Origin of the sequence: Burkholderia sp. AU39826, from assembly GCF_020419965.1 — a bacterium.
Classification (GTDB): Bacteria; Pseudomonadota; Gammaproteobacteria; order Burkholderiales; family Burkholderiaceae; genus Burkholderia; species Burkholderia semiarida.
The window spans coordinates 170,094-285,436 of the sequence record NZ_JAIZQG010000002.1 but is presented as its reverse complement, the minus strand read 5'-3'; the positions used below and the strand labels follow the sequence as shown (position 1 = coordinate 285,436).

General features: G+C 68.3%; 81 protein-coding genes, 1 pseudogene and 3 riboswitches (2 of these 85 cut by a window edge). Of the genes and pseudogenes, 21 read left to right on the top strand and 61 right to left on the bottom strand.

What is annotated here, in order from left to right; genetic code table 11:
- The 3 genes from LGM42_RS06115 to LGM42_RS06110 form a co-directional block, all read right to left on the bottom strand.
- Positions 1-387, bottom strand: partial view of a MarR family winged helix-turn-helix transcriptional regulator gene (locus tag LGM42_RS06115; protein ID WP_006482257.1) — the 5' portion only. The gene continues 69 nt to the left of window position 1, outside the view; only the first 387 of its 456 coding nucleotides appear in the window; the start codon lies at positions 385-387; its stop codon lies beyond the left edge, outside the window.
- 107 nt (positions 388-494) lie between these two features.
- Positions 495-623 carry a hypothetical protein gene (locus tag LGM42_RS33010; RefSeq protein WP_256122098.1) on the bottom strand — a complete coding sequence of 43 codons (129 nt, stop codon included), beginning with the start codon at positions 621-623 and terminating at the stop codon, positions 495-497.
- Entirely contained in the window at positions 620-991 is a 372-nt protein-coding gene (locus LGM42_RS06110; protein WP_226231799.1) for a GFA family protein, read from the bottom strand. The genes LGM42_RS33010 and LGM42_RS06110 overlap by 4 nt, the downstream gene beginning before the upstream one ends.
- A gap of 632 nt (positions 992-1,623) precedes the next feature.
- Between LGM42_RS06110 and LGM42_RS06105 the strand changes: the two genes are divergently transcribed.
- Entirely contained in the window at positions 1,624-3,087 is a 1,464-nt protein-coding gene (locus LGM42_RS06105; RefSeq protein WP_226231798.1) for an MFS transporter, read from the top strand.
- A gap of 67 nt (positions 3,088-3,154) precedes the next feature.
- Here the strand turns inward: LGM42_RS06105 and LGM42_RS06100 are convergent, their stop codons facing one another.
- The 5 genes from LGM42_RS06100 to LGM42_RS06080 all read right to left on the bottom strand — a co-directional run bounded on the left by LGM42_RS06100 (position 3,155) and on the right by LGM42_RS06080 (position 7,797).
- The gene (locus LGM42_RS06100; RefSeq protein ID WP_059643427.1) at positions 3,155-4,048 is read right to left on the bottom strand and encodes a LysR family transcriptional regulator; all 894 of its coding nucleotides are present in this window, start codon (positions 4,046-4,048) and stop codon (positions 3,155-3,157) included.
- A gap of 104 nt (positions 4,049-4,152) precedes the next feature.
- Positions 4,153-4,980 carry an alpha/beta hydrolase gene (locus tag LGM42_RS06095; RefSeq protein WP_226231797.1) on the bottom strand — a complete coding sequence of 276 codons (828 nt, stop codon included), beginning with the start codon at positions 4,978-4,980 and terminating at the stop codon, positions 4,153-4,155.
- A 225-nt stretch (positions 4,981-5,205) separates the two neighbouring features.
- Positions 5,206-5,589, bottom strand: a complete 384-nt coding sequence (locus LGM42_RS06090) for a VOC family protein (protein ID WP_226231796.1) — start codon at positions 5,587-5,589, stop codon at positions 5,206-5,208.
- 33 nt (positions 5,590-5,622) lie between these two features.
- Positions 5,623-6,585, bottom strand: a complete 963-nt coding sequence (locus tag LGM42_RS06085) for a hydroxymethylglutaryl-CoA lyase (RefSeq protein ID WP_226231795.1) — start codon at positions 6,583-6,585, stop codon at positions 5,623-5,625.
- A gap of 21 nt (positions 6,586-6,606) precedes the next feature.
- Complete coding sequence (locus tag LGM42_RS06080) at positions 6,607-7,797, bottom strand: CaiB/BaiF CoA transferase family protein (RefSeq protein WP_060318813.1); 1,191 nt, start codon at positions 7,795-7,797, stop codon at positions 6,607-6,609.
- Between the two features lie 258 nt (positions 7,798-8,055).
- On the opposite strand from LGM42_RS06080, the gene LGM42_RS06075 reads away from it, so the two are divergent.
- Positions 8,056-9,021: a D-2-hydroxyacid dehydrogenase gene (locus LGM42_RS06075; protein WP_059585339.1), complete on the top strand. Its 966-nt coding sequence runs from the start codon at positions 8,056-8,058 to the stop codon at positions 9,019-9,021.
- A gap of 208 nt (positions 9,022-9,229) precedes the next feature.
- Here LGM42_RS06075 and LGM42_RS06070 read toward each other — a convergent pair whose 3' ends face one another.
- The 6 genes from LGM42_RS06070 to LGM42_RS06045 form a co-directional block, all read right to left on the bottom strand.
- Positions 9,230-9,442 carry a hypothetical protein gene (locus LGM42_RS06070; RefSeq protein WP_059585338.1) on the bottom strand — a complete coding sequence of 71 codons (213 nt, stop codon included), beginning with the start codon at positions 9,440-9,442 and terminating at the stop codon, positions 9,230-9,232.
- Between the two features lie 196 nt (positions 9,443-9,638).
- The gene (locus LGM42_RS06065) at positions 9,639-10,076 is read right to left on the bottom strand and encodes a hypothetical protein (RefSeq protein ID WP_059643406.1); all 438 of its coding nucleotides are present in this window, start codon (positions 10,074-10,076) and stop codon (positions 9,639-9,641) included.
- A 130-nt stretch (positions 10,077-10,206) separates the two neighbouring features.
- Positions 10,207-11,130, bottom strand: coding sequence for an ABC transporter permease (locus LGM42_RS06060; RefSeq protein WP_060318577.1), 924 nt, complete (start codon positions 11,128-11,130; stop codon positions 10,207-10,209).
- Positions 11,130-12,002, bottom strand: a complete 873-nt coding sequence (locus tag LGM42_RS06055) for an ABC transporter permease (RefSeq protein ID WP_059585335.1) — start codon at positions 12,000-12,002, stop codon at positions 11,130-11,132. The genes LGM42_RS06060 and LGM42_RS06055 overlap by 1 nt, the downstream gene beginning before the upstream one ends.
- A gap of 49 nt (positions 12,003-12,051) precedes the next feature.
- Positions 12,052-13,131: an ABC transporter ATP-binding protein gene (locus LGM42_RS06050; protein WP_226231794.1), complete on the bottom strand. Its 1,080-nt coding sequence runs from the start codon at positions 13,129-13,131 to the stop codon at positions 12,052-12,054.
- Positions 13,132-13,180: 49 nt separating this feature from the next.
- Positions 13,181-14,347, bottom strand: a complete 1,167-nt coding sequence (locus LGM42_RS06045) for an ABC transporter substrate-binding protein (protein ID WP_226231793.1) — start codon at positions 14,345-14,347, stop codon at positions 13,181-13,183.
- Positions 14,348-14,814: 467 nt separating this feature from the next.
- Here LGM42_RS06045 and LGM42_RS06040 point away from each other — a divergent pair, with 467 nt between their 5' ends.
- Positions 14,815-15,519, top strand: a complete 705-nt coding sequence (locus LGM42_RS06040; RefSeq protein WP_099316634.1) for a glutathione S-transferase N-terminal domain-containing protein — start codon at positions 14,815-14,817, stop codon at positions 15,517-15,519.
- Positions 15,520-15,738: 219 nt separating this feature from the next.
- Here the strand turns inward: LGM42_RS06040 and LGM42_RS06035 are convergent, their stop codons facing one another.
- Complete coding sequence (locus LGM42_RS06035; protein ID WP_226231792.1) at positions 15,739-17,067, bottom strand: HEPN/Toprim-associated domain-containing protein; 1,329 nt, start codon at positions 17,065-17,067, stop codon at positions 15,739-15,741.
- A 305-nt stretch (positions 17,068-17,372) separates the two neighbouring features.
- Positions 17,373-17,894, bottom strand: a complete 522-nt coding sequence (locus LGM42_RS06030) for a MarR family winged helix-turn-helix transcriptional regulator (protein WP_226231791.1) — start codon at positions 17,892-17,894, stop codon at positions 17,373-17,375.
- Positions 17,895-18,024: 130 nt separating this feature from the next.
- Between LGM42_RS06030 and LGM42_RS06025 the strand changes: the two genes are divergently transcribed.
- Entirely contained in the window at positions 18,025-19,203 is a 1,179-nt protein-coding gene (locus tag LGM42_RS06025) for an MFS transporter (RefSeq protein ID WP_226231790.1), read from the top strand.
- Between the two features lie 42 nt (positions 19,204-19,245).
- On the opposite strand, the gene cobM is transcribed toward LGM42_RS06025, so the two are convergent.
- Genes cobM through cbiE form a run of 4 tightly spaced genes read right to left on the bottom strand, consistent with a single transcriptional unit; the run spans position 19,246 to position 23,096 of the window.
- The gene (gene cobM / locus LGM42_RS06020; RefSeq protein ID WP_060318563.1) at positions 19,246-19,974 is read right to left on the bottom strand and encodes a precorrin-4 C(11)-methyltransferase; all 729 of its coding nucleotides are present in this window, start codon (positions 19,972-19,974) and stop codon (positions 19,246-19,248) included.
- Between the two features lie 43 nt (positions 19,975-20,017).
- Positions 20,018-20,749 carry a cobalt-precorrin-6A reductase gene (locus LGM42_RS06015; RefSeq protein WP_226231789.1) on the bottom strand — a complete coding sequence of 244 codons (732 nt, stop codon included), beginning with the start codon at positions 20,747-20,749 and terminating at the stop codon, positions 20,018-20,020.
- A complete protein-coding gene (locus tag LGM42_RS06010) occupies positions 20,746-21,834 on the bottom strand; it encodes a cobalt-precorrin-5B (C(1))-methyltransferase (RefSeq protein ID WP_226231788.1) in 1,089 nt (362 codons plus the stop codon). The genes LGM42_RS06015 and LGM42_RS06010 overlap by 4 nt, the downstream gene beginning before the upstream one ends.
- Positions 21,834-23,096, bottom strand: coding sequence for a precorrin-6y C5,15-methyltransferase (decarboxylating) subunit CbiE (cbiE, locus tag LGM42_RS06005; RefSeq protein WP_226232038.1), 1,263 nt, complete (start codon positions 23,094-23,096; stop codon positions 21,834-21,836). The genes LGM42_RS06010 and cbiE overlap by 1 nt, the downstream gene beginning before the upstream one ends.
- A gap of 202 nt (positions 23,097-23,298) precedes the next feature.
- Positions 23,299-23,490, top strand: a riboswitch (cobalamin riboswitch).
- Positions 23,491-23,557: 67 nt separating this feature from the next.
- Between cbiE and cobG the strand changes: the two genes are divergently transcribed.
- The 5 genes from cobG (at position 23,558) to LGM42_RS05980 (ending at position 29,733) form a co-directional block, all read left to right on the top strand.
- Complete coding sequence (cobG, locus tag LGM42_RS06000; RefSeq protein WP_226231787.1) at positions 23,558-24,958, top strand: precorrin-3B synthase; 1,401 nt, start codon at positions 23,558-23,560, stop codon at positions 24,956-24,958.
- Complete coding sequence (locus tag LGM42_RS05995) at positions 24,951-25,577, top strand: precorrin-8X methylmutase (protein ID WP_226231786.1); 627 nt, start codon at positions 24,951-24,953, stop codon at positions 25,575-25,577. The genes cobG and LGM42_RS05995 overlap by 8 nt, the downstream gene beginning before the upstream one ends.
- A complete protein-coding gene (locus LGM42_RS05990; RefSeq protein WP_060318548.1) occupies positions 25,574-26,308 on the top strand; it encodes a precorrin-2 C(20)-methyltransferase in 735 nt (244 codons plus the stop codon). The genes LGM42_RS05995 and LGM42_RS05990 overlap by 4 nt, the downstream gene beginning before the upstream one ends.
- A complete protein-coding gene (gene cobJ, locus LGM42_RS05985; RefSeq protein ID WP_226231785.1) occupies positions 26,305-28,026 on the top strand; it encodes a precorrin-3B C(17)-methyltransferase in 1,722 nt (573 codons plus the stop codon). The genes LGM42_RS05990 and cobJ overlap by 4 nt, the downstream gene beginning before the upstream one ends.
- A 351-nt stretch (positions 28,027-28,377) precedes the next feature.
- Positions 28,378-29,733 (top strand): chitinase, encoded by a 1,356-nt coding sequence (locus LGM42_RS05980; RefSeq protein WP_060318541.1) that lies wholly within the window; start codon positions 28,378-28,380, stop codon positions 29,731-29,733.
- Between the two features lie 86 nt (positions 29,734-29,819).
- Here the strand turns inward: LGM42_RS05980 and LGM42_RS05975 are convergent, their stop codons facing one another.
- The 4 genes from LGM42_RS05975 to LGM42_RS05960 form a co-directional block, all read right to left on the bottom strand.
- A complete protein-coding gene (locus LGM42_RS05975) occupies positions 29,820-30,563 on the bottom strand; it encodes an IclR family transcriptional regulator (RefSeq protein ID WP_226231784.1) in 744 nt (247 codons plus the stop codon).
- 60 nt (positions 30,564-30,623) lie between these two features.
- Complete coding sequence (locus tag LGM42_RS05970) at positions 30,624-31,790, bottom strand: acyl-CoA dehydrogenase family protein (RefSeq protein ID WP_226231783.1); 1,167 nt, start codon at positions 31,788-31,790, stop codon at positions 30,624-30,626.
- A 37-nt stretch (positions 31,791-31,827) separates the two neighbouring features.
- Positions 31,828-33,129 carry a CitMHS family transporter gene (locus tag LGM42_RS05965; protein ID WP_226231782.1) on the bottom strand — a complete coding sequence of 434 codons (1,302 nt, stop codon included), beginning with the start codon at positions 33,127-33,129 and terminating at the stop codon, positions 31,828-31,830.
- A gap of 135 nt (positions 33,130-33,264) precedes the next feature.
- Positions 33,265-34,428, bottom strand: coding sequence for a CaiB/BaiF CoA transferase family protein (locus tag LGM42_RS05960; RefSeq protein ID WP_226231781.1), 1,164 nt, complete (start codon positions 34,426-34,428; stop codon positions 33,265-33,267).
- 277 nt (positions 34,429-34,705) lie between these two features.
- On the opposite strand from LGM42_RS05960, the gene LGM42_RS05955 reads away from it, so the two are divergent.
- Positions 34,706-34,966 carry a hypothetical protein gene (locus tag LGM42_RS05955; RefSeq protein ID WP_059584075.1) on the top strand — a complete coding sequence of 87 codons (261 nt, stop codon included), beginning with the start codon at positions 34,706-34,708 and terminating at the stop codon, positions 34,964-34,966.
- 99 nt (positions 34,967-35,065) lie between these two features.
- Positions 35,066-35,354 (top strand): annotated as a pseudogene (locus tag LGM42_RS05950) (NUDIX domain-containing protein); the annotation flags it as partial.
- Positions 35,355-35,396: 42 nt separating this feature from the next.
- On the opposite strand, the gene LGM42_RS05945 reads toward LGM42_RS05950, so the two are convergent.
- From LGM42_RS05945 to cobW, 7 genes are all read right to left on the bottom strand, one after another.
- Positions 35,397-35,723 (bottom strand): low molecular weight protein tyrosine phosphatase family protein, encoded by a 327-nt coding sequence (locus tag LGM42_RS05945; protein WP_226231780.1) that lies wholly within the window; start codon positions 35,721-35,723, stop codon positions 35,397-35,399.
- Positions 35,724-35,754: 31 nt separating this feature from the next.
- Positions 35,755-36,327: a DUF1993 family protein gene (locus LGM42_RS05940; RefSeq protein WP_059643350.1), complete on the bottom strand. Its 573-nt coding sequence runs from the start codon at positions 36,325-36,327 to the stop codon at positions 35,755-35,757.
- Between the two features lie 85 nt (positions 36,328-36,412).
- Positions 36,413-36,865, bottom strand: coding sequence for a YaiI/YqxD family protein (locus LGM42_RS05935; RefSeq protein ID WP_021160082.1), 453 nt, complete (start codon positions 36,863-36,865; stop codon positions 36,413-36,415).
- A gap of 61 nt (positions 36,866-36,926) precedes the next feature.
- Positions 36,927-37,535 (bottom strand): vWA domain-containing protein, encoded by a 609-nt coding sequence (locus tag LGM42_RS05930; protein WP_060318526.1) that lies wholly within the window; start codon positions 37,533-37,535, stop codon positions 36,927-36,929.
- 68 nt (positions 37,536-37,603) lie between these two features.
- The gene (locus tag LGM42_RS05925; RefSeq protein ID WP_226231779.1) at positions 37,604-38,686 is read right to left on the bottom strand and encodes an ATP-binding protein; all 1,083 of its coding nucleotides are present in this window, start codon (positions 38,684-38,686) and stop codon (positions 37,604-37,606) included.
- Positions 38,683-42,492 carry a cobaltochelatase subunit CobN gene (gene cobN, locus LGM42_RS05920; RefSeq protein WP_226231778.1) on the bottom strand — a complete coding sequence of 1,270 codons (3,810 nt, stop codon included), beginning with the start codon at positions 42,490-42,492 and terminating at the stop codon, positions 38,683-38,685. The genes LGM42_RS05925 and cobN overlap by 4 nt, the downstream gene beginning before the upstream one ends.
- Positions 42,493-42,498: 6 nt before the next feature.
- A complete protein-coding gene (gene cobW, locus LGM42_RS05915; RefSeq protein WP_226231777.1) occupies positions 42,499-43,587 on the bottom strand; it encodes a cobalamin biosynthesis protein CobW in 1,089 nt (362 codons plus the stop codon).
- A 322-nt stretch (positions 43,588-43,909) separates the two neighbouring features.
- A riboswitch (cobalamin riboswitch) is annotated at positions 43,910-44,174 on the bottom strand.
- 151 nt (positions 44,175-44,325) lie between these two features.
- On the opposite strand from cobW, the gene LGM42_RS05910 reads away from it, so the two are divergent.
- The 5 genes from LGM42_RS05910 to LGM42_RS05890 all read left to right on the top strand — a co-directional run bounded on the left by LGM42_RS05910 (position 44,326) and on the right by LGM42_RS05890 (position 50,010).
- Complete coding sequence (locus LGM42_RS05910; protein ID WP_264168120.1) at positions 44,326-46,464, top strand: TonB-dependent siderophore receptor; 2,139 nt, start codon at positions 44,326-44,328, stop codon at positions 46,462-46,464.
- Positions 46,465-46,534: 70 nt separating this feature from the next.
- Positions 46,535-46,772, top strand: a riboswitch (cobalamin riboswitch).
- A gap of 170 nt (positions 46,773-46,942) precedes the next feature.
- The gene (cobA, locus tag LGM42_RS05905) at positions 46,943-47,692 is read left to right on the top strand and encodes a uroporphyrinogen-III C-methyltransferase (protein ID WP_226231775.1); all 750 of its coding nucleotides are present in this window, start codon (positions 46,943-46,945) and stop codon (positions 47,690-47,692) included.
- On the top strand, positions 47,689-48,066 hold the full coding sequence (locus LGM42_RS05900; protein WP_059643329.1) for a cobalamin biosynthesis protein: 378 nt from the start codon (positions 47,689-47,691) through the stop codon (positions 48,064-48,066). The genes cobA and LGM42_RS05900 overlap by 4 nt, the downstream gene beginning before the upstream one ends.
- Before the next feature lie 34 nt (positions 48,067-48,100).
- Entirely contained in the window at positions 48,101-48,703 is a 603-nt protein-coding gene (cobO, locus tag LGM42_RS05895; protein ID WP_059584089.1) for a cob(I)yrinic acid a,c-diamide adenosyltransferase, read from the top strand.
- Positions 48,704-48,705: 2 nt separating this feature from the next.
- Positions 48,706-50,010, top strand: a complete 1,305-nt coding sequence (locus tag LGM42_RS05890) for a cobyrinate a,c-diamide synthase (protein WP_060318508.1) — start codon at positions 48,706-48,708, stop codon at positions 50,008-50,010.
- A gap of 87 nt (positions 50,011-50,097) precedes the next feature.
- Here LGM42_RS05890 and LGM42_RS05885 read toward each other — a convergent pair whose 3' ends face one another.
- Positions 50,098-50,337, bottom strand: a complete 240-nt coding sequence (locus LGM42_RS05885) for a type II toxin-antitoxin system RelE/ParE family toxin (RefSeq protein WP_060318506.1) — start codon at positions 50,335-50,337, stop codon at positions 50,098-50,100.
- On the bottom strand, positions 50,334-51,497 hold the full coding sequence (locus LGM42_RS05880) for a M20 aminoacylase family protein (protein WP_060318504.1): 1,164 nt from the start codon (positions 51,495-51,497) through the stop codon (positions 50,334-50,336). The genes LGM42_RS05885 and LGM42_RS05880 overlap by 4 nt, the downstream gene beginning before the upstream one ends.
- Positions 51,498-51,854: 357 nt before the next feature.
- Here LGM42_RS05880 and LGM42_RS05875 point away from each other — a divergent pair, with 357 nt between their 5' ends.
- Together LGM42_RS05875 and LGM42_RS05870 are read left to right on the top strand one after the other, a co-directional pair.
- The gene (locus LGM42_RS05875; RefSeq protein WP_226232037.1) at positions 51,855-52,925 is read left to right on the top strand and encodes a type IV toxin-antitoxin system AbiEi family antitoxin; all 1,071 of its coding nucleotides are present in this window, start codon (positions 51,855-51,857) and stop codon (positions 52,923-52,925) included.
- A complete protein-coding gene (locus LGM42_RS05870) occupies positions 52,894-53,799 on the top strand; it encodes a nucleotidyl transferase AbiEii/AbiGii toxin family protein (RefSeq protein ID WP_226231774.1) in 906 nt (301 codons plus the stop codon). Before LGM42_RS05875 ends, LGM42_RS05870 begins: the two co-directional genes overlap by 32 nt.
- Before the next feature lie 45 nt (positions 53,800-53,844).
- Here the strand turns inward: LGM42_RS05870 and LGM42_RS05865 are convergent, their stop codons facing one another.
- From LGM42_RS05865 to LGM42_RS05825, 9 genes are all read right to left on the bottom strand, one after another.
- The gene (locus tag LGM42_RS05865; protein WP_081059271.1) at positions 53,845-54,261 is read right to left on the bottom strand and encodes a PIN domain-containing protein; all 417 of its coding nucleotides are present in this window, start codon (positions 54,259-54,261) and stop codon (positions 53,845-53,847) included.
- Entirely contained in the window at positions 54,258-54,521 is a 264-nt protein-coding gene (vapB, locus tag LGM42_RS05860; protein WP_059584333.1) for a type II toxin-antitoxin system VapB family antitoxin, read from the bottom strand. The genes LGM42_RS05865 and vapB overlap by 4 nt, the downstream gene beginning before the upstream one ends.
- A 251-nt stretch (positions 54,522-54,772) precedes the next feature.
- Positions 54,773-55,789, bottom strand: a complete 1,017-nt coding sequence (locus LGM42_RS05855; protein WP_226231773.1) for a GNAT family N-acetyltransferase — start codon at positions 55,787-55,789, stop codon at positions 54,773-54,775.
- Positions 55,789-56,628, bottom strand: a complete 840-nt coding sequence (locus tag LGM42_RS05850; RefSeq protein WP_059584096.1) for a N(5)-hydroxyornithine transformylase PvdF — start codon at positions 56,626-56,628, stop codon at positions 55,789-55,791. The genes LGM42_RS05855 and LGM42_RS05850 overlap by 1 nt, the downstream gene beginning before the upstream one ends.
- 85 nt (positions 56,629-56,713) lie before the next feature.
- Positions 56,714-58,951: a TonB-dependent siderophore receptor gene (locus LGM42_RS05845; RefSeq protein WP_226231772.1), complete on the bottom strand. Its 2,238-nt coding sequence runs from the start codon at positions 58,949-58,951 to the stop codon at positions 56,714-56,716.
- A 45-nt stretch (positions 58,952-58,996) separates the two neighbouring features.
- On the bottom strand, positions 58,997-60,373 hold the full coding sequence (locus LGM42_RS05840) for a lysine N(6)-hydroxylase/L-ornithine N(5)-oxygenase family protein (RefSeq protein ID WP_060318500.1): 1,377 nt from the start codon (positions 60,371-60,373) through the stop codon (positions 58,997-58,999).
- 32 nt (positions 60,374-60,405) lie between these two features.
- Positions 60,406-61,437, bottom strand: a complete 1,032-nt coding sequence (locus LGM42_RS05835) for a GNAT family N-acetyltransferase (RefSeq protein ID WP_226231771.1) — start codon at positions 61,435-61,437, stop codon at positions 60,406-60,408.
- The gene (locus LGM42_RS05830; protein WP_226231770.1) at positions 61,427-66,421 is read right to left on the bottom strand and encodes a non-ribosomal peptide synthetase; all 4,995 of its coding nucleotides are present in this window, start codon (positions 66,419-66,421) and stop codon (positions 61,427-61,429) included. Before LGM42_RS05830 ends, LGM42_RS05835 begins: the two co-directional genes overlap by 11 nt.
- Before the next feature lie 9 nt (positions 66,422-66,430).
- Positions 66,431-76,129, bottom strand: coding sequence for a non-ribosomal peptide synthetase (locus tag LGM42_RS05825; protein WP_226231769.1), 9,699 nt, complete (start codon positions 76,127-76,129; stop codon positions 66,431-66,433).
- Between the two features lie 271 nt (positions 76,130-76,400).
- On the opposite strand from LGM42_RS05825, the gene LGM42_RS05820 reads away from it, so the two are divergent.
- A complete protein-coding gene (locus LGM42_RS05820) occupies positions 76,401-78,146 on the top strand; it encodes a cyclic peptide export ABC transporter (protein ID WP_104012156.1) in 1,746 nt (581 codons plus the stop codon).
- A 195-nt stretch (positions 78,147-78,341) separates the two neighbouring features.
- Here the strand turns inward: LGM42_RS05820 and LGM42_RS05815 are convergent, their stop codons facing one another.
- The 14 genes from LGM42_RS05815 to LGM42_RS05750 all read right to left on the bottom strand — a co-directional run bounded on the left by LGM42_RS05815 (position 78,342) and on the right by LGM42_RS05750 (position 96,834).
- Positions 78,342-79,367 carry an ABC transporter substrate-binding protein gene (locus LGM42_RS05815; protein WP_226231768.1) on the bottom strand — a complete coding sequence of 342 codons (1,026 nt, stop codon included), beginning with the start codon at positions 79,365-79,367 and terminating at the stop codon, positions 78,342-78,344.
- Positions 79,364-80,170: a siderophore-iron reductase FhuF gene (fhuF, locus tag LGM42_RS05810; RefSeq protein ID WP_226231767.1), complete on the bottom strand. Its 807-nt coding sequence runs from the start codon at positions 80,168-80,170 to the stop codon at positions 79,364-79,366. Before fhuF ends, LGM42_RS05815 begins: the two co-directional genes overlap by 4 nt.
- Positions 80,167-82,257: a Fe(3+)-hydroxamate ABC transporter permease FhuB gene (gene fhuB, locus LGM42_RS05805; RefSeq protein WP_226231766.1), complete on the bottom strand. Its 2,091-nt coding sequence runs from the start codon at positions 82,255-82,257 to the stop codon at positions 80,167-80,169. The genes fhuF and fhuB overlap by 4 nt, the downstream gene beginning before the upstream one ends.
- The gene (locus LGM42_RS05800) at positions 82,254-83,102 is read right to left on the bottom strand and encodes an ABC transporter ATP-binding protein (protein ID WP_226231765.1); all 849 of its coding nucleotides are present in this window, start codon (positions 83,100-83,102) and stop codon (positions 82,254-82,256) included. Before LGM42_RS05800 ends, fhuB begins: the two co-directional genes overlap by 4 nt.
- Positions 83,102-84,109, bottom strand: coding sequence for a TauD/TfdA family dioxygenase (locus tag LGM42_RS05795; RefSeq protein WP_059643292.1), 1,008 nt, complete (start codon positions 84,107-84,109; stop codon positions 83,102-83,104). Before LGM42_RS05795 ends, LGM42_RS05800 begins: the two co-directional genes overlap by 1 nt.
- 45 nt (positions 84,110-84,154) lie before the next feature.
- Positions 84,155-84,397, bottom strand: a complete 243-nt coding sequence (locus tag LGM42_RS05790) for an MbtH family protein (protein ID WP_226231764.1) — start codon at positions 84,395-84,397, stop codon at positions 84,155-84,157.
- 85 nt (positions 84,398-84,482) lie between these two features.
- On the bottom strand, positions 84,483-85,151 hold the full coding sequence (locus LGM42_RS05785) for an RNA polymerase factor sigma-70 (RefSeq protein WP_226231763.1): 669 nt from the start codon (positions 85,149-85,151) through the stop codon (positions 84,483-84,485).
- A gap of 237 nt (positions 85,152-85,388) precedes the next feature.
- Positions 85,389-86,411, bottom strand: a complete 1,023-nt coding sequence (locus LGM42_RS05780) for a fimbrial protein (protein WP_226231762.1) — start codon at positions 86,409-86,411, stop codon at positions 85,389-85,391.
- On the bottom strand, positions 86,408-87,154 hold the full coding sequence (locus tag LGM42_RS05775; protein ID WP_226231761.1) for a molecular chaperone: 747 nt from the start codon (positions 87,152-87,154) through the stop codon (positions 86,408-86,410). The genes LGM42_RS05780 and LGM42_RS05775 overlap by 4 nt, the downstream gene beginning before the upstream one ends.
- 17 nt (positions 87,155-87,171) lie before the next feature.
- Entirely contained in the window at positions 87,172-89,625 is a 2,454-nt protein-coding gene (locus tag LGM42_RS05770) for a fimbria/pilus outer membrane usher protein (protein WP_226232036.1), read from the bottom strand.
- Between the two features lie 121 nt (positions 89,626-89,746).
- Complete coding sequence (locus LGM42_RS05765; RefSeq protein ID WP_059584116.1) at positions 89,747-90,259, bottom strand: fimbrial protein; 513 nt, start codon at positions 90,257-90,259, stop codon at positions 89,747-89,749.
- Between the two features lie 756 nt (positions 90,260-91,015).
- On the bottom strand, positions 91,016-92,476 hold the full coding sequence (locus LGM42_RS05760; RefSeq protein ID WP_226232035.1) for an efflux transporter outer membrane subunit: 1,461 nt from the start codon (positions 92,474-92,476) through the stop codon (positions 91,016-91,018).
- Positions 92,476-95,616, bottom strand: a complete 3,141-nt coding sequence (locus LGM42_RS05755) for a multidrug efflux RND transporter permease subunit (RefSeq protein WP_099316383.1) — start codon at positions 95,614-95,616, stop codon at positions 92,476-92,478. The genes LGM42_RS05760 and LGM42_RS05755 overlap by 1 nt, the downstream gene beginning before the upstream one ends.
- A 15-nt stretch (positions 95,617-95,631) precedes the next feature.
- Positions 95,632-96,834 (bottom strand): MexX/AxyX family multidrug efflux RND transporter periplasmic adaptor subunit, encoded by a 1,203-nt coding sequence (locus tag LGM42_RS05750; RefSeq protein ID WP_060318457.1) that lies wholly within the window; start codon positions 96,832-96,834, stop codon positions 95,632-95,634.
- A gap of 151 nt (positions 96,835-96,985) precedes the next feature.
- On the opposite strand from LGM42_RS05750, the gene LGM42_RS05745 reads away from it, so the two are divergent.
- Both LGM42_RS05745 and LGM42_RS05740 read left to right on the top strand, forming a co-directional pair.
- Positions 96,986-97,633 (top strand): TetR family transcriptional regulator, encoded by a 648-nt coding sequence (locus LGM42_RS05745; protein WP_059584121.1) that lies wholly within the window; start codon positions 96,986-96,988, stop codon positions 97,631-97,633.
- A 329-nt stretch (positions 97,634-97,962) separates the two neighbouring features.
- A complete protein-coding gene (locus LGM42_RS05740) occupies positions 97,963-99,246 on the top strand; it encodes a M23 family metallopeptidase (RefSeq protein WP_226231760.1) in 1,284 nt (427 codons plus the stop codon).
- Between the two features lie 209 nt (positions 99,247-99,455).
- On the opposite strand, the gene LGM42_RS05735 is transcribed toward LGM42_RS05740, so the two are convergent.
- From LGM42_RS05735 to LGM42_RS05715, 5 genes are all read right to left on the bottom strand, one after another.
- On the bottom strand, positions 99,456-101,216 hold the full coding sequence (locus tag LGM42_RS05735) for a ShlB/FhaC/HecB family hemolysin secretion/activation protein (protein ID WP_226231759.1): 1,761 nt from the start codon (positions 101,214-101,216) through the stop codon (positions 99,456-99,458).
- A 20-nt stretch (positions 101,217-101,236) separates the two neighbouring features.
- On the bottom strand, positions 101,237-101,695 hold the full coding sequence (locus LGM42_RS05730) for a DUF6911 family protein (protein WP_226231758.1): 459 nt from the start codon (positions 101,693-101,695) through the stop codon (positions 101,237-101,239).
- The gene (locus tag LGM42_RS05725; RefSeq protein WP_319001439.1) at positions 101,692-113,751 is read right to left on the bottom strand and encodes a hemagglutinin repeat-containing protein; all 12,060 of its coding nucleotides are present in this window, start codon (positions 113,749-113,751) and stop codon (positions 101,692-101,694) included. Before LGM42_RS05725 ends, LGM42_RS05730 begins: the two co-directional genes overlap by 4 nt.
- Positions 113,752-114,029: 278 nt before the next feature.
- A complete protein-coding gene (locus LGM42_RS05720) occupies positions 114,030-114,755 on the bottom strand; it encodes an amino acid ABC transporter permease (RefSeq protein WP_226231757.1) in 726 nt (241 codons plus the stop codon).
- 2 nt (positions 114,756-114,757) lie between these two features.
- A protein-coding gene (locus LGM42_RS05715) for an amino acid ABC transporter permease (RefSeq protein ID WP_226231756.1) crosses the window boundary here: on the bottom strand, positions 114,758-115,343 show its 3' portion. 137 nt of this gene lie beyond the right edge of the window; the window shows 586 of its 723 coding nt (coding positions 138-723); its start codon lies beyond the right edge, outside the window; the stop codon is at positions 114,758-114,760.

Genomic DNA, 115,343 nt, shown 5'->3' with positions numbered 1-115,343 from the left:
GTCCGGCTTCAGCCCGGTGGCTTCGACCAGATTCATGTCGAGCCCCTTCTCGCGCACGCGGCGGCCGCTTTTCGTCAGGCTGACAAGCACCTGGCGTTCGTCGGACGGATCGCGGTGCCGCTCCAGGTAACCCATTGCCTCGAGCTTCTTCAGGATCGGCGTCAGCGTATTGGATTCGAGGAACAGCTTCTCGCCGAGCTGGCCGACGGTCTGGTTGTCCTGCTCCCACAGCGCGATGATCGTGATGTATTGCGTGTACGTGAGGCCGAGCTCGTCGAGGATCGGCTTGTACGCCTTGCCGAACGCGAGATTCGCCGAGTAGATCGCAAAGCACAGGAACTCGGACAGCTTCGGCGCGGCGGGCGACGGGGTTTCGGTCGGTTTCATGGACTTCCTCCAGCGACGCGAACGGTCGCAGACAATCGCATTATATATCGCATGCGATCTTATCGGAAGCATGATAATCGGGGTCGATGGGCTGACGCGCGCCGCGCTCAGCCCGGCTTGCGGCGCTTGCCGGTTTGCTGACGGCTGACCGACAGCAACGTGCACTGTACCGGATGCGCGATTTCGGTCGCGAGCCCGCCCGCGGCAAACAGCAGGATCATCAGCCAGCGTTTCATGCGTCCTCCACGACCGAGAGGCTCGCACCATCGGCAACCGTCGCGTCGAGCGTGTACGGATCGACGCCGTCGAGGCAACCGAGGTTGACGCGCCAGCAGGCCGGATCCTTGCGGGTCTGGTGGAACGGATAGACGCCGCACCGGCTGCAGAAATAGTGACGTGCGGTGTGCGTGTTGAAGCGATAGCACGTCAGTGCGCCCTCGCCTTCGACGATCGTCAGGTTGGCGGCGGTGAACATCGGGCTCATCAGCGCGCCGCGCCGGCGGCACAGGCTGCAGTTGCAGCGAACGGCCGGCGCAATGGCCGTGCTGACTTCGAATTTGACGGCCCCGCAATGGCAGGATCCTTTGAACCGGGTGGCAGACATGACGGGCTCCGAAAAAGGTCATGCCTGCTTTATAGCGAAGCCGCGCGCGGGCGGTGTATCGCACTGTATCGGCCGTCGGGGCGGATACAGGACATTGCAAATCCGCGGCCCGCGCGACGAATTGCTGCGGGTGCGCGTGCGGCGGGAGGCCGACCGCCACGCGCCGGCAGCGGCGGATGCAACACTTTGCGCTGGCGCGCGGGAACCCCGTGCGCGTGTTTCATGGGACGGCGTTCGTGCCGGCCGATTGAGCACGACCGTGTGGTCGGCGGCGGCGGTTGCGCCGGCGGCCACGCCACCGGCGTCATGGTTTTCCCGGCCTCGCCGGATGGCGCGGGTGCGCATCGTTTTCGATACGCACCCGCCCGCCACGCAGGCTGCAACGGCCTGCCGCGCGAATCGTGTCCACCGCGCGCTGCCTACCCTTTCTGCTCGGGAAAGGATGCTTGAAACATCCTCAATTATCACGTGCCGCCGATTTGCCCACCATGTGTCGGACGATCGGCGCAGCCCGCATGGCCGCCTCTTGCACCTGCCCGGCGATGCCTGGCGTCGCATCGTGCGGCCGACGCGTGACGCCGGCTAAGAACGGCCAGCCCCGCGCCACCGCATATCGATAATCAGGAGACACGATGAACAGCCAATCCCTCGACCTCGACGGCCACGCGGGCGCACGCGCGTCCGCCCGCACGTCGGCCGCCTCCGCAGGCACCGGCGTCGACGCAACGACCCTCCCCGCCCGCCGCGTCACGCTCGGCGACTTCATGGACGATCTGCCGGTCGGTGCGTTGCATCGATTCGTCGTCTGGGTGATCGGCATCGGGCTGTTCTTCGACATGTACGAGATCTTTCTCGTCAGTACGATCGGCTCCGCGTTGCAGCACGAATACGGGCTGAGCCGGCAAAGCGCCGATTTCAAGCTGCTGCTGGCGTCCGCGTTCATCGGCATGTTCGTCGGCGCGATGTGCCTCGGCAGCCTGGCCGACCGCATCGGCCGGCGCAAGGCGTTCCTGCTCACGCTCGGGTGGTACAGCGCGTTCTCGCTGGTCGGTGCGTTTTCGGTGAGTGCCGACATGCTCGTGGCCTGCCGGTTCCTGACCGGCATCGGCGTCGGCGCGATCTATCCGGTCGCCGACACCTTCCTGTCCGAAATCCTGCCGAAGGACAAGCGCGGGCGGCTCGCCGCGTGGGCCTACACGACTTCGTATGTCGCGGTGCCGCTCGTCGGCTTTCTCGCGCTGTGGCTGAACCCGCTGCATGTGGCGGGCGTCGCGGGCTGGCGCATCATCCTCGCGGTCGGCAGCCTCGGCGCCGTGTACGTGCTGCTCGTCCAGCACCGGCTGCCGGAAAGCCCGCGCTGGCTGCTCGCGCAAGGCCGCACGGCCGATGCGCACGCGGCGCTGCGGCGTTTCGCGCAAAGCGCCGGCGTGCCCGTGCCCGAGCATTTCGCGGAACCGGTCCAGCCGCAGCGGCCGCTCGGGCTCGGCGAGCGCATCGCGCTGCTGCGTCGCCGTCCGTACGGCGCGCGCTACGTGATGCTGGCGATCTTTCACCTGTTCCAGGGCTTCGGCTATTACGGGTTCGGCACGCTGGCCGGCACCGTCGTGAAAAGCCGCGGCTTCGACGTGACGGACAGCACGTTGTTCATCGCGCTGTCGTTCATCGGCTATCCGATCGGCTCGCTGCTGTCGATTCCGCTGCTCAACTGGATCGAGCGCCGCACGCTCGTGATCGTGTCGATCCTGTCGATCGCGGTGTTCGGGCTGTGCTTCGCGTATTCCGGCAATACCGTGCTGATCGTCGGCTTCGGGTTCCTGACGACGTGTGCGTCGAACGTGTTCAGCAACGCGTATCACGTGTACCAGGCCGAGATTTTCCCGGCCGGCGCGCGTTCGACGGCGATCGGCAGCACCTATGCGCTGTCGCGCATCGTCAGCGGCGCGCTGCCGTTCGTGTTGCTGCCGGTGCTCGTCGACTACGGCGCGGGCGCGATGTTCGGCGTGATTTCGGTCGCACTCGGCATCGTCGCCGTCACGCTGCGCGTGCTCGGCCCGCTCACCACGCGGCGCAGTCAGGACGAGATCAATCCGGTTTGACGCGGCGAGCGGCACGGGGCGCACGCACGCGTGCCCCGTGCGTCGCTGTTTCATCGCCTCATCGCATTCAGCGCGCCGACATGAAATCGAACAGCTTCGCGACGTCCGTCGTCAGCACCGCGCCGGCCTTCACGCCGACCCATAGCGTGCGCGTCGCCCACGCGTCGTCGAGCTTCACGACACCGAGCCGCGCCGCGCGCTCGCCGGTCACCGCATCGCGCGGCAGCACGCCGATGCCGAGCCCCGCCTCGATCATCCGGCTCACGCCGTCGAAATTCGATACCTGGATCCGCAGCTTCAGCGAGCGCTCGGCCGCGAACGCGGCGTCGGTCATGCGCGCGAGCAGCGAGCTGCCGTCGCTCAGGCCCACGTAGTCCTCGTCGAGCGTATCCGCGAAGCGGATGCTGTCGCGCACGGCGAACCGGTGCGCGCGCGGCACGAGCAGCACGAGCTCGTCGCGCCGGTACAGCCGCCGGTCGATGCCGGGCGCCGGCACGTTGTCGGCGAATACACCGAGATCGGCCTTGCCCGACCCGATCGCGTCGACGATCTCGTGGCTCAGCCGCTCCTCGAGACTCACCTTGATGCCGGGGTTGCCGGTGAGGAACGCGGCGAGATCGGCGGGCAGGAACTGGACGATCGCCGACGTGTTGGTCCACACGTGGATATGGCCGCGCACGCCTGCGACGTAGTCGCTCATCTCGTGCGCCATCCGGTTCACCTGCTCGATCACCTTCGCCGCATGATCGAGCAGCGCGCGGCCCGCGGGCGTCAGCTCGACGCCGCGCGCGTGCCGGACGAACAACGCGCTGCCGGTCACGCTTTCGAGTTCGGCGATGCGCTTGCTGACCGCGGACAGCGTGAGCTGGCCGTGTTCGGCCGCCTTCGTCAGGCTGCCGTGCTCGGCGACGAGCGCGAACACGCGCAGCGACTGCAGATCGAAATGAAGCGGGTTCACCATGTCGGGGGTCCTGGGAAGGCCGTGCGGGGGACGTCGTCATCGCGCCGGCCTGACGCCGATCATACGCCGGGCCGTGCGCATGCGATACGCACGATACGGCGCGGCTAGCGCGGCGCGATGGCGTGCAATGCGGCGAGCATCGCGCCGTCCGGCGTCGCGAGATCGTCGAGCACCGCGAAGTGCTGCATGCCGGGCAGCCACGCGCGGGCGATCCGCTCGCCGGCGGCTTCGCACGCCGTCGCGTATTCGTCCGCCTGCCGAACGAGTTCGGGCAGTTCGGCGTCGCCAACCGCCACGACGGTCGCCGCGCCCGGTCCGACATGGCGCAACGGGCTGTACGCGTCGACCTCCCGCGCGGTGAGCTGCAGCTTGTCGTTCAGGCAGCACAGCGCGATCGGTTCGAGATCGACGAGCGGACTGATCGCGAGTGCCGACACGACGGCCGGATGCGCGCGGTGCATGGCGGTCAGATGGCCGCCCGCCGAATGGCCGCTCAGATGGATCGGCCGCCCCGCGATGCCGAGGCCGTCTCGGTCGGCCGCGAGATGGTCGAGCAGCGCGCCGATCTCGCCGACGATATCGGTCATCGTCGCGACCGGCGCGAGTGTGTATTCGGCGAGCACGACGTCGTAGCCGCACGCGAGCGGCCCGCTCACCGCATACGCGAAATCCTCTTTCGTGCAGTGTTGCCAGTAGCCGCCGTGGACGAACACGAACAGCGGTGCGTCGGGCTGCCCGCACGGCAGCCAGTCGAAGCGCTGCGCGGGTTGCGCGCCGTAACGCAGGTCGCGGCGGCCGGGCGTCGCCGCGTATAGCGCCGCGCTGCGCGCCTGGCATGACGCGAGCAGCGCGGGGAAATCGGGAACAGCCCTCGTGTTCAGGTACGCGGCGTCGAGCGCCGCACGGTCCATGCCGCGATAGAGGATCGTCATTCGGGAAGCGCCTGGATCGGGTTGCGGATGCGCGCGGCAGGTCTGTCCGTGCGCGCGGCGAAGGCGGCGGCCGGGCCGACGCCGTGGCGCTATTATCCGCGGCGCGGCCGCGCACGGCTATCCGGAATCGGCGGGCGCAGCGCGTGCCTGTCCGCTTTCGGCGAAGGACTGCGACGCCGTGCGCGCGGCGGGCCGGCACTCGCGCGGGCGACCGAGCCCGGCAAGTCAGATCTGCTCGGAAATCTCGATCAGGTTCAGGTCGGGATCGCGCACGTAGATCGAGCGGATTTTCTGCGTCGCGCCGGTGCGTTCGACGGGCCCTTCGACGATCGGCCAGTCGACGCGCCGCAGGTGCGCGATCACGTCGTCGAGCGGGACCGACGCGATGAAGCACAGGTCGAGCGCGCCCGGCACCGGCACGTGCGCTTTCGGCTCGAATTCCGCGCCGCGCACGTGCAGGTTGATTTTCTGGTTACCGAAACGGAACGCGAGCCGGCCCGCGCCGAAGGTTTCGAGCTGCATCTGCAGCACCTCGGTGTAGAAATGCTTCGTCCGTTCCGGATCGACGCAGGTCAGCACGAGATGATCGAGGTGGTCGATCAGCGCCATGGCATTCGCTCCTGTTTATGTTTCTGTTGCTGTTCACGAGAACGCGCGTTGCGCGGGCTTGCCGCCGGCATCGGTGCGCGGCGGCGGATGAAGGTCCGAGCGGCGCCCGGCCTTCAGGATCTGGCTCGGCACGTCATGCCCGATCAGCGCGGGCAGCCGTGCGGCCGCGGCGAGCACGGCCGCGAGGTCGATGCCCGTATCGTAGCCGTCGAGTTCGAGCATGTGCACGAGTTCCTCGGTGCAGACGTTGCCGGTCGCGCCCGGCGCATACGGGCAGCCGCCGAGCCCGCCGAGCGACGCGTCGAAACGGTCGATGCCGGCGTCGAGCGCGGCGAGCGTATTCGCGAGCGCCATCCCGCGCGTGTTGTGGAAGTGCAGCGTGAGCTGCAACGCAGGGAAGCGCTCGCGCGCACGTCCGGACAAGTCGCGCACCTGCGACGGAAACGCCATGCCGGTCGTATCGCACAGCGTGACGCCGTGCACGCCGAGATCCGCGAAGCGCTGCATCCACGCGAGCACCGTTTCGGCCGGCACGTCGCCTTCCATCGGGCAGCCCATCGCGGTCGACAGCGACACGTTGATCGCGACACCCGTGCCACGCACCGCGTCGATCACGTCGCGCAACTGCGCGAACGACTGCTCGCGCGTCATCCGCAGGTTCGCGCGGTTGTGACTCTCGCTCATCGACATCACGAGGTTGACCTCGTCGACGCCGCACGACAGCGCGCGCTCGGCGCCGCGCACGTTCGGCACGAGCGCTGTATAGACGACGCCCGGCGCGCGCGCGATGCCGTGCATCACGGCTTCCGCGTCGCGCAGCGCGGGAATCGCCTTCGGCGACGTGAACGACGTGACCTCGATTTTCGCGTAGCCGCAAGCGCTCAGCGCGTCGACGAGCGCGATCTTGTCGTCGGTGTCGACGAACGCCGCTTCGTTCTGGAAACCGTCGCGGGTCGCGACTTCGTGGATGTGGAGGCGTTGCGGATGCGCGTTCATGTCTTCGTCCCGGTGGCTGTTTCAGATCACGCCGCGCGTGCGCCAGTCGTCGCGCGTCGCCGCATCGATGCCGAGCGATTCGAGCACCGCGTCGGTATCCGCGCCGAGCGCGGGGGCCGGCCGCTCGATGCGCCCGGGCGTGGCATCCAGTTTCGGCACGATGCCCGGCACGAGCACGGGCGTGCCGTCGGGCAGCGCGGCGTCGACGATCATGTCGCGCGCACGGTAGTGCGGATCGGCCGCGATGTCGGCCACGTCGTAGATGCGTCCGGACGGAATGCGCGCGTCGTTCAGCGCGGCGAGCACGTCGTCGAGGTCGTGGCGCGCGCTCCATTCTCCGATCGCCGCATCGATGCGCGCGACCTGCGCGACGCGCCCGTCGTTGTGCGCGAGCGCCGGATCGTTGCCGAGATCGGGCCGGCCGATCAGTTCCATCAGGCGCCGGAAGATGCTGTCGCCGTTGCCGGCGATCAGCGCGTATCGGCCGTCGCGGCAGCGGTACGCGTTGGTCGGCGCGATCCCTGGCAGGCTGCTGCCGGCCGGCCCGCGCACCGCGCCGAATGCCGCATATTCGGGCAACAGGCTTTCCATCATGTTGAATACCGATTCGTACAGCGCGACGTCGACGACCTGCCCCTTGCCGCCCTGCTGCTCGCGATGCCGCAACGCGAGCAGCACGCCGATCACGCCGTGCAGCGCCGACAGCGAATCGCCGAGCGAGATGCCCACGCGCACCGGCGTGCGGCCCGGTTCGCCCGTGAGGTGGCGCAGCCCGCCCATCGCCTCGGCGATCACGCCGAAGCCGGGGCGGTCGCGATACGGGCCCGTCTGTCCGAAGCCCGACACGCGCAGCATCACGAGCCCCGGGTTGAGCGCGGACAGCGTGTCCCAGCCGAGCCCCCAGCCTTCGAGCGTGCCGGGCCGGAAGTTTTCGATCAGCACGTCGGTCTCCGCGACGAGGCGGCGCACGACGTCCTGCCCTTCGGGCGTGCGCAGATCGAGCGTGAGCGAGGTCTTGTTGCGCGACTGCACGGCCCACCAGACCGACGTGCCGTCGTGCAGCAGCCGCCACTTGCGCAGCGGGTCGCCGACGCCGGGCGGCTCGACCTTGATGACCTCCGCGCCGAATTCGGCGAGCATCCGGCCCGCGAACGGCCCGGCGATCAGTTGGCCGAGTTCCAGCACGCGGATGCCGTCCAGGGGGCGTGTCATGACTGTCTCCGATGAAATCGCGTTGTCGATGACGGCGATCATGACGGCGTTCGCGCCCGGCGAAAATCGCTCGATGGTCAACCTGCCTTTCCGAAACGGAAAGGCGGGCGACGGCGCGATCGCGGTATCGGCCAAGCGGGACGCGCCAGCCTTTCCGTCCGGGAAAGCGCGCTCGCGCAACGGTCAAACGACGGCGCGCGCGCCGCCGGCAGAATCGGGGCCGTTCCGCGCCATCGGGCGCTTGCCAGCGAGACCGCCATGTTTTCCGTTTCTTCTCCCGCGAAGATCGTGTTCCTCGACCGCGCGACGCTGTCGCCCCAGACCGTGCTGAAACGATTTCCGTTTCCGCACGCCTTGCAGACATTCGACCGGACGGCCGCGCACGAGGTCGCGGCGCGCATCCGCGACGCGCACATCGTCGTGACGAACAAGGTGCGGCTCGACGCGACGGCCCTCGCCGATGCGCGGCAGATACGGATGATCGCGATCGCCGCGACCGGCACCGACATCGTCGATCTCGATGCGTGCGCGGCACGCGGGATCGTCGTGAGCAATATTCGCGGCTATGCGGTGCGCACGGTACCCGAGCACACGTTCGCGCTGATCTTCGCGCTGCGCCGCAGCCTCGTCGCTTATCGCGACGCGGTGCGCGCGGGGCGTTGGCTCGACAGCGGACAGTTCTGCTTTTTCGATCACCCGATTCGCGACCTGGCCGGTGCGACGCTCGGGATCGTCGGCGACGGCGTGCTCGGGCGTGCGGTGGCCGCCATCGCGCGGGCGCTCGACATGCGCGTGCTGTTCGCGGCACACGGCGACACCGCGCGCGACGGCCATGCACCGTTCGACACGCTGCTGCGCGACAGCGACGTGATCACGCTGCACTGCCCGCTCACGCCCGCGACGCGGCACTTGATCGACGCCCGCGCATTCGCGCGGATGGCGCGCCGGCCGCTGCTGATCAATACCGCACGTGGCGGGCTCGTGGACGAAAGCGCGCTCGTCGAGGCGTTGCAGTCGGGGCAGATCGCGGGCGCGGGGTTCGACGTCGTCACGCAGGAGCCGCTGCCGGCCGCGCATCCGTTTCACGCGATCCTGTCGCATCCGGCGTTCATCCTGACGCCGCATGTCGCGTGGGCGAGCGACGAGGCGATGCAGACGCTGGCCGATCAGCTCGTGGACAACGTCGCCGCGTTCGTCGGCGGCGAGCCGCGGCATGTCGTGTGACACGCACGAACGGAACGGCCCCGCTCGATTGCTCGAAGCGGGGCCGACTGAATGCGGGGCTGCTTGCGCCAGCGACCGGGCACGTGACGGGTTCGTGCCTCGGCCCTGTCTGGCGGCGGGTTTCCGACTATCTGATGGGTGCTACTTCAACGCGTTCAGACCGGCAAGGATGCCGATATCAGGCCAGTCCCAAAAGCGGAAAGCCGGCTCAGTAGGCGGACATCTCGACGCAAGGGTCGACCTTCGACGGCGAGCAGATGACCGAGTACTTGGCGCTCTCGCGCATCAGCGCCTCGCCTTCGTGCAGCGCGATCTTGATCTCGGGGTGACGCTCGTACGCGAGGAAAGCCGAGCACACGACCGCGGACATCACGACGAGGGAAAACACAAATTTTTCAAGGGCTTGGAAACGTTCAGGCATGATCTTGACCTTTCTCTCAGCCCGGGATTATACCTTGAGATAAGGGTTTTCCCTATAACCCTGCCCGCATACCGAGGATGCGTTCAAATCAAGATAGGCGCGATGGTCGCGCCCTTTCATCAAAAACATGTCGCCGCGGCCCGCGCGGATGGGGCCGCATACACGAGGAAGGAGAAGAAGGCTCGCCGCCGGCGCGTCACTGCGGCGCCGATGCGCCGCTCGCCGCATTGCCCGGCCAGGCCTTGCCGATATGGTCGATCAGCGACTTCGCGGTGCCCGTCACGAGCGCCGCGTCGACGCCCGACGTCTGCCATGAGCCGTCGGCCGCCTTCACGAAGGTCAGGTTCGCGCGCGACGGCGAGTAATCGGCGTTGCGCCACGTGACGACGACGTCGCACGAGTACGTGCGATCGCCGAGCTTCTTGCAGTCGCCGTCGGGTTTCGCCGATACGACGTCGGCCGATACGGGCAGCGGCTGGCCGAACAGCGCGTTCAGCCCGCCGTGGTTTTCCGCTTCGAGCGCGCGGCGCACGGCGGCGTCGACGTCGCTCGATCCGGGACCGTCGTGAAGCAGGTTGCAGGCGGCCAGCAGCGTCGACGCGCCGGCGAGGGTCAGCAGCAGTTGAAACTTCATGGATATCCGTCGATCGGGTGAACGCCGCGTAGTCTGCAACGTCCGCGTGTCGTGCGCGGTATCCATTTGTAACCAATTGCACGACGGCTGGGCGGCACGGCGGCCGCGCGCGATCGTGCGACGCCCTCGCCTACTGCCGTTCCTGCTTCACGCGGCTCACGAGTTGCGTCGGGCTGACGAACTGCAGCGCGATCACGACCCACACGAGCGTGATCGCCATGTAGATCATCGCCATCGCGTCGATCGACTGCGGCGCGCGCACGCCGGTCGAGAACACCGCGTAATACAGCGCGACGACGAGCGTCTGCGTGCTCGGGCCCGCGGTGAAGAACGTCAGCTCGAACATCCCGATCGTGCGCACGAGCACGAGCAACCCGGCCGCGAGCATGCCGGGCACCAGCAGCGGCAGCAGCACGTAGCGGAAATAGCGCCACGTGTTCGCGCCGAAGATGCGCGCGGCGGCTTCGAGGTTCGGATCGATCTGCTCGATGAACGGCGTCATCACGAGGATCACGAAGGGCAGCGCCGGCACGAGATTCGCGAGGATCACGCCCGGCAGCGTGCCCGCGAGCCCGATCTTGTACATCACGGTCGCCATCGGGATCCCGTAGGTGACGGGCGGCACCATCAGCGGCAGCAGGAACACCAGCAGCGCGAAGCGCTTGCCGCGAAACTGCACGCGCGCGAGCGCATACGCGGCCGGCACGCCGAGCGCGATCGACAGCAGCACGACCGCGCCGACGACCTCGACGGTCACCCACAGCACGCTCGCGAGCTGGAAATCCTCCCATGCCTTCGCATACCAGTGCAGCGTGAAGCCCTGCGGCAGCGGCGTGCCGAACCAGCGCGTCGCGACCGAGTTCACCGCGACGGTCGCGATCAGCAGCATCACGTTCAGCAGGAAGAACGCCATCAGCCCCCAGACGAGCGCCTTCCATGCGCGGCCGGCGAGATTGCTTTTCATCCGGTGCGGTTTCCTTGCATCGACGGGCCGCGCATCGGGGGCGTCGTGCTTCGGCGGCCACGTGCGAGCGGCATGATTGTCGGTCGCCATCAGCCCTTGCCTCCCGTTACCGCACCCGTGTAGAAGAAGCGGCGCGCGCCGAGCATCGACGCGACCACCAGCAACTGCGCGAAGCCCATCACGATCGCGATCGCCGATGCGAGCGAATAGTCGTAGCTTTCGAACGCGGCTTCGGCCGCCGCGATCGAGATCACGCGCGTCGGCCCGGCCGGCGCGCCGAGCAGCACGGCCGACGGGAACACCGAGAACGCCTGCACGAACGACAGGCACGCGGCCATCGTGAGCCCCGGCACGAGCAGCGGCAGGTAGATCTGCCGGAACTGCTGCCACGGGTTCGCGCCGAGCGTCGCGGCCGCGCGCGCGAGCGTCGGGTCGATGCCGCTGATGTACGACAGCATCAGCAGGAACGCGAACGGAAAGCCCGACACGATCAGCGACAGCAGCACGCCCCAGTAGTTGTGCGTGAGGCGCACTTCGTCGGTGTACAGGTGCAGCCCCTGCAGCGCCTGCGGAAACCAGCCGTTCGGCCCGAAATACGTGAGCATCCCGTCGGCGACGAGCACCGTGCCGAGCGTGACGGGAATCACGAGCAGCGTCGTGACGAACTTCTGGTACGGCGAATGGCGGCGCAGCGCGAACGCGACCGGCACCGCGATGCCGACGTTGAGCAGTGTGGCCGGCACCGCGAGCTTCAGCGTGACGAGCACGGTCGGCCACATCGCCGTGTCGGTGAAGAACTGCACGTAGTTCGCAAGCGCGCCGCCGCCGTTCATCGGCTGGAACGACAGCACGAGGCCGTACGCGAACGGATAGATGAACAGCGCGGCGATGAACGCGAGCGCCGGCGTGACGAGCCAGGCTTTCGCGTCGCGCGCCGCGCCGCCGGTCGCGAGCGTGCTCATGCGGCCTCCGGGCGGGACGCCGCCGCGCGCGCCGCGTGGCGCAGCCCGTTCATTGCCCGTCTCCCGCATAGACGAGCGTGCGCGCCGGCGCCACGCGCAGCCTCAAGCGCTCGCCTTCAGTGAACTCGCCCGCCACGCGCGCCCAGATCGGGCCGAACGGCGTGATCGCGCGGATCAGCGAGTCGCGCCCGCCGTACTCGACCGTCTCGACGGTCGCGTCGAATGCATTGTCGGCGCCTTGTTCCGCGCGCTCGATGTCGTCGGGGCGCAGCGCGACGACGACCTCCTTCGCGTCGAAGCCGGCCATCGGCACGCCCGCGAGGCGCACGCCGCCCGACGCGACGTTCACGTAATCGCCGGCCATGCCTTCGAGCGTGAACGGCAGCACGTTGCGATAGCCCATGAAGCGCGCGACATGCAGATTGTGCGGGCGCGTGTAGACGTCCTTCGGCGACGCGACCTGCTGCACGACGCCCTCCTTCATCACGACGATACGGTCGGCCATCGACAGCGCCTCGTCCTGGTCGTGCGTCACGTAGATCGTCGCGCGTTCGAGCTGCGTGTGGATGCGGCGGATCTCCGCGCGCATCTCGATGCGCAGCTTCGTGTCCAGGTTCGACAGCGGCTCGTCCATCAGCACGAGCGGCGGCTCGATCACGATCGCACGCGCGATCGCGACGCGCTGCTGCTGCCCGCCCGACAACTGCCCGGGCAGCTTGCCTTCGTGACCGACGAGTTGCACGAGCTCGAGCGCCTGCTGCGCGCGCCGCCGCGTTTCCTGCTTCGGCACGCCGCGCATCTTGAGGCCGAAGCCGACGTTGTCCAGCACCGACATGTGCGGGAACAGCGCGTAGTTCTGGAACACCATGCCGAAGCCGCGACGCTCGGGCGGCAGCACGTCGATGCGCGTGTCGTCGAGCCAGATGCCGCCGCGCGTGAGCGGCTGCAGCCCCGCGATGCAGTTCAGCGCGGTCGATTTGCCGCAGCCCGACGGGCCGAGCAGCGCGATGAACTCGCCGCGCCGGATCTCGAGGTCGAGCCCGTCCAGCGCGGCGACCTGCGCGCCTTGCGCATTGGTGAAACTGCGGCACACGCCGTCGAGCCGCAACCGTTCGAAACTGTGATTCATTCCACGAACTCCATCGACGCGGACGCCGTGGCGCCCGCCGGTTCAGGCGTCACTTCGATTTCTGCGAACCGATCTCGCGATCCCATTTCTGGAACGCGGCGACCATCGCCTGCGCATTGAGCGGCTGCACGTGCGGACGATCGGCGAGCAGCTTCGCGTATTCGGGGCGGCCGAACTTGCGCACGACTTCCTGGCTGTGCGCGGGCGCCATCTCGAGCGTCACGCCCTTCACCGCCGGGCCCGGATAGAAATAGCCGTCGTCGTAGGTCATCGCCTGCTGCGCCGGTTCCAGCAGGAAGTTCATCAGCTTGAACAGCACGTCGAGCTTTTCCTTCGGCACGCCCTTCGGGATCACCATGTAGTGCGCGTCGTTGACCCACGTCATGTTGTCGAACGCCTGGATCTTGAATTCGGCCGGCACGATGCCGAGCGCGCGCGGGTTGAGATCCCAGCCGGTGACGGTCACGGTCATGTCGCGCGTGCCTTCGCCGAGCTCCTTCATCACCGCCGACGTGCCGCCCGGGTAGTACGGCACGCATTCGTTCAACTGTTTCAGGAACGCCCAGGTCTTGTCCCAGCCGTTGATCGGGTCCTGCGGATTCTTGTCGCCGAGCACGTACGGCAGCCCCATCAGGAACGTGCGGCCGGGGCCGGAGTTCGCCGGGCGCGCATAGATCAGCTTGTTCGGATGCGCCTTGCACCACGCGAGCAGCTGCTCGGGCGTCTTCGGCGGGTCGCTGACCTTCGCCGGGTTGTATTCGAGCAGCGGGCCGGCCGGCATGTAGGTGACCTCGAGGCCGTAGCCTTGCGCGAGATCCTGCATCTTGCGCGGGCCGGGCGCGTATTTGTCGAGCACGCCGGGGAGCGCGGCCGCGTTGTCGGGCAGCAGCTTCTGCCACAGGTTCTGCTCGATGCCGGCGGCGAGAGCGTCGGTGCCCGTCAGCACGAGGTCGATGTCGGCGCGCCCCGCCGCCTGCATCGCCTTGATCTTGCCCGGCAACTGCGGCGCGGGCGCGTTCGTGAACGTGACGTTCGCGACGAGATTCGGGTTCTTCTCCTTGAACGCCTCGATGGCCTTCTGCGTGAGCTGCAGGTTGCCTGCGACGTCGACGATGTTCAGCGATACGGGGGCGGCAACGGCCGCGGCGGCCGACAGCGCGAAGCCCAGTGCGAATGCGATCCGGCGGACACGGCGAGCGATCGGGGTGGTGTTCATGTCTCCTCACTTCGGTCGGTGGATGGGACCTTTCTTGTCAGGAAATCATGACGGCGTTATACGATGTCGGTCAACAAAAAACCGCGGGATGCGGGGCGGGACTTTCCCTGACAAAAAGCTTCCGTGCGCCGACGAATTGTGCACTGCGCGACGGCGTGCGGCGTGGCCCGCCGCTCGCGCAGGGTGTTAGGACGTCATATATCGAGGTGAGACGAACCGCGTTGGGCCGTATACGTTTCCCCCTGCCGCGCGAGAAGCGTTGCCGTCGTGTCTTGCGGCACCGCGCGCGACGCCGGGCATGGCCGTCGCGCCGAACCACGGGCGGCTGCCTACGCCTGCATCGTTTTCCCGGATCGGCTACAGTGGGCGCTTTCGGCGCGCTGCGCCCCGCCGCCGCGCCGCGAACCGTGCGCGAGCGCGGCGGCACGGGCGCGACGCGGATCATTCACTTCGACGAGCGAACCTTCATGCCCGATCTGTCCGCCTTCCCGATCACGCAAAAGTGGCCGGCCCAGCATCCCGACCGCCTCCAGTTGTACTCGCTGCCGACGCCGAACGGCGTCAAGGTGTCGATCATGCTCGAGGAAACCGGCCTGCCGTACGAGCCGCACCTCGTGCGCTTCGACACGAACGACCAGTTGTCGCCCGAATTCCTGTCGCTGAACCCGAACAACAAGATCCCGGCGATCATCGATCCGAACGGCCCAGACGGCGAGCCGCTGCCACTGTTCGAATCGGGCGCGATCCTGATCTATCTGGCGGACAAGACGGGCCAGTTGATCCCGAAGGATCTCGCGGGCCGCTACGAGACGATCCAGTGGGTGATGTTCCAGATGGGCGGCATCGGGCCGATGTTCGGCCAGGTCGGCTTCTTCCACAAGTTCGCCGGCCGCGATTATGAGGACAAGCGCCCGCGCGACCGCTACGTCGCCGAATCGAAGCGCCTGCTCGGCGTGCTCGACGCGCATCTCGCGAACCGCCAGTGGGTGATGGGCGATGCGTACACGATCGCCGACATCGCGATCTTCCCGTGGGTGCGCAATCTGGTTGGCTTCTATGAAGCGGGCGATCTGGTGGGCTTCAGCGAATTCCGCAACGTCAAGCGGGTGCTCGACGCGTTCGTTGCGCGGCCGGCTGTCGAGCGCGGGCTCAATATTCCGGCGCGGGGTTGATCCGCTGCGCGGGTACGCGCCCTGCGAGCCACGGCCCATGATTTGTGCGGCCCGCCGCCCGCCGCATTGCGCGGCGGATTTTTTTTGACCATTGCCGATCTCCGGGGAACGCCGGGAGACCGTCGGTATTCGGCCAGAATGAGACGGTCGACTTTGAGCAGTAAGCGGCAGCTAATGGAGGCATTCGGTCAGCAAGCCGTTGCTCCGGCGGCAGACCTTCTATTCCTCTGCGAGCGGTATGTTTTCCGCGATTAAGCGTGCTTCCGTGATAATCGAATCCAAAACGGCGTACAGCTTCTCTACCTCATAGGAGCCGTTGGCGACGGTCTCGGGGGTCTGTTCTAAGAAGGCCTTTGTGTACGACTCCTTGTACTCCAAAGCCCCGTGATAAATACCTAGCTCCTTCTTGTAATTTGTCCAGATAACTTTTGCTGGGGGATAATTTGCGAGATCCAAATCCAGATAACACTCAATGGCCGCTGCGCGTCCGTTAATATCAGCGTTGGCCAGGCCATCTGGACCGTAGGCGGGAAACCTGCGAAAGCGTTCTAACGTAGGCAACATCATCGCACGCATATTCGGCAATAGCGGTTGCTTTGAGAGCCTTTGGTATACCTGAAAACCTTCAGCATCGTTGTCAAACAAAAATATGATTTGGTTTTGCACACCGATTTTGGTAAGCCCCTCAGCGAATTTAAGCAGCCCCCCCGATCCAGGAAACGGATGGCTCTCAGTCATATCAATGAACCGGAAGAAGTCCATTACCTCAGGACGCAGCAACTCAAACGCGCGCTTTAAGATATGCGCGTCCGAGCTACCCTCCGTCGCTATCAAAAACGTGTTCACGCGGCTCACACCGGGCACGAAGTCGTCCACTGTTGCGTAGCCGCCGTCCACGAGCGGGCCGTACTGCCAAATAACCTGAGCATCCAAGTTATCGGCTTGCTCTGCCAGCAGTCGTAGAGCCGCATAAGGGTGCAGGAAGCCTATCAGCGCTCCAAAGTAGCTACGCTCAGAATAAGCCAGCGTATCGTGCGGAGAATAGTGCGGTAGACGACGTTTCTCTATTTCGTTTGTAAAGCGGCCTTGGGGTTGTATCTGATCGCGTGGAGAAATAAATTTACTGTCTAGCTCTCGTAGCGGATGGGTCGTCACGAAGGCACAGAATTCGTCGAAACTCATTAGGTCAGGAACTGCTTCCTCTTCTTGATCGTCACTCAAAGTCCCTTGCTCCTTCCGCCAGCTGGCCAGAGTCACCAGTTCTTCCCGCCAATTTTCCGCGCAGTTCTGATATGTCCTTTTTATGTTTTCGAGAGAAAAACCCAGAAGTTCAACTCGAGGCACGATCTCCGCAAGTGATCTACAAAACGCCATTTCCATGGGACCTGGGTCCTCGCCGCTTTCAGCGAAATACTCATAGTCAATTTTCTCTGAACGGACGCGCTTGCGATCCTTTGCCTGAAACAGTATTCCGTGATCGCTGCCGCGGTGATTTTTGTTCCAGTCAAGAGTTAGTCCACCCACTTCCAAAGTTATCTCAGTCCCCACGACACGCCCCTAAAACACGTCACTGATCGAAGCGGCGTTTGCTGCAAACGCCTCTGCTGTCAAGCCAGCAACTATATGTTGGCATGCACGAACAAGGCAAATCGTGCATGCTCGAACTGGATCGACCGCACCGTACTGCGTCTGGTGTGACCTCCGATAGAATCAGGCAACCTAGATCTCGGGACGACGAGCGTGAGCAGTCGTTCAGCGTTGGTAGTAAACGTCTGAAATGGGTCGACACGCGACGTCCACGAGAATTCACGAAGAACTTTTTGCCCGCCGCGTACGTTTCCATCACGCATTGTTCAACGCGAGTTCCCTTCCTCTCCTTCCGGCGTTCCGCCTTCCAACCCCGCCAGCAGCTTCCCCAACAGCCGCGACAACTGCGCCTGTTCGGTCTCTGACAACGCAGCCAGCACCGTCCGCTGGTTATCGATATGCGCGACGACCGCCTCGTCGATCAGCGCGCGCCCGGCATCCGTCAACGCGACGAGCGTCCCGCGCCCGTCGGCCGGATTCGGCCGGCGCTCGACCCAGCCGGCCTTCTGCAGCCGGTCGATGCGCGCGGTCATCCCGCCCGACGACATCATCAGCGCGTCGTACAGCGCGGTCGGCGTCAGCGCGAACGGCGCGCCGCTGCGCCGCAGCGTCGCAAGCACGTCGAATTCCCCCGGCTGCATGCCGTAGCGCGCGAACAGCGGATTGAGACGATCGCGCGCGATCACGAGCGCGGCTTCCTGCAGCCGCCCCATCACCACCATCGACGTCGCGTCGAGATCCGGGCGCTCGACACGCCATTGCGCGAGCGCGTGCTCGGCTCGATCCATTAACCCTCCTCGGCTCACCAGTTATCTTGACGTCAAGATAAATCGCCATATATCTTGATGTCGAGATACTTTACCTGAAAAACGCGCGGCGCCTGGCTGGCAGCCGCGCACCGATATCGAGGGCCTTGCAATGAATCGCTTCACCTCCCCCGGCTGGCGGCTCGCCGCGATCGTGCTCGTCGGGCTGAACCTGCGGCCGGCGCTTGCCGCGATCGGCCCGCTGCTCGACATGATCCAGCGCGCGACGGGCATCGGCGACGGCGCGGCGAGCCTGCTGACGACGATCCCGATCCTGCTGATGGGGCTCGGCGCGCTGAGCGCGCGGCGCCTGCAGCGCCTCACCGGGATCGCGGGCGGCGTGTGGCTCGGCGTCGCGTTGATCGCGCTGGCCTGCGCGTCGCGCGTGGGGGCGCAGCACGCATGGCTGCTGCTCGCGAGCGCGTGCTGCGCGGGCGTCGGGATCGCGATGGTGCAGGCGCTGTTGCCCGGCTTCGTGAAGGCGCATTTCGCGACACGCATCGGCGGCGCGATGGGCGTCTATTCGACGTCGATCATGGGCGGCGCGGTGCTCGCGAGCGTCGTCGCGCCGTTCGCCGCGGTGCGCTGGGGCTGGCTCGCCGCGCTCGCGGGCTGGGCGTTGCCGGCGGCGCTGGCCGCACTGGCCTGGCCGCTGGCCAGCCGGGGCGACGACGCGCTTGCCTCCGGCCCGGTTTCGGTATCGGGTGCGCAGCCATCGCGTTCGCCGCGGGCGTGGCGGCTCGCACTGTTCTTCGGCATCGCGACGGGTGCTTACACGCTCGTGCTCGCGTGGCTGCCGCCGTACTACACACGGCTCGGCTGGTCGCCGACCGCGGCCGGCAGCCTGCTCGGCGGCGTGACGTTCGCGGAAGTCATCGCGGGGCTGACCGTTTCCGCGACGATCGACCGCCTGCCCGATCGCCGGCCTGCGCTGCATGCGGCGATCGCGTCGCTGCTCGTCGGGTTGCTGGTGATGCTGGCCGCGCCCGACGCGCTCGCGTTGCCGGCCGCGCTGCTGCTCGGCGCGGGCATCGGCGCGCTGTTTCCGCTGTCGCTGATCGTCACGGTCGACCACGCGCCCACGCCGGCCGATGCCGCGTCGCTGACGGGGTTCGTGCAGGGCATCGGCTATCTGATCGCCGCCCTGTTTCCGTTCGCGGCCGGCATCGTGCGCCAGCATCTGGCGGATCTCACGCCCGCGTGGATCGCGATGGCGTGCCTGTGTATCGCGCTGTTCGCGCTGGCGGCCGGCTTTGCGCCGAAGCAGATGCGGCAGATCGCGCGGGCCTGACGGGCCTGCCGGCCGGGCGCGCCGATGCCAAGGCCGGCGCGCTCAGCCCGCGCTCGCGTACAGCGTCGAATCCGCGAACCCTTCGGCGTCGAGCACGCGCCCGATCAGGATCAGCGCGGTGCGCTCGATCTGCGTGCCCTGTACCTTGTCGACGATGTCGGCCAGCGTGCCCGTCACGCGCTCCTCGTCGGGCCAGCTCGCGCGATAGATCACCGCCACCGGGCAATCGGCGCCGTAATGCGGCAGCACTTCGTCGACGATGCGCGCGAGATGGCGCACGCCGAGATGGATCGCGAGCGTCGCGCGATGCGCGGCGAGCGCGCCGAGCGCTTCGCCCTCCGGCATCGTCGTCTTGCCCGCGAAGCGCGTGAGGATCACCGTCTGCGCGACGCCGGGTAGCGTCAGTTCGACGCCGAGCGTGGCCGCGCATGCGGCCGTGGCCGTCACGCCCGGCACGATTTCGTATGGAATCCCGAGCGCTTTCAGGCGGCGGATCTGCTCGCCGATCGCGCCGTACAGCGACGGGTCGCCCGAATGCACGCGCGCGACGTCCTGCCCTTTCGCGTGCGCGGCGGCAAGCAGCGCGACGATCGCGTCGAGATCGAGTTCGGCCGTGTTGACGACCTGCTCCGCGCGATGACCGTCGAGCACGGCGGCCGGCACGAGCGAGCCCGCATACAGGATCACCGGGCACGTGCGCACGAGGCGCTGGCCCTTTACCGTGATCAGCTCCGGGTCGCCGGGGCCCGCGCCGATGAAATACACCGTCATCGAAATTTCTCCGTCAATTCGTGGGATGAGCCGCTGCGTCGCGTCACGCGCGCGCGGCCGGATCGAGTGCGTCGACGAGCGCCGTGACCGAGTCGAACGCGCGGTCGGCATCGGGCAGCGGCGGCCGGCGCAGCATCACGACCGGCAGCCTGCGTTCGCGCGCGACGTCGAGCTTGGCCTCGGTGGCCGCGCCGCCGCTGTTCTTGCTGACGACGACGTCGATGCCCGCCAGCGCGAACAGCGCGCGCTCGCCTTCGGGCGTGAACGGCCCACGCGCCGCGACGACCTGCGCGCGGGCGTTGCCGGGGTGCGCATCGAGGCAGCGCACGAGCCAGAACTGGTGCGGCGGGATCGCGTCGAGATGCGCGAGCGGCTCGCGGCCGAGCGTGAACAGCGGGCGCCTGAACGGCGCGAGCGCGGCCTCGATGCCGGCCCAGTCGTCGACCATCCGCCAGTCGTCGCCCGGTTGCGGCGTCCACGGCGCGCGTCGCAGCGCCCAGAGCGGCACGCCCGCGGCGCGCGTCGCCGCCGCGGCGTTCGCGCTGATTTGCGCGGCATACGGATGCGTTGCGTCGATCACGAAACCGATGCCGGCGTCGCGAAGATACGCGGTGAGCCCGGCCGCGCCGCCGAAACCGCCGACGCGCACGTCGCAGCGCAGATCGTCTGGCGTCTTGCCGAGACCGGCGAGACTGTAGACATGATGCGGGCCGAGCGTGCGCGCGATCTTCAGCGCATCGCCGGTGCCGCCGAGCAGTAGGATGCGCGGGCTCATCGCGCCTCCCCGACGAAACGGCCCTGCCGGTCGATCGCGAACATCTCGACCGAGACCGACGGCGGCACGATGTCGCGCGCCACCCGCAACGCATGCGCGCAGACGAGATCGCCGAGCGGCACGCCGTCGGCCTGCGCGAGTTTCAACGCTTCCTGGCTCGTGTTCGCGGCGCGCATCGCGGCCTGCAGCGCATCGCTCGCGCCGGCCTCGGCCGCCCACTGCGCGAGCAGCGGCAGATCGATGCTCGAATGGCGGCTGTGCAGGTCGAGATGGCCGGCCGCGAGCTTGCTGAGCTTGCCGAAGCCGCCGCACATCGACAGGCGCGCGACCGGCGCGCGCCGCAGGTGCTTGAGCACCGCGCCCGCGAAATCGCCCATTTCGATGAGCGCCATGTCGGGCAGACGGTAGTGCGCGCGCATCGCGTCCTCGCTCGCGTTGCCCGTGCAGGCGGCGATGTGCGCGATGCCGTTCGCCCGTGCGACGTCGATGCCCTGATGAATCGACGCGATATAGGCCGAACACGAGAACGGCCGCACGATGCCGGTCGTGCCGAGGATCGACAGCCCGCCGACGATGCCCAGGCGCGAGTTCATCGTCTTCAGCGCGAGCGCCTCGCCGCCTTCGACGCCGATCGTCACGTCGAAGCCGCCCGCGTAGCCGTGTTCGGCGGCGAGCGCTTCGAGGTGCGTGGTCATCATCTGGCGCGGCACCGGGTTGATCGCCGGTTCGCCGACCGGCAGCGTCAGCCCCGCACGCGTGACCGTGCCGACGCCCGGCCCGGCATGAAAGCGCACGCCGGGCGCCGCCGCGAGCGCGACACGCGCGAAGATCAGCGCGCCGTGCGTGACGTCCGGATCGTCGCCGGCATCCTTGATCGTGCCGGCTTCGGCGCCCTCGGCCGTGGCGCGGCAGAATTCGAGCCGCATCATCACGCGCTGCCCCTTCGGCAGCACGATCTCGACCGCGTCGTCCGCGTGACCTGCGAGCAACAGCCGCGCGGCCGCGAGCGACGTCGCGGTCGCGCAGCTGCCGGTCGTGTAGCCGAAGCGCAGCGGCGCGGGCTGTTCGGGGGTTTCGTCGCGCATCACGCGTCCATTGGGTTCGACGTGTTCGACATATGCGACGAGCTGGTCGCGTCTGTCGCGTCGGGCTTGCGCACGTCGTACAGCGTGACGGGCAGCGGCTGCCGCCACGTGTCGAAGCGGCCGAGCGGCTCGGCATGCGCGAGCGACACGCGCGTGAGCGTGCCGCCATGCGCATCGCGCCACGCGGCCAGCGCCGTCTCGCCCTGCAGCGTGACCGCGTTCGCGACCAGCCGCCCGCCGGGTTTCAGCGACGCCCAGCACGCGTCGAGCACACCCGGCGCCGTCGCGCCGCCGCCGACGAAGATCGCGTCGGGCGCGGCGAGCCCCGCGAGCGCAGCGGGCGCGCGGCCCGCGACGAGTTGCAGGCCCGGCACGCCGAGCGTATCGCGGTTGTGTTCGATGAAGCGCTGCCGCTCCGCATGCGCTTCGATCGCGATCGCCTGGCAGGATGGATGCGCGCGCATCCATTCGATGCCGATCGACCCGCTGCCGGCGCCGACGTCCCACAACAGTTCGCCGGGGGCCGGCGCAAGACGACCTAGCGTCATCGCGCGCAGGTCGCGCTTGGTGAGCTGGCCGTCGTGGCGGTATGCGTCGTCGGGCAGGCCGGGCGTGAGCGCGCGGCGCGGCGCATCGGGCCCCGCCTGGCAGTCCAGCGCGACGAGATTGAGCGCGGCGGTTTCGTCGACGTTCCAGTCCTGCGCGAGGCCGTCGATACGGCGCTCGAGCGGCCCGCCCAGATGCTCGAACACGCTGACGCGCGTCGGCCCGAAGCCGCGTGCGGCGAGTTCGGCCGCGACGGCGGCCGGCGTGCGGCCGTCGGCGCTCAGCACGAACAGGCGCCGGCCCGGCAGCAGGTGGCGCGCCAGCGTCGCGAGCGGACGCCCGACGAGCGACACCGCGCCGACGTCCTGCAGCGCCCAGCCGAGGCGCGCGGCGGCGAGGGACAGCGACGACGGCGCGGGCAGCACGCGCCATTCGTCGGGAGAAAGCTGGCGGGCGAGCGTCGCGCCGACGCCGAACAGCATCGGGTCGCCGCTCGCAAGCACGCATACGGGCGCGCCGCGGCGCGCGAGCAGCCCCGACAGGTCGAACGGCGACGGCCAAGCTTCGCGCGCGGCCCGCAGCCGGGCGGGCAGCATGTCGAGATGCCGTTTCGCGCCGACCACATGCGTCGCGTCGAGCAGCGCGCGCCGCGCGTGGCGTCCGAGCCCCGCGTAACCGTCGTCGCCGATGCCCACTACCGTCAGCCACGCCGTCATGCACCCTTCCCCATCGTTCGATTCCATCGTGTCGCCGCGCGGCCGTGAAAGCGCCGGTGCAGCCGTCCGCATTGCGAAAAACGGCATGGTACCGTGTTCCACCCGGCGTTTCATCCGCCGGCCCGCCCGCGCCCGATCGTTGCCCGCTTCGCCCGCCGCGAATGGCCGGCCGGTCGCGAATCGCGGCCGAAATCGGGTATCCTACGGCCGTTCGTTCGCCGGTGCCCCTCGGGGCCGAAGAGGGAACACAGGGCGCCTCGCGCGCCGCTGTGGCTGCCCCCGCAACTGTAGACAGCGAGCCGATCTCCCCCTCATGCCACTGGTTTCACCGGGAAGGCCGGGAGCCGGCGCCGACCTGTCAGCCAGGAGACCTGCCGGCCAGAAAGTGCGTGCGTGCCAGTCGGCGTCGGGCGGGGTGTACCGATGCGTTGGCCGCGGCGCCACACTGTCCCGGTATCCCGTTGAATTCCGCTCCCGATTCGATTCCTGCGTCGCCCGCCGTGCGCCCGTCGGCTTGCCCGGGGCTCGTGCGCGTGGTCGCGGCCGTCGACGGCGGGCTGTGCCGGATCAAGCTGCCGGGCGGCCGGCTCGACGCGCGCCAGGCGCGCGCGATCGCCGCCGCCGCGCGCCTGTACGGCTCCGGTGCGATCGACGCGACCAATCGCGCGAATCTCCAGCTGCGCGGCATTCGCGACGGCGCGGCCGATGCGCTGGCGCACGCGCTGCTCGACGCGGGGCTCGGCCCCCGCGCAAGCGCCGACAACGCCACCGTCGATGCAGCCGCGCTCGCGGCGAGCGACGACGTCCGCAACGTGATGGTGAGCCCGCTCGCCGGGCACGACCCGGCCGCGCTCGTCGATAGCCGCGCGCTCGCCGAGTCGCTGCTCGACATGCTGGCGAGCGAGCCGCGCCGCGGCGAACTGTCGCCGAAATTCTCGATCCAGCTCGACGGCGGCGAAACGGTCGCGGCGCTCGATCATCCGCACGACATCTGGCTGGCGGCGTGGCGTCGCGGCGACGGCGCGATGCGTGTCGCGGCGGGGCTGGCCGGCTGTCCGCCGGTTGCGCGCGGCGACCGGCCGGCTTCGGTCGACGTATCGCCCGATCAGGCCGTCGCGCTGGTTCGCGCGCTGCTGCGCGCGTTCCTCGATCTCGCGCCGGCCGAGGTCACGCGGATGCGCGCGTTGCTGGAGACGTGCGACGAACGCACGCTGCTCGAACGCGCGCAGCACGACCTGCCCTTCCCGCTCGCGGCCGATCCGGCGCTTGCCGACTGGCGGCGCACGCGCACCGACCCCGCGTTGCGCTTCGGCGCGCGCCCGTCGCGCGACGCGGCGCGCTGCAGCGTCGGCGCGCAATTCGCGCTCGGGCGGCTCGACGCGGCGCAACTGGAACGGCTCGCCGCGCTGGCCGAAGTCGACGGCGACGGCACGCTGTCGATGACGCCGTGGCAAGGCGTGTTCATGCACGGCGTCCCGAACGCGCGTGCGGCCGCGATGCGCGAAGCACTCGCGTCGCTCGGCCTCGTGTGCGCGTCGTCCGAACCGCTGGCGGCGCTCGTCGCCTGCACCGGCAGCGCAGGCTGCGCGAAAGCGCACGCCGACACGAAACACGACGCGCGCGCGCTCGCCGCGCGTCTCGGCCATCCGCTCGACGTGCATCTGACCGGTTGCGAACGCCACTGCGCGCTGCCGCACCCCGCCGCGCATACGCTCGTCGCGGTGGCGCCCGCGCACTACGACCTTTACCGGCGCGACGCGGCCGCGGGCCTCGGCGCCCCGCTCGCGCGCCATCTGACGATTGACCAGGCCGCGGTCCGACTCATGGACGCGCGGCACACCCAGGACACCACCGATGCTTGACTACATTCGCGACGGGCAGGAAATCTACCGCCAGTCGTTCGCGACGATCCGCGCCGAGGCCGACCTGTCGCAGATCCCGCCCGATCTCGAGAAACTCGCGGTGCGCGTGATCCATGCGTGCGGGATGGTCGACATCGTGTACGACCTGCGTTTTTCCGCGGGCGCCGGCACGGCCGGCCGTACCGCGCTCGCGGCCGGCGCGCCGATCCTGTGCGACGCGAGGATGGTCGCCGAAGGCATCACGCGTGCACGGCTGCCCGCGGCCAATCGCGTGATCTGCACGCTCGGCGAGCCGGAGGTGCCCGATCTCGCGCGGCAACTGGGCAACACGCGTTCGGCCGCGGCGCTCGAACTGTGGCGCCCGCATCTCGCGGGCAGCGTCGTCGTCATCGGCAATGCGCCGACCGCGCTGTTTCATCTGCTCGACATGATCGACGCCGGCGCGCCGCGCCCCGCGCTGATCCTCGCCTTCCCGGTCGGTTTCATCGGCGCGGCCGAATCGAAGGCGATGCTCGACGCCGACAGCCGCGGCGTGCCGTACGTCGCGCTGCTCGGCCGGCGCGGCGGCAGCGCGATGGCCGCCGCCGCGGTCAATGCGCTTGCAACGGAGGTCGAATGACGACGGCGCGCGGACGGCTGTTCGGGGTCGGCGTCGGCCCAGGCGACCCTGAACTGATGACGATCAAGGCGCTGCGCGTGCTGCAGGCGGCGCCGGTGGTCGCGTATTTCGTCGCGAAAGGCAAGAAAGGCAACGCGTACGGCATCGTCGAGGCGCACCTGCTCGACGGGCAGACGCAACTGCCGCTCGTCTACCCGGTGACGACCGAGGCGCTGCCGCCGCCGCTGTGCTACGAGACGGTGATCGCCGATTTCTACGACACCGCGGCCGACATCGTCGCCGCGCACCTCGATGCGGGCCGCGACGTCGCGGTGATCTGCGAAGGCGACCCGTTCTTCTACGGCTCGTACATGTATCTGCACGACCGCCTCGCGCCGCGCTACGACACCGAGGTGATTCCCGGCGTGTGCGCGATGCTCGGCGGCACGGCCGTCCTCGGCCAGCCGCTCGTCTATCGCAACCAGAGCCTGTCGGTGCTGTCGGGCGTGCTGCCCGAGCACGAACTGCGCGAGCGGCTCGCGCGGGCCGACGCGGCCGTCGTGATGAAGCTCGGCCGCAATTTCGACAAGGTGCGGCGCGTGCTCGACGAACTCGGGCTCGCGAAGCGCGCGCTGTACGTCGAGCGCGCGACGATGGCGAACCAGCGCATCGTGCCGCTCGACGAGGTCGATCCGATGGCGTCGCCGTATTTCTCGCTGCTCGTCGTGCCGGGGGAAAAATGGCAAGGATGACGACGCCGCCCGCGATCGTGATTCTCGGCGCGGGCGCGCTCGATACCGCACGGCGTATCCAGGCGCGTTACCCGGGCGCCCGCGTGCACGGGCTTGCCTCGCGCGTCGACGCCGACGTGTCGTTCGACGAACTCGGCGCGCACCTGCGCGAACTCTATGCACGCGGCTTGCCGATCGTCGCGCTGTGCGCGGCCGGCATCGTGATCCGCTGCCTCGCGCCCGCGCTCGCCGACAAGGGCGTCGAGCCGCCGGTGCTCGCGGTCGCGGAGGACGGCTCGGCCGTCGTGCCGCTGCTGGGCGGGCTGACGGGCGTCAACGCGATCGCGCGTGAAATCGCCGCATGCGTCGGCGTCGCGCCGGCGATCACGACGAGCGGCGAACTGCGCTTCGGCGCATGCGTGCTCAATCCGCCGGAAGGCTATGCGCTCGCCGACCTCGCGCAAGGCAAGCGCTTCGTGTCCGACCTGCTCGCGGGCGCGTCGACGCGCATCGACGGCGCCGCGCCGTGGCTCGACGGGGTCGCGTTGCCGCGCGATGCCGCGGCCGCGCATGCGATTCGCGTGACGCCCGATGCGTGGCGCGGCGCGCGCGACGAACTCGTGATTCATCCGCGCAGCGTGGTGGTCGGCGTGGCGGCGGATGCCGTGCATGCAGCGCAAGCGCTGGCCGTGCGTATCGAAGCCGCGCTCGACGGGCAGGGCCTCGCGCGGCTGGCGCTCGCGGCCATCGTCGCGCCGGCGTCGGCGATCGGCGACGCCGCACTGGAAGAAGCGGCGAGCACGCTCGACGTGCCGCTGCGTTTCGTCGATAGCGGTGGCGATCGTGACCGCGACGCGCCCGCGGACGCCGCCACGCTGCTCGGCCGCGCATTACGTGTCACCCACACGCTGCGTGACGCAGCGAACGGTCTCGCGTGCGCGGTCGCATCGCAGCCGGTCGATCCGGCCACGCTCGGCCGCGCACGCGGCCGCCTGACGGTGCTCGGCCTCGGCCCGGGCGGCGCAGCATGGCTCACGCCGGCCGCGCGCGCGGCGCTCGCGGACGCGACCGACATCCTCGGCTACACGACCTACGTGAACATGGCCGGCCCGTTTCGGGCGGACCAGCGCGTGCACGGCACCGACAATCGCGAGGAAATGCAGCGCGCGCGCCATGCGTTCGAACTCGCGGCCGAGGGCCGGCGCGTCGCGGTCGTGTCGTCGGGCGACCCCGGCGTGTTCGCGATGGCCGCGGCCGTGCTCGAAGCGCTCGACGAAGCACGCGACCCGCAATGGGCCGCGGTCGACTTGCGCGTGGAGCCCGGCATCTCCGCGTCGCTCGCGACGGCCGCGCAGGCCGGCGCGCCGCTCGGCCACGATTTCTGCGCGATCTCGCTGTCGGACAACCTGAAGCCGTGGGACGTGATCGAGACGCGCCTGCGGCACGCGGCGCAAGCCGATCTCGTGATGGCGTTCTACAACCCGATCTCGCGCGCGCGGCCGTGGCAGCTCGACCGTGCGCTCGATATCGTGCGCGCGCATCGCGCGGCCGATACGGTGGTCGTGCTCGGCCGCGACATCGGCCGGCCGGGCGCGACGCTCTCGACGACGACGCTCGGCGCGCTGCGCGGCGCGCAGGTCGACATGCGCACGATGGTGATCGTCGGCTCGTCGACGACACGGCGTTTCGCGATCGGCAACGCGCGCGAATGGGTCTATACGCCGCGCTGGTATCGGTGAACGCGGCTGCGCGCGGCGTGGCGCGTACCGCATCCCCGGCGACGCTCGCGTGAATGCGCATGCATGCGCACCGGCAATCGGCATGCCGGCGCGTCGCCGGTTCTCTGGAACCGGTCCATGCGCACTGCGTCGCGCGACCGGTCGGAAAAAGTGCCCGCCCCGCGTTTCGAAACGCGAACGAATCGGCAAATTCGTTACGTATCGGAAATCGAATAACGAAAAGAAGAACACCTAAATTCCCTATTCGACGCGAATCCTCCAAGATAGGCACGCCGCCGGTGGGACACCTGCGTTGCCCGCCGGCGGCGATACGCAGGCCAGCGTATCCCTCTTCCACTTGGAGAACACAGAATGAACAACAATGTGTTGCCGCGTTTCGTTCCGCGTGCGTTTGCCGCGGGTTGTCTGCTCGCGATGGCGAGCGTGTCGCACGGTGCCGGCGTCTATGCACCGTATGTCGACGTGACGCTTTATCCGACACCGCTGGTCGACCAGATCGGCGTGCGCCAGGGCATCCAGCAGTTCACGCTCGCGTTCGTGGTCGCGGGCAACGGCTGCGTGCCGTCGTGGGGCGGCGTGCAGCCGATCGGCAACGGCGCGAGCGGCGGGCTACTGACCGCGCTGTCCACGTCGATCGCGAGCTACCGCGCGAAAGGCGGCGAAGTCGCCGTGTCGTTCGGCGGCGCGAACGGCACGCCGCTGATGCAGGCGTGCTCGACGGTCCCCGCGCTGAAGACTGCATACCAGACGGTGATCGATACGTACGGCCTCACGCATGTCGATTTCGACATCGAGGGTGCGTCGCAGCAGGATACGGCGGCGGTGGCGCGCAACTTCCAGGCGGTCGCGCAACTGCAGGCCGACTACGCGGCGAAGGGCAAGCCGCTGCACGTGACGCTGACGTTGCCGACGATGCCGACCGGGCTCACGCAGGACGGCGTGAACGTCGTCAACGCGGCCATCTCGAACAAGACCACGTTCGATGCGGTCAACGTGATGGCGATGGATTACGGCCCCGCGAACATCGACATGGGCGCCGCGGCGATCAGCGCCGCGCAGGCGCTGTATTCGCAGCTCGACACGGCGTTCAAGTCGGCCGGCCAGCCGAAGACCAACGCGCAGCTGTGGCAGATGGTCGGCGTCACGCCGATGATCGGCGTGAACGACGTGCAGGGCGAAACCTTCACGCTCGCGAATGCGCAGACCGTGCTGAACGCGGCGGTCGCGAACGGCTACGGTTTCTTCGGCAACTGGTCGGTCGGCCGCGATCAGGCGTGCCCGTCCGGCGGCACGTATGCGTCGCCGACCTGCTCGGGCGTCGCGCAGCAGCCGTACGCGTTCGCGGCGATCTTCAGGAAGCTCGACGGCAAGTGGGGCGCGGGCGTCACGCAGGACCCGAACTACGGCGGCGGCTCGGACGGCGGCACGCCTCAGCCGGGTGCACCGTGGGCGGCCGGCCAGGTCTATACGGCCGGCGCGACGGTCACCTACCAGGGCACGACGTATCAGGCGCAGTGGTGGACGCAGGGCGACGTGCCCGGCCAGGCCGCCGTGTGGAAGCCGGTCGGCGGCGGCACGCCTGCGTGGTCGGCGACGACCGCGTACCAGGGCGGCACGTGCGTGACGTACCAGGGCGCGAAGTATTGCGCGAAATGGTGGACGCAGGGCGACAACCCGAGCGCGGGCGGCGTGTGGGTGAAGTCGTGACGGTGCGGCGCGCTCGCGCGTGACGCGCGGCGGGCCGTTTTCGGCGTGGCAGGACCGCACGCCGGCGACGGCCCGCAGCCGGCGCCCTACCCGCGCGCGTGCTCGGCCAGCAGCCGCGCCTTCGCGTCGACGAGCAGCGCCGCATGCGTGTCGCGATGCTGGCGGATCCGCTCGGTCGGCCCGACGATCGACAGCCCGTACCAGTCGCCGTCGAGCGTCAGCGCGACCGCGATCGCCGACAGTTCGGGCGCGCTTTCGCCGAAATTCTCCGCCCAGCCGAGTTCGCGAAACCGCGCGGTCTGCGCGACGAGCGCCGGCAGGTCGGCCACCGTCGCGTCGGTGAAGCGTTCGAATGGTAGTTGCGCGCCGAGTGCCTGCTGCGCATCGGCGGCGAGTTCCGCGAAGATCGCCTTGCCGATCGAATTCGCATGCAGCGGCCGCAGTTCGCCCGGTTGGCGCGTATAGCGGATCGCCTGCTCCGATTCGACGACGTCGAGGTACGTGACCGACGCGCCCTGGATCTTGCCGAGCACGGCCGTTTCGCGGCTCGCGTCGCGCAGTGCGACGAGGTGCGGATGCACGATGTCGACGACCGGATCGGTCGCGTCGATCGCGGCGGCGACCGTCTGCAGGCGCCGCGTCGGATAGTAGCCGCCGCGCTTGCGCACTTCGTACAGATAGCCGCGGCTCACGAGCGTGCGCGCCATCGCGAGGCAGCTCGACGCCGGCACGTTGAGCAGGCGCGCGAGTTCGGTGAGCGGCAGCGGCCGCCGTTCGGCGGCGAACAGCTCGAACAGGTCGAGCGTGCGGGCAACGAGTTTGACGTCCATGACGAGCGCTTGATTCGGAACGGGAACCCGCGCGCCGGGCGGGCCGCCGGGTCGGTACGGTCAGTACGACTTCGGCAGCCCGAGCACCTTCTCCGCGATGTAGCACAGGATCAGTTGCGGACTCACGGGCGCGAGCCTCGGAATCATACACTCGCGCAGGTAGCGCTCGACATGGTATTCCTTCGCGTACCCCATCCCGCCGTGCGTCGCGATCGCCGTCTGGCACGCCTGGAACGCCGCTTCCGCGCCGAGGTATTTCGCCGCGTTCGCCTCCGCGCCGCACGACTGGCCCGCGTCGTAGCGCGTCGCGGCCTTCATCACCATCAGCCACGCGGCCTCGAGCTGCATCCATGCCTGCGCGAGCGGATGCTGGATCGACTGGTTCTGCCCGATCGGCCGGCCGAACACCACGCGCTCGCACGCATACTGCGTCGCGCGGCGCAGCGCGGCCTGCCCGAGCCCGATCGCCTCGGCGGCGATCAGGATCCGTTCGGGGTTCAGCCCGTGCAGCAGATAGCGGAAGCCGTCACCTTCGTTGCCGATCAGGTCGTCGCGCGGCACGCGCAGATTGTCGATGAACAGCATGTTCGAATCGACCGCCTTGCGGCCCATCTTCTCGATTTCGCGCACCTCGACGCGCGAGCGGTCGAGGTCGGTATAGAACAGGCTCAGCCCGTCGGTCGGTTTCGCGACCTGATCGAGCGGTGTCGTGCGCGCGATGATCAGCATCTTGTTCGCGACCTGCGCGGTCGAGATCCAGATCTTGCGCCCGCTCAGCACGTAGTGATCGCCGTCGCGGCGCGCCTGCGTGCTCAGGTGCGTGGTGTCGAGCCCGGCGTCGGGTTCGGTCACCGCGAAGCATGCCTTGTCGCGCCCGGCGATCAGCGGTGGCAGGAAGCGCGCCTTCTGCGCATCGTTGCCGAACACCTGCACCGGATTCAGACCGAAGATGTTCATGTGGACGGCCGACGCGCCGGACAGCCCGGCGCCCGACGCGCTGATCGTGCGCATCATCAGCGCCGCCTCGGTCATCCCGAGGCCGGCGCCGCCGTAGGCCGGATCCATCGCGATGCCGAGCCACCCGGCCTCGGCGAGCGCCGCGTGGAAATCGGCCGGAAACCCGCCCGCGCGATCGCGTTCGAGCCAGTAGTCGTCGCCGAAGCGCGCGCAGATTTTCTCGATCGCGCTTTCGATCGCGCGCTGGTCGTCGGTCAGGTTGAACTGCATGGACTGCTCTCCCGGCAAGCGTGAACGGCCGCGCCGCTCACAATGGAAACACGCCCGTCGCGACCGCGGCGAAGACCATCAGCACGGTGGCGGCGAACAGGAACGGAATCGTGAATTTCTGGTGCTCGGCGAGCTCGACGCCGGTCAGGCCGACGATCAGGAACGTCGCGGGCGTGAGCGGGCTCACCGGGAAACCCGTCGTCATCTGGCCGAGCAGCGCGGCCTGCGCCATCTGGATCGGTGGCACGCCGAGCAGCTTGCCGCTCTCCGCGAGCACCGGCAGCACGCCGAAGTAGAACGAATCGGGATCGAACAGCAGGCTGAGCGGCATCGACAGCAGCCCGAGCACGAACGGCATGTGGCGCGCATGCTCGACCGGCACGTGCGCGACGACGACCTCGGCCATCGCCTTCAGCATCCCGGTGCCGGACATGATGCCGGTGAACGCGCCGGCCGCGAGCAGCACGCTCGCCATCATCAGCGCGGCCTTCGCATGCGCGTCGATCCGCTCGCGCTGCGCGTGCACGTCCGGATAATTGATCACGAGCGCGGCGACCGTGCCGAGCATGAACATCACCATCGGGTCGACGATGCCCGACACCAGCGTGACGAGCACGACCTGCGTCAGCGCGACGTTGATTCCGAAGCGGCCCGGCCGGCGCAACGCGCGCTCGGCGTCGGTCAGCTCGCGCGGTGCGATCGCGAGCGCGGCCGCGCCGGCGCGGTCGAGCCCGAGCCGCTTCGCCTCGCGCACGCCGAGCACGTACGCGGTGCCGAATACGAACACGAGCCCGACGATCTGCACCGGGATCATCGGCGTGAAGATCGCCGAGCCGGGAATGTGCAGCGCGGCCGACGCGCGCAGCATCGGCCCGACCCACGGCAGGAAATTGACGCCGGCCGCCATCGACGCGACGCACGCGAGGATGCGACGATCCATCCCGAGCCGCGTATAGAGCGGCATCATCGCGGGCAGCGTGACGAGAAACGTGACGGCGCCCGAGCCGTCGAGATGGATCAGCAGCGCGAGCAGCGCCGAGCCCGTCACGATGCGCGGCGGATGGCAGCCGATCACGCGCAGCACGCCGGCGATGATCGGATCGAGCATCCCCGCATCGGTGAGGATACCGAAAAATAGAATCGCAAAAACGAACATCCCGGCGATCGGGCCGATGTTCTGTACGCCGTGCACGACGAACTTGCCGGTCTGCAGCCCGAAGCCGGCCGCGAACGACGCGGCCACCGGCACGACGATCAGCGCGACGAGCGGCGACAGCCGCTTCGTGATGATCAGGCCGAACAGCGCGACGATGGCGATCGCGCCGATCCATGCGAGCATGATGCGTCTCCTCTTCAGCCGGTGCGCGTGTCGGTGCGTGTCGATGCGCGGGCCGGCGTGATGTCCGAATGGTTGGTGTGCCGGCGCGCGCGGCCGTGCGCCGCAAGGCGGCACGGCCGACGGCGGCCAGGCCGGTCAGGTCCGGCGGTTGTCGTCGTTGCCGTTGTCATCCGCAAACACCTGTGCCGCATGTTCGTTCAGCGCGGGCGGCGGCCGCCGGTACGTGGCCGGCGTGCGGCCGAGCTTGATCGGCGACGCGATGCCGCGATGCCGGCCCAGCTCGACCTTCATCCGCCGATGCGCGACATGCGGGTGGGCGAGCGCCGCGTCGAGCGCGAGCACGGGCGCGCACGGCACGCCGCGGTGCATCAGTCGCTCGGCGAGCGTCGCGCCGTCGTGCGCGGCCAGCGCCGTTTCGAGCAGCGTGCGCAGCGCGGCGCGGTTCCGGCTGCGCGCGCGGTTGTCCGCGAAGCGCGGATCGTCGAGCCAGTCGCGCGTGCCGAGCACGTCGCACAGCGCGGCGAACTGCCCGTTGTTGCCGACCGCCAGGAAGATGTCGGCGCCCGCCGTCGGAAAGCTGTCATACGGCGTGATGTTCGGATGCGCGTTGCCGGTGCGCACGGGCGCCTGGCCCGAATGGAAGAAGTTCGGCGTATGCGGATGGAGGATCGACAGCGCGCAGTCGAACAGCGTCGATTCGACGAACTGGCCGCGCCCGCTCGCATCGCGCTCGCGCAGCGCCATCAGCACGCCGAGCGCCGCGTTCAGCCCCGTGACGAGATCGACGATCGGCACGCCGACACGCAACGGTGCGCCGCCGGCTTCGCCGTTGACGCTCATCAGCCCCGCGAGCGCCTGCACGGCCGCGTCATAGCCCGGCAGCCCGCCGAGCGGACCATCCGCGCCGAAACCCGACACGCGGCAATAAACGAGGCGCGGAAACCGCGCGTGCAGCGCATCGAAACCGAGCCCCCAGCGCTCCATCGTGCCGATCTTGAAGTTCTCGACCAGCGCGTCCGCGTGTTCGAGCAGCCCGAGCAGCCGCTCGCGATCGGCCGGCTGCGTCAGGTCGAGCGCGATGCCGAGCTTGTTGCGGTTCACGCCGAGGAAGTACGACGCTGTGTCGCCGTCGAACGGCGGGCCCCACGTACGCGTCTCGTCGCCGGAAGGCGGTTCGACCTTGATCACCTCCGCGCCGTGGTCGGCGAGGATCTGGGTCGCGTACGGGCCGCCCAGCACCCGCGACAGATCGATGATGCGCAATCCCGCCAGCGCGCCCTGCTGCTCGTGTTCCGCCATGCGTCTCGCTCCTGGTTCCGGTCGATCGGACTGCCGGTTCCGGTGGGCCGGCGCTTGCGCGCGGCCAGTCCGGATTCGATGAATAATTCTTGTGTGTGAATTTATATTCACACTCACGAATTATGTTGTCAAGCCCGGATGGACCCGCTTGCCGTCCGGATCACGCCGTCGCGTGCCAGTAGGGATGACACCGAACGCGCGCCGGTTGCGGTGGCGCCCTGCGCTTCGCTAAGCTGGCGGGCAACCTTCATCCCTATCCATACAAGGCAGAACATTCATGAAACGGTTGTGGCTGGCGGCCTTCGTGCTGGTGTCGTCGCTGGGCGTCGCGCACGCGCAGAACCAGACTTTCCACTTCGGCGAAGGACAAACCGGGATGCCGGGCGCCGCGCCGCATGCTGCGGGGCCGGCCGCGCGGCCCGCGCCCGCGCGCCGGCACGTCACCGCGCCGTCGCGTCATCACCGGCGTGCCGTTGACAAGCGCCGCCATTCGCGCCGGGCGAAACCCGCGCGCAGCGGAATCTACACGCACGCGTGAACTGTCGTCCGTGGGCGCGACCGCGGCGCATGGAACGGTCACGAACGGCCGGTCACGTCGGCGCTGCGGGCTGCATGCCGTCGCCGCCGGGCGGCGCACGACACGCCGCTCGAAGCCGCGCATCGGGAGCTTGCGGAGCAAACGCGGCTGGAGGGGCTCGCACTCGACTACGTGGTGCGGTTCGGCGGCCTGACGAAGCTGCGTCATGTGTTGGTGGCCTGGCCGACGTGCCGGCGAACCTGACGCCGTGCGCGAGCAACGAGATCGCGCGCTGCATGTGATTCACCGTCGACCGGCTCGACACGCTCGGGCGAGCGTACCGACGCGCGAGATCCTCGAACTGCCGCGGCTCGACTGTTTTTCAGAGTGCACGAGCGAGCCGCTTCGCCGAGCTCGACGCCGGCCCGGGCTCGGGTACCGACCGCGGCGATTACGCGCGCAGGAACGGGCCGGCCTTGCGTTCGAGCAGCGCGACGAGTTCGGGCTGCATGAACGCGTAGCGGTCGGGGATGTCGAGGCAGACGATCTTCCGGTGCTTCAGATGCGCGCCGAATTGCGCGGACAGTCGCGCCTTGTGTGCGCGCTCCATCACGAACACGATGTCCGCCCAGTCGAGCTGCTCGGCGGTGAGCCGCGCGTCCGCATCGGGCGCGAGGCCCGCGGAATCGGTTTCGATGCCCGGCCACGCGGCGAATACCACTTCGGCCGTCGGGCTGCGCAGCCGGTTGCGGCTGCAGATGAACAGTGCGCGCGTCATGTCGCTTCGCGGCCGCCCAGGGATGGCCCGCTCAGCCTTGCGGAATCGTGCCCGGCCGCACGTACGCGAGCATGTGCGGCACGTAATCGGCCTTGCCGAGCTCGACGCCGTGATGGCGCAGGATCGCGTACGCGGCGATCGCGTGAAAGTAGAACTGCGGCAGCGCCCAGTCGCGCGCGTACTGTTCGCCCGTCATGTCGAACGCGGTCCCGTTCGGCAGCTCGAGCGAGATCGGCAGCGCCGCGCCGCCGTCGAGCGCATCGGGCGCGAGTTCCCCGAGAAAGGCGAGCGTACCGGCGATGATCGCCTGCGCGTCGGCCGGCGAGCCGGGTTGCGCATCGGCGTTCCAGCCGGCCTCGCGCAGCGCCAGCAAGGCAGCCGGCAGCGGCTCGCCACGCAGCCGGTGGACCGGCTCCATCGCCTGGAAACACGAGAAACGCACCTGGGCGGCGAGCGGATACATGTCGGGCGCCAGCCTCAGCGTCATCGCCGCGTCGGGTTCCTCGCCCGCGGCTTGCCGGTGCGCGACGGCCTTGTCGAGCCACGCGGACTGCGCGCGCAGCATCTGGGTGTACGTCGGAACGAGAAGTTGGGTCGGTGACACGCGTGCGCTCCTGTGCTGGGGGTTCGCGCCACACGATAGCAGCGTCGGCGCAAACCTGCATCCCGGCGGGGGCGCCGACGTGTCGTTACGGCTTGCCGTGCCGCGCCAGAAAACGGTCGAGCTGAGATGCGAATGCCTTGCCGTCGCGTGCGCTGAATGGCGCCGGGCCGCCCGTGTCGATGCCCGCGCTGCGCAACTGGTCCATCATCGCGCGCGTCGACAGGCGCTCCTCGATGTTTTCGCGACTGAACCAGTTGCCGCGCGGGTCGAGCGCATGCGCGCCCTTGTCGAGCACCGCGGCGGCCAGCGGGATGTCGGCGGTGATCACGAGGTCGCCGGCTTCCGCCAGCTCGACGATGCGCGCATCGGCCACGTCGAAGCCGGCCGGCACCTGCACGGCCTTGATGAACGGCGACGGCGGCGTGCGCAGAAACTGGTTCGCGACCAGCGTCACGCAGATTTCGGCACGACGCGCGGCGCGAAACAGCATGTCCTTGATGACGGCGGGACACGCGTCGGCATCGACCAATACTTGCATGGCGGGAGTTTCCAGGGAGCAGAAGCGGAAACGGTGATCATAGCGCACCGCCGGGCGGCCATCAGCCCGCGAGATCCGTGCGAAGCGCGTCGGCCGTCACCCACTGCGCGCCCCACGCCGCGGCAAGCCGTGGGCCCTGCCCGATCCGCACGGCCGCATCGTCGAAGTCGACGAACACGACGTGATCGGCTGCCGCGGGTCTGGCCGGCATCTCGCGCGTGCGCCCGTCGGACAGCACCCACAGCCAGCGCTGCCTGGCCGGCTCGCGGCGCGCCGCGCGGGCGAGCAACTGCGCGGCGGCCGCGATGCCGTCCGCCAGCGGCGTGCCGCCGCCGCCGTCGACCGGCTCGAGCCAGCGCGCATTCCACCAGCGCGGCACGGCCGGGCCGAAGCGCCGCGCGGCGCCGTTGCCGCCGAAGCAGACCAGCGCGGTTTCGGCACGCTCACGCGCGGCCTGATCGAAATACGCGACGATCAGCCCCTTCGCGAGCGCGAGCCGCTCGTGCGATAGCATCGACGCCGAACAATCCAGCACGAAGCAATGCAGCGCGTGCGGCGTGCCCGCGCGTTTCGCGAAGCGCAGATGGTCGCGATGCAGCGGGCTCCCGCGTTTCGCGGCGAGCGTCGCCGGCCACGCGACGGCCGTGCCGGCACGCAACGTACCCGGCACGCGCGCCGCTGCGCCTGATTGCCATCGAGGACCGCGAATCGCGTTCGCGGCGGCGCCGGCTCGATGGCTCAGCGTTTTTTTAGCGGCAGCGGCACCACGCCTTTCACGTCGCGCAGCCCGGCCGGTTCGGGTGGCAGGTAACCCCAGTCGCCCTGCGATGCCGACGCGTCGGCCCGTGTTTCGCCCGGTCGGTCGCCGGGCTGCTGGCGCGTATCCGGCGGCGAACGATCGTCGCGTTCGCCGCCGTGTTGCGACGACTGGCGCGACGACTGATGCGGCGGCTCCGCATGGCGCCGGTGCCGCAGGACGGCTTCGGCCACGCGCTCCACGTGCGACACCGTCACCGCGTCGACCTGCTCCAGCGCGGCCAGCGCGCGCGCGGCGCGCAGCATCACGAGATCGGCGCGCAACCCGTCGACGGCCGCATCGATGCACAGCGCGCTGACGCGTGCATGAACCGCATCGTCGAAATCCAGCGCCGGCAGCCGCGCGCGCGCCGCGTGAATCCGGTCCGCGAGTTCCCGCTGGGCAACCGCGTGACGCGCGCGAAACGCGTCCGGATCGAGATCGAACGCAAGACGCGCCTTCACGATCCGCTCGCGCTGCCCAGCGTCGAAGCAGTTCTCGAGTTCGACCATCAGCCCGAAGCGGTCGAGCAACTGCGGGCGCAGCTCGCCCTCCTCGGGATTCATCGTGCCGACCAGCACGAATCGCGCGTCGTGCGCGTGCGACACGCCATCGCGCTCGACGATGTTCACGCCGCTCGCGGCGACGTCAAGCAGCGTATCGACGAGCCCGTCGGCAAGCAGGTTCACTTCGTCGACGTACAGCACGCCGAGATGCGCGCGAGCCAGCAGGCCCGGCCGGAACCGCACGCCGTTTTCGGCGAGTGCATGCGCGAGATCGAGCGTGCCGGTCACCTGCTCGTCGCTCGCCGACAGCGGCAGCGTGACGAACTGCCCTTCCGGCAACAGCTCCGCGAGGCCGCGCGCGGCCGTCGATTTCGCGGTGCCGCGCGGGCCGCTGACGAGCACGCCGCCGAGCGACGGGTCGATCGCGGCGAGCAACAGCGCCTGCTGCAATGCGTCCTGCGCGACGAGCGCCGCAAACGGAAACACCGCGCGGGCGCGGTGCATCGTCGGATCGGTCATCGCGGTCCTCCTTCCTGGCGTTGTTCGCTGGCGAGCCAGACCGCTTCGATCCGCTCGCGATAAGGGCCCGGCTGCTGCCACAGCCCGCGCTGCATCGCTTCGACGAAGCGTTCGCAGATGCCGTGCAGCGCCTTCGGGTTGTGCCGTTCGAGGAACGCGCGGGTGGCGTCGTCGAACAGGTACGCGTCGGCGACGAGCGCGTACTGGTGATCGGACAGCACGCGCGCGGTCGCGTCATAGCCGTACAGGTAGTCGACGGTCGCGGCCAGCTCGGCCGCGCCCTTGTAGCCGTGACGCTTTACGCCGTCGAGCCATTTCGGGTTGACGACGCGCGAGCGGATCACGCGCGCGATTTCCTCGCGCAGCGTGCGCATCTTCGGCGCGACGGGGTTCGCATGGTCGCCGTGATAGATGCTCGGCTGCTGCCCCGACAGATGGCGCACGGCCGCCGTCATCCCGCCCTGGAACTGGTAGTAGTCGTTCGAATCGAGGATGTCGTGCTCGCGGCTGTCCTGGTTCTGCACGACGACGTCGATCGTCGCGAGCCGCTCGCCGAACACGTCGGCCGCCGCGTCGCCCGCGCTGTTCTGCGCGTATGCGTGGCCGCCCCATTGACGGTAGGCATCGGCGAGATCGGCGTCGGTCTGCCAGCGGCGCTGGTCGATCAGATCCTGCAGGCCCGCGCCGTAACTGCCCGGCCGCGCGCCGAACACGCGCCAGCCGGCGCGGCGCCGCGCTTCGTCGGGCGCCACGCCCTGCGCGACCCACTTCTCGCGTTCGCGCTCGATGCGCGCGCGGATCGGGTTCAACTCCTCCGGCTCGTCGAGCGCGGCAACCGCCTGCACGGCCGCGTCGAACAGGTGCATCAGGTTCGGAAACGCGTCGCGGAAGAAGCCCGACACGCGCAGCGTCACGTCGATGCGCGGCCGGTCGAAGATCTCGATCGGCAGGATCTCGAAGTCGGTCACGCGGTGGCTGCCGTGCGCCCATTTCGGCCGCACGCCGATCAGCGCGAACGCCTGCGCGATGTCGTCGCCGCCGGTGCGCATCGTGGCCGTCCCCCACACCGACAGCCCGATCGCGCGCGGATAGTCGCCGAGATCCTGCAGATGGCGTTCGATCAGTTGCTGCGCGGATTTCAGCCCGAGCGACCACGCGGCTTGGGTCGGCACCGCGCGCGTATCGACCGAGTAGAAGTTGCGGCCCGTGGGCAGCACGTCGGGGCGGCCGCGCGACGGCGAGCCGCTCGGCCCCGGCGGCACGAAGCGGCCGTCGAGCCCGCGCAGCAGTTGACGCATTTCCTCGCGGCCGCACGCGTCGAGTGCGGGCAACAGCGTCGACCGCACGCGCTCGATCACCGCGAGCGTATGCGGCCATTCGCCGGGCGGCGGCATGTCGATACCGGAATCGTCCGAAGCGGTTCCGCACACAGTGGCCAGCCAGTGCTGCGCGAGCCGTTCGAGCCGCTCGCGCGTATCGCCCGCATGCCGCCACGGCGACGCGTCGAGCGACTGCAGGATGGCCGGCCGCGGCCCCGTCCACGGCGCGGCCCAGTCGGCCGCGAGCGGATCGAACGCGTCGCCGAGCGCAAGATCGCGCGCGAGCGCGCCGATCAGCCCCGCCCGTTCGCCCTTGCCGTCGCCGACCGGAAAACGTGCGAGCGCGAGCAGCGTGTCGCGCCGCTGGCGCTCGACCGGCGACGCGCCGAACACGTGCAGCCCGTCGCGAATCTGCGCTTCCTTCAATTCGCACAGCCACGCGTCGACCCGCGTGAGCAGCGCATCCTCGTCGCCCGCATCGCGCGGCGGCGACACGCTCAGCTCGTCGTGCAGACGATGCTCGGCGATCGTCGCGAGGATCGTCTTGCGCAGCAGCTTCGCACGCCGTGCATCGACCATCAGCGCTTCGTAGTATTCGTCGACCTGCCGTTCGAGATCCTGCAGCGGCCCGTAGTTTTCCGCGCGCGTGAGCGGCGGCATCAGGTGATCGACGATCACGGCCTGCGCGCGGCGCTTCGCCTGGCTGCCCTCGCCCGGATCGTTGACGATGAACGGATACAGGTGCGGCAGCGGCCCGAGCGTCAGGTCGGGCCAGCACGCGTCGGACAGCGCGACGCTCTTGCCCGGCAGCCATTCGAGATTGCCGTGCTTGCCGAGGTGGATGACCGCGTCGACGCGATACGCATCGCGCAGCCAGAAATAGAACGCGAGATACGCGTGTGGCGGCACGAGGTCGGCATCGTGGTAGCTCGCGTAGTCGTTCTCGTCGCGCGAGCGCGACGGCTGGATGCCGACGAACACGTTGCCCGCGCGCCAGCCGGCGATCGTGAAACGCTGTTGCCGCAGCGTCGGATCGGCTTCGGGCGGCCCCCACCGTTCGTTCAGCGCATCGCGCACGGCGGCCGGCAGCCGCGCGAATCGCGCGACGTAGTCGGCCAGCGCGTAACTCTGAAATGCGGGACGCAGCGTGCGCACGGCGGGATCGTTGGTGACGCCCTCGGTGAGCCGCGCGATCAGCGCGTCGCCGTCGGGCGGCAGGTCGGCCACGGTATAGCCCGCGTCGCGCAGCGCCGCGAGCACGCTCAGCGCGGAGGCAGGCGTATCGAGCCCGACGCCGTTGCCGATCCGCCCTTCGCTTTGCGGATAGTTCGCGAGAATCAGCGCGATGCGCTTGTCGGCGTTATCCAGCGTGCGCAGCCGGCACCAGCCGCGCGCGAGCGCCGCGACGAACGCGATCCGCTCGGCATCCGGCTGGTAGCGCACGACGTCGACCTCGGTATGCGGGCAACGATACGCGAGCCCCTTGAAGCTCACCGCGCGCGTGACGATGCGCCCGTCGACCTCGGGCAGCGCGATGTGCATCGCGATGTCGCGGGCGTGCAGGCCCTGGCTGTCGGCGAGCCACGCGCCGCGATTGCCGCCGGACAGGATTACCTGCAGCACCGGCGCGTCGCCCGCGAGCACGTCGTGTTCGGGGCTGTCGATCGCGCCGGCCGCGAACGCGGTGGTATTCAGCACGAGCGTGACGCCATGCGTGTCGCACAGCTGCGTGATGACCTCGCGGCTCACCGCGTCCTTCAACGACGTCACCGCGATCGGCAGCGGATTCAGTCCTTCGTCGATCAGCGCGTCGGCCAGCGCGTCGAACACGGCCGTGTTCGCGGCCTGCCAGTGCGCGCGATAGAACAGGATCGCGACGACCGGTGCGCCGGGCGTCCAGCGCGGCCGCCAGTCGTCGACGCTCGCGCGGTCGCGCGCCGGGTGATACAGCGCGGCGGCCGGCAGCGGGCGCGGCGGTTCGGGCTCATCGCCGAACCCGAGCGTGTGAAACGCGATGCTGCGCAGCAGCGCGTCGGCGTTGTGCACGCCGCCCTCGCGCAGATAGCGCCACCACAGCCGGCACAGGTCGGGCCTCACCGTGCTCTTCGCGACGAGGTTCGGGTCCTCCTGCAGGTCGCCCGAGAACATCGCGAGTTGCTGCCCGCGCTTCGACGCGAGCGACACGGCCTGCTCGATCCCGTACGGCCAGTATGCTTCGCCGCCGAGATGATCGATCACGACCGTCTTCGCGTGACGCAGCACGTCGTCGACGTAGAAATCGACCGACGCCGGCTGCCGCAGGAACGTGACGTTCGCGAGCCGCACGCTCGTAAATCCTTCGGGCAAGTGCGGCACGACGCTCGCGAGCAGCGACAGCGTCGTGTCGGCCGAACTCAGGATCACGATGTCGGCCGGCTGCTGGTCGATCCGGACGACGCCCTGCGTATCGTCGACGAAGCCGCCCGGCGTGGTGCGCAGCAGATGCATCGTGCGTTACGCCTGTTGCGGCTCGGCCGCGCACGCGGCGTCGAACGCGCGTTGCAGCGCGGCGGCGTCGAGATCCTCGCCGATCAGCACGAAGCGGCTCGCACGCGTTTCGCCGTCCTGCCAGCGGCGGTCGAAATAGCTGTCGAAGCGGCGCCCGACGCCCTGGATCACGAGCCGCATCGGCGCGCCGGGCAGCGCGGCGAAGCCTTTCGCGCGATAGATCGTGTGCGCTTCGACCACACGCTGCAGCGCGGCGATCGTCGCTTCGCGCGTGCCGGCGTCGCCCGACACCACGACCGAATCGAAATCGTCGTGATGATGATCGTGATCGCCGTCGTCGGCCGAGCCGTGATGGTCGTGACGCAGGTGGATCGTTTCCTCCGACGCCGATTCGAGGCCGAGCAGCATCGCGAGATCGAGCTCGCCGCGCGTCGCGCGAACGATCTTCACCTGCGGCGGAATTTCTTCGCGGATCGCGGTTTCGATCCGCGCGAATTCGGCGTCGTCGACGAGGTCGGCCTTGTTCACGATCACGAGATCGGCGGACGACAGTTGATCGGCAAAGAGTTCGTGAAGCGGCGATTCGTGGTCGAGGTTCGGATCGGCGCGGCGCTGCGCGTCGACGGCCTGCGGGTTTTCCGCGAACTGGCCGCTCGCGGCGGCCGGCCCGTCGACGACGGTCACGACCGCGTCGACCGTGAAGCTGTTGCGGATCGTCGGCCAGTTGAACGCCTGCACGAGCGGCTTCGGTAGCGCGAGGCCCGACGTCTCGATCAGCACGTGATCGATGTCCGCGCGGCGCTCGACGAGCGCTTCCATCACCGGATAGAACTCTTCCTGCACGGTGCAGCACAGGCAGCCGTTCGCGAGTTCGTACAGTTGGCCCGACGCTTCGCCCTGCGCGCCGTCGGCCTCGTCGCAGCCGATGCCGCAGCCCTTGAGGATTTCGCCGTCGATGCCGAGCTCGCCGAACTCGTTGACGATCACCGCGATGCGGCGGCCTTCGGCGTGCTGCAGGATGTGGCGCATCAGCGTCGTCTTGCCGCTGCCGAGAAAGCCCGTGACGATCGTGACGGGCAGCTTGCGTAGGGTCATGGTAGGTCCGGTGTCGAAAAAGGAATCAGGACGGGATCGTCGCGTCGGTGGCGGCACGGCCATTCACGGGGCGGTCGCGGGAAGGTCGCCGCGCAGTCCGGCCGGACAGCCGCGGGACGGGCGGAACAACGAATCGGGCATGGTGCTTCCTTGCGAACGGTCGACATCGTGAATGCCAACACGGCTGCTGCCTGCCTCGCCCGCGCCGCCTGCCGTTCGCCGCGCCGGCCGCGCACGTGCGGCGGCAGATGGGCGGAGGAAGCGTCGAACACCGGGCGTCGGACCTGCTGCGGCCGTGGACGATGCGCCGCCTCCCCGCGGCGCTGAACCCCAACGTTTAGGCCGGTATCCGGGCTGACGAACACGCCGCTTCGCCTTCCCGGATGCGCGGCATCCAGTGGCGGTCGTCCGCATGCGCAGGGCATGCGGCGAAGCGGCGCTGCGTGGCGCTTGCGCGCGACGCGTTCGCTTACCGTTGCGGGGGCAGCACAGGTTGGCTCGACTGCGGCGCAGGCAGGCTCCCTGTTTCCCGTTTAACTGCGTGCGCCGGAGCGGCGCGCGCGAGCACCAAAACGCGTGCGAGTGTAGGCGGCGGGGCCGGGAGCGTCAAGGCGAGCGGTGCGCAGCGAACGCGAATGATTGTCGTTTTCAACTGGGCGAGATAAACTTCACCCGATAACAACGCAACCACCGCGCAACGGCAATGTGAGGCAATCACTCAGTTATCCTTAAATTTCCATGTCGAAACGACAGATATCCGGGCGGCGCTTTCCTGTGCTCGCCCTGTCGCTGTGCTCGATCGCCGGCGTTGCCTCCTTTCCTGCCCCGGCGGCCGAGTTCGACGACGAACTGCCCGCGCTCGAGGTGCGCAGCCGCCGTCATCCGAACGATCCGCGCGCCGAAAGCGTGAGTACGGCGACGCGCACCGCGAGCGATCCGCGCGACGTCCCGCAAACGATCGACAGCGTGCCGGTCGAGGAAACGCTGTCCTATGGCGGCCGCACGCTGGCCGACGCGCTGGCCGGCGTGCCGGGTGTGTCGAATACGTCGGACACGCGCTTCGATTCGTTCCGCATTCGCGGCTTTTCCGCCGCGGGCGACCTGCTGCTCGACGGCATGCGCGACGACGCGCAATACGTGCGCAGTCTCGGCAACATCGAACGCGTCGAAGTGCTGAAGGGGCCGGCGGCGGCGCTGTACGGGCGCGGCAGCGGCGGCGGCGTCATCAACCGGATCACCAAGCAGCCGCTGCCGGAAAACTTCGGACATGTGTCGGCGGCGACCGGCAGTTATGGACGACTCGGCGCGTCGGTCGATCTCAACCGGATGCTGTCGGGCGCATGGAGCGTGCGGCTCAATGCCGGACGCGAACACGCGGGCAGCTTCCGCGACCACGTCGACGGCACGCGCCAGTACGTCGCGCCGTCGATCAAATGGCAGGACGCACGGCGAAGCTGGCTGCTGCAGTTCGAATACGACACGTACCGGCGCGTGCCCGATCGCGGCATGCCGGCGTCGGTCGCCGCGTTCGATGCAGCCGGCAAGCCGCTCGCGTACGCGCTGCCGTCCGCGCCGCGCGCGACCTTCTTCGGCGCGGCGGGCCGCGACACCATCCGCGACGAAAACATGAACTGGCGCTCGGTCTTCACGCATGCGTTCGATGGCGGCTGGGAACTGCGCCATACGCTGGGCGTGCTGGATTTGCGCAGCACCTTCGACAACACCTACGTCACGCAAAGCTACGTCACGAAGCCGCGCGACTACCGGCGCGTGCAACGGGCGCGCTACCTTCAGGACATGACGCATCTGAACGTGCAGACCGGCGTCGAACTGGGCGGCAAGGTCGCGACCGGCCCGGGCGTGCATCACCTGCTGTTCGGCATCGAATACGGCTGGCAGAAACGCGCCCCGACGCTGTGGCAGGCCGACGCGGCGCCGGTCCCGATCGCCGGACCGGATCGTCTCGCCCTGGCCGGCTCGACGCCGCGTCCGTATGCGATGAATCGCCACCGTGTCACCGATTACGCGATCTTCGCGCAGGATCGCATCGACTTCGGGCGAGCGTGGAAGCTCCTCGGTGGCGTGCGGGGAGAACGCTTCGACGTCGATTCGACCAACGCGCTGAACGATCTGCATGCACGGCGCACGACGACGGCGTGGAGCCCGCGGCTCGGCGTCGTGTGGTCGCCGGTGAGCGCGCACAGCCTGTATGCGTCGTACAGCAAGAACTTCGCGCCGGTCGGCGGCGACCTGATCGGCATCACGCCCGGCGCGCGCGGCAACGCCAACGATCTCGGCCCGCAATACACGCGTCAATACGAGATCGGCGTGAAAAGCGACTGGCGCGACGGCGCGCTGAGCACGACGCTCGCGCTGTTTCAGCTCGATCTGTACAACCGCCGCGTCGCCGACCCGGTTCGGCCGGGATTCTTCGATCTCACCGGCCTCGAGCGCAATCGCGGTATGGAACTGGGCGTCGCCGGCCGGCTCACGGGCGACTGGTTCGTCCGCGGCGGCATCGGCTGGCAACACGCGCGGGTGGTCGACGCCGAACCGAAGTATGCGGGCAAGCGGTCGGCGGGCGTGTCGGCGTCGAACGGCAGCCTGTTCGTCGGTCATGCGCCGCTGCGCGGGTTTTTCGCCGAACTCGGGCTCGTGTACGAAGGTGCGCGCTACGCCGATCGCGACAACCTGCTCGAACTGCCCGCCTACGTGCGCTGGGACGGCAAGGCCGGATATCGCACGCGCGACCTGGAAGTGACGCTGGCGGCCGTCAACCTGACCGATCGCGACTACTACGCGAATGCGACGAGCGTCGCGCAGATCATGCCCGGCACGCCACGCACGTTCACGCTGACGGCGACGTACAAGTTCTGACCGCGTGCATGGTGCCGCCGCCCCGCGCCGCGGGCGCGCCGGGGCCGCTCGCGCGGCGCACGCGTGTGCTATCGTATGCGCCGCGTTCGGTGCTCGCATGCGCATTCCGTGCATGCAGTTAAACGGGAAACAGGAGGCGAAGATCCGCCCGGCCTGTGCTGTCCCCGCAACGGTACGCCGCCCGCGCAACGCGCTCTGCCGCGCGTGCGCCCAGGCCGCCCGCGATGCCACTGCCCTTCAGCCGGGCGGGAAGGCTGCGGCCTGGCAAGCGGCCAGCCCGGATACCGGCCGACGCAAGGGGCGAGCGCACTGCTCGCCGAACGCCCGATCCGCGGGGAACGGATCGGGTGCGCATTCCACCCGCGTTCGCGCGGGTTTCGCCCCGATCCGCCATGCACTGCCTGCCCGCCGGCCGCCGATGCGCCGCCCGCCTGCCCTGTTCCACTGTTTCGACACGGTGCGCGCCGTGCCGCGCGCGATGAGCCGCGCCTGGCTCGTCGGCGCCGGCCCCGGTGACGCCGACCTGCTCACGCTCAGGGCCGTACGCGCGATCGGCGCGGCCGACGTGCTGCTCGTCGACGATCTCGTGAACCCCGACGTGTTGCGCCATGCGCGCGCCGATGCGTCGATCGAGCACGTCGGCAAGCGTGGCGGACATGCGTCGACGCCGCAGGAGACGATCGTCGCCGCGATGCTCGCGCACCTGCGCGCGGGCCGCAGCGTCGCACGGCTCAAGGGCGGCGATCCGTTCGTGTTCGGCCGCGGCGGCGAGGAACTGATCGCGCTCGGCGCGGCAGGTTTTCCGGTGGAAGTCGTCAACGCCATCACGGCCGGCATCGCCGCGCCGGCCGCGCTCGGCATCCCGGTCACGCACCGCGGCGACGCGCAAGGCGTGATCTTCGTCACGGGCCACGGCGCGGGCGCCGACGAGCCCGACTGGCGCGCGCTCGCGGCCACCCGCATGACGATCGTGATCTACATGGGCATCCGCCGGCTCGACGCGATCGCCGCGGCGCTGCGCGACGGCGGCCTGCCCGGCGACACGCCGTGCGCGGCGATCGAGAACGCCACGCGCGCCGAACAGCGCCACGTACTCGCGACGCTCGATACGCTCGTCGCGCGCGTCGGCGAAACCGGCATCGGTTCGCCGGCGATCGTCGTGATCGGCCGTGTAGCCGCGCTCGCCGACGATCCGGCGGTGCGCGCGGCGCTCGGCGGCCGCGCATGATGCGCGTCGCGCTCGGCGTCGGCTTCCGCGCGGGTGTCACGCCCGCGCAACTCGATGCCGCGATCCGCGCCGCGCTCGCGCGCCATCCGGGCGCCGAACCGGCGCTCGTCGCGACGCTCGCCGACAAGGCGCGCGCCCGTGCGCTGCGCACGCTGTGCGCGCGCCGTGGCTGGCCGCTCGTCGCGTTCGATGCTGCGCAACTCGCGAGCCGTCCGGAACTGGCCGCGAGCGGTCCTTCCGACGCCGCGCTGGCCCGCTTCGGCGTCGCGGGCGTGGCCGAGCCGTGCGCGCGGCTCGCGGCGCCGCATGGCCGGCTGCTCGGCCCCAAATCCATCCGGGACGGCGTGACGGTCGCGCTCGCCGGCCCGCTTTGAACCCATTGTTTCGCTTTCGACAGGACGATTCCCGATGAAGACCGATTCCGAATCCCATCAGCGGATGGCCGAACGCCGCCGCGCCGGCCACGAGAAGAAGCAGGCCGCCGCCACGCAGGAGAAAGGCCTGCTGATCGTCCACACCGGCAACGGCAAGGGCAAGAGCACGGCCGCGTTCGGGATGGCCGTGCGCGTGCTCGGCCACGGCATGCGGCTCGGCGTCGTGCAGTTCATCAAAGGGGCGCTGCACACGTCCGAGCGCGACTTCCTCGGTGCGGTCGCGCAATGCGATTTCGTGACGATGGGCGACGGCTATACGTGGAACACGCAAAACCGCGACGCCGACATCGCGACCGCGCGCAAAGGCTGGGACGAGGCGCGCCGGATGATCGAAAGCGGCGACTACCGGATGGTGATCCTCGACGAGCTGAACACCGTGCTGAAGTACGAATACCTGCCGCTCGACGAAGTGCTCGCGACGCTCACGGCTCGACCGGAGTCGGTGCACGTCGTCGTCACCGGGCGGCACGCGCCCGATGCGCTGATCGATGCGGCCGATCTCGTCACCGAAATGCGACTCGTCAAGCATCCGTACAAGGAGCAAGGCGTGAAGGCGCAGCGCGGCGTGGAGTTCTGAGCATGCCGGCCTGCCCCGCGCTGTTCGTCAGCGCGCCCGCGTCGGGCCAGGGCAAGACGTCGGTGACGGCCGGCCTCGCACGGCTGCACCGCCGGCTCGGCCGCCGCGTGCGCGTGTTCAAGACCGGGCCCGATTTTCTCGATCCGATGCTGCTCGAACGCGCGAGCGGCGCACCCGTGCATGCGCTCGACCTCGGGATGGTCGGCGAGGCCGGCTGCCGCGCGCTGCTCGCCGAAGCCGCGCGCGACGCGGACCTGATCCTGATCGAAGGCGTGATGGGCTTGTTCGACGGCACGCCGAGCAGCGCCGATCTCGCGGCCGCGTTCGGCGTGCCGGTCGTCGCGGTGATTTCGGCGAAGGCGATGGCGCAGACGTTCGCGGCGATCGCCTTCGGGCTCGCGCGGTTCCGGCCGGGGTTGCCGTTTCACGGCGTGCTGGCCAACCGCGTCGGCTCGGCGCGGCATGCGGAGTTGCTGCAACAAGCGTTGCCCGGCGACCTGCGCTGGCTCGGGCACGTGCCTGTCGATGCGGGTATTGCGCTGCCGGAGCGGCATCTCGGCCTGCATCAGCCGGCCGATATCGACGATCTCGATGCACGGCTCGACCGCGCGGCCGATGTGCTCGCGCAAACCGCGCTCGCCGAGTTGCCGCCTGCCGTCACATTCGCGGAACCGGACGTGGCCGCGCCGCTGCCGCGTGCGCTGGCCGGCAAGCGGATCGCGGTGGCGCGCGATGCGGCGTTTTCGTTCATCTATCCGGCGAATCTCGCGTTGCTCGACGCACTCGGTGCCGAGCTGCGATTCTTCTCGCCGCTCGCCGACGAACCCGTGCCCGACGATTGCGACGCGCTGTTTTTGCCGGGCGGCTATCCGGAACTGCATGCGGCGACGCTTGCCGGGAATGCCGCGACCGCACGGACGATTCGCGCGCATGCGGCCGCCGGCCGGCCGATCGTCGCGGAATGTGGGGGGATGGTGTATCTGTGCGAATCGCTGACCGATGTGGATGGGTCGACGACGCCGATGCTCGGGCTGCTGCCGGGCCACGCGACGATGCAGCGCCGGTTCGCGGCGCTCGGCATGCAGCAGCTCGATACGCGGATGGGGCCGATGCGCGGGCATACGTTTCATTATTCGCGGCTGGATACGCCGCTGGTGCCGGTCGTGACCGCCGCGCGGCCCGATGGCGCGGCGGGCAGCGGTGAAGCCGTTTATCGCGCGGGCGCGATCGTCGCGACGTACATGCACATGTACTGGCCGTCGAATCCGGATGCGGTCGTGGCGTTGTTCAGCGGGGAAGCGTTCTAGACTGATCGATGTCGAGCCCGCATCGAGGCGGCATCCTGTCGGGTTTGAGCGTCGCTTTGTAGCGACTACGGCATTCGACGGGCGCGGCTACGGATGCCGTTCGATGTCCATTCGCTGATGCAGGAGCCGAATCACATCGATCGTGTCATCCGTTTTCACGGTAAAACACAACGTGAGATCCAGCGGGGTAGCGAAAATACCCGTCGCGAACGACGCAAGTTCGCCCCGTTTTTTTGCCGCGCGCAGCGCTTCGATGGTGCCGCTCAGATCACGGTGATGGTGCTCTGCCTGCTGAGGAGCCCCACGCTGTCTAGCCTCGTCCGTCACACCAGAAACGCCTCGGCCAACTTCACCCAGTACGACGCACCGGTCGGCAACGCCGCGTCGTTGAAGTCATAGCCGGGGTTGTGCACCATGCAGCCGCCCTCTCCGTCGCCGTTGCCGATGATCAGGTAGCAGCCCGGCCGCTTCTCGAGCAGGAACGCGAAATCCTCGCTGCCGGTGAGCGGCACCATTCCGTCGATCAGATTGGCTTCGCCGACCCATTCACGCGCGACGCCGCGCGCGAACGCCGTCATCTCCATATCGTTGACGAGCACGGGGTAGCGGCGCTGGTAGTCGATCGTCGCGGTCGCGCCGAACACGGCTGCCTGCGCATGCACGACCTCCTTGATGCGCGTCTCCAGCAGGTCGCGCACGTCGGGCTTCAGCGCACGCACCGACAGGCGCATCTGCGCACGATCGGGAATCACGTTCGGCGCGTCGCCCGCATGGATCGCGCCGACCGTGACGATCGCCATGTCGAGCGGCGACACGTTGCGCGACACGATCGTCTGTAGCGCCAGCACGATCTGCGCGCACACGACGACCGGATCGATCGCCCGGTGCGGCACCGCGCCGTGTCCGCCGCGGCCCTGCACGTCGATGACGACCGTATCCGACGACGCCATGAACGGCCCCGGCAGGAAACCGAACGTGCCGGTCGGGAAGCCCGGCATGTTGTGCATCGCGAAGATCGCGTCACAGGGAAATTGCTCGAACAGCCCGTCGTCGAGCATCTTCTTCGCGCCGCCGAGCCCTTCCTCGGCCGGCTGGAAAATCAGATTCAGCGTGCCGGAGAAGCGGCGTTCGCGCGCGAGGTGCTTCGCGGCCGCGAGCAACATCGCCGTGTGGCCGTCGTGGCCGCACGCGTGCATCTTGCCCGCGATCGTGCTCTGGTACGGCAGGCCCGTCGTTTCGTGGATCGGCAGCGCGTCCATGTCGGCGCGCAGCCCGAGGCGCTGCTGGCCGTCGCCCACTTTCAACTGCGCGACGACGCCAGTGCCGCCGAGCCCGCGATGCACGGTGTAGCCCCATGATTGAAGTTGCTCCGCGACGAGATCGCTCGTCGCGAATTCCTCGAAACCCAGTTCGGGGTGGGCGTGGATACGATGCCGGATCTCGATCATTTCGTCGGCAAGGCCTGCGGGGATCACGCTGTGCGTCACGGTGTCGTCTCCTGTTGTCCAGTGGGGAACGTGCAGGCAAGGATAGTTCGTTGAGCGACAACCGGACAGACAGAAAGTCGTCGCGGTGGCAACCGTTGATTGCTGTTCGATCGCAGGGCGCAGGGCAAAGCTCGGCCGCCCGTATGGGCTATCGCATAAGAACGACTGCCGCTAGCGACAGGCATGCCCGATACGGGGTGTTCCGGCTCGATTTTCGCATGGGGGTTATCGTTGGCAGTCGCCCAACATTCCGGAATAATCCATTTACATCAACGGGTTGAAATGATTTGTTCATTTTTTGACGGTTGTACATTTTTTGTGTACGCTGATAAAACAGTGAACAAGCGATTCTCCGTGATGCCCGCGAACGTCCCCCTCCCCATCTCGGAACAGCATGTGCTCGACGAGGCTTGTGCCGCGTTCGGACGCGCGACCCGGCGCTTCGCCGCGCGGCCCGTGCGCGTGCCGCAGGCGTACCAGGCGCGCGCCGACGCCATGATCCGCTTCGACATCGCCGGGCAGACCTTCGAGATGCCGGCAGCCGTGAGCGTCGGCGTCGAATCGCTGCAAGCAGCGCTCGCGGCGCTGCGTCGCCGCGGCGGCCCACCGGTGCCGGGCGAGCGGCCGCTGATGCTGGTCGCACCTTATTTTTCTGCCGAACTGGCCGCCCGCCTGACCGAGCACGACATCCCGTTTCTCGATACCGCCGGCAATGCGAGCCTGATCCAGCCGGAGGCCACCCTGATGATCGCCGGCCGACCGAAACCTGCGCGTACGCCGCGCCGTCAGGCGTCGCGCGCGACCACACCAAAGGGGCTCGCCGTGATGTTCGCGCTCGCGACGCAGCCGGGCCTCGTCGCCCAGCCGTACCGGGCGATCGCCGCCGCGTCGGGCGTCGCGCTCGGCACGGTCAATCTCGCGATGGACGACTTGATCGCGCGCGGCCTCGTCGCGCAGCGGCGCAACGGCGAAAGGCTGATGCCGGACTGGCCGCGCTTCCTGCAGGAATGGGTCGCGCTGTACCCGAGCCGCCTGCGCGCGAAACTGCCGGCCCGGCGGTTTGCCGCGATCGCACCCGACTGGTGGCGCGGCTTCGATTTCGCCGCCTTCGATGCGCGGCTCGGCGGCGAAGCGGCGGCGGATCTGCTGACGCACGACCTGAAGCCGGCGGCGATCACCGTCTATACGCACGGCGCCGTGCCGAACCGCCTGCTGCTGCAGGCGCGCCTGCGCCCGGACGAGCACGGCGACGTCGAGCTGCTCGAAGCGTTCTGGCCGCGCTCGCCGGCGCTCGACTGGCACGAGCAGGATGTGCCGCTCGTGCCGCCGCTCCTGATCTATGCGGATCTCGTCTCGTCCGGGGACAGCCGCAACCTTGCTGCCGCCGAACGGATCCATGACCGATACCTCACCCACCCGCCCGCTTGAAGTCGAGGCGAGCCGGCCGCTCGAACCGGCGGCGGTCGCGCTGCTGCGAGCGGTCGGCACGACCTGCGCGCAGCTCGACGCGGCCTTCGTCGTGGCCGGCGCAACCGCGCGCGACATTCTGATGTGGCATGTCCACGGCATCCGGCCGGCGCGTGCGACGCGGGACGTCGACGTTGCCGTATGCGCGGTGAGCTGGCCGTTCCACGCGCAGCTCGTCGAAGCGCTCGTCGCGACCGGGCGATTCGCGCGAGCACCGAAACAACAGCAGAAACTGCTGTTCGAAAGCGGCATGCCGGGCTTTCGCACCGAGCTCGATCTCGTGCCGTTCGGGCCGCTCGAAGCGCCGCCGGGCGAAATCGCGTGGCCGCCGGCCGGTGAATTCGTCCTGAACGTGCTCGGCTTCCAGGAAGCGGTCGACACGGCGCAGCCGGTATCGATCGACGCGCGGACCGTGGTGCCGGTCGCCCGTTTGCCCGCCCTCGCGCTGCTCAAGCTGCTCGCGTGGAAAGATCGGCGCGCGCGCCAGAATAGCGACGCGTACGACCTGCTGTTTCTGCTGCGCCACTATCATGACGCCGGGAATCGCGAGCGCATCTGGGATGCGGCGGCCGATCTGCTCGAGACACATGCGTTCCAGCCCGGTCTTGCCGCAGCCGGGTTGCTCGCGCGGGATGCGAAACGCATTGCCCTGCCGCAAACGCGCGACGCCATCCGCGCATTGCTGTCCGACGAAGCAATCTATGCGGCACTCCGCCAGGATCTGCTCGCTCGCGCGTTCGCGCTGCTGCCAGGCGAATTCAGCGACGACGCCGAACGGTATCTCGACGCGTTCCGCCGCGCGTTTCTCGTCGATTCGCCTGCGCCGCACGCATGATGCGCCGAGCAGCGGCGACGGCATCGCACTTGCAGCCCGACGTATTCATGCCGCCCAATCCTCCAGCGACAACCCCGCGACACGGCCGAATTCGCGGCCGTTGTGCGTGACGAGCACCGCACCGGCCGCGATCGCATGCCCGGCGATCGACGCATCGTTCGCGCCGATCGGCGTGCCGCGTACGGCGAGCGCCGCGCGAATCGCGGCCGTGGCGTCCACTGCCGCGGCATCCCACGACAGCACGCCGTCCAGCCGGGAAACGAAGGCCGTCACGAGTTCCGCATGCTTCGGGGACGCTCGTTTGCCAACCGCGCCGAAGCGCATCTCGGCGTAGGTAACGGCCGACACGACGATCCGGTGCTGCGCGTTGACGCACGACTGCAACCGCGACAGCACGACGGGTGGCCGCTCGCGCATGATGAACGAACAGATGTTCGTATCGAGCATGTAGAGCGTGGTCACCGGTTGGACTCCGTCGGGGCGTCGGCGTCGCCGGACAGATCGAAGCGACCGGACTCGATGACGGCCGGGCGTTCGGCAAGGAAATCGGCATCGGCCAGCGGTTCGTTCGCGAACGACAGCCACGTGGGACGTACCGGCCGCAACAGCAGCGTATCGCCCTCGCGGCGGATCTCGAGTTCCGTGACACCCTCGAACTCCATGTCCTTCGGGATGCGGATTGCCTGGTTACGGGCGTTCTTGAAAATGGAAACGGTGCGCATGAGCCACTCCGTAGAAGTACGATGCGCCCATTCTAGACATATGTCGGCATATGTCAATTTGGCGGGTGGCGAACTCGCGGTTGCGTCCCACGTTGTCGAGGATGTCTGATTCATGCTGGCGGCCTGTCGTCGATGAGAGAAGTGACCCATTCTTCATGACGCAGGCCGCGCGGTCCATATACCGGACGGCCGATGCATGCGCATCGCAAGGCCGCGCGCACCGTCGCAGCGACGCCGCGTGCCCGGCCCCGTCAAGGCAACCGGAAAGTGTCAAAAAACGTATCGCGTTCGATCACGGTGAGCGCCGCGCGCTTGTGCGGGAAATCGAATTCCTTCAGCGTGTAGAACCCGAGCCGGTGCATGTACGCGATATGCCGCACGTGATCCACGCGCGGCTCGCCGACGAGCCGCTGCGTACGCGGCTCGTCGACGAACATGTAGTGCAGCACCCCGCTCCACCACGCATGCAGCTTGCCCGCGCTCTGGAAACGCGAATCGCCGATCAGCAGGTGCAGCCCGCGATCGTAGTCGTGCGCGTCGTAGAACGGCGCGAGGCGGTCCTCCTTCGCCCAGTAGAACTCGAAATAGCCGAACGGCGTGTCGTCGAAATAGCCGATCATCGGGTGCATGTGCGGGTCGGCCAGCCGTTCGGCGAGATACGCCGCATGCTCGTCGCGCGTGCCGCGCTGGTCCCAGAAGTGCGCGACACGGTCGAGGTTCATCCAGCCGCTGAACAGGTCCGCGTGTGCATCGATGTCGACGGTGCGCAGGCTGAACGTCATCCCGACCTGCGGCATGTGGCGCGCATAGATCTCGCCGGCCGGCGACGGCGGCCGCACCGGATGCCGATGGCCGTTCGTGATCGCGTAGCGCAGCGGCATCCCGCCGGACGCGCTCGCCTTCAGCCACGGCCGCGGATTCTGCCAGAACGTCGTGCGCGACACGGTGAGCCGCAGCGTGTCGCCCGCGACTTGCGCGCCGTCGATCACGCCCTCGCGCACCGCACGCGCGACGTACGCCGCCACGGCCGCCGCATCGGCGCCGCCGCGCGGCACCGAGATCGTCGCCGCGTCGTGCCGCGTGTCGGTGTTGAACAGCGCGACGAACGTCGCGAGCAGCGCGTCGGGCGCGTCGTCGGGCCGCCATGCGTCGAGCGCATGCTCGACGACGGCCGCTGCCTGCCCGTGCGCGGCGCCGTCGAGCGCGGCGGCCACTTCACCTTCGACGGCGTCGGCGGCGCCGGCCGGTTTCGTCAGCGTGTCTTGCATCACAATGCTCCCGCGTCATGGCGATCGGCGAGCACGTGCAGTCCGCGCTCGAGCGCCGGAAACAGGCTGCGCTGGAAGTTGTTCCAGCGCAGTTCGAGAATCGTGTCGTCCGGCGCGATCGGCGTGTCGAGCACGTCGCAGATCACCTCGCCGGAATCGATACCGTTGTCGACGTAGTGGAACGACGCACCCGTCATCGTCACGGGTTCGACCGCCGACGTGGCGCCCGTGGCCCAGTCGACGCGTTCGCCGCGCGCGCCGTGCAGCGCGTCGAGCGTCGCCCACGCGCCGCGCCGCTGGTATGGCGAATCGTCGGCCGTGATGCCCGGGTGGATGTTCGCGATGCGCCGGTGAAAGCGCGCGCCCGGCCGCACGAGTTCGTCGAGGATTACGAGCAGCCCGTCGAGCACGACGATGTCGGCGTCGAGTTCGAGCAGGCGTTCGAGCACGCGGCGCTCGAACGCCTGTTTGCCGGCCACGCGCTCGCGCGCGTCGCGCGGCAGCCGCCGGTACGTCGACGCAATCGTGCAGAACAGTTCGTCGACCGGCCTGCCCTGCACCGTCAGGCCTTCCGGCAGGATCCACGGGCGGCCCGGGGTGCGCGCGAAACCGTAGTCGGCCACTTTCGCGCGGTCGGCGGGCGAGCCTTCGTCGTCGTCGACGATCACGCCCTGGAGCGTGTAGCGTTCGCCGAGCGGCGAATCGTTCAGGCGCTCGACGAGGAATTCGAGCGGCGCCTTCATGTAGCGCGTGCCGCCCCGATAAGCGACCGGCTGGCCGGCACGATCGGCCGCGCCGTTGCGCAGCGACTGGATGTAGACGAGATTTTTCTTCGGCATGGATGCGTCGTGGAAAAGCGGACGAAGGCGCCGCGGCCGCCCGCGCCGGCCACGAAGGCCGGCCGGCGAGCCGCGGCGCGCGACGTCACCAGTTGTATTTCGCGGTCGCGATAACCGTGCGGTCGGTCCCGAAAATGCAGACGTTGTTCGACTGGCAACCGCTGATGTAATGGCGGTTGAACAGGTTCGTCCCGTTCACGGCGAAGCGCCAGTTACGCATGTCGTAATGCAGGCCCGCGTCGAACAGCGTGACGCTCGATACCGTCAGCGAGTTGTCGGCCGCACCGGCCGACGCGCTCTGGTAGCGAATGCCGCCGCCGAGGCCGAAGCCCGCGAGCGGCCCCGTGTGCCACGTCCAGTCGGTCCACAGCGACGCCATCTGGCGCGGCCGCGGGATATCGACCGGCCAGTTGTTCAGCGAGACGTCGTTGGCCTGCACGTTCTTCACGTCCTGATAGACGTACGACGCGATCACCGACAGGTTGCGCGTGACCTTGCCGGTCGCGCTCAGCTCGATCCCGCGCGAGCGCACCTCGCCCGTCTGCACCGACTTCGTGCCGGTCGGGTCCTGGCTCGGCAGCGCCGACGTGAGCACGTTGGTCTGGTTGATCTGGTAGATCGCCGCGTTCAGCATCAGGTTCTTGCCGGGCGGCTGCCAGCGCAGGCCGGCTTCGATCTGCTTGCCGCGCGTCGGCTGCGGCAGCCCGCCGCCGACCAGGTTCACGCCGATCAGCGGATTGAACGACGTCGCGTAGCTGACGTACGGCGACAACCCGTAATCGCCCTGGTACGTGAGGCCGACGCGGCCGGTGAATGCCGTCACATCCGCCTTCGTCGACGTGCCGGCCGCGCGGTCGTCCTGCCGCATGTTGACCCAGTCCTCACGGCCGCCGAGCGTCAGCGTCCAACGGTTCCACTTGATCTGATCCTGCGCGTACAGGCCGAACGTGTTCAGCGTCGTGTACGTGTTGGTGCGGAACGTCGCGTCGGGCGTGAACACCGCCGTCGTGACCGGCTGGTACACCGGGTTGTAGATGTTCAGCGGCGGCGCGGCGGCCAGCCATTCGCTGTCGGTCGCGGTCTGCCGGTTGTACTGGAAGCCGAGCAGCAGCGTGTGCTGGAGCGGGCCCGTGGCGAAGCGGCCCTCGAGGTTGTTGTCGATGTCGAAGCGGCTGTAGTTCATCTGGAACACGCCGGCCCAGCGCGACACGTCGGTCGTGCTGCCCTCGACGAAGCCGTTGCCGAACACCGAACCGTTGTCGAGCGACAGGTGCATCAGCCGCGTATTCTGGCGGAACGTCCAGGCCGGCGTCAGGTTGCGCTCGAACTGGTAGCCGACCGACCACTGCTTCTTGCGGTAGTAGTTGAAGCTGCCGTCGCCTTCGTAGACGTCCTTGTTGATCTGGCCGTTCGGGTTCGGCAGCACCGTACCCTGCGCGGGCAGGAAGTTCGACGAGATGTCGCCCCAGTCCTGCAGGTAGGTCGCGGACAGCGTCAGCGACGTATCCGCGTCCGGGCGCCAGCGGAACGACGGCGCGAGCGCGACGCGCTGGTCGTTGTTCGGGCCCGTCAGCGCGTTGCCGTCGCGCGCGACGCCGACGAACCGGTACGCATACTTGCCGTCCGGATCGAGCTTGTCGCCGACGTCGATCATGAACTGCTTGCGCGCGTAGTCGCCGATCTGCACGCCCGCTTCGCGCACGCGCTCGCCGTCGGCGAGCTTGGTGTGCACGTCGATGATCGCGCCCGGATCGCCCGCGCCGTACAGCACCGAGGTCGGCCCGCGCAGCACGCTGATGCTGTCGATCATGTACGGATCGACGCGCCAGCTCGCGAGGTTGATCGTGTTCGGCACCTGCAGCCCGTTCACGTAGGCGGTCGGCGTGAAGCCGCGCAGCGCCGCGTACCAGTCGGAGCGGTTGTCCGAGCCGTACGACGAGAAGCCCGGCACGTAGCGCAGCGCCGCGTTCACGTCGGTGGCGCCGGTCATCTCGATCTGCTGCGCGGTGACGACGTTGATCGTCTGCGGGATCTCGTTGAGCGGCGTGTCGGTCTTGGTGCCGGTCGTGCTGCGCTTCGCGACGAGCCCGACCGTGCCGTCACCTGCCGAGGCCGCGTTGACGGTGATCGCCGGCAGCGTGCCGTTTTGCGCGCTGGTCGACGCATTCGCCGTCGCGCCGTTTTGCGCACTGCTGGCCGACGCCGCGGCGCCCGCGTTCACGGCCGGCGCCGTCTGGGCGTATGCGTGCCCTGCCGCCGTACCGAACGCCACGCTTGCCGCGGCTGCGATCGCACGCAAACGCGTGCCTGTTGCCCACTCCATCTTCTTCTGCTCCACTTTTTCGTGCGGTCTCCGACCGCGCCTTTGTCAAAGAGCGAAAGCCATCCGGCCCGCGCTCACCCCGTTGTTCGGTCGTTTTTCGTGCGTTGCCCGGGCCGCGCCGTCGTCCTCGGCGAGCGCGATCCCGTCTTCGAGCGACGCGCAGATTTCGTCCGCGCGGCGCGCCAGTACCGACAGCAACGTGTCGGACAGGCCGTGGCTGTCTTCGCAGCAGCCTTGCAGGTAGATGCGCGGCGCGAAGTGCTCGGGCGTCGCGAGCAGGTAGTCGCGCGTCACGTCGCCGCGCGTGAGCGCATCGCCCAGATGCGGCGCGAGCCCTTCGAGCAGCGCCGAATGCGTGTCGCGGCGATAGCCGGTCGCGAGCACGAGCGCATCGAAACGCTCGACGCGCGTGGCGCCGCTCATCCGGTCGCGCAGCGTCAGCTCGATGCGGCCGTCGGCGGCGCGCACCGCGGCCTCGATCGCGCTGTTCGCGAGCAGCGCATGGCGCGGCGTGCCGTCGATGCGCTGCAGGTACAGCATTTCGTAGATCTGCTCGATCAGCGGCCGGTCGACCACCGCGTAGTTCGTATCGCGATAGCGCTCGAGCAGCGCACGACGCGCGTCGTGCGGCTGTGCATAGACGACGTCGGTGAATTCGGGGCTGAAAATTTCGTTGACGAACGGACTGTCGTCGGCCGGCTTCAACGCGCCGGCGCGCATCACGAGACTCGCGTCGACGTGCGGGAAGCGGCGCGCGAGGTCGATGAACACCTCGGCCGCGCTCTGCCCCGCGCCGATCACCGCGACGCGGCGGCGTTCGCCGTCGGGCGACGCGACGAGCCGGTCGATGTCGGCCAGGTACGACGACGAATGGATCACGCGGTCGCGGCCGAGCGCGGCGAATGCATCCGGAATCGCCGGCGTGCCGCCGACGCCGACCGACAGCGCGCGCGTGACGCGCTGGCGCTCGTGGCCGGCCGCGTCGCGCGACAGCACGCGCAGCGCGTCGATCTTCGCGCCGTCGCCGCGCACCGGTTCGATCCCCAGCACCGTCTCGCTGTAATGGACGCGATCGTCGAACGCATCGGCGACCCAGCTCAGGTAATCGTGGAATTCGACGCGGGTCGGGTAGAAATTCTTCAGGTTGATGAATTCGTTCAGGCGGCCGCGTTCGAACAGATAGTTGATGAACGTGTAGCGGCTCTTCGGATCGCGCATCGTCACGAGATCCTTCAGAAACGAAATCTGCATCCGGCAGTCGTCGAGCAGCATCCCGCGATGCCAGCCGAATTCCGGCTGCCGCTCGATGAAGCAATGGGCGAGCGTGTGCGCGCCGCCGCGCTCCGCGAGGCGCACGGCCAGCGCCAGATTCGACGGCCCGAAGCCGACGCCGATCAGGTCGAATACGGTTTCTCTCTGCATGTCTCAGCTCCCTTGTCGGTGAATCCGGCCCGTCAGACGTGACGGCCGGAGAAGAACGTCTCGCGCAGCGTGCGCATCCACAGCGGCTGCGCGTCGGCCAGCGCGAGACGGCGCTGCCGCGCGAAGCCATGCCGCGCGAGATGGTCGGCAACCCGCGTGTGGCCGGCCGGAACGGCACAGCCGACCGCTTCGGTACGCAGGTCGTCGAGAAACAGGTAATGCACGACGGACGGCAGCCAGCCGGCCACGCGGTGCGCGCCGCGCCAGCGCGACTCGCCGACCAGCATCCGCAGCCCGCGGTCGTAGTCGCGCGCCGCGACGTGCGGCGCGAGCGCGTCCTCCTTCAGCCAGAACGCCTCGAAATACGCGAACGGCTCGCCGTCGAAACAGCCGACGAGCGGCGTCACGTGCGGATCGGCTTCCTGCGGGCCTTGCGCACCGCATTGGTCAGGCTGGGCCCCCGGCCAGCCGTCGCGCACGCGCGGCTCCGTGAACCAGCGCGCGAGCCGTTCGGCGTCCTCGGCCGGCTGCCAGCCGCGCAGCGTGAAGCGCACGCCGAGCGCCGGCAGGTCGCGCGCATAGACGTCGCCGCGCGGTGCGGGCGGCCGGCGCGGATGACGCCGGCCGTCGGTGATCGTCGGCAGCGTCGCGCACGGCAGAGCCGGGCCGACGCGCCACAGGTCGGCCTGTTGCGCCCAGCCGTCGCGCAGGCAGCGGCCGCCGTCGGCGAGGACGCCGCTCGCGCGCAACGCATCGAGCGCGACGGCCGGCCAGGCAGCCGGGTCGAGCCGGACCGCCGCGTGGCGCGCGCTGTCCGAAAACGCCGCGGCCAGGGCGGCCAGCAGCGCCCGCCGCTGGTCGGCCGGCGCCGCGCGATGGTTGTACGCGACGAGGCGCAGCGCGCCGTCGTCGCCGAGCTGCGCGCGCAGCAACTGCGCGCCGATGCCGTCGCCGTGCGCGACACGGATCTCCGCGCCGTCGCGCACGGCGAACAGGCCGTCCGCGAACGCGAGCCGGTAGGTATCGAGCATCGTGAATCCGTCCGGACGCACTTCAGCCAGCATGGCGCGCCTCCTGTCCCGTTTCCGCTCGCGCATCGAGCCGCGCGGCGAGCGCCGCGAGCGTCGGCGCCGCGAACACGTCGGCGACCGTCAGCGCGTGACCGGCGCGGCCGGCCGCGTCGACGAAGCGCACGACGTCGAACGACGTCGCGCCGGCTTCGAACAGGTCGGCATCGGGCTCGGGCGCGGCCGTCGCGAACGTGTCGGACCACAGCGCGGCGAGCGCGGCGGCGGCATGCGACGGCGTTGCATCGACCGGCGCTGCCGCGTGAGCGTGGGTGCCGAACGCACCGTGCACGGCTGCGCGCGCCTCGGGTGCGCCGAGCGCCGCTTCCGACGCACCGGCGAAACGCGCGACCTCGTCGTGATACAGCTCGACGAGCGCGTCGACGAAATCGCGCGCGAGCAGTTCGTCCGCATATGAGAACGCGGCGCTCACGCGGCCGTCCGGATGCTCGACGACGTCCAGCTCCAGCGTGAACACGACGCGATGGCGCACGTCGTTGAATTCGGCCAGCGACAGGCCGGCCCAGTCGCGTGCGGCGGCGCCGGTCGGGCGCAGGTAATTGAACATCACCTGGAACAGCGGATTGGCCTGTGCGGCGCGCGGCGCACGCAGCGCGGCCACGACGTCGGCGAACGGCACGTCGGCATGCGCATACGCGGCGAGCGCCGTGTCGCGCACTTGCGCGAGCACGTCCGCGCGGCGCGCCGACGGGTCGATCCGCGTACGCACGACGACCGAGTTGATGAACAGGCCGAGCGCGGCGCGGGCCGCGTCGCCCGTGAGCTCGCGCGTCGACGCGAGCACGCCGACCGGCTGGTCTGCCGCGCCCGTCGCGCGGAACAGCGCGGTGTTGAGCGCCGCGTGCAGCAGCATCGGCAGCGTCGCGTGCGAGGCCGATGCGGCGTCGCGCGCCGCGCGAATCAGTTGTGCGTCGAATTCGAACGCGATACGGGCCGCGCGCCATTGCGGCACGGCCGGCGCATCGGCGCGCTGCGGCAACACGCGCGACGGCAGATCCGCGAGCGCGTCGCGCCAGTACGCGACCCGCGCCGGATGGCACGGCGCGGGCAGCACGAGCGGGAGGGCCGGTCGGGCGGCTTGGTCGGCTTCGTCGGCCGGCGCGCCGCTGCCCTGCACGCGGGCGACATAGCGGGCACGCACCGCGTCGAGCCACAGCTCGATCGATTCGCCATCCGACACGATGTGATGGATCGTCACCGACAGCACGTGGTCGTTCGCACCGAGCCGCAGCACACGAGCGCGCCACAGCGGCGCGTCGGCCAAGAGATCGAACGGCGCGAGCGCATCCTCGTCGGTCAGCGCGGCCGCACGGGCCAGCGCATCGGCTCGGGCCGACAGGTCGATCACCGGCAGCGCGACGGCCACGTCCGCGTCGATCCGCTGACCCGGCAGCGCGCCGTCGCGGACGACGAGCCGCGCGCGCAGCGCCGGATGCACGGCCGCCGCATCCGAGAACGCCGCGCGCAGCGCATCGACGTCGAGCGGGCCGCGCACGCGCAGCGCGACCGGAATGTTGTATGCGGCGCTGTCCGGCTGCGCGCGCCACAGGAACCACAGGCCGAGCTGCGCGGGCGACAGCGGCCACACGCCATGCGCGTCCGGTTTGGCCACGGCGATACCCGGCGCCGTGGCGCCCGACTGCGCGGCGCGCGGCGCGTCGGCCACCTGCAGCGCGTACTGGGCAAGCACGGGCGCCTCGAACAGCGCGCGCACCGGCACGTCGCGGCCGAGCCGTTCGGCCACGCGCGTCGCCACGCGCACGGCCGCGAGCGAATGGCCGCCGAGATCGAAGAAATGATCGCCGCGACCGACGCGTTCCAGGTTCAACACGTCGCACCAGATCGCCGCGAGCGCGGCTTCGTCGCCGTCGCGCGGCGCCTCGTACGCGCGTTCGACACGCACGGGCGCCGGCAGCCGTGCACGGTCGACCTTGCTGTTCGCGTTGCGCGGCAGCGCATCGAGCACGATCAGTTGCGCGGGCACCATATAGTCGGGCAGCGTGCGGCGCAGATGCGCGTCGAGCGCCGCGGCTTCGACCGGCTGCGCGGCCGCCCGCGCCTCGGCGGTCAGCTCGACGTACGCGACGAGCTGCGCGAGCGCGCCCTGCCCGTGCACGACCGCACAGGCTTCGCGCACCGCGTCGTGCGCGGCGAGCTGCGCCTCGATTTCGCCGAGTTCGATGCGCAGGCCGCGCAGCTTCACCTGATGATCGACGCGGCCGATGAAGTCGAACACGCCGTCCGCGCGGCGCCGCACGAGGTCGCCGGTACGGTACAGCCGCGCGCCCGGCGCGCCGTACGGATCGGGAACGAAACGCTCGGCCGTCAGCGCCGGGCGGTCGAGGTAGCCGCGTGCGACGCCGATCCCCTCGCCGCCCAGATACAGTTCGCCGATCACGCCGACCGGCAGCGGATGCAGCCGCGCGTCGAGCACGTGCGCGGTGCGCGCGCCGACCAGCGTGCCGATCGGCAAATACGCGGCGTCGCCGAGCTTCGCGAGATCGTCGCCGGGACGGAACATCCACAGCGTCGGCGTGATGACCGTTTCGGTCGGGCCGTAGCCGTTGACCACGCGCACGTTCGGTAGCGCGCGGCGCAGCATCGCGAACGCCTCGCGCGACGTCGCCTCGCCGCCGACGGTCAGCGAGCGCAGCGTCGGCGGCGCGCCGTGCGCGAGCGCCCATTCGGCAAGCTGGGCGGCGCAGCCCGGCGGCACGTAGGTCATCGTCACGCCGTCGCGGATCATCATCGCGCAGGTCTGCGCGGGCGGCCACAGCACGTCGGCCGTCACCGACACGGCGGCGCCCGACATGTATTGCGAAAACCAGCCTTCGTGCGCGCCGTCGAAATTGACCGACTGGAACAGCAGGAACACGTCGTGCTCGCCCGCGCCGTAGCGCTCGGCGATCGCCGCGCAATGCAGCGCGAACGACGCGTGGTCGACGATCACGCCCTTCGGCTTGCCGGTCGAGCCCGACGTATAGATTGCATACGCCGCGTGGCCGGGCAGCACGTCCGGCAGCGCGACGTGCGCGGCTTCGTCGAGCGCATCGATTGCGTCCGCGCGCCAGATGCGCAATTCCGGCAATTCGGGCAGCGACGCGGCGCTCGCGGCGTCGGTCAGCACGTGCGCGATGTTCGCATCGCCGACGATCTGCGCGAGCCGCTCGCGCGGGTGCGCCGGGTCGAGCGGCACGAACGCGGCGCCCGACTTCAGCACCGCGATCAGCGCGACGAGCAGATCGACCGAGCGCTGCAGCGCGACGCCCACGCGCATCTCGGGCCGCACGCCGGCCGCCACCAGATGGCGCGCCAGGCGCGCGGCACGCGCATCGACTTCGCCGCGCGTCAATGCGCGATCGATATCGGCGACACCGCGTGCGTCGGGCCGCGCGTGCGCATGCGCGGCGATGCGCACGTGCACCGGCACGAACGGCTCGGCGGCGATCGCGCCGGCCGGCGCGTTCCATGCGAAAAGCTGCGCGCGTTCGTCGGCGGGCAGCCAGTCGAGATCGCCGATCGGCATGTCGGGGCGCGCGAGCGCATCGGTCAGCAGCGTGACGAAGCGCGCGGCCAGCCGTGCGATCGCGTCCGCGTCGAACAGGTCGAGCGCGTAGATGAAGGCAGCGTCGAACGTGCCGTCCGGCGTCGCTTCGACGGACAGCGTCAGATCGAATTTCGCGGACGGCGTGCCCGACGGCAGCAGCGCGGCCGACGCCGCGCCGAGCGGCGGCAGCGCGCGGCGTTCGCCATACGCGGCCATCACCTGGAACAGCGGATGGTGACTCGCGCTGCGCGGCACGCCGAGCGCGTCGACCACCTGCTCGAACGGCACGTCCTGGTGCATCTGCGCGTCGACGAGCGCACGTTGCGTACGCGCGACCAGTGACGAGAAGTTGCCGTGCGCGGGCACGTCGACGTCGATTGCCAGCGTATTGACGAAGAAGCCGATCAGGCCGGCGACTTCCGCGCGCTCGCGGTTCGCGGCCGGCACGCCGACGCAGATCCGCGCGTCGCCGGTCGCACGCGCCAGCAGCGCGTCGAGCGCGGCGAGCAGCACCGCGAACGGCGTCGCGCCCGATGCGGCCGCGAACGCGCGCAACTGCGCACCGACGCGCGCATCGAGCGAAAACACGTGACGCGCGCCGCGCGCACTGCGGCGGGCCGGCCGTGCGGCCGCGCCCGGCAGCGTCAGCACGCCGCGCTGCGGATCGAGCCGCTCGCGCCAGAACGCGAGCTGGCGGTCGCGCTCGCCGGCATCGAGCCAGCGGCGCTGCCACAACGCGTAGTCGGCGTACTGGATCGGCAGCGGCGCGAGCGGCACCGGCTCGCCCGACGCATACGCGCGATAGAACGCCGCGAGCTCTTCCAGCATCACGCCCGACGACCAGCCATCCGACACGATGTGATGCACGGTGAGCGCGAGCCAGTGATGCGTCGCGTCGAAGCGCACCAGGTGCGCACGCACGAGCGGCGCGGTACCGAGGTCGAACGGTTCGGCTTCGTCGGCCGTCGCGACGGCTTCCGCGCGCGACACGCGCTGCGCGTCCGGCAGCGCTTCGAGATCGGTTTCGCGCCACGGGCAGCGCAGCGGCGCGTGGATCGTTTGGGCGACGCCGTCCTGCGCTTCGTCGAAAGTGGTGCGCAGCGCCTCATGGCGCGCGATCAGCGCATCGCACGCGAGACGCAGCGCATGCCCGTCGAGCGGGCCCGTCAGCGCCAGGCGCTCGGTGATGTGGTACGCGTCCGGCGCATCGATCAGCCGCGCGTGCAGCCACAAACGCGTCTGCGCGAACGACGCCGGCACGCGGTCGCTGCGCGGCGTGCGCGGCGGGATCGGCAGCACGCGGAAGTCGATGCCGGCCGCGCCGAGCTTGTCGATGAAGACCGCGCGCTGCGCGTCGGGCAGTTGCGCGAAACGCGTCGCGAGCGCGAGCCAGTCGGGTTGAACCTTCGTCATCCGTCGTCCTTATTGGGTTTCCAGTTCGCCGAGCAGCGCGTCGATCGCGCTCGCCGCATCGGTCTCGCCGCGCGCCGCGCAGGCCGCGTCGATCGCTTGCGCGCAGCGCGCGAGCGTGCGCGTGTCGAACAGCGTGCGCAGCGGCAGCGCGAGCCCCCAGTGCAGGTTCGCCTGCGCGTGAGCCTGCGTCGCGAGCAGCGAGTGGCCGCCGAGCAGGAAGAAATCGCCGTCGCGGCCGATCGCGTCCACGCGCAGCACGCGCTGCCAAATCGCCGCGAGCGCGCGCTCGGTATCGGTCGCGAGTTCGACGGCTTCGGCCGCTTCGCGCACCGGCGCCGGCAGCGCATGGCGGTCGCACTTGCCGTTCGGCGTGACGGGCAATGCGTCGAGCTCGATCAACTGCGACGGCACCATGTACGCCGGCAGTTGCGCGCGCAGCGCGTCGAGCAGCGCCGCACGGTCGAGCGCGCCCGCGTCGCCGCGCGCGACATAGCCGATCAGTTGCTCGTCGCGCACGATCACGACTGCATCGTTCACGCCGGGCGCCGCGCGCAGCAGCGCCTCGATCTCGCCCGGCTCGATCCGCTGGCCGCGCAGCTTCACCTGCGTGTCGACCCGGCCGAGGTAGTCGAGCGCGCCGTCCGCGCGCCGGCGCGCGAGGTCGCCCGTGCGGTACATGCGCGCGCCCGGCACGAACGGATCGGGCACGAAGCGCTCGGCGGTCAGCGCCGGCCGGCCGAGATAGCCGCGCGCGAGGCCCGCGCCCGCGAGATACAGCTCGCCGGTCGCGCCGGCCGGCACCGGCTGCCACGCGGCATCGAGCACGTGGAGTTGCAGGTTCGCGATCGGATGGCCGATCGGCACCGCGACCGCTTGCGCGTCGTCGGGGCCGCAGGTCCAGTGCGACACGTCGATCGCGGCCTCGGTCGGCCCGTACAGGTTCACGAGCGTCGCGTTCGGCAACAGGCGCGCCATCTTCGCGACGAGTTCGGGCGCCAGCGCCTCCCCGCTCGCGACGATCAGACGCACGCTGTCGCATTGCGCGGCGGCCGAGAAATCGTCGAGATGCGCGGCGAACGCGGCGAGCATCGACGGCACGAAATGCAGCACCGTCACGCCGTGCGCGTGGATCGCCGCGGCCAGACGCGCCGGATCGCGGTGGTCGCCCGGCGCGGCGATCGCGAGCTTCGCGCCGATCGCGAGCGGCCACACGAATTCCCACACCGACACGTCGAAGCCGAACGGCGTCTTGTGCAGCACGACGTCGTCGCGCGTCAGCCGGTATGCGTGCTGCATCCACGCGATCCGGTTCGCGAGCGCGCCATGCGTGTTGCCGGCGCCCTTCGGCTTGCCGGTCGAGCCGGACGTGTAGATCAGGTACGCGAGCTGCGCGTCGTCGACCGCGGCGGTTTCGCCATCGATATCGCCGGCTTCGTCGGCCAGCAGGTCGGCGACCGTCAGCAGTTGCGTATCGGCGCCCTCGCCCAGCGCGGCCTCGACCTGCTCGCGCAGATGCGCCTGCGTGATCGCGACGGCCGGCCGCGCGTCGCGCAGCAGGTACGCAATACGCTCGGCCGGATAGTCGGGATCGACCGGCAGGTACGCGGCGCCGGCCTTCAGCACGCCGACGAGCGCCATCACCATGTCGAACGAGCGCTCGACGCACAGCGCGACCGGCGTGTCCGGCCGCACGCCGCGCCGGCGCAGCGCGGCGGCGATGCGCGACGTGGCGGCATCGAGTTCGCGATAGGTCGCGCGCTGCACGCGGCCTTGAGCGTCCGCGTATTCGAGCGCGATCGCGTCGGGCGTCGCCCGTGCCGCGTCGGCGAATTGCAGGTGTAGCGGCTGGCGTCGTTCGATCGGCCAGACATGTGCGGTGTCCTGCGCGCGGGCCAGCGCGTCGCGGGTCGCATCGTCGGCGATCGACAGCGTGCCGAGCAGCGCGTCGGGCGTACGGGCCAGCGCGTCGAGCGCGCAGGCGAACGCGCGATGCCAGGTCTCGACCTGACGTGCGTCGATGCGCGCGGTGTCGTAGCCGTAGTCGATCGTCAGTTCGGCGCCGCTTTCGATCACGAGCGTCAGCGCGAAATCGGTCGCTTCGATGCTGCGTACGTCGCTCAACGCCAGCGCGCGCGGATCTGCGTCGCGTACCGACTCGTCGACCGGATAGTTCTCGAACACCACCAGCGTGTCGAACAGTGCGCCGCCCGCACCACGCGCCCAGCGCTGGATGTCGGCGAGCGGCGTGTGCGCGTGTTCGGCGGCCGCCGCGTTCTCGCGCTGCAGCGTTTGCAGCCAGTCGGCCGCACGTTGCTGCGGCGCCGGCGCGGTGATGACCGGCAACGTGTTGATGAAGAGGCCGAGCACCGAGTCGACGTCCGCGAGCGCATCGGGGCGGCCGGCGACGGTCGCGCCGAACGCGACGGCCGGCTGGTGCGTCATCCGCTGCAGCGCGAGCGCCCATGCGCCCTGCACCAGCGTGTTGACGGTCAGCTTCAGCGCGCGGGCGGTCTGCGCGACACGCGCCGTCGTGTCGGCATCGAGCGTCGCGCGCCACGTGACCATCTCGGCCTCCGCGCGATCGGCCGTGCGTTCCGCGATCAGCGTCGGTGCGTCGAGCCGCGCCAGGCGCCCGGTCCAGAAGCGCTCGTCGGCGTCGCGGTCACGCGTGCCGAGCCACGCGATGAAATCGCGATAGCGCAGCGCCGGACGGCTCGCGAACGGCGACACGGCGTCCGGGTCGCGGTAGTCGCGCAGCACGTCGGCGAGCAGGCGCGCGGTGCTCCAGCCATCGAGCAGCACGTGGTGACGCGTCCAGACGACGCGCCACGCGTCGTTCGTCACGCGGATCAGCGTGAGCCGCATCAGCGGCGGCTCGCGCCAGTCGAAGCCGCGCGTGCGGTCGGCCGCGAGCCACGCATCGAAATCGGCGTCGAGCGTGTCGCCGCGCGTGCGCCAGTCGAGTTGCTCGACCGGCATGCGCGCGTGACGATGCACGCACTGCAGCGGCGCGGCCTCGTCCGGCATCACGCTCGTGCGCAGGATGTCGTGACGCGCGACGGACGCGTCGAACGCGGCCGCGAGCCGGTCGGCGTCCAGTGCGGTCGCGGTCGCGACGAGCTGGTTCACGTAGCTCGCGTGGCCGGGCGCGAACAGCGCATGGAACAGGATGCCCTGCTGCATCGGCGACAGCGGATAGACGTCGTCGATCGCGCGCCAGTCGAGCGGTGCGCGATCGATCGCGGCCTGCGTGAGGCCGGCGGCCTGCGCGAGCGGGAAATCGCCCGGCGTCGCGCCGGCGCCGCGATGCGCGATGCGTGACGCGCATGCCTCGACGAGTTCGCGCAGCGCGGTTGCGAAGCGTTCGGCGAACGCGTCGATCGTCGCGCGTTCGAATTGCGGCGCACCGTAGACCCAGTGCACCTTCAGCGTGCGCGCGCCGTCGCCATCCGTGTCGAGGTACGCATGGATCGCGAGCGTATTGCCGAGCGGCCCGTTCGGATCGCGCTCGATGCCGGTGCCGCCGAAACGCGGGACGAGCGTCGCATCGCGCGGCGCGTCGAACTGGCCGAGATAGTTGAACGTGACGCGCGGGCGCGGCACGGCGGCCAGCGCCGTGCGCGTGGCCGCATCGCCGTAGTGCGCGAGCACGCCGAAGCCGAGCCCCTTGTGCGGCACCGCGCGCAGCGTGTCCTTGACCGCGCACAGCGTGTCGCGGGCCGTCGCTTCGACCGGCAGCGTCACCGGGTAATGGCTCGTCAGCCAGCCGATCGTGCGGCTCGCATCCGCGTCGTCGAACAGCGCTTCGCGGCCGTGCCCTTCGAGTTCGACCCGGCACGACGCGGCGCCGCGCGCGCCGGCCAGCGCCAATGCGAGCGCCGCGCCGAGCAGTTCGATCGTCTGCGTGCGATAGGCCGCGTGCGCGTCGGTCAGCGCGGCGCGGGTCAATGCCGGGTCGATCGTCTGCACGACGACGGCCGCATCGGCGTTCGTGGCCGCGGCGTCGGGATGATCGGGCGCGATGTCGTCACCCTGCGCCATGCCAGCCCAGTAAGCGGCTTCGGCCGCGAACGGCGACGCCGGTTCCGTCGCGGCACGCGCGAGCCGTGCGGCCCAGGCGTCCGCGCGCAGGCCGGGCTGCGACAGGCGTACCGGCGTGCGTTCGCATGCGGCGCGGTAGGCCGTGTCCAGGTCGTCGAGCAGGATGCGCCACGACACGCCGTCGACGATCGCGTGGTGAATCGCCAGATAGAGTCGCGTCGAACCGTCCGGCAGCCGTGCCGCGCACGCGCATGCGAGCGGCCCGCGGCCGAGATCGAGACGGCGTTGCAGCGCGTCGAAGCGGGCCAGCGCGTCGGCGTCGTCGCGTGCGGCGACTTCGACGAACGGCAGCGCGTCGTACGGCTTCGCCGCGTCGCTCGCGTGCCACGTGCCGTCGGCGCCGCGTGCGAAGCGCTGGCGGAATGCGTCGTGATGGATGAGCAACGCGTCGAAGGCGCGCGCGAATGCATCTGCGTCGAACGCGCCGCGCACATCGAACGACACCGACTGGTTCCAGTGGCCGCGGTGCGGAATATCGAGCGCGAAGAAGCGTTGTTGCGCGGGCGTCAGGATCGGCGTGGCAGCCGGCGTGACAGCCGTGGTCGCTGCCGCCGCGCCCACAGGTTGAGCGGCGCCGGCCGCGTCGTCCGTTTTCGCGACGCGTGCGAGTTCGGCGACGGTCGGCCCGTCGAACAGTTGCTTCGGCGTGAAGCGCACGCCGCGCTTGCGCGCCCGGGCGATCACCTGCAACACGAGGATCGAATCGCCGCCGAGCTCGAAGAAATTGTCGTCGCGGCCGACCTTCGGCGCTTTCAGCACGGCCTGCCAGACGTCGGCAAGCACCGTCTCGACCGCGCCCTGCGGCGCATCGCCCGGCGCGGCCGCGACCGGCACCGCCGCCCGTTCGCGCAATGCCGCGCGATCGATCTTGCCGTTCGCCGTCACCGGCAGGCGTGCGAGCGCGACGAACTGCGCGGGCACCATGTACTCGGGCAGCGTCGCGGCGAGTGCTGCGCGCACCTCCGCTTCGTCGAACGCCGCGCCGTCGCGCATCACGACGAACGTCGCGAGCCGCAGGCGGCCATCGTGCTCGATCGCGAGCGTTTCGGCCTGCGCGATCGGGCCGGCCGCGCGCACGGCCGCGCTCACCTCGCCCGGCTCGACGCGGTAGCCGCGAATCTTCACCTGATCGTCGATGCGGCCCAGGAACGCAAGGCGGCCGTCCGCGCACAACCGCACGCGGTCGCCCGTGCGATACAGCCGCGCGCCGGGTGTGAACGGATCGGGCACGAAGCGCTCGGCGGTTTGCGCGGGGCGCCCGAGGTAGCCGCGCGCGACGCCCGGCCCACCGAGGTACAGTTCGCCCGTCGCACCGGCCGGCACGCACGCGCCGAACGCGTCGAGCACCAGCGCGCGCGCATTCGGCAGCGGCAGCCCGAGCGGCACACCGCTTGCGGGCTCACGCGCGTCGGCGGCGATCGACGCCGTATCGCACGCGATCGCGCCGACCGTCGCTTCGGTCGGCCCGTAATGGTTGATCACGCGGCAGGCCGGCGCGAGCGCGGCCAGGCGCGCGACGAGCGCCCACGTGAGCGTTTCGCCGCCCGTCACGAGCGCGTGGCGCGGCAGCACGTCGGCCGGCACGCGCGCGTCGAGCAGCGCTTGCAGATGGCTCGGCACGATCTTCAGCACGCCCACTTCACGGCGGCGCATTTCGTCGGCGAACAGGTCCGGATCGAATGCGCACGCGGCCGGCAGCAGGTGCAGCGTGCGGCCCGCGCACAACGCGCCGAACAGCGTCGTGTGGCCGAGATCGGCCGCGACCGTCGAGACCATCGCGAACGATGCGTCGGGCGCGAACGCGAGTTCGTCGAGCATCCCCTGCACGTAATCGGCCAGCGCGCCGTGCGAGACGACGACGCCCTTCGGCGTGCCGGTCGAGCCCGACGTATAGATCAGGTACGCACCCTGCTCCGGGTGCGGCGCGACGCGCACGCCGGCCGCATGGGCGAGCGTCGCGTCCTGCGCGAGCGCGTCGACGTCGAGCGGCTGCGCGTCGATGCCGGCCGGCCACGCGGCCGGCTGCGCGACGAGCGCCCAGCGCGCGCCGCAGTCGGCCGCGGCCGCGGCGAGGCGGGCGGCCGGCTGCGCGGGGTCGAGCAGCACGGCCAGCGCGCCGGCTTTCAGCGCGCCCAGCAGGCCGACGACGAAACGCGCCGAACGCTCGATGCAGACGACGACCGCCGCTTCGGCGGCCACGCCGCGTTGCGCCAGCGCGCGTGCGATGCGGTTCGACGCGTCGTCGAGTTCGGCGAACGTCAGCGATGCCGATGCGTCGGAAAGCGCGACGCGATGCGGATACGCGGCCGCCTGCCGTGCGAACGCGGCGACGATGTCGGCATGTTCGACGCGCAGCGCACGGCCGTCGCGCGGCTGACGCGACGCAGCCGACGCATCGCACGGCAGCGCGGCCGTCGTGGCGTGCGGTTCATGCGCGGCGGACGCGACGAGCGCCGCATAGCTGTCGAGCCACGCGCGCGCGGTGTCCGCATCGATGCAGTCGGTCGCATACGCCGCGACCAGCTCGATCCCGTTCGCGTCGTCGGTGAAATCCAGCGCGAAGTCGAAGCGCGCGGCGAGATCCGGCCCCGGCGTCGCGACCGCAGTCGCGCCCGGCAGCACGCTGTCGTGCCGGGCGTCGAACTGCTGCGCGAACTTCACGCGCAGCCATTCGTCGCCGCGCTTGACGGGCGGCTTCACCGCATCGACGACACGCTCGAACGGCACGTCCTGATGCGCGACCGCATCGAGCGCCGCGGTACGCGCCGCATCGACGAGCGCGCGGAACGGCAGCGTCGGCGCCACGCGCACGCGCAGCGCGACCGTATTCAGGAAAAGGCCCAGCAACGCACGCGTTTCGGGGCGCTGGCGATGCGCGACCGGCACCGCGACGACGACGTCCGTTTCGCCGGTCACGCGCGACAGCCATGCGTCGAGCGCGGCCAGCAGCACCGTGAAGACGGTTGCCTGCGCGTCGCGTGCGAGTTGCCGCACGTCGGCCGCGACCGCATCGGGCAGGCGCACCGACACGCGCGCGCCGTGCAGCGTACGAACGGCGCCCGGCTGGCGAGCGACCGGCAGCGCGAGCGGGCCCGGCACGTCGCGCAACGCGCCGCGCCAGTAGTCGAGCTGACGCTCGCCCTCGCCGCCGGCCAGCATGTCGCGCTGCCAGTCCGCGTAGTCGGCGTACTGGATCGGCAACGCGGGCAGCGACGGTTCGCGGCCTTCGGCATAGGCGCGATACGCAGCCGACAGTTCGTCGAACGCGCAGCGCGAGCTCCAGCCGTCCGTGATCGCGTGATGCGCCGTCAGCAGCAGCCGGTGACGGTCGTCGGCGAGCACGACGAGCGTCGCGCGCAGCAGCGGGCCGCGCGCGAGGTCGAACGGCGCGGCCGCGTCGCGCTCGGCGAGACGCGCGGCTTGCGCGTCGCGGGCGGCCGGCGGCTGGTCGCGCAGATCGACGGCCGCGATCGACACCGGCAGATGCGCATGAATCCGCTGCATCACGACGCCGTCGTCGTTGTCGACCAGCGTCGTGCGCCATGCTTCATGACGGCCGATCACGTGATCGAGCGCGCGCTGCAGCGCGTCGCGGTCGAGCACCCCGTCGATCGTCCAGTGCGCGGCGATGTGATACGCGGCGCTCGCGTCGCGCGTCTGCGCGAGCACCCAGAAGCGTTGCTGGGCAAGCGATGCCGCGCGATCGACGTATGGCGCGCCCGATACGGCCGCATCGGCCGGCGTGCGGCGCGCGGCAATCGTGGCCAGCGGTTCGCCGGTCTCGCGCTCCGCGCGATCGACGGTTTCGGCCAGTTCGGCGAGCGCCGGATCGGCGAACAGCGTGTCGAGCCGAAGGTTCACGCGCACGGCGGCACGGATCGCGGCCTGCAACTGCATCGCGGCGAGCGAATCGGCGCCGAGCGCGAAGAAGCGATCGGCGCGCGATGGCGTGACGTCGAGGCCCAGCAGCGTCTGCCAGAGGCCCGCGATCTGCTGTTCGGTCGGCGTGCGCGGCGCATCGCCCGCGGCTTGCGTCGTCTCGCGCGCGGCGGCAGCCTGCTGGGCGGCAATCCGCTGGGCGGCAATCCGCTCGCGCAGCGCGGCACGGTCGAGCTTGCCGTTCAGCGTGTACGGCAGCGCATCGCAACGCACGAACCGGTGCGGCTGCCACGCGGCCGGCAATTGCGCGGCCACGTGCGCCTTCAATGCGGCATCGTCGGCCGCCGCGCGCAACGCGACGCACGCGATCAGCCGCGTCGGCCCGCTGGCGGTTTCAGCCAGCACGGCCGCGTCGGCCACGGCCGGGTGCGAGCGCAGGCATGCGGCGATTTCCGCCGGCTCCACGCGCACGCCGCGCACCTGGACCTGATCGTCGAGGCGGCCGAGATAGTCGAACGCGCCGTCGTCGCGCAGCCGTGCGAGGTCGCCGGTGCGATAGACGCGCGCGCCGGGCTCACCGTCCGCATCGGGAATGAAACGTTCGGCCGTGAGCGCCGGGCGACCGTGATAACCGCGAGCGACGCACACGCCGCCGAGCAGCAGTTCGCCCACCCCGTCGCCGTCGGCGCCGTCGATGCGCGCAACGCGCGGGCCGATCGCGCGGCCGATCGGCAGCGACGCATACGCGTCGTCGGCGGCCAGCACCGGCGTCTCGCCCGGCTCCACCGGCCACAGCATCGGCGAAATCACGGCTTCGGTCGGCCCGTAACCGTTGATCAGACGCACGGCCGGGAACGTGCGGCGCACGAATTCGAATGCCTGCTGCGGCAGCGCTTCGCCGCCGAACGCGAGCACGCGCAAGGCCGGCGGCACGCCGTCGCGCGCGGCGACGGCTGCGAACTCGCGCAGGTACGCAGGCGGAAATGCGGCGACGTTGACTGCTTCGCGCACCATCAGCGCATGCGCGGCGTCCGGCGCGAACGGCTGCGGCGGCGCCACGACGATGCCGGCGCCGACCGCGAGCGGCGCGAGCCAGCATTCGTGCGCGGCGTCGAAGTTGACCGACGCGAAATGCAGCAGACGGTCGCCCGCCTCGATCGGCAGCGCGGCCGCGAGCGCGTCGCAGTGCGCGGCAAGCGGCCCGTGCTCGACGACCACCGCCTTCGGCGTGCCGGTCGAGCCCGACGTATAGATCATGTACGCGGCCGAACGCGGGTGCACGGCCACGGCATCGTGGTCGAACGCGTGATCCTGGGCGACGCCCGACGCTTCGGCCGTCACGTCGAACGCGTGTTCGAACGGCGTGCCGAGCGCCGCGCGGCCGGCGGCGTCGACGATGCCGTGCCGCAGTTGCGCATCCTGCACGATCCAGTCGAGGCGCGCGGCCGGATGGCGCGGATCGAGCGGCACGAACACGCCGCCGGCCTTCAGCACGGCCAGCAGCGCGACGAACAGTTCGCCGGAACGCTCGACGCACACGCCGACCCGCACTTCGGCGCCGACGCCGGCCGCGCGCAGTTGCCGGGCGAGTTGCGATGCACGTGCGTCGAGCGCACCGCGCGACAGGCGCAGGTCGTTCTGGAAAGGCACCGCGATGGCGGGTGCGTCGGGCGCGAGGCGCGCCAGTTCGCGGATTCGGTGATGCAGCGCAGTCGGGAAACTCGTCATGTGCGTGAAGTCCTTCGGTCCGGCCGCTTCGGCCAAGTCTCGGGGCCGCGAGGGGCGGCTTCACTGGTGTGACGAACGACGCAGCCGATTTTTTACCGTTTTGCGCGCAAAGTGCGTGCGACCGCTTTTTTTGACGATGGGACTAAATATTTGCGCGGCCCGTTCGTCTATCAGGGAGGAAAGCCGCAACGGGGCTCGCCCCGCCCGCCGCTTTCGCGTCAGATTTGCCGTTTTCGCGTTATTGCCTGCCCTCCCTTTACCGACGTTGCCGATGACAGCCGCCCACGAGCCTTCTTCCCCGCCGTCCCTCGACGCTTCCCCCGGCCGCCCCGCGGCGCGCCTGATCCTCGCGCTGCTGCGCGAAAGCCGCGTGTCGCTCACGCTGGCGCTCACCGCGTGCGTGCTGAACGGCGTCGCGAGCGTGCTGCTCGTCGCGACGCTGAACCGCGCGCTGTCGCAACCGGGCGCCGCCGACGCGGCGCTCGCGTGGCGTTTCGCGCTGTGCGCGGTGATCGCGCTCGTCACGCGGATCGTGTCGGGTACGCTGTTCGCCCGCCTGTCCCAGGACACGATGGCGCGGCTGCGCGTGCATCTGGCGCGGCGCGTCGGCGCGGCCGAACTGCGCGACATCGAGCGGATCGGCGCGGCGCCCGTGCAGTCGGTGCTGACCGACGACGCGACCAACGTGTCGATGCTGTTCTTCGCGCTGCCGAACCTGGTCATGCACGGCTCGATCGTGTTCGGCTGCCTCGGCTATCTGGCGTGGCTGTCCTGGCCCGTGTGCCTGCTGGCGCTGGCCGCGATCATCGCCGGCTCGCTGGGCTATCACACCGGCGACCGCCGCGCGATCGCGGCGCTCGAAGCCGCCGGCCAGGCGCAGGACCGGCTGTTCGGCTATCTCGGCTCGCTGTTCTCCGGCGCGAAGGAGCTGAAGCTGCACGATGCACGCGCCCGCCAGTTCGTCGACGGCCAGCTCGGCGCCGCGATCGGCGAGGTGCGCGACCACCGCCGCCGCGCGTTCAGCGCGTATGCGGTCGGGGTGGGCTGGATCATCTTCCTGTTCTACGTGTTTCTCGGCGTCGCGTCGTTCTGGCCGCAGCTCGGCGTGCATGCCGACCCGGCCGCCGCCGCCGGCTACGTCGTCGTGTTCCTGTTCATGCTCGTGCCGCTCGACGGCCTGCTGAACAACCTGCCGACCGTCAACGCGGCGCGCGTGTCGCTCACGCGGATCGAAGGCGTGATGGCCGAATTCGGCGCGCTGCGCACGGTGCCGCCCGCAGCCGATGCGCCCGACGTGCCGCCGGCCGGCGCCGTCACGCTGCGCGGCGTCACGCATGCGTATTTCCACGAACGCGACGAACGGATGTTCAGCATCGGGCCGATCGACCTGACGATCGAGCCGGGCGAGCTCGTGTTCATCGTCGGCGGCAACGGCAGCGGCAAGACGACGCTCGCGAAGGTGCTGACGGGGCTCTACGAGCCCGAGCAAGGCACGATCGAGGTCGACGGCCGCACGATCGGCTGGCGCGAGCGCGCGGCCTACCGGCAGCGCTTCAGCGCGGTGTTCAACGATTTTCACCTGTTCGATGCGCTGCTCGGCATCGTCGACCCCGACGATCCGTCGCGCGCGCAGGCCGATGCGCGGGCGAACGCGCTCGTCGCGAAACTCGCGCTCGACCACAAGGTGAAGGTCGTCGACGGCGCGTTCTCGACGCGCGCGCTGTCGACTGGGCAGCGCAAGCGGCTCGCGCTCGTCGTCGCGTATCTGGAGGATCGCCCGTTCTACCTGTTCGACGAATGGGCGGCCGACCAGGACCCGTCGTTCAAGGCCGTGTTCTACGAACAACTGCTGCCCGAGCTGCGTGCGCGCGGCAAGGCCGTGATCGTGATCACGCACGACGACCGCTACTTCGATCTCGCCGACCGTCTGCTGAAGCTCGACAACGGGCGCATCGTCAGCGATACGCAGCCGGCGCGCCTGCGTGCGCAGGATGGCGTCGATGCGCTGAGCGCGTAACCCGACACGACCGTCGACGAGAAAAATCGCCGGCACGCTGCATTCATTGGCAGTGTGTCGGCGATTGTCGTTTCAGCGGGGAATGTTGCTGACGCGTGGTGAAAAGGAAAGGTGGAAACCGCGCGTCGTGAGGTCGGTCGCAACGCCCTGCCCGTCAAACGCAGCATCGTCCGTGGCTCGACGCGCGCCGCGCGCTCAACGCACGTCCGGCAGCTTCAGCATCGTATCGGTCATCACGTCGGCCAGCTTCAGCGCCGACATCGGGCCGCCGAACCCCCAGATGTTGCGCTCGATCAGCGCGATCCGGTGCGCCTTCAGCGCGGGCACGAAACGCCACACCGGCGAGTCGAGCTTCGCCGACAACGGCACGTCGATCCCCGACGCGGTCACGAACAGCACGGCCAGGTCGCGCTGCCGCAGCAGATCGGCCGACGTCACGTACAGCGTGCCTTCCCGCGTCGGCTTCTTCGGCCACGGATCGAGCCCGAGCGCGCGCGCGAGGCCCGCCGACGTGCTGTTGCCCGTATAGGCCCAGTAACGGTCGGGCAGGCCGAGATCCTGCAGCAGCGCGACGCGCTCGCCGTGGCGGCCCGCGGCCGCGAGCCGCGCCGCATTGCGCGCGATACCGGTGTCGAGTTGCGCTTCGACTGCCTGCGCGCGCGCTTCGCGCCCCGTCACCGCACCGATCGTCCGGAAGATCTGGCGCATCCAGTCGAGCTGCGTGACGGGCACGCCGCCTTCGGACACGTTCGGGCTGAACTGGAACAGGATCGTCGGCGCGATCCGGTCGAGCGCATCGAAGATCGGTGCATGCCGGAAACCGACGCCGATGATCAGGTCCGGCTTGACCGCCGCGATCGCCTCGAGCCCCGGCTCCTGCCGCGAGCCGATGTCGGTCACGTGCGCGAGCTGCTCGCTGCGATAGCCGAGCCAGCCCGGGTAGAACGCGGTATCGGCCATCCCGACCGGCACGAGGTCGAGCACGATCACGCTTTCCGCGAACATGAAGTCGAGCGCGACCACGCGCTGCGGCCGCACGGGCATCTTCGTGCTGGCCTGCGACACGACGGGATTGCCGGCCAGCGACACGGCGCCCTGCGCGCGCGGTGCATCGCCGGCGACGGAAGCCGCGGCGGCCGATGCGGAAAACGCGCCGCAGCATGCGGCGCCGAGTGCCGCCGCGAGCGTGCCGAGCGCGTGACGGCGGCCGGCGTGCGTCACCGGCACGCGTCCTGCTCGGCCAGCGCCGCGTCGTCCATCGTCAGTAGCAGGGGGCAGCTTCCACACAGTTGCGTTTCTCCAGGAATTTCGTAGCGCAGGCAGCACACGCGGCGCGCGCGAAACGGCGTCGGCAGCAGCGGCGAGCGCGGCACCGCATCGCGCACGGGCTGGCGCAGCGGATTCGATTCGCCGCGCACGCAGGTCGAACCGAACAGCCAGTCCGCGTCGCGGACGGGATCCACCGCGCACGGCAGCGAACGATACGTATCGAGCAGATAATCGAGCAGGTTGCCCGCGTTGCTCCACAGCACGCGCGGCGTGACGCGGCCCATCGCCGCGAGCCGCTCGATCACCGCGCCGAGATGCGCGATGAGCCCCGCATAGCGCGGCTCCGGTTCGTCGCACGGCGCGCCGAGCGCATCGTTCGCGAAATACAGCGCGGCCGGCATCCCGTCGTCGAGCGCGACGAACGTGCGCTCGGGCGTCATGTCGAGCGGCCGGCCGAGCGTCAGCGCGGCGACGACGCCGGCCGGCGCCGCGCGGCCGAAATAGTATTTGCTCCATTGCGACATCAGCGCGCGCGCATGCTGCGCGGGATCGCCGCCGTAATGGTCGACCATCGCGGCGAGCGCGGCGTCGCGATGCGCGGGCAATTCGGCGACGGGCACGACGATACGGCCCGGCGCATGCACGTGTGCATCGTCGGGCATGCCGAGCCAGACGACGTCGAGATGTTCGGCGAACGGTTGCGGCGCGAACACCGAAAAGCGCGTGGCGCGCGCGCCGTCGAGCGCGGGCGTCATCGCCCCGCGCGCCGGGCGCGGCGCCCCTCGAGAATCAGCAGCCCGAGCAGGTACGGCGCGCCAATCAGCGCGGTCAGCACGCCGGCCGGCACTTCGCGCGGCGCGACGACCGTGCGCGCCGCGAGATCCGCGACGCCGAGGATCAGCGCACCGCACGCTGCCGCGAGCCACAGCCGTGTGCGATGCCGGCGCGCGCCGAGCATCGTCGCGACGTGCGGCGCCATCAGCCCGATGAAGCCCACCGGCCCGACCGCCGCGACGGCCGCGCACGCGGCGAGCGTCGCGATCGTCAGCGCGAGCGGCCGCAGCGCGGCCACCGGCAGGCCGAGCGCGGCCGCCTGATCGTCGCCGAGCGCGAGCATGTCGAGCGGCTTCGCGAGCCACGCGAACACCGGCACCGCGAGCACGCACCACGGCAGCAGCATCGACACCTCGCCCCAACTGCGGCCATACGTGCCGCCGACGAGCCACACGACGAAGCGCGCGGGCTGCACGCTTTCCTGCGTGATCAGCCATTGCGCGAGCGTGGTCCACAATGCGCCGATGACGATGCCGGTCAGCGCAACCGCGAGCGGCGCGTAGCGATGCCTGTGATTCAGCGCGAGCGTAATCGCGAGCGACAGCCCGCCGCCGATCAGCGCGGCGGCGGCAAGCGTCACATGGCCCATCAGCGGCCACGTCGACAGCGCGAACAGCGTGACGAGCCCCGCGCCCTGCGTGACGCCGAGCACTTCGGGGCCCGCGAGCGGATTGCGTACGACGCTCTGCATCGCGACACCGCTGACGGCCAGCAACGCGCCGGCGAGCAGCGCGCACAGCAGGCGCGGCATGCGCAGGTCGATCAGCATGCGCGCGAGCGCATCGTGACCGGACAGCGCGGCCGACCAGCGTGCGGGCGACAGCCACTCGGGGCCGGCCGACACGCCGACGAAGACCACCAGCACGCCCGCCCCGACGAACAGCGCGGTGCGCAGCGGCCAGCCGAGCCGTTCGAGCCAGCCGACGAGCCGCGTCGAGCCGCCGCCCGTCGCGCGTTCGGCATCCGCATGCAGCACGCCCGACCAAGCGGCGCCGCGCCGGATCATCGCGAGCATCAGCGGCGTGCCGACCAGCGCGATCGCGACGCCGGTCGACAGCGTCGCGTCGAGCCCCGACGCGAGCACCGCGCTGTCGGTGACGAGCACGAGCGCGCCGCCGGCGAGCGCCGACAGCGGCACCAGCACGCCGAGCCGCGCCGCACGCGCGCCGCGGATCTGGCGCAGCAGGTTCGGCGCGACGAGGCCGACGTACGACAGCGGGCCCGCGATGCTGACGGCCACGCTCGTGAACGCGACCGCGACGATCGTCGCGGCGAGCCGCGTCGCATCGACGCGCACGCCGGCCGCGGCCGCCGCGTCGTCGCCGAGCGTGAGCGGATTCAGCGGCCGGATCACGAACGGCAGCGCGGCGAGCGGCACGACGAGCCAGCGCGCGGCGAGCGCGAGGCCCGTCGCGCCCGGCTGGTACAGGCTGCCGTTGGTCCACAGCGCGGCGCCCGCGATGTTCTGCTCGAAGAACGCGAGTACGAGTGTCGACAGCGCCGCGAACAGCAGCATGCACACGCTGCCCGCGAGCACGAGCCGCAACGGCGTCGCGCGCCAGCCGCCCGCCGCGACGATCGCGCACGCGGCGGCAGCGAGCCCGCAGACGAACAGCAGCGGCACCGACGCGACACCGGCCAACGCCGGCACCAGCATCGCCGCGAGCAGGCCGAGCTGGGCGCCGCCCGTCACGCCGAGCAGGTCGGGCGACGCGAGCGGATTGCGCGTGAGCGATTGAAACAACGCGCCGGCGATGCCGAGGCAGCCGCCCGCGACGAGCGCGGCCGCGACGCGCGGCAGATTCAGGTCGAACAGGAACACGTGCGCGAGCGCGGCGGCATCGCTGCCGGGCGCCGCGTCCCACCACACGCGCAGATCGGGGGCGATCCGTAGCGCGGCGAGCAGCGCGATCAGCACGACGAGGCCGAGCGCAATCGCGCCGGCCCGCCCTGCGGTCGCCCGCTTGCCCGTCGCCGCGAGGCGCTTGCGCATCGCGAACGTCGTCATACCGCGAGATCCCGGTCGAAAACGCCGGCCGCCTGCGGCGCGCCGTCGGTCGACGGCCCGTAGGCCGGCACGCACATCGGCGCGCCCGTCTGCGGATGCGCGAGCTTCAGCATCTCGACGCCGAACGCCGCACGCAGCCGCGCCGGATCGAGCATCGCGTCGGGCGTGCCCTGCGCGACGAGGCGACCCGCGCGCATCAGCACGATCTCGTCGCTGTACGCGGCCGCCTGGTTCAGGTCGTGCAGCACCCACACGATCGTCAGCCCGCGCGCGCGGTTCAGCGCACGCAGCGCATCGAGGATGTCGAGCTGGTGATGGATGTCGAGGTAGGTCGTCGGTTCGTCGAGCAGCACGATCGGCGCCTGCTGCGCGAGCGCCATCGCGATCCACGCGCGCTGGCGTTCACCGCCCGACAGCGCGCCGACGTCGCGCTCCGCGTCGCCCGCGAGGCCGCTCGTGTCGAGCGCCTCGTCGATCGCCGCATGATCGGCCCGCGACAGGCCGCGCAGGAAGCCGCCGTACGCATAGCGCCCGTACGCGACGAGCTCGCGCACCGTGAGGCCCGACGGAATCTGGTTGAACTGCGCGAGCATCGTCAGCTCGCGCGCGAGCGCGCGGCGGCGAAACGACGCGAGCGGCCGGCCGTTCACTTCGACATGGCCGGCACGCGCGGGCTGCAGGCCCGCCAGCGTGCGCAGCAGCGTGCTCTTGCCGCAGCCGTTCGGTCCGCACAGCGCGGTTACGCGGCCGGCCACGATCGACAGGTCCAGCCCGTCGATCACGACATGGTCGCGATATCCCACCGACAGCCCGCGCGCGGCAAGCGCGGCGGTACTACGCGTCATCAATCCTCCGTTCGGTCGCGCGGGACCGTATAACTCTGCGCCATCGCGACGACGACCTTGCGCGGCCCCTCGAACGGGTCGCGCGCATGCGCGGTCAGCATGTTGTCGAGCATCAGCACGTCGCCGGTGCGCCACGGGAACACGATGCGCTGCTGGTCGAGCACGCCGCGGATCTGCGCGAGCGCGTCGGCCTCGAGCGGTTCGCCGTCGCCGTAATACACGTTGCGCGGCACGTTCTCGAGCCCGACCGCGTCGACGAGCGCTTCCTGCATGTCGTCGTCGAGCGCCGACAGGTGAAACAGGTTCGCCTGGTTGAACCATACGCGATCGCCCGTGCGCGGATGACGCGCGACGGCCTGGCAGCGTTCGCGTGTGCGCAGCAGCAATTCGCCGTCGTCGTCGGTGCGCCATGCGCATTCGATCCCGCGCGCCGCGCACATCCGCTCGACCTCGGCCGGCTCGTCGGTGCCGAACGACTGCTGCCACGGCAGGTCGAGGCCCTGCCCGAAATTGCGCACGTACAGCAGCTCGCGCTTCTCGAAGCGCGCGACGAGCGCGGGATCAAGCGCGCGATACACGGCGCGGCTGTCCGCGATCGGCGTCGCCCCGCCCTTCGGCGCGGCGAGCGCGCAGTGGAACCAGATGCGCAGCGGCCATTCGCGCGTGTACGACTGCTCGTTGTGCAGCGGAATCGCGCGGTGCGGCGGGTATTCGGTCGACGTGTAGACCGCGCCCTCGACCTGGCTGCGCGGCGTCGACGCGTATTCATAGCCGATCAGCGGATCGCCGAACGAGGCCGCGAATTGCTGGAATGCGTCGATCGACGGCACGCGAAAGCCCGTGAACAGCACGCCGCCCGCCCTCTCGAGCGTGTCGGCCGCGATCTCGCGCGCGAGCGGCGCGACCTCGTCGATCGACATCCCGTCGTTGCCGCGCGGCGACACGACGGTGGGCAGTCCCGGCTCGATACGCAGGTCGTCGAGCGTCGGCAACGAAAGCAGGGTCATGCAACGTCCTCTTCAGGTGGCGCGCCGCGCATGCGGCGCAACGGGTCACGACGCGCGCGTCGCGCGCTCGCCGTCCATCGCGCGGCGCAGGCTCGCGGGGCGCATGTCGGTCCAGACGATCTCGATGTGCGCGAGACAGTCAGCCTTCGGGCCGCTCACGCCCACTTCGCGCCAGCCGGCCGGCACGGGCCGGAACGTCGGCCAGATCGAATACTGTTCTTCGTCGTTGATGACGACCGTATAGACGAGATCGTCGGTGTCGGCGGAAGGCGTCGGGGCTTGCGTCATGATCGGAAATCGCTGGGCGGTTGAAGGAGGCGAAGCGGCGAATTCGGCCGCTCCTGTCTGATAGACGGTTGGCCGGCGCGTTTTTTTACCGCCGCCGCGCGCGGCCGCCCAGGAACACCGGGCAGGCGACGCCGCGATGGCACGCGTCGAGGCATTCCGCGCAGTGGCGCTCCGCGTCGCGCACCATGAAATGCACGAGCGTCTGCGACACGTTCAGCGCGCGCGCCGCGGTCTGCAGCGTTTCCTCGCGCAGCCGCACCATCTCGAATGCGGCCCGGCTGCGCGCCGGCAGATCGTCGAGCGCGGCCCACACGCGCCGCAGCGTGTCGCGCGTCATCAGCGCGGCTTCCGGCGTCGGCTCGGGCGACGGCACGTCGAAGCCGTCGTCCTCTTCCGTGTGATAGATGTTTTCGAGGCTTTGCCGGCGGCACGCGTCGATCGACGCGTTGCGCACCATCCGCGTCACGTACGCGACCGGCTGGCGCACCGCGTCCTGGTTCGGGAATTCGACGAGCTTCACGAACACGTCGTGCACGACGTCCTCGGCGCGGCTCGCGCAGCCGACGAAGCCGCGGGCGACGTTGACGAGCATCGCGCGATGCGAGATCAGCACGTCGAGCAGCGCGCCCTGCGCACGGGGCTCGACCGCCCGGCGCGCACGAGGCGCGGCGCGCGGCGGCAGGTCCGGATAACTGCCGAGGAACGGGTTCGCCGCTGCCGCCGCCGGTCGGTCGAGCACTTCCGCCATCGCCATCGATCTGCTCCGTCAAATTCCGAGATAGCGCAATTTAACGTAAACGCAAATCATTCTCAATCTGATTACAGGATGACCCTTCCGGTTGTCGGGATTTGTCTGAACAATCGACGGAATCCATGTTTTGACGGATGGGACGCATCCGGCCGCACCATCTGGCGGCGAGTTTGAAAAAACGCCGACACGCCGGCGTTTCCCTTGATCCGCGTGCCGCCGCTTCGGCCGCGCCCGCCGCCGTCAGTAGATAAACAGCCTGATCGTCGCCGTCGCATCGAATCGCCCGATTTTCGGCGGACCGAATGACTTCAGCACCGCGTCCATCAGCACGCTCTGATTCATCACGTTGGACGCGAACTGAGCCAGCGTGAACTGCTGGTTGAACGGAACGGCCTTCCCCTGGCTATCCTCGATGCCGATCCCGAAATTGCTGTCCTTAGCCGGCACCAGCAAACCGTTCTGGACCGGAAAACTCGTTTCGAAATACCCGTCCACCCGCACCGCGACGTTGCATTTTTTGGTCAACGACAACGAGAACCGCTTGCGCGGCACCGCCGGCATGAAGCCGTTACCCGCCGCCTGCACCTGCCCGAAATTGACGATGCCCGGTTCGGGCGTCACGAGTACGTCGACGAAGCACGGCGTCGGCTTGAGGTTGCGCAGGCCGCTCAGCCGGTACTGGAAGCTCGTGCCGAACGCATTCAGTCCGAACTCGCCGTCGAACTGGAACACCGTATAGATATCGCTCGGCGGCTGGATCCAGTTGCCCTTCTTGCGCACGACGACCTGATAGTCGATGCTGATGTTCGTCCGCTGGCAACGGCCGCGGTCGAAGTCGTACCGGCTGCACGGCGGCACCGCATACCCGGTAAACACCCCGCCGCCGCGATTGCTGGTCTTGTCGAAATAATCGACGCCCTTGTAGCGGATGCCGATCTCGAGCCCCCATGCGGCAGGGTCCGTGCGATTCGGATTCGCGTAGAAGTAAATGTTGTCGACGACCTTCAGGCTGCCGGCGTCACCCAGATCCTTGTAGCAATACCCCGACGTCGTGCGCACCGGCGACACCCAGATCACATAGCCGTCCGGTGCGTCGGTCGGATACGACGCCACGCCGCCGATCGGCTCGGTCAACGAAGTCGCGCCGCTGTTGGTGAGGCAGCGCAGCGCCCACGCCGGCTGCACGGCCGCGACCAGGAGCACGAGTACGACCCAGCGCAACCATGCCGCCGGCGACACCCGTTGACGCAGGCCCGCGCTCATCGCTTCACGCTCTTGCACACACCCGCGTCGCACGCATACTCCACCGCGACCTGACCACCGTAGTCATCGATATGCGTGACGAACAGCGTCGACGGCGTCGCGGCCTTGAACGGCACGTCCGCGGTGCTCATCGGGCTCACCATCACCGGGTCGATCGGCACCGGCGTCTTCTGCGCGCCCGCGCTCACGTCGACCACCGTCACGTGGTACGGCGTCGGGTTGTCGAACACCAGCTTGCGCGCGGCCGCATCCACCCGCAGCGTCATCGGCAGCGTCCAGTCCTCGTCGCGCGCGGGCTGCACGGCCTTCGGCCGGTAGAACAGCTTCATCTGCGTATGCAGCGCGATCTGCAGCGTGTTCGGCGTATCGGTCTTCGGCGGCACTTCGCGGATGTTCAGGTAGAACACCGTTTCGCGATCGGCCGGCAACTCGGTGCCCGGCAGCTTCGCGATCCGCAGCACGTTGCGCTCGTTCGCCTCGATGCGTTGCAGCGGCGGCACGACCATCAGCGGCGACGTGGTCTTGTTGCCCTTCGCGTCCTCGAGCCACGACTGCACGAGATACGGATACGTCGCGCTCTTGTTGGTGATCGTCACGATCGCGGCCTGCTCGCCTTCGTTGAAGATCACGCGCGTGCGATCGGGCACGATCGCCGCATGCGCGGCGCCTGCCAGCACCGCGCCGACGGTCGCGAACACGCACAGCGCGCGCCGCGGGAAAGAAAGGGAGAAAACGTTCTTCATCGCTGGATCCATGGAAATCATCGTTCGACCCGCGCGGCCGCCGCATGCGACTCGCCCGGTGTCCGGCACGTCACCGGAATCGGCGTGCCTTCGAGTTGGAGCTGGTTCGGCAGTGTGTCGATCGTGCACAGCGTGCGCTCGCCCGCCCGCACCGCCAGCGCGGATTTCGGCTGAACCTGGGTCAGGAACGCCGCACCGCCTTCGCCGACGATGCCGAGTTCCTTGCCGTTCGCCGCGTCCTGCACCGACGCGCCGAACGGCAGCGGCTTGCCGGCCGCGTCGGTCAGCGTCAGGTACAGATTGCTGCCGCGCGCGGCGGAGAATTTGACGAAGCCGATCGCGCCGTCGGTCAGCACCATGCGCTGGATCGGGTTCGTCACCTGCACTTCGAGCGGCAGCTTCTCGACGTTGACGGTCGCGTCGTACACGTTGTACGGCGAGATGCCGTCGAGCACCGCGTAGCCGCGCGAATCGGTATGCGCAAGCGTGCCCGACAGCGGCACGTCGGGCACGCCGTCGGTCGACACCAGCAGCCGCGTGTCGCCCGCATTGCCGTTCGCGTGCGCGGACACGCCGTACTGCGTCGCGACGAACGAGCCGTCGACCTCGAGCGACGCGGCCGCATACGCATTGGCGAGCGTCGATGCCTGCGCGGTGAGCTGGTACGCCGACGTGCGCTGGCGGAAGCTCGCGTTCGCCGATGCACGCCCGTCGGTCTCGCCCGCATTGACCTGATACGTGCGGCCGGCCGGATCGTCGTAGATGTAGCCGGCGTTCACGCTGGTGCTGCCGCTGCCCGTCGTCAGGTTCGACGTGACGGTGTGGCGGCCGCCGATCGGCAGCGTCGCGGTGACCGAGAACTGATTGCCGCTCGCGCCCGCGCTCTGCGTGCGAAATGCCGACACGCTGACGTTCAGGTTGCGCAGCGTGCCGATCGAGAACGCACGCGTGAGCGTCAGGCCGACCCGCTGCTCGGATGCGCGCGCCCAGTAGGTCGTCTGGTCGTACGAGAAATAGGTCGACGTGTCGCCGAAGCGCTTCGACAGCGTCGCCGAATAGCGCTGCTTGCTGTTGGCGAGGCCGTACGCGGTCGGATCGCCCGAGAATTGCGCGAAGTTCGTGTACTCGCGCTCGGAGAAACGGTAGCCGAAAAAGCGCACGTCGGCATCGAGCCCGTCGAAGTGCTTCGAATAGTTGATGCGATACGAGTTGCCGTTGCGTGTCGCGCCGTTCCACCACAGGCGCGCCCGCGCGTGCGTGACGTCGGCCGACACCGCGCCGAACGCGCCGAAATCGCGGCCGACGCCGAGCGCGACCGACGTGTAGCCCGACGCGGCGATGAAGCCGCCATAGGCGGTGATGTCGAACGGCAGCCCGTACGCGATCTCGCCGAAGCCGAAGAACGGCGCGATGCCGGCGCCGCCGAACAGGCGCGGCTTGCCGATCGCGGCCTTGTAGCGCAACTGCCCGGTGCGCGCGAGGAACGGCACGGCGGCCGTCGTCACCTGGAAGCGCTGCACGCTGCCGTCCTCTTCCTCGACCGCCACGTCGAGCGTGCCCTGCACGCTCGTATTGATGTTCTGCAGCGCGAACGCGCCCGGCGACACGCGCGTCACGTACAGCACGCGGCCGGCCTGAGATACCGTCACGGTCGCGTTGGTGCGCGCGACGCCCGAGATCAGCGGCGCATAGCCGCGCAGCGACGGCGGCAGCATGCGGTCGTCGCTGCGGATCGACGCACCCGTCAGCGCGAACGTGTCGAAAATGTCGGAGCTCAGGTAGTCGTCGCCGAACGTCACCGTCGATTCGATCGACGGCAGCGCGCGAAAGGCATACAGCCGGCTGAAGCGGAACGTGCGGTCCGCGTACGCGGTATTCCCCACGTTCGATTGCGCCTGGTAGTCGCCGCGAAAGCGCCACGCATCCCAGTTCGCGCCGACCGTCCCGTAGGCCTGGATCGAATTCGTCTGGCCGCCGCCCGAGCCGAAGTTGCGGTTCGTGTTCGCGATCACGCGATAGTCGAGCATCGCACCCGGAATGCCTTCGGACCAGCGCGCCGGCGGCAGATAGGTCGAATCGGTGAACTCGAGCGCCGCCTGCGGAATCGTGATCTTGAGCCGCCCGTCGCTTTTCAGGTAACGCACGGTCGCCCCCTCGATCGCGCCGAGGTCGACGCAACGCCCACCCTGGAAGCGCGGCAGATCCTTCACGAGCGACGGCTTCAGCCCGAACTGCGCGACGAGCTCCGGCCGCAGGCACGGCTTGCCCGCGCCCGATGCGTCGAGCGCGATGAACTCGATCGATTGCAGCCCGTAGAACAGGTCGTTGACCTGCACGTCGAGCATGTATTCGCCCGGCAACGTGAAGTCGGGCTGCGAGAACTGCGACAGGTCGATGTTGTTCGTACCGCCGATGTCGAGGAACGACGAATTGAATTCCGTCGCCTGGCTCTGGCTGCCGACGACCAGCACGGAGACGCAAAGGAAGGAATGTCTGATTCGCACGCGGCGCTACCGGGAGTCCAGGGAGAAGGAAAACGGGGGAAAGATGACGGAGGAAGGGGCGCATGCCTCCCTCCTCCGATACCGACGCTTACTGGTAGCGGACCGTGAAGTTCGCGACGCCGTCCGCGGTACCCGGCGTCACGCCGGCTGCCGTCGCTTCGTACATCGCCGCGAAGCGCGCGATGTTCGTGCCGTTCTGCAGCACCGTCGGCGCCTTCTGCTCGGCGCCGTTGTCGAGGTACTCGCCCGACGCGGCCTGCAGGCGGATGCCGACGTTGGTCGCCGAACCGATCGTGGCGAGCAGCTTCGGCTGGCCGGCGCTCGACGTACCCGTGAACGTGAAGTACGCGTTCTTCGCGACGCTGGTGTCGCAATCGGTCAGCTTGATGTCGAAGTTGGTCGGCGTGGACTTGTCGCCGGCCTGCTTGAACACGTTGGTCGGCACCTTGCCGAGGTTCACGGTCTGGTTGACCGAGCCCGAGTCGATGCCGCATGCGCCCGCGACGATCTCGCCGGTGAAGTTGATCGTGCCGGTGCCCGCCGCGAAGGCCGAGGTGGACAGGGCCGCGAGTGCGACAGCGGTCAGGATGGTTTTTTTCATGAAGTTTCCCGTAAGGAGTGCAAATGGAATGGATGACGTGGCGGACGCAAACGGCAGCGTGTGGTGGCTCCCGTCCGTCACGAGGCGGCATTATCGAGATAACCATGAAAGATTTCTGTAAATCATTGTCAAATCCGCCTGACAATGTTCGATTTACTCCTCTAAACCCTCATTCTTTCCTTTCCATTTTCAATTATTGAATTTTCATCCGCAGTCCTTTTTTATTTTTCGGAACTGGTTGAAGATTAAGGGAATTTCTTGCCGATAATCGCTGACGCGCCGCCAGCCCTTGCCTGCATCGGTTTGCATGGGAGCGCCATTCAAAAGACAAAACATTGTCCAAAGCCGCCATCGTTGTCATATCGCAACGCGAATATCGCGCCATTTTCAACTGACAGGAAATTAACGACGGCACTCCATCGATATGGATTTATCGCGCAAACGATTGCGAAAGGCATACAAACGTTTTACCGCGACACTTTGTCGCCGCCATTAATTCCAATGCATTGATTAATTCGATCGTCAATTGCCGATCGTGAAACCGCATGCAGGCGCGGCCGCTGGAACGTGGCTGGCATGCCGGATTGGGCGAAGTGAAAAGCGCGGAGACGGTCCGCCGAACGGTGAAAGGAGGCCCCGATCGCGATGGGAGGAACGACGGGCGGTACGCCCTGTCGAAGCGGCGGCCGAACGTCGAAGCGCGTGGCCGCCGTGAAGTCGCCCGACACGCCGCGGCGTCGGGCGACGAATCGCACGTCACGCGGAAGCCGCGGCCTCCGCCGTTGCCGGCGCCCAGCCGCCGCCGAGCGCACGGTACAGCGCGATCGCGTTCGCGAGCCTGAGCTGCCTGAGCCGGATCAGTTCCTGCCCCGACTCGTACGTGCTGCGCTGGGCGTCGAGCAGTTCGAGATAAGTCGCGACGCCGCCCGCGTAGCGACGCTCCGCCAGCTTCAGCCGCGCGCCGTCCGCCTCATATACATCCTGCTGCGCGGCGAGCTGCCGGTCGATCCAGTCGCGCGCGGCGAACGCATCGGCCACTTCGCGAAACGCGGTCTGCACCGCCTTCTCGTATTCGGCAACGGCGATGTCCTTGCGTGCGTTGGCGACGTCGAGGTTCGCGCGATTGCGGCCGCCCGCGAAAATCGGCAGCGTGATGCGCGGCGCGAACGTCCATACGCTCGTGCCAGCCGCGAACAGGCTCGAGAACGCGTCGCTCACCGAGCCGTAGTCCGTCGTCAGCGCGATGCGCGGGAAGAACGCCGCGCGCGCCGCGCCGATGTTCGCGTTCGCGGCCTTCAGCCGTGCCTCGGCCTGCCGGATGTCCGGCCGCCGTTCGAGCAATGCGCTCGGCGCACCGGGCGCCACGGGCGCGATCGACAGCGCGTCGAGTGCGGTCGCGTCGCCGGGCACGCTGCGCGCGAAGTCGCCCGCCAGCAATTGCAGCGCCCGTACGGCCTGCGCATGCTCGCGCTGCAGCGCGGCCTGCGACGCGCGCGCGGACGCCACCAGCATCTCGGCCGAGCGCAGCTCGATCGCATCGCTCGTGCCGGCCGCATAGCGGCGTTGCGTGAGCGCGGCCATCCGCTCGCGCGCATCGAGCGTGCGCTGAGCGAGCGCCAGTTGCTCGTGCAACGATCGTTCGGAAACGTACGCGCCCGCCACTTCGGCGATCACGCCGATGCGGACCGTGCGCTGCGCGTCGGCCGTCGCGAAATACTCGGCGAGCGCCGCGTCGGACAGGTTGCGCACGCGGCCGAACAGGTCGAGCTCGTATGCGCTGACGCCGACGCCCGCGCGATACAGCCCGCTGATCGCGCTTTCGCGCACGACCGGATCGTACTGGCGCGCGCGTTCATAGCCGAGATTCGCATCGACCGACGGCATCAGGTCCGCACGCTGCACGCCGTACAGCGCGCGCGCTTCCTCGAGCCGGCCGGCCGCGATCCGCAGGTCGCGATTGTTCGCGAGCGCCGCGTCGATCCACGCCTGCAGCGCCGGATCGGTGAAATACGCATGCCAGTCGTCGAGCAGCGCCGCATCCTGCGCCGCGGCCGACGCGCCGGCCGGTGTCGTATTGCCGTCGACCGGCGCATAGGTCGCCGGCACCGGCGCCGCCGGGCGCTCGTAACGCGGCGCGAGCGAGCACCCGGCGAGCGCGAGCGCGGCGGCGAGCGCCGCCGGAAGCCGCCGCGCGGCGCGTGCATTCAGCGCGAACATCATGGTTGCGAACCCTCCATCGTCGTCGGCTGCGCGCCGCCGCGCCGGCGCGGGCCGACGTCGAACAGGCGGCCGACGATCACGAAAAACAGCGGGACGAGAAACACCGCGAGCACGGTCGCCGTGATCACGCCGCCGAGCACGCCGGTGCCGATCGCCGTCTGCGCGCCGGACGCGGCGCCTGATGCGAACGCGAGCGGCAGCACGCCGACGCCGAACGCGAGCGACGTCATCACGATCGGCCGCAGCCGCAGGCGCGCGGCCTCGAGCGCCGCGTCGACGAGCGACATGCGCTGCGCGACGAGATCCTTCGCGACTTCGACGATCAGGATCGCGTTCTTCGCGGACAGCCCGATCGTCGCGATCAGCCCCACCTTGAAATAGATGTCGTTCGGCATCGCGCGCAGCGTGACGCCGAGCACCGCGCCGATCACGCCGAGCGGCACGACCAGCATCACCGCGAACGGAATCGACCAGCTCTCGTAGAGCGCCGCGAGCGCGAGGAACACGACCAGCACCGACAGCGCGAACAGCATCGGCGCCTGCGCGCCCGACAGCCGCTCCTCGAACGACTGTCCCGACCACGCATAGCCGATGCCGGCCGGCAGTTTCGCGGCGATCCGCTCGATCGCGCTCATCGCCTCGCCGCTGCTGTGGCCGGCCGCGGCCGAGCCGTTGATCGTGAACGACGGATAGCCGTTGTAGCGCGTGAGCTGCGGCGGCCCGAGCGTCCAGTGCAGCGTCGTGAACGCCGCGAGCGGCACCATCTCGCCGCGCGCATTGCGCACGCGCAGCTTCTTCACGTCGTCCGGATCGAGCCGGTGCCGCCCGTCGGCCTGCACCATCACGCGCCGCACCTGCGTGCCGTGCATGAAGTCGCCGATATAGTCGGAGCCGAACATCACCGCGAGCGTCGTGTTGATCTCGTCCATCGACACGCCGAGCGCCGACGCTTTCGCGCGATCGATGTCGAGCTTCAGTTGCGGCGCGTCCTGCGTGCCCGCGAACATCAGATCGGTGAGCGCACGATCCTTGCCGCCCGCCGCGAGCAGTTGCTCGCGCGCGGCGCTGAACGTCGCGTAGTCGAGCCCGCCGCGGTTCTGCAGCCGGAAGTCGAAGCCGCTCGACGAGCCGAGATCGGGCAGCGCCGGCGAGTTCATCGCGAACACCGTCGTGTTCGGCGTGCCCGCGAAGCGTTCGTTGATGCGCGCGACGATCGCTTGCACGTGATCGCGCGCGGCCTTGCGCGCCTTCCAGTTCTTCAGCGTGACGAAGATCATCCCGCCGTTCGGCCCTTCGCCGTAGAGGTTGAAGCCGCCGAGCGCATAGGTATAGGCGGCCGGCTCGTCGCGGCGGATGGCCGACTCGACTTCGCGCACGCTCTGCATCGTTTCCGCGAGCGGCGTGCCTTGCGGGCGGATCACCATCACCATGAAGTTGCCCTGATCCTCGTCCGGCAGGAATGCGGTCGGCAGTTGCGTGAGCATCAGCGCGGCGGCCGCGGTCAGCACGCCGTACACGACGAGCCAGCGTACCGGCTTCTTCAGCATCGCGCCGACCCGCGCCGCGTAGCGCTGCGTCGCCCGCGCGACGAAGCGGTTGAACCCGCCGAAGAAGCCGCGCTTCTCGTGATGGTCGCCGGACACCGGCTTGAGCAGCGTCGCGCACAGCGCGGGCGTCAGCGACAGCGCGAGGAAGGCCGAGAAGCCGATCGACACCGCGAGCGACAGCGCGAACTGCCGATAGATGTTGCCCACCGCGCCGCCGAAGAACGCCATCGGCACGAACACCGACGTCAGCACCACGGTGATCCCGACGATCGCGCCGCTGATCTGCCGCATCGCCTTGACGGTCGCGTCGTACGGCCCGAGCCCTTCCTCGACCATCAGCCGCTCGACGTTCTCGACGACGACGATCGCGTCGTCGACGAGGATGCCGATCGCGAGCACCATCCCGAACATCGTCAGCACGTTGATCGAGAAGCCGGCCGCGTACATCACGCCGAACGTGCCCGCGAGCGCGACCGGCACGACGAGCGTCGGAATCAGCGTCGCGCGCAGGTTCTGCATGAACAGGAACATCACCAGGAACACCAGCACGCCAGCCTCGATCAGCGTCGTGACGACCTTGTTCATCGACACGCGCACGAACGACGACGTTTCGTACGGGATCTGGTATTTCACGCCCGGCGGAAAGTACTTCGACAGCTCGTCCATCGTCGCGCGCACGCGCTTCTCGGTGGACACCGCGTTCGAGCCCGGCGCGAGCTTGATGCCCATCCCGGTCGCGACCTTGCCGTTCACGTACGACGGATAGTTGTAGTCGTTGCCGCCGAATTCGATGCGCGCGACGTCGCGCAGGAACAGCGCGGAGCCGTCTGGCCGCGCGCGCAGCGCGATCGCGCCGAAATCGGCCGGCGTCTTCAGCGGCGCGTCCGCGAACACGGTCGCCGCGATCGGCGCGCTGTCCGGCACCGCGCTGCGGCCGATGTCGCCGATCGTCACGCGCGCGTTGTGCGCGCGCACGGCCGACGCGATGTCCGACGCGGTGAGGCCGTGCCCGGCCAGCTTCACCGGGTCGGGCCAGATCCGCATCGCATATTCGGCGCCCCAGAACTGCACCTTGCCGACACCCTCGACGCGGCGCAGCGCCTGCACGACGTTCGCCGACGCATACTCGCCGAGCTGCACGTCGGTCATCCGGCCGTCGTCGGACGTCAGCGACACGACGAGCTGGATGTTGTCGGCGGCCTTCTCGACCTGGATGCCGTCGCGGCGCACGGGCTCGGGCAGGCGCGCATCGACCGTCTTCAGCCGGTTCTGCACTTCGACGGCCGCGAGATCGGCGTTCACGCCCTGCTTGAACGTCAGGTACAGCGACGCGGCCCCGGCGCTGCTCGTCGCGGACGTATACAGCAATCCCGGCGCGCCGTTCATTTCGCGCTCGATCAGCGCGGTCACCGATTCCTCGACGACTTGCGCGGACGCGCCCGGGTACGCCGCATAGATGCTGACGACGGGCGGCGCGATGTCCGGGTACTGCGCCACGGGCAGCGCGCGGATCGCGAACAGGCCGCCCAGCATGATGAAGATGGCGATCACCCACGCGAAGACGGGGCGATCGATGAAGAAACGTGCCATGTTGGTTTGAACCGGTCAGGTTTGACGGGCGGCCGCCTGCGAAGCGGCCGCTGTCGGCGCCGCCTTCGACCGCGGCGCCTTTTCGACGGGCTTGACGGTGGTATCCGGCGCGAACTGCGCGGCGTCGTCGACGATCACGCGCTCGCCGCCCGCGAGGCCGCGCGTGATGCGCCAGTCGTGGCCGCTCATCTGGTCGGCCGTGACCTCGACGTCCTTGACCTTGCCGTTCGCGTCCACCACACGCACCGACGTACGGTCGGCGGTACGCAGCAGCGCGTCGCGCGGCACGAGGATCGCCCGCTGGTCGACCGCCGTGTCGAGCGCGATCCGCACATATGCGCCCGGCAGCAGCTCGCGCTCCGGATTCGGGAACAGCGCGCGCATCGCGACGGTGTCGGTGGTCGGATCGACCGCGAGATCGCTGAACAGCAGCTTGCCCTTCAGCGGATACGCGGTGCCGTCCGCGCGCAGCAGCGTCACCGCGATGTCGCGCTGCGCAATGCCCGTCGCGCGCCCGCTCTTCACCGCGCGACGCAATGCGTCCACGTCGGCGGCCGGCTGCGAGAAGTTCACGTAGATCGGATCGAGCTGCTCGACGGTCGTCAGCGGCGTCGCCTGGTCCTGGCCGACGAGCGCGCCCTCGGTCACGAGCGCGCGCCGTGCGCGGCCCGCGATCGGCGCGGTGACGGTCGCGTAGTCGAGCTGCAGTTGCGCGCGTGCGAGTTCCGCCTTCGCCGAGGCGACCTCGGCCTTCGCCTGCGTGTCGGCCGCGACGGCCTCGGTGTGGTCGCGCTCGCTCACCGCGCGATCGCGCACGAGATCGTCGTAACGGCGGCGCTTGTCGGTCGCCGCGAGCGCGGCGGCCTGCGCCTTCGCGAGCGCGCCCTGCGCAGCGTCGCGGGCGGCCTTCAGCGGTGCGGGATCGATGCGGAACAGCACCGCGCCCTGCTTCACCTCCTGGCCTTCCTCGTAGGTGCGCGCGGTGACGATGCCCGCGACCCGCGCGCGGACTTCCGCCTGCCGGTATGCGTCCAGCCGGCCCGGCAGTTCGACGGTCATCGGCACCGCCGTCGGGCGCACCGTCACGACGGTGGCCTGCTTCGCGGCCTCCGGCGCGGCGTCCTCGTCGCCCTTTCCGCATCCGCCCACCGCCAGCAGGGCCGCGAGCGCGAACGGCGCCAGCCGCGTGCGGCGCCACAGGGTGCGTTTGTTATTCATGTTCTGACCTCGGAACGTTCGCCGCCGATACAATGCGGCGGCTCAGGGTGGCCGATTATAATCAGTCATGTCTGATTAAATACAGGCTCCTTCAATCTGACCGACACACTGTCTCAATAAAACGACAGCGAACTGTAAGGAATTTCACGACATGGCCCGCAAGACCCGGGAAGAATCGCTCGCCATCAAGCACCGGATCCTCGACGCCGCCGAGCTCGTGCTGCTCGAGCGAGGCGTCGCGCAAACCGCGATGGCGGACCTCGCCGAGGCCGCCGGGATGTCGCGGGGCGCCGTCTACGGCCATTACCGCAACAAGATGGAAGTCTGTCTGGCGATGTGCGACCGCGCGTTCGCGCGCACGTCGGAAGGTTTCGACGCCGGCGACGGCCTGCCGCCGTTCGCGACGCTGCGCCGCGCCGCGTCGCACTACCTGCAGGAGTGCGGCGAGCCAGGCCCGATGCAGCGCGTGCTCGTGATCCTCTATACGAAGTGCGAGCAGAGCGAGGAAAACGGCGCGCTGCAGCGGCGCCGCATGCTGCTCGAGCTGCAGATGCTGCGGATCACGAAGGCGCTGCTGCGTCGCGCGATCGCGGCCGGCGAAATCGCCGCCGATCTCGACGTGCATCTGGCTGCCGTCTATCTGGTGTCACTGCTCGAAGGCGTGTTCGCGTCGATGATCTGGACCAACCGGCTGCGCGGCAACCTGTGGAACGACGCCGAGGCGATGCTCGACGCCGGTTTCGACGCCGTCCGCACGTCGGCCGCGCTGCGCAGGCGCGCGCAAAAATTGCCAGACTAACGAAAATCGTCGTAACAAATGCTGATTTAACCCGACTTACCGCAGTGCGAAACGAATGAGCTGACCCTCTTTAAAATTTTTAACGTTTCGCGGAACATCGGTAGACTGACGCTGTCATCTTTCTTTAGCGTCTTCGTGATAACCGGGTTCGACCCGGTATGCACGCCGCCGTTCGAAGCGGGCACCGCCCCGCGAGTTGGGTCGAACGGGAACGATACAGGCCCCTGGCGGGGCCTGTTTTGTTGCACGCCCGTCGCCCGCCATGTCGCCCCCCTGACGCATGGACCGCCGACGGCTCCTGCCCACACCTCTTTGAACCGCTTTCCTGGATGTGGACACCTTTGGTCAAGCCTGCCGCAACCCCTGATGCTTTCGCGCCCGGCCGCGCGCAGCGCCTCGTGCGCGCGCTCGTGCCGGCCGCCGTGCTCGGCGCCCTCGCCGCCTTCGGTCTCGCCGCCGCGCTGCCTGCCGTGTCGCAACTACCCGGCGCCGTCGACTCGGGCACGGCCGCGCTGCCGCAGCGCGTGCTGTCCGATACGCCGTTTCCCACCGCGCAGCATTTCGTGACGAGCGAGCTTGCACGCACGCTCGGCGAGCGCAACGAATACCTCGAGCGCAACGATCGCAGCCCGCAGCCGGGCCTGTTCGCGCCGCTCAGCGCGCATCGCAACGACATGCTCGGCTACGCGAGCCTGTTCCAGTTCGCGTCGCCCGATCACCGGCAAGGGATGCGCGCGGGCGACATCGAGCTCACGCTGTCCGATACGCTGAACCGTCTCGACGTGCCGCCCGAAGTGCGCATCCAGCTGGGCGATCTCGTCACCGGCAAGGTCGCGATGCGCGCGAGTGCGCAGCGCGGCGACTATTACCGCGTCGCGTTCGACACGCACGACGGCACGCCGCGCCTGACCGCGCTCGAGCTGCGCGTCGCCGGCCGCACGTTCGGCGCGATCTGGTTCCACGCGCCGGGAGCCGAACACGGTGCGTACTACACGCTCGACGGCTCGCCGCTCGAAGCCGCGGCGTTCACGATGCCGGTCAAGTGGACGCGCATCAGCTCGTTCTTCGGCGAGCGCGTCCATCCGTTGTCGCAGGCGATGGCGTTCCATACGGGCGTCGATCTCGCCGCGCCGAGCGGCACGCCGGTCGACGCGGCGGCCGACGGCGTCGTGTCGTTCGTCGGCACCGATCCGGGCGGCTATGGCCGCTACGTGATCGTCGATCATGCGGATGGCTATTCGACCTACTACGCACACCTGTCCGCGTACGCGCGCGGGCTGAAGGTCGGCGAAACCGTGAAGCAGGGCCAGCGAATCGGCTCGGTCGGGATGACGGGCGCGGCCACCGGCCCGCACCTGCATTTCGAGGTGCGCGTCGCGAACGATCCGGTCGATCCGCTCGTCACGCTCGCGAACGCGCAGACGGGGCTGTCCGACATGCAGCTCACCGCGTTCCGCCAGGAAGCCGCGCAATGGCGCGTCCGGCTTGCGTCGATCAAGACGACGCCGTTCGCGTTCGCGCAGAACGACGGGCCGCTGTGGGGCGATTTCGCGACCGGGCCGTCGACGCTGCGTGCGGTTTTCGATACGCACTACTCGGCGGAGCGAAGCTGACGCCGAGGCACACGATCCTGATGGTTGCAGAAGAGCGTACGGTCAAGTGCTCCGCCACTCTTCTCTACACCGTCGGCTGGTCACGGGCTTGAGCCGATGTTTTGGCGCGGGGTAAAAGCAGACTTGCGCCTGATACCGCCTGTGGTGTGCACTTACCTCTCGTAGTTGAGCGAGATAGGTTCCCTCATGACAAACAAGACCGCGTTTATTCAGAACTGAGCAGTCACCTGAAAACCGAGCGTCACTCGCGCAGTCGGAAAACCCGACGGCTTATAGACAGGCGTACCCGCGAAGAGATCGTACGCATACGCTCCGAATCGCGTGGCCACGCTCCCCTTCATGCCGATCACGGCGCCGGCCAATTGCGTCCCGACGAGAGCGACAGGCTGCGGGCCCCATACGCGACCGTAGTCGAGCCCCGCATAAATTGCCTGCCCCGTCTGCCCGATCGGCGCCTGCAGTTCGTTGCGCCAGTAGAAGCCGCGTGCCGCGGCGAGCATCGTTTCGCCATCGAAACCGCGCACTGTGTAGCGACTGCCAATCGTCAAATCGTCGATGTAGTAAAGCGTGTTTCCGGTGTACTGGCCGTGGAATGTGCCGACATAGCGGAATGGCTGCTTACCGATCGCAAAGGGCACCGACAGGTTCGCGTCGACTACCGCCATCTTGAAGCGATAGGTCGGTCCACCACCCGCTGCCATCGTATCGTCCTGAGCACCCAACCCACCGACGCCTTGACGATATGCAAGCGAGCCGTCGAACTGTGCGCCGCCGAAGTAGTGGCGATCGGTCAGACCCAGTTCGATCATCGTGTTGTTGCGGCGCTGCTGCGAGATCTCGGTGTCTTCGATAAAGCTTTGTCCGAAACGACGCGACAGGCGAACGTAGGCGCCGAACACATCATTTTGACTACGCGACAGCACGCGGGCCAGCTTGAAATCGACCGTCTTGGAGTTGCCGCTTGCGATGAACGTCTGGTTCACGCCGGCGATCTGCTGGTAGTACGTGTTCGTGTAAGCCGAGAGCGTTGCCGTCCAGTAGCCCCACGGAATCGAATAGAAACCGTTCCAGCCGTGCGAACCGAGGCGCTTGTCGCCGAATTCGAGATCCTGGCTGACGCCGACGTTGAACACGTCGTTCAGGCCGAGCGGGTTGTCGATGCCGAGCGAGAGGTTGCCTTGCAGTTTGCCGGTGGCACGCGTGCCGGAATTGTCGATCGACGCGACGACTGTCCACGGCTTGCCGCGCTTCACGTCGAGCACGACGTCGCTTTCGCCGGGAAGATCACCCGGAACAAGTTGCATCGAGACATCCTGACTCGATACGCGTTTCATTTGCTCAAGGCCTTGTTCGAGGTCGCGCAGGTTCAGCACCTCACCGTCGCGGCTGGGAAAGGCGGTTTTCCAGGTGCCGCGGAGCTTTTCATCAGCAAAGCGCACACGACGAATCGTGCCGGGAATCAGCGAAAGTTTGAGCGTGCCGGTCGATAGGTCTTGCTCGGGAACGAGCACCCGCGTAGTGACGTAACCTCTCGCCAGAATCGCCTGCGACAGTCCCTTGATCAGTACGTCAATACCTTGTTTGCCGACGCATTGCCCTGCGTAGTGGTTCAGCCATTCGCGCGCGAACGCAAAGCGATCCATCGGTAAGGCGGATGCCCCTTGGGCCTTCGCTGCATCGGACAATGAGCCAGGCACGTCGAGCGTAAAGCGGTCGATCGGGAAACATGGCGTTTCGGTAGGAAGTGCTGGATATGCTTCGGTGCGCGGCAATTCAGAACGAATTGAAGGCGCGCGCACCGCCGCGTCACGTTGTTGCGCGTCCCGCTGCTGCTGCGCCTGCCGATCCTGCTCCGCGTTCGCACGTGCGGCGGCTGCTTGATCGGCAGGTGTAGCAGCTTGCTGTGCATGTACCCCGAGCGATACCAAGGCTGTTATTGGCAAGGCCATCAGCCGTTTTCTCATTTTCATTCGAAATGTTTTTACTATAATTATCGCGGCTTTCTATCCCAAACCGACCGAGTTTGAGTGAGGCTCACCTCCGTCAAATCATGATGATCGTAGAAATCTCTAAACATTCCCAATGCCACCGATATGTCTCGACACACCGTTCGATCATCCCATTCATGATCCAAAAAATTAGTGGTTCCGCGAAACGGCGCATCACCCGGCTCCCACCACTCACGAATTTTCGACCGCTCCCCCAATTCTTTTTTTGGACTATATATCAACCGATATTCCCCGGGATGTGATTCCATCCCCAAGTGCGTGTGCAGTCTGATTTTCTCGTCATCGCCAATATTGGCAGCCCACAATTTAACTTGACCACCAAATTCAAATGCCCGCAAAATTCTTGACTCCACGCGCTCCCAAACAGGGTCAGCCATGGAAATTCCAAGCTCATCGGCATTTGATTTATCAGATGAATCCAGCCAAAGAATATTTTTCATTTAAGTTTTTTGGGATCAATTGCAATCCAATCCTTGCCACCCGGAATCCACTTATTAACAGCGCCGGTGACACCATCAACCACAGTTAATTCGCTCAACCCTGCGGCTTGAGCCATATCCATTAAATCGCCAGAACAATACGAACAAGGTGACAATCCTCTGACAACAATAGTCATAGATTGGCCTTGCGTCAGCCCTGCGTTGTATGCCTGTTGAATCACGCCAATTTCCGCATGGGCCTCACCATAGACTCCGTTCGGGTCGCCCGGCGCTACCAATTTTGAAATTAGTGTCGGTTGATTGGGGTCTCCAAATCCGACTCCGCGCGCCGTCTGATTGACATCATAGAACGATTGTCCGCCAATACTCGCATCAGCCGTCACCTTAACGGGTGCGGATGCGCCCGGTAGTGTCTTGCCAATCAGAGGATCAACGGACTGAGCCTTCGCAAGATCGATCGCAAGAGGCTCAGCAGTGGCGGCATTCGCCGTTCCGCCGGATGTGACCGGCTTCGGTACATCCGCTATAGACTTCGACACCACGTCTGACACCGCAGCCGCAACCCGCCCCGCAATCGCCTTAACGGCTCCGGTCGCTAATCCTCCGCCCATAGTCGCGATAATAAAATCTTCGGCGGTATGTTCTGGCGCGATTGCATCCCGCGACGTTCCTGCCTTCGCAATCTGATCTTGGGCGAAGCCCGCCACCTGCTGATTCGTCGGACCGTTCGGATCAACGTAATACTGCGATCCGATCCCGGCCGTCTGAGGGGTTTGGCCTGAGGCGAGTGCATGCGCTGTTCCCCCCGGCGTACCAAACAACGTCGAGTCGTTGAATTGAGCACTGGTCGACTGGAACGTCTTAACCGTGCTGCCATCCGCTACGATCGCGCCGGTCGTGCCCGAGATCGTGTAGCCGGACATCTGATTGATCGCATTCTGTGCAATCTTCAGATTCTGCATAAACGTATCGAGCGCTTGCGAGTTACCAGACGCTTGAGCTGCCTGCACTAACTGAATCTCATACTGCGTGAGCTGCGTCTGTGCCTGAGCGTCTACCTTCGCGCCAGCAGCCAACGTCAGCATATTGGTCCAGTAGTCCGCCAGCTTCGCCTGATCAGCCGGCGTCTTGCCGTTGGCGGCTGCTATACCCTTCGCCACCGTGGAAATCATGGTGCGCTCTTGCGGGTGAAGCTGACGATTGAACAGGTCGGCACTCAATGCACCGTTCGCGCCACTCATCGCTCCAGCCGAACCGCCTAAAGCGCCGCCCGCCGCCGCACCAGCCAGTCCCGATGCCGCATTCGCCAACAACGTGCCGCCCAGTGTATCGCCGAGCGCGTTCCCAACGGCATTGCCAGCCATGTCACCGGCCACCGTGCCAGCGACGGCCCCTGCGACATTGCCGCCCCCCAGCGCCGCACCGATTGCGGCTATACCAGCGTGTGATGCGATCCGAGCCGCGCCATCGTTACCCCATAAAGCTTCCTGTTGTTGCGCCGCCGTGAAATCGGCCTGCGCCTGTGCCATCCCGGCTGTATCGCCGGCGGCACTAGCGTTGGCATATGCCAGTCGGGCCTTGGTTTCGTCTGCAATTGCCTTGTTCTGCAGCGCGTTCGCGACATCCCCCACCACCTGCATACCGACTTGGCCGACCGACTGCTGAACCGCCATGTCGTTCTGCACGTTCTGCGCATTGAACGTGTTCTGCACGGCGCCGTTCGCATTCGCCGTGTCGCGGCTCAGGCCTGCCGTACTGTCATGTCCGGTACCCGCGTCGCCGCGTACCGTCACCGTGCCCGGAGCGACGGCCGCGTAGGTTGTTCCCGACGCGTCGCTGCTCGTGCCCGCCGCCGAGAACCCGCTCGGTCCCAAGCCTTGCGAATTCTGCGCTCCCGGTACGTTGTTCGGGCCTTGTTTGACAGGCGTATTGAGGTTCACACCACCCGGTGTGCTGTTCCCGAAGCCACCGCTCGCGCTGAAGCCGACCGTATCGCCCGAGTAAGAGGCGTGGTTTTCCAGATTCGTAAAGCCCAGCGTCTGCGTCGACAAACTGTTCTTGTCTGGTGTCGCCGTGCTCGCAATCACGCCACCATCGAGTTGCGTATGGTTCCCGACATTCACGTTGTACCCGCCCGTGCCCGCATAGATCCCGCTTTGCTGGTTCACCGACTGATAGTTCGCGTTAATGTTCTGCTGGCTCGCGCTCGCGCTACCGCTGACCGTTTGGCCGTAGCAGAACGGAGGCACGCAAATGCTTGCCTGGAAACCGGCGCTCGATTGCTTGCTGTCGTACGTGCTGGTGTCCTGCTGGCTCGCGATATTGAGGTCGCGCCCAACACTCGCGTTGACGGTATTGCCCGACACTTCCGCACCGCGCAGATTCGTATCGCGTCCACTCGTTATCGACAGTGCATTGCCTGCGGTAATCTGCGTATCCCGGTTCGTGATGCTGTTACCGTTTGCATGGCCGTGCGCCGTGCTCGCGCCCAGTTCAAGCGTGAAACCGTTCTGCTGGCCGCCAATAGCTGCGCCAACACCGATACTGCCGCCGCTGCTGCTATTGCTGCTCGACTGCTGGCTCGTATCCTTCGCGCTCGTCAGGTTGATGTCGCGTGCGGCGCTCAAGTCTACGTTCTGCGCGGTAATTTGTGTCCCACTGGCGTTTATATCGCCATCGGTCGCAAAGCCTTTCGCGTCCTTGGCACCGCTTCCGGTTGCAATGAGCGTTGCCTTACCGCCTGCGTGCAGAGTGCTCCCGTCGTTCGCGACTGAACTGGATTGCGCTTCGCTATGGCTTGTGCCACCGCCGATGCTGACCGTCGCCTTGACCAGTGCCTGATTCGTCGGCTTTCCGTCACTCAACGCGCTTCCAACTTGATACGCGTTGTAAGCCGCAAGTCCGGCCTGAGCCTTGTCCAGCGCCGCCAATCGCGAATCACCTCCACGCGCCGGCTGCGCAAATGCCTGATTGGCCTGCGCGATGGCATTACCGACTGCCCCACCAAGCGCAACACTCACGCCGAACTGGCTGGAATCCTGACTCATGCGGCTCTGCGTCGCGTCCGTTCCCGGATCGAGATTCAGGTTCTTACCAATCAGTGTTAGATCCTTACCCGAGCTCAGATCGGAGCCCGCGACCGTGATGTCCTGCTTTGCATCGAGTGTCACGTTGCCGTTGCCGCTCACAATCTGGCTGCGCATCGTGCTCTGCGTTTGCGACGACGTGTCCTGCACGCTATGGCTATTCGCCACACCGACCGAAAAACCGGTCGCCGTGCCGTTGCTACCGAGGCTGCCAACCTGGTGGCTACTCGATTCCTGGTGCGTCACGTTGGTGTCGAGACCCGCCAGTACATTGATCGCGCCCTGCGTAGCGACGAGATCGACGCCCTGCGTTCCGCTAATGCCCGACCCGACGACGTTAATGTCGCCCGTCTTGCTCTTGATGACGACGCTATTACCAGTGACCGACGACGCCGTTTGCTGGGTCATCGTCTGGCTGCCGTCCGAATTGCTCTGGCTCGCGTTGTACGGGGACGGGCTGTTCCCGCCACTGTTGGCCGTGCCGCCGATCCAGCGAGCGACGTCTCCGAGGCTCGGCGTCGACAGTAGCGCGAGGCTCGTGCTGGAACTGCTCGACGACGTATTCTGCCGAAGCTCATCCGTCGACGCCTGCAGTGTCACGTTGCGGTTGGCATCCAGCGTCGCCGTACCGCCCGCGCTGATCGCCGAGCCAATCACGGCAATATCGCCATCCACGGCGTTCCCATTCGCGTCTTTCTGCGCACCTCCGGTCGCTTTCACGGTCACGTTGCCGCCACCACGCACCGTGCTTCCCGCATTCGTCAAACTCCACATGTCGGTCGTACTACTGCTACGGCTCCGACCGTACGTCACCGAAATCGACGGCACATCGGCAGCACTTGCGCCGATTTCGGTCAGCACCGATTGGCCACGCTGGAAACCGTTGCCCGAGGACGCATCCGCTTTCAGGTTGCGCGCCGTATCAAACGGCGTACCAGTGACCGCCACCGTTAACCCGCTCGAATGCGCTTCTTGTTGATCGTGCGATTGCGCACGGTCCTGTCCAGTGTCAATCGTCACGTTCTCGCCGGCAATGCTGATGTTACCCGTCGCGCCCTTGACGTCACCCACCGCCTTGCCTGCGACCACATCGCTGCCGCCGATATGAACGTCCTTGCCGGCCGACACCTTCACGTTACCTTCGACGCTGCCGACGGAACTGCGCGATTGGCTCTGCGTCGTCGAAGTTGCGTTATACCGATCGCTCTTTTCGCTCGATCCGATCGTGATACCCAGACCACCCGAGCCGGACAGGCCCGAATGCTTCTCTTGGTGGTACTCGTTGTCCTGATACGTGTTGGTCGCTGCGGTGATGTTGACATTGCCCTTGGCCGACAGTGCCACATCGTGCGTCCCGACAATGGAGCTACCGGTGACGTTGATGTCTTTCCCGCTTACGACCGTTACGCCGTCGGCCGAGATCGTGCTTCCATTGGCATACGTGGTGGTCTGATCGACCCGGTTTGTCGCGCTCGCGTGACTTGCGACGCCACCGTGGTCGTGCGACTCGTCCATGTTCGACACATGGGTTTCGGTCACCGCGCCGACGTTCACGTTACCGACTGCCATCAGGCCCACGTTGCCCTGGTCAAGCGAGATCGTGCTTCCGATGACGTTGATGTCCTTGCCCGAAGCAACGTTCACGGTATTGCCGCTATGCACCGCCGCGCCAACTACGGCCTGGTCGGACGTGTGCAATGTTTCAGAATAGCTGCCGTGGTGATCGCTACCCGAACTGTTGCTGTCGACCGTCGAGGCAGTGCTCGCCGCGCCGAGCGTGACATTCCCCTTGGCGGCGATCGTGCCCCCGTTGCCCAAGTTGATTTGCGCGCCGGTTGCGGTCAGATCGCCATTCACCCCGATCATCGACACGCCGCCAACATTCACAGTACTCGCAACCACACCATTGATGTCGGTATTCGATACGCCATTCGCGCGCTGCACGATTTTGTGTTCGCCGACTTGCTGGGTACCGAGGTCGTAGTTCCCACCAACAAGCAGGCCGAGATTCCCGCCAATTGTCAGCGCACCCGCATGCTGTTCAAGGTTGCCCCCGGTGATGATCGCCGCGTCACCTTTGACATCGAGGTAAGCAATCGGCCCAAGCGTCGTCTTGACGCTCGTCGCACCGTCGCGGCTTACCTGGGTGTCGGTCTTCACTGCGGTATCGAGAATCAGGTCACCGCCTGCGTTCAGGTTCAAGCTGCCCGCCTTGACCTTCGCCGATGTGAGGTCGACGTTACCGTCCGTCTTCAGCGACATGAGGCCGCCGCTTTGCAGCGCACCGAACGCGTTGTCGATCTGCTTGCCTTGAATCGACAACGAATTGTCCGCCTTCAACGTGCCGCTGTTCGTGAAGTTCTGCGCGTCCTTCAGATCGATGTCGGTGGCGGTGATCAGCGGACCATTGACGTTCTGCTGATTCGCCTGTGCCAGATACACGACCGGCACGAGCACCGACTGACCGTCGACCACGCGCGTTTCCATCATGATCACGTTACCGGTCAGCTTCGATACCTGCTCGGGAGACAGGCTCGCGCCAATCGGCAAATTGAGTTGCTTGTCCAGCGCTGCACCCGCCGCCATAAGCTGCTGATACATCGCCTGAAGATCCGCGTACGGACCCAACACCGCGCGGCCCGTCAGCGCCGTCACCTGATTGCGTACAAGCTGCTGCTCATAGAAGCCGTCACCCAGGCGCTTCGGAATGTGGGTGAGGTCAACCCCGATCTGACCGAAAAAGTAGTCGCTCGAAATGAAGTTCTTCTGGTTCGTGAACGCCGGATTTGTCTCGATCACGTAGTTCGCATTCGGCGACGGATTCGGTCGGTACAAGCCACCCTGCGGAATCGTGAGGTTGTTCAGCACGTTCAACGCAGTCGCGCTTGCAATGATCCGATCGACTGGTGTTGAGGCACCGCCATGCACCGGTGCCGCCGATTGGGCACCCGCGCCCGCGATCGCCCCTCGAACGGCGCCGCCAGCCGTTGCAGAAGCCGTTGCATTGCCATTGAGCGTGGCAGGCGTCACGGTCGCCCCCGAGCCCGTCGCAGCGCCGTTGAGCGAGACAGGCGTCAAACCCGTGACCGATTGACCGGGCAGCAGACCGAGCGACGGAAGCGATGCGTTGCCTGCGGTATTGTTGATGCTCACGCCCGTGCCGGAAATCGTGCCGTTCGAACCCAAGGTCGAATCGTAGCCCGGCAGCTTGTAGGTCTTGACGTCCGCTGGTGCGACCTGGGTATAGCCGCCCGGACGACTCGTCACGAACGTGGCATCGCCAAACGGCAACTGCCAGTTGTGCTCGGAGTTGTCGTAGTTGTTGTAGTGATACTGTCCCGAGTACGTCACCGTCACGGTCGGTGCCTGCTGGCCCGTCGCCGCCCAACCGTTACCGTCATAGTTTTGCGGCAAGTGGAGATTGCCGACGGCCGTGATGCTGCTCCAGTAGTTCTGGAGGGTACCGGTCGATGACGCATCGATCTTGCCGCCCGACACAATCTGCGCGGCCGGACTCAATGCCGTGACCGTGTTCGCAACGGCGGTGCCGGTATAGGTTGTGTACTGGTAGCTGCTGTTCCATTGACCGCCGTGAGGCGGCTCGATGTACATGCCGCCCGGCTGTTTGATCAACACGCCCGCCATATCCGGCGTGAGGTTGTCGGACCGAATACCGTAACTCGTCTGACCAGTGCAATTCCCCGCGAAATACGCCGCGCAACCTGACAAGCTGATGCCGTATTGTGCAAGTACCGCCGGATCGACGTTACTCGTGCTTCCCGTGGTGCTCATCACGCGACGCGTGCTCGTCACCTTGTCGGCGTGCAGCTCCATATCGCTGCCGGACTGAATCAAGGCCGACGAGTTATTGACGAGTGCCGCATTCGTGTAATTGCCGCTCGCGTCCTTGCCGCCCGCGAGTACAACCTTACCCATCCCGAAAATCGCCGTCGTCGGCATCGAATCGGTCGCCGTCGTGTCGTCACGGTTTTCGATGTCGTGCGCGAGGATTTCAAGCTTGCCGTTGCTATCCGATGCGCCAATCAACGCCGTCGGCCCGACGTTCGACACCGTGCCGGTTGCGTTGAGCGAGACGCTCCCGCCCACCAGCGACCCGGTATTGGACAGATTGCTCGATTGCGTATGCAGCAGTCCACCGGCCGACAACGCGCCCGAATTGACGATATTGGCCGCGTTGATGTTCAGGCCATTGATGGTTTGGAAACCCGCGTTGTTGGTGAACGTACCGGGCAGCGCAAAGGTAAGATCGTTACCGACGTTGAACTGTGTACCCGGCGTTGTCGTGTAATCCCCTTGCAGATTCACGCGTACATCGTGCGCTGCGCTATACGCGCCGCCGCCTTGCAGTGTCGGAGCCGTGATTGCCAGATCGTGCGTGGCGCTGATGTGCCCGTTCGTATTCGTGAGTGCGGCGCTCGTCGTCACGTCCACGTCGCCGCTCGAATTCGCAACGCTGCCGATTTGTCCGCCGCTGTTGTCCAAGGTCGTCCCTTGAACATGGAGGCTCGCACCGCTCAACTCCCCGCCCTGCGTGTTGGAAATCGATGTCGCGCTGATCGTGACGTCGCCATTACCGGTGATCGCGCCCATGCCCGACACGTTGCCTGCGCGGCTGTTCGTGACCTGGCTGCCGCTTTGCACAGTCATCGCGCCCGTGCCGAGGTCGGTAATGGCCCCGTCAGCGTTGTTGACCGATCCGGAATGAACCGCGAGCGTGCTCGTGTCGCCGGCCGTCGCCTGCCCGGCCTGAACGTGCCCGGCCTGGTTCACCAGCGCGCCGCCGTTCGTCAACGACAGAGACGCGCCCGCACGCACCAGCCCTTGTGCGTTGTTCACGTCGCCCGCAACCGTCGCCGTGACGCCGCCCTGTGCCGCGAGAATGCCGTTCGAGTTGTCCCAACTGCTCGCATCGACAACCGCCTGCCCCTTGGTGACAATGGTCCCGCCTGCATTGTTCAGCGCACTCGCACCGTTACCCGGCTCGATTGTCAGCGTCCCGGTACCGGCATGCGTGATCGTGCCGGCTGCATTGTTCAATTGGCTAGCGGCCAGCGTCAGGTCCGTACTGTTCGTTTGAATCACGCCCGCTGCGGAGTTGTCGAGCGAACCGCTGACGTTGACAGCCATGGCCGACGAGCCGTATTGCGTGATCGTCCCGCCGTGGTTCGTCAGGTTCGGTGCGGTCAACGCAAGTTGGTTGGCTTCGAGCTTGCCCCTGCTGTTGTCGATCGTTGAACCGGCCGTCACGGACAGGCTGGACGCGCTGACCGATCCACTCTGGTTCGTCATCGAGCCCGTGTGGATCGACGCATTCGTGCTCGCGCCGATCTGACCGCCGTCATTCGTCAGCGTGCCGCTGAAAACGCCAAGGTCCGCGCGGGACTGCAACTTGCCGTTCGTATTGTTCAGCACGTTCCCGACTGTCGCCGTCACCCCGGATTTGCCGTTGATCAACCCCGATGTATTGTTCAGCGTGGCCGAATGCTCCACGACGCGACCGTTGCTTGCAATCGACCCGCCAACGTTCGATACCGATCCCGTCGCGTTTCCAAGCGTCAGCATGCCGCTGCCGACATGCGTAATCGTGCCGCCATCGTTCACGAGTGATGCAGGGGAAAGCGTCAGGTCCGTACTGTTGGTTTGTAGCGTACCGCCATTCGAATTGTCGAGCGTGCCGCTGACGTTGACAGCCATGGCCGACGAGCCAAGTTGCGTAATCGTGCCACCGTGGTTCGTGAGATTCGACGCGCTCAACGCGAGCTGATTCGCTTCGAGCGAACCGTCATTGTTGTCAAGCGTCGAGTCGGCCATCACCGACAGATTTGGCGCAACGATCGAACCGTTCAGGTTCGACATCGAGCCCGTGTGGATCATCGCGTTCGCGCTTGCGCCAAGTTGGCCACGGTCGTTCGTTAGTGTCCCGCTGGAAACAGCAAGGTCCGTACTGGACAACAGCTTGCCATTCGTGTTGTTCAATACGCCGGCGATCGTCGCCGTCACCCCGGCTTGGCCGTTGATCGCTCCCGAGGTGTTGTTCAGCGAACCGCTTTGCGTGATAACTCGTCCGTTACTCACGATCGAGCCGCCGACGTTCGACATCGAACCAGCGCCATTGCCAATCGCCAGCGTGCCGGTACCGGCGTGCGTAATCGTGCCGCCATCGTTCACGAGCGAAGCCGGAGTCAGCATAAGATCGGTGCTGTTCGTCTGAATCACACCGGCTGCCGAGTTATCGAGCGTGCCGCTGACGTTGACAGCCATGGCCGACGAGCCATATTGCGTGATCGTGCCGCCATGGTTCGTCAGGTTCGGTGTGGTCAATGCGAGTTGGTTTGCTTCGAGCTTGCCGCCGTTGTTGTCAAGCGTCGAATCAGCCGTCACCGACACGTTGGACGCGCTGACCGATCCACTCAGGTTCGTCATCGAGCCCGTGTGGATTACCGCATTCGTCGTCGCACCAATCCGCCCCCCGTCGTTTGCGAGCGTGCCGCTCGTGATGCCGAGGTCCGTATTGGACAGCAGCTTGCCGTTCGTATTGTTCAGCACGCTACCGACCGTGGCTGACAGGCCGGTTTGGCCGGTGATCGAACCGGATGTGTTGTTCAGCTTGGCCGATCGCTCCACCACGCGCCCATTGCTCGCGATCGTACCGCCGACGTTCGACACTGATCCCGTGCCGTTGCCGAGTGTAAGTGTGCCGGTGCCCGCATGCGTGATCTTGCCGCCGTCATTGACCAGCGACGCAGGGGCGAGCGTCAGGTCGGTACTGTTGGTTTGCAACGTACCGCCGTTCGAATTGTCGAGCGTGCCGGACACGTTCACGCTCATCGCGCCGGTGCCGATCTGCGTGATCGTGCCGCCGTGGTTCACAAGGTCGGTCGCATTCAACGACATCTTGTCGGCCTTCACGACGCCCGCGCTATTGTCGAGGGCCGTGCCGGTCAGTTCTGCCGTCTGAGCGACAATCGAGCCGCCGTTGTTGATCAGGTGCGCACCCGCATCGACCGCTACCGTTTGCGTAGCCTGCAAAGCGCCACTGCTATTGTCGATCGCTCGTCCCGAGACATGCAGATTCGTATTAGACGTCATCGTCCCGTGGTTGGCGACGTTGCCGCCGTGCACGGTGACGTCGCCGTTGCCACCGATCACGCCGCCCTGCGCGCCGTTCGCGGTCGTGCCCGCTGCGTTGGTCAACTGGCCGCTGGTCGTTACGGAGAGGCCGTCGCTATTGAGCGACGTCATCCGACCTGCCGTGTTGTCCAGCGATGCACTGGCCACTGTCATGCCGGCCGCGCTTTGAACGGTGCCCTGATTGTTCGCGATGGCGCCGCCACGTACGTCCACCGTGCGTTCGGATACCAGTTCGCCGGACTGGTTGGCGATCTGACCGGCGACATTCACCGACAGCGCGCCTTGCGACGATATCTTGCCGCCCTGGTTCGACAGGTTGCCGCCGGTCAGCGTCGTGCCGTTGCCACTCGACAGGCTACCGTGGTCGTTGATGACGGTGCCCGATGCGTTCGCCTGAATGGCGCCTTGCGCGCTCGTCGTCGCGTTCGACAGATTCACGTCGCCGGCCGTCGCGTTCAGCGACAGATTGCCGTTCGCGGCGGTCTGGCTGCCGGCGAGATTCACACTGCCGCTCGTCAGCGATGCGTTACCGCCCGCCACATTCTGGCCGATCGCGGTCAGTTGGCCCGACACAATCAGGTTCAGGTCGCCGCTGTGCGCGACGGAACCGTCGTTGTTCACACCCGCGCCGAGCGTGCCGGTCGAATTGACGCTGCCGGCGTTGATCGCCGCATTCTGCTGCGCCGCGAGCGTCCCGCTGTTCGCGAAATCGGCCGCAGAGTTCGCCGACAACGATTGTTGCGCATACGTGGTGCCGCTATTCTGGATGCCGCCCGAGGCGGACATCGCGAGGTTGCCGCTCGCCGTGGTCTTGCCCGTGAGCACGAGCCGACCATCCGATTGCAACGTCAGATCGCCTGCCTGCGCCGCGATCGTGCCAGCGTTCGCGACACCCACGCCCGAGGAGTTGCCGACCAAAAACACCCTATTGGCATACATGCCGCCCAACTGAGCCACATCGATCGCGACAGCCGGGGCAGGACCGTCACCCGCGATCGGCGTCGTGGCCAGCGTGTCGTGATTGACCTGATTCGCACCCGCGATTACGTTGAGATTCTTCGCATAGATCGCGGCGTTAGCCTGTACAGCGCGGGCGATGATGTCAGTCTGATCAACATTCGAGGTATCGAGGCCCGCACCTTGCACAGTCACGAGGCCGCGATTAACGTTGAAACCCGTCAACGATCCGTCCGCGCCGAACTGCGGCACACCGGTCGTCAGGACCGCCCGCGACGTATTGATGAAACCACCTCCGTCCACGACGATCCCGGCTGGATTGGCGAGAACGATCTCCGCGCGGCTTCCCGCGATCTCAACATACCCCCTGATCTGACTAGCCGCGGTGCTGTTGACCTGGTTGACGATGATGCGCGCCGCCTGCCCCGCGCTCAGGTTTGGATTGCCGTTGATATAGCCGGCCTGCTGCGTGTTGACGATCGTCGACGCGTTGTTCAGGATCGCGCCGCTCTTCTGAACGTCGAACTGGTTATAGGTGTTCAGTGACACGCCGCCAGCGCTCGGCTTGTTGATGTTGACTTGCGGCAGGCCGTTGGGCGTCTGCACCACCGCGGGCGCGTGAGCCCCTCCGCCGACGATCTGCGCAGTCGCCCAAATCGGATTCATGCCGGCTGCGACCAGCGCGCCGAATGCAGTAACCCGTAACGCGAACTTCGCTGCCGGATGATGCTCGCCGCCGCGCTCGGCGACGCGGCGAGTCTCGCCCGTATTTGTTTTCCCCGTCCTGCTGGCCGTCTCTTCGACGGCAACCAACATACCCCGTACGCGGCTGAACACCAGCCGATAATGGTTTTTGTTCATATTCTTGGTCTACTCGCGATTCTCGTTCGATCCGCCCTCACGGCCTCGAACATCGCATGGAAGCTAATTGAAACCGTGGAAAGGCCGCGTCAATCCGATTATCTTTATTTTATGTAATGACATATTCCGTCAACTGCAAATATCGACGGTATTGTTAACGGCAATCCGCGCGAATCTTACCTCATCCATCATTTCGAAAAAATCCCTGACAGAATTGCGAGGTCGAATCGGCATGCGACCAGTAATCGGCTCCCTTGCAACCGCGTATCGGGATTACATCATCGGAGGGATTTGATCCGTTCAACCGCCGTGCTCTCGACACGCCGCGACCGCGGCCGCCACGACAGCAACCACCGCGCCGCGCCGTCGAGCGACGTGCACAGCACCAGATAGATGACCGCGACGAACAGGAAGATCGGCGCCGGATACACCATCAGCCGGTTGTTCACCTGCGTTGCAACGAACGACAGTTCCGGCACGCCGACGATATACGCGAGCGACGTGTCCTTCACGAGCGCGACCCACTGGTTGACGAACGACGGCGTCATGATCCGGATCGCCTGTGGCAACAGCACGTAGCGCACCGTCTGCCAACGCGTGAGCCCGAGCGACAGCCCGGCCTGCCATTGCCCGTCGCCGGCCGCGACGATCCCCGCATGCACGGCATGCGCGAGATACGCGCCACCGATCAGCGCCAGCGCGCACACGACCGTCGCGAGCCCCGGCACATCCATGTGCAGCAGCACCGGCATCAGGAAATACGTCCAGAAGATCAGCATCAGCACCGGAATCGCGCGAAAGAAGCCGATGAACGCGAGCAGCAGCACGCGCGCCGGGCCGCGTGCAAGCGCCATCGCGACGCCGAGCACCACGCCGAGCGCGGCCGACGCGATCGCGGACGCGAGCGCCAGCACCAGCGACAGCGCGGCGCCGCCGAGCGGGCCGTCCGGAAACGCGCCGACCAGCAGGTACGGCAGATTCGAGAGCAGCAGCGAAAGATCCATCGTCAGCGCCCCGCTCCGAGCCGGTCGCGCCATTGCGTGGCCGCATACGCGCCGGCTTCGATCGCGGCCACCGCCGCGACGTACAGCAGCGTCGCGACGCCGAATGCGGCGAACGTCTTGAACGTCTCGGTCTCGACCTGCCGCGACGCATACGACAACTCGGCGACGCCGATCGCCATCGCGAGCGACGAGTTCTTCACGAGATTCATGTATTGGCCGAACAACGGCGGCAACGCGATGCGCACGGCCTGCGGCAGCACCACGTAGCGCAGCGACTGCATCGGCGTGAGGCCGAGCGCGGCCGCCGCGTCGTGTTGCGCACGCCGCACGCCGCGCAGGCCGGCTTCGCATTCCTCGGCGACGAAGGCAGCCGTATAGGCGCTCAACCCGACCCACCCGGCCACGAATTCGAACGACGGCCACGCGAGCGTGAACGGGCCCACGCTCACCGCATGGCGCGCATTGAGCCACGCCGTCCACGTATCGGGCAGCAACGACGCGACACCGAAATACCAGAACAGCAACTGCACGAGCAACGGCGTGTTGCGAAATGCAATCACGTACGCGGCGGCGGCCGCACGCGGCGCC

Coding starts and splice junctions, on each gene's coding strand:
- LGM42_RS06110 (WP_226231799.1), bottom strand. CDS start 991: ATGTCTGCCACCCGGTTCAAAGGATCCTGCCATTGCGGGGCCGTCAAA.
- cbiE (WP_226232038.1), bottom strand. CDS start 23,096: ATGACGGCGTGGCTGACGGTAGTGGGCATCGGCGACGACGGTTACGCG.
- LGM42_RS06095 (WP_226231797.1), bottom strand. CDS start 4,980: ATGACGATCCTCTATCGCGGCATGGACCGTGCGGCGCTCGACGCCGCG.
- LGM42_RS05900 (WP_059643329.1), top strand. CDS start 47,689: ATGATGCGCGTCGCGCTCGGCGTCGGCTTCCGCGCGGGTGTCACGCCC.
- LGM42_RS05960 (WP_226231781.1), bottom strand. CDS start 34,428: ATGGCGGAACACGAGCAGCAGGGCGCGCTGGCGGGATTGCGCATCATC.
- LGM42_RS05970 (WP_226231783.1), bottom strand. CDS start 31,790: ATGCAGTTCAACCTGACCGACGACCAGCGCGCGATCGAAAGCGCGATC.
- LGM42_RS05720 (WP_226231757.1), bottom strand. CDS start 114,755: ATGGATCTTTCGCTGCTGCTCTCGAATCTGCCGTACCTGCTGGTCGGC.
- LGM42_RS05760 (WP_226232035.1), bottom strand. CDS start 92,476: ATGTTCGCGCTGAATGCACGCGCCGCGCGGCGGCTTCCGGCGGCGCTC.
- LGM42_RS06090 (WP_226231796.1), bottom strand. CDS start 5,589: ATGGCGCTGATCGACCACCTCGATCATCTCGTGCTGACCTGCGTCGAT.
- LGM42_RS05820 (WP_104012156.1), top strand. CDS start 76,401: ATGACAGCCGCCCACGAGCCTTCTTCCCCGCCGTCCCTCGACGCTTCC.
- cobM (WP_060318563.1), bottom strand. CDS start 19,974: ATGACGGTGTATTTCATCGGCGCGGGCCCCGGCGACCCGGAGCTGATC.
- LGM42_RS05785 (WP_226231763.1), bottom strand. CDS start 85,151: ATGGCGATGGCGGAAGTGCTCGACCGACCGGCGGCGGCAGCGGCGAAC.
- LGM42_RS06050 (WP_226231794.1), bottom strand. CDS start 13,131: ATGAATCACAGTTTCGAACGGTTGCGGCTCGACGGCGTGTGCCGCAGT.
- LGM42_RS05945 (WP_226231780.1), bottom strand. CDS start 35,723: ATGACGCGCGCACTGTTCATCTGCAGCCGCAACCGGCTGCGCAGCCCG.
- LGM42_RS05840 (WP_060318500.1), bottom strand. CDS start 60,373: ATGCAGAGAGAAACCGTATTCGACCTGATCGGCGTCGGCTTCGGGCCG.
- LGM42_RS06060 (WP_060318577.1), bottom strand. CDS start 11,130: ATGGCGACCGACAATCATGCCGCTCGCACGTGGCCGCCGAAGCACGAC.
- fhuF (WP_226231767.1), bottom strand. CDS start 80,170: ATGACGCCCGCGCTCGACGGCGCGCGCGCCACGCGCTTTTCGGTGTTC.
- LGM42_RS05855 (WP_226231773.1), bottom strand. CDS start 55,789: ATGCAAGACACGCTGACGAAACCGGCCGGCGCCGCCGACGCCGTCGAA.
- cobJ (WP_226231785.1), top strand. CDS start 26,305: ATGACGACGCCGCCCGCGATCGTGATTCTCGGCGCGGGCGCGCTCGAT.
- LGM42_RS05800 (WP_226231765.1), bottom strand. CDS start 83,102: ATGACGCGTAGTACCGCCGCGCTTGCCGCGCGCGGGCTGTCGGTGGGA.
- LGM42_RS05890 (WP_060318508.1), top strand. CDS start 48,706: ATGCCGGCCTGCCCCGCGCTGTTCGTCAGCGCGCCCGCGTCGGGCCAG.
- LGM42_RS06055 (WP_059585335.1), bottom strand. CDS start 12,002: ATGAGCACGCTCGCGACCGGCGGCGCGGCGCGCGACGCGAAAGCCTGG.
- LGM42_RS05830 (WP_226231770.1), bottom strand. CDS start 66,421: ATGACGAAGGTTCAACCCGACTGGCTCGCGCTCGCGACGCGTTTCGCG.
- LGM42_RS05965 (WP_226231782.1), bottom strand. CDS start 33,129: ATGCTCGCATGGATCGGCGCGATCGCCATCGTCGCGCTGTTCGGCCTG.
- LGM42_RS06025 (WP_226231790.1), top strand. CDS start 18,025: ATGAATCGCTTCACCTCCCCCGGCTGGCGGCTCGCCGCGATCGTGCTC.
- LGM42_RS05775 (WP_226231761.1), bottom strand. CDS start 87,154: ATGAAGAACGTTTTCTCCCTTTCTTTCCCGCGGCGCGCGCTGTGCGTG.
- LGM42_RS05995 (WP_226231786.1), top strand. CDS start 24,951: ATGCTTGACTACATTCGCGACGGGCAGGAAATCTACCGCCAGTCGTTC.
- LGM42_RS06045 (WP_226231793.1), bottom strand. CDS start 14,347: ATGAACACCACCCCGATCGCTCGCCGTGTCCGCCGGATCGCATTCGCA.
- LGM42_RS05845 (WP_226231772.1), bottom strand. CDS start 58,951: ATGGAGTGGGCAACAGGCACGCGTTTGCGTGCGATCGCAGCCGCGGCA.
- LGM42_RS05835 (WP_226231771.1), bottom strand. CDS start 61,437: ATGCTGGCTGAAGTGCGTCCGGACGGATTCACGATGCTCGATACCTAC.
- cobW (WP_226231777.1), bottom strand. CDS start 43,587: ATGACCCTACGCAAGCTGCCCGTCACGATCGTCACGGGCTTTCTCGGC.
- LGM42_RS05730 (WP_226231758.1), bottom strand. CDS start 101,695: ATGAAAAATATTCTTTGGCTGGATTCATCTGATAAATCAAATGCCGAT.
- LGM42_RS05765 (WP_059584116.1), bottom strand. CDS start 90,259: ATGAAAAAAACCATCCTGACCGCTGTCGCACTCGCGGCCCTGTCCACC.
- LGM42_RS05725 (WP_319001439.1), bottom strand. CDS start 113,751: ATGAACAAAAACCATTATCGGCTGGTGTTCAGCCGCGTACGGGGTATG.
- LGM42_RS05875 (WP_226232037.1), top strand. CDS start 51,855: ATGCCCGCGAACGTCCCCCTCCCCATCTCGGAACAGCATGTGCTCGAC.
- LGM42_RS06070 (WP_059585338.1), bottom strand. CDS start 9,442: ATGCCTGAACGTTTCCAAGCCCTTGAAAAATTTGTGTTTTCCCTCGTC.
- LGM42_RS05935 (WP_021160082.1), bottom strand. CDS start 36,865: ATGCAAGTATTGGTCGATGCCGACGCGTGTCCCGCCGTCATCAAGGAC.
- LGM42_RS05740 (WP_226231760.1), top strand. CDS start 97,963: ATGTGGACACCTTTGGTCAAGCCTGCCGCAACCCCTGATGCTTTCGCG.
- LGM42_RS05955 (WP_059584075.1), top strand. CDS start 34,706: ATGAAACGGTTGTGGCTGGCGGCCTTCGTGCTGGTGTCGTCGCTGGGC.
- LGM42_RS05745 (WP_059584121.1), top strand. CDS start 96,986: ATGGCCCGCAAGACCCGGGAAGAATCGCTCGCCATCAAGCACCGGATC.
- cobA (WP_226231775.1), top strand. CDS start 46,943: ATGAGCCGCGCCTGGCTCGTCGGCGCCGGCCCCGGTGACGCCGACCTG.
- LGM42_RS05980 (WP_060318541.1), top strand. CDS start 28,378: ATGAACAACAATGTGTTGCCGCGTTTCGTTCCGCGTGCGTTTGCCGCG.
- LGM42_RS06040 (WP_099316634.1), top strand. CDS start 14,815: ATGCCCGATCTGTCCGCCTTCCCGATCACGCAAAAGTGGCCGGCCCAG.
- LGM42_RS06075 (WP_059585339.1), top strand. CDS start 8,056: ATGTTTTCCGTTTCTTCTCCCGCGAAGATCGTGTTCCTCGACCGCGCG.
- LGM42_RS05750 (WP_060318457.1), bottom strand. CDS start 96,834: ATGAATAACAAACGCACCCTGTGGCGCCGCACGCGGCTGGCGCCGTTC.
- LGM42_RS05825 (WP_226231769.1), bottom strand. CDS start 76,129: ATGACGAGTTTCCCGACTGCGCTGCATCACCGAATCCGCGAACTGGCG.
- LGM42_RS33010 (WP_256122098.1), bottom strand. CDS start 623: ATGAAACGCTGGCTGATGATCCTGCTGTTTGCCGCGGGCGGGCTCGCG.
- LGM42_RS06105 (WP_226231798.1), top strand. CDS start 1,624: ATGAACAGCCAATCCCTCGACCTCGACGGCCACGCGGGCGCACGCGCG.
- LGM42_RS06085 (WP_226231795.1), bottom strand. CDS start 6,585: ATGAACGCGCATCCGCAACGCCTCCACATCCACGAAGTCGCGACCCGC.
- LGM42_RS05790 (WP_226231764.1), bottom strand. CDS start 84,397: ATGACGCAAGCCCCGACGCCTTCCGCCGACACCGACGATCTCGTCTAT.
- cobO (WP_059584089.1), top strand. CDS start 48,101: ATGAAGACCGATTCCGAATCCCATCAGCGGATGGCCGAACGCCGCCGC.
- LGM42_RS06015 (WP_226231789.1), bottom strand. CDS start 20,749: ATGAGCCCGCGCATCCTACTGCTCGGCGGCACCGGCGATGCGCTGAAG.
- LGM42_RS05925 (WP_226231779.1), bottom strand. CDS start 38,686: ATGACCGATCCGACGATGCACCGCGCCCGCGCGGTGTTTCCGTTTGCG.
- LGM42_RS05870 (WP_226231774.1), top strand. CDS start 52,894: ATGACCGATACCTCACCCACCCGCCCGCTTGAAGTCGAGGCGAGCCGG.
- LGM42_RS05910 (WP_264168120.1), top strand. CDS start 44,326: ATGTCGAAACGACAGATATCCGGGCGGCGCTTTCCTGTGCTCGCCCTG.
- LGM42_RS06030 (WP_226231791.1), bottom strand. CDS start 17,894: ATGGATCGAGCCGAGCACGCGCTCGCGCAATGGCGTGTCGAGCGCCCG.
- cobN (WP_226231778.1), bottom strand. CDS start 42,492: ATGCATCTGCTGCGCACCACGCCGGGCGGCTTCGTCGACGATACGCAG.
- LGM42_RS05850 (WP_059584096.1), bottom strand. CDS start 56,628: ATGCCGAAGAAAAATCTCGTCTACATCCAGTCGCTGCGCAACGGCGCG.
- LGM42_RS05975 (WP_226231784.1), bottom strand. CDS start 30,563: ATGGACGTCAAACTCGTTGCCCGCACGCTCGACCTGTTCGAGCTGTTC.
- LGM42_RS05755 (WP_099316383.1), bottom strand. CDS start 95,616: ATGGCACGTTTCTTCATCGATCGCCCCGTCTTCGCGTGGGTGATCGCC.
- fhuB (WP_226231766.1), bottom strand. CDS start 82,257: ATGACGACGTTCGCGATGCGCAAGCGCCTCGCGGCGACGGGCAAGCGG.
- LGM42_RS06010 (WP_226231788.1), bottom strand. CDS start 21,834: ATGCGCGACGAAACCCCCGAACAGCCCGCGCCGCTGCGCTTCGGCTAC.
- LGM42_RS05990 (WP_060318548.1), top strand. CDS start 25,574: ATGACGACGGCGCGCGGACGGCTGTTCGGGGTCGGCGTCGGCCCAGGC.
- LGM42_RS05780 (WP_226231762.1), bottom strand. CDS start 86,411: ATGAGCGCGGGCCTGCGTCAACGGGTGTCGCCGGCGGCATGGTTGCGC.
- vapB (WP_059584333.1), bottom strand. CDS start 54,521: ATGCGCACCGTTTCCATTTTCAAGAACGCCCGTAACCAGGCAATCCGC.
- LGM42_RS05735 (WP_226231759.1), bottom strand. CDS start 101,216: ATGAAAATGAGAAAACGGCTGATGGCCTTGCCAATAACAGCCTTGGTA.
- LGM42_RS06080 (WP_060318813.1), bottom strand. CDS start 7,797: ATGACACGCCCCCTGGACGGCATCCGCGTGCTGGAACTCGGCCAACTG.
- LGM42_RS06100 (WP_059643427.1), bottom strand. CDS start 4,048: ATGGTGAACCCGCTTCATTTCGATCTGCAGTCGCTGCGCGTGTTCGCG.
- LGM42_RS05795 (WP_059643292.1), bottom strand. CDS start 84,109: ATGACCCTGCTTTCGTTGCCGACGCTCGACGACCTGCGTATCGAGCCG.
- LGM42_RS06065 (WP_059643406.1), bottom strand. CDS start 10,076: ATGAAGTTTCAACTGCTGCTGACCCTCGCCGGCGCGTCGACGCTGCTG.